The 115,343-nt window shown below is 72.6% G+C and carries 96 protein-coding genes, 1 pseudogene and 2 CRISPR repeat arrays (1 of these 99 running past the window's edge); of the genes and pseudogenes, 47 read left to right on the forward strand and 50 right to left on the reverse strand.

What is annotated here, in order from left to right:
* From QOZ89_RS12470 to QOZ89_RS12480, 3 genes are all read right to left on the reverse strand, one after another.
* Positions 1–366 carry a transglycosylase family protein gene (locus tag QOZ89_RS12470; RefSeq protein WP_071049824.1) on the reverse strand — a complete coding sequence of 122 codons (366 nt, stop codon included), beginning with the start codon at positions 364–366 and terminating at the stop codon, positions 1–3.
* A gap of 573 nt (positions 367–939) precedes the next feature.
* Complete coding sequence (locus QOZ89_RS12475) at positions 940–1,068, reverse strand: hypothetical protein (RefSeq protein ID WP_274536593.1); 129 nt, start codon at positions 1,066–1,068, stop codon at positions 940–942.
* Between the two features lie 177 nt (positions 1,069–1,245).
* Positions 1,246–1,893, reverse strand: a complete 648-nt coding sequence (locus QOZ89_RS12480; protein ID WP_071051786.1) for a TetR family transcriptional regulator — start codon at positions 1,891–1,893, stop codon at positions 1,246–1,248.
* A 487-nt stretch (positions 1,894–2,380) separates the two neighbouring features.
* On the opposite strand from QOZ89_RS12480, the gene QOZ89_RS12485 reads away from it, so the two are divergent.
* Entirely contained in the window at positions 2,381–3,238 is an 858-nt protein-coding gene (locus QOZ89_RS12485) for an SAM-dependent methyltransferase (protein ID WP_083419422.1), read from the forward strand.
* Positions 3,239–3,310: 72 nt separating this feature from the next.
* Here the strand turns inward: QOZ89_RS12485 and QOZ89_RS12490 are convergent, their stop codons facing one another.
* The 4 genes from QOZ89_RS12490 to QOZ89_RS12505 are packed head-to-tail and all read right to left on the reverse strand — an operon-like array spanning position 3,311 to position 6,766.
* The gene (locus tag QOZ89_RS12490; RefSeq protein WP_083419421.1) at positions 3,311–3,874 is read right to left on the reverse strand and encodes a hotdog family protein; all 564 of its coding nucleotides are present in this window, start codon (positions 3,872–3,874) and stop codon (positions 3,311–3,313) included.
* Positions 3,871–5,016 carry an NAD(P)H-dependent flavin oxidoreductase gene (locus QOZ89_RS12495; protein ID WP_312623818.1) on the reverse strand — a complete coding sequence of 382 codons (1,146 nt, stop codon included), beginning with the start codon at positions 5,014–5,016 and terminating at the stop codon, positions 3,871–3,873. The genes QOZ89_RS12490 and QOZ89_RS12495 overlap by 4 nt, the downstream gene beginning before the upstream one ends.
* Positions 5,013–5,864, reverse strand: coding sequence for a CoA-transferase subunit beta (locus tag QOZ89_RS12500; protein WP_312623819.1), 852 nt, complete (start codon positions 5,862–5,864; stop codon positions 5,013–5,015). The genes QOZ89_RS12495 and QOZ89_RS12500 overlap by 4 nt, the downstream gene beginning before the upstream one ends.
* Positions 5,861–6,766, reverse strand: coding sequence for a CoA transferase subunit A (locus QOZ89_RS12505; protein WP_071051784.1), 906 nt, complete (start codon positions 6,764–6,766; stop codon positions 5,861–5,863). The genes QOZ89_RS12500 and QOZ89_RS12505 overlap by 4 nt, the downstream gene beginning before the upstream one ends.
* A gap of 383 nt (positions 6,767–7,149) precedes the next feature.
* On the opposite strand from QOZ89_RS12505, the gene QOZ89_RS12510 reads away from it, so the two are divergent.
* From QOZ89_RS12510 to QOZ89_RS12540, 7 genes are all read left to right on the forward strand, one after another.
* On the forward strand, positions 7,150–8,124 hold the full coding sequence (locus tag QOZ89_RS12510; RefSeq protein WP_071051783.1) for an SDR family oxidoreductase: 975 nt from the start codon (positions 7,150–7,152) through the stop codon (positions 8,122–8,124).
* Between the two features lie 90 nt (positions 8,125–8,214).
* Positions 8,215–9,225, forward strand: a complete 1,011-nt coding sequence (locus QOZ89_RS12515) for an LLM class flavin-dependent oxidoreductase (RefSeq protein ID WP_071051782.1) — start codon at positions 8,215–8,217, stop codon at positions 9,223–9,225.
* Between the two features lie 726 nt (positions 9,226–9,951).
* On the forward strand, positions 9,952–11,337 hold the full coding sequence (locus QOZ89_RS12520; RefSeq protein ID WP_071051781.1) for a sensor histidine kinase: 1,386 nt from the start codon (positions 9,952–9,954) through the stop codon (positions 11,335–11,337).
* 8 nt (positions 11,338–11,345) lie between these two features.
* Positions 11,346–11,792 (forward strand): roadblock/LC7 domain-containing protein, encoded by a 447-nt coding sequence (locus QOZ89_RS12525; protein WP_071051780.1) that lies wholly within the window; start codon positions 11,346–11,348, stop codon positions 11,790–11,792.
* A gap of 93 nt (positions 11,793–11,885) precedes the next feature.
* Entirely contained in the window at positions 11,886–12,272 is a 387-nt protein-coding gene (locus QOZ89_RS12530; RefSeq protein WP_071051779.1) for a DUF742 domain-containing protein, read from the forward strand.
* 133 nt (positions 12,273–12,405) lie between these two features.
* Entirely contained in the window at positions 12,406–13,050 is a 645-nt protein-coding gene (locus tag QOZ89_RS12535) for a GTP-binding protein (protein ID WP_397428738.1), read from the forward strand.
* A 58-nt stretch (positions 13,051–13,108) separates the two neighbouring features.
* The gene (locus tag QOZ89_RS12540) at positions 13,109–14,335 is read left to right on the forward strand and encodes a styrene monooxygenase/indole monooxygenase family protein (RefSeq protein WP_312623821.1); all 1,227 of its coding nucleotides are present in this window, start codon (positions 13,109–13,111) and stop codon (positions 14,333–14,335) included.
* A 248-nt stretch (positions 14,336–14,583) separates the two neighbouring features.
* On the opposite strand, the gene QOZ89_RS12545 is transcribed toward QOZ89_RS12540, so the two are convergent.
* The 4 genes from QOZ89_RS12545 to QOZ89_RS12560 form a co-directional block, all read right to left on the reverse strand.
* Positions 14,584–15,486: a hypothetical protein gene (locus QOZ89_RS12545; RefSeq protein ID WP_312623822.1), complete on the reverse strand. Its 903-nt coding sequence runs from the start codon at positions 15,484–15,486 to the stop codon at positions 14,584–14,586.
* A gap of 225 nt (positions 15,487–15,711) precedes the next feature.
* Positions 15,712–16,536, reverse strand: a complete 825-nt coding sequence (locus QOZ89_RS12550) for an SDR family oxidoreductase (protein WP_116271711.1) — start codon at positions 16,534–16,536, stop codon at positions 15,712–15,714.
* Positions 16,529–17,743, reverse strand: coding sequence for an acyl-CoA dehydrogenase family protein (locus QOZ89_RS12555; protein ID WP_241842110.1), 1,215 nt, complete (start codon positions 17,741–17,743; stop codon positions 16,529–16,531). Before QOZ89_RS12555 ends, QOZ89_RS12550 begins: the two co-directional genes overlap by 8 nt.
* A gap of 155 nt (positions 17,744–17,898) precedes the next feature.
* Positions 17,899–18,657: a TetR/AcrR family transcriptional regulator gene (locus QOZ89_RS12560; RefSeq protein WP_241842109.1), complete on the reverse strand. Its 759-nt coding sequence runs from the start codon at positions 18,655–18,657 to the stop codon at positions 17,899–17,901.
* A gap of 291 nt (positions 18,658–18,948) precedes the next feature.
* Between QOZ89_RS12560 and QOZ89_RS12565 the strand changes: the two genes are divergently transcribed.
* The 4 genes from QOZ89_RS12565 (at position 18,949) to QOZ89_RS12580 (ending at position 21,509) form a co-directional block, all read left to right on the forward strand.
* Entirely contained in the window at positions 18,949–19,617 is a 669-nt protein-coding gene (locus QOZ89_RS12565; RefSeq protein WP_241842108.1) for a BlaI/MecI/CopY family transcriptional regulator, read from the forward strand.
* The gene (locus QOZ89_RS12570) at positions 19,618–20,727 is read left to right on the forward strand and encodes a M56 family metallopeptidase (protein WP_071051776.1); all 1,110 of its coding nucleotides are present in this window, start codon (positions 19,618–19,620) and stop codon (positions 20,725–20,727) included.
* A gap of 66 nt (positions 20,728–20,793) precedes the next feature.
* The gene (locus tag QOZ89_RS12575; RefSeq protein WP_071051775.1) at positions 20,794–21,063 is read left to right on the forward strand and encodes a type II toxin-antitoxin system Phd/YefM family antitoxin; all 270 of its coding nucleotides are present in this window, start codon (positions 20,794–20,796) and stop codon (positions 21,061–21,063) included.
* Positions 21,060–21,509 (forward strand): PIN domain-containing protein, encoded by a 450-nt coding sequence (locus QOZ89_RS12580; RefSeq protein WP_071051774.1) that lies wholly within the window; start codon positions 21,060–21,062, stop codon positions 21,507–21,509. The genes QOZ89_RS12575 and QOZ89_RS12580 overlap by 4 nt, the downstream gene beginning before the upstream one ends.
* 53 nt (positions 21,510–21,562) lie before the next feature.
* Here QOZ89_RS12580 and QOZ89_RS12585 read toward each other — a convergent pair whose 3' ends face one another.
* Positions 21,563–21,988: a PPOX class F420-dependent oxidoreductase gene (locus QOZ89_RS12585; protein ID WP_071051773.1), complete on the reverse strand. Its 426-nt coding sequence runs from the start codon at positions 21,986–21,988 to the stop codon at positions 21,563–21,565.
* A gap of 90 nt (positions 21,989–22,078) precedes the next feature.
* On the opposite strand from QOZ89_RS12585, the gene QOZ89_RS12590 reads away from it, so the two are divergent.
* The gene (locus tag QOZ89_RS12590) at positions 22,079–22,657 is read left to right on the forward strand and encodes a GNAT family N-acetyltransferase (RefSeq protein WP_312623823.1); all 579 of its coding nucleotides are present in this window, start codon (positions 22,079–22,081) and stop codon (positions 22,655–22,657) included.
* An 88-nt stretch (positions 22,658–22,745) separates the two neighbouring features.
* Here the strand turns inward: QOZ89_RS12590 and QOZ89_RS12595 are convergent, their stop codons facing one another.
* From QOZ89_RS12595 to QOZ89_RS12610, 4 genes are read right to left on the reverse strand one after another with little or no spacing between them, the layout of a single operon-like run.
* On the reverse strand, positions 22,746–23,189 hold the full coding sequence (locus QOZ89_RS12595) for a hypothetical protein (RefSeq protein ID WP_071051771.1): 444 nt from the start codon (positions 23,187–23,189) through the stop codon (positions 22,746–22,748).
* Positions 23,190–23,211: 22 nt separating this feature from the next.
* Entirely contained in the window at positions 23,212–24,066 is an 855-nt protein-coding gene (locus QOZ89_RS12600) for an ABC transporter ATP-binding protein (protein ID WP_083419419.1), read from the reverse strand.
* Complete coding sequence (locus tag QOZ89_RS12605) at positions 24,063–24,908, reverse strand: ATP-binding cassette domain-containing protein (protein ID WP_312623824.1); 846 nt, start codon at positions 24,906–24,908, stop codon at positions 24,063–24,065. The genes QOZ89_RS12600 and QOZ89_RS12605 overlap by 4 nt, the downstream gene beginning before the upstream one ends.
* Positions 24,895–27,249, reverse strand: a complete 2,355-nt coding sequence (locus QOZ89_RS12610; RefSeq protein WP_312623825.1) for an ABC transporter permease subunit — start codon at positions 27,247–27,249, stop codon at positions 24,895–24,897. Before QOZ89_RS12610 ends, QOZ89_RS12605 begins: the two co-directional genes overlap by 14 nt.
* A gap of 470 nt (positions 27,250–27,719) precedes the next feature.
* Here QOZ89_RS12610 and QOZ89_RS12615 point away from each other — a divergent pair, with 470 nt between their 5' ends.
* The 4 genes from QOZ89_RS12615 to QOZ89_RS12630 all read left to right on the forward strand — a co-directional run bounded on the left by QOZ89_RS12615 (position 27,720) and on the right by QOZ89_RS12630 (position 32,344).
* Positions 27,720–28,979, forward strand: coding sequence for a Zn-ribbon domain-containing OB-fold protein (locus tag QOZ89_RS12615; protein WP_312623913.1), 1,260 nt, complete (start codon positions 27,720–27,722; stop codon positions 28,977–28,979).
* Positions 28,979–30,181: a thiolase family protein gene (locus QOZ89_RS12620; protein ID WP_312623826.1), complete on the forward strand. Its 1,203-nt coding sequence runs from the start codon at positions 28,979–28,981 to the stop codon at positions 30,179–30,181. The genes QOZ89_RS12615 and QOZ89_RS12620 overlap by 1 nt, the downstream gene beginning before the upstream one ends.
* Positions 30,178–31,332, forward strand: coding sequence for a thiolase family protein (locus QOZ89_RS12625; protein WP_071051768.1), 1,155 nt, complete (start codon positions 30,178–30,180; stop codon positions 31,330–31,332). The genes QOZ89_RS12620 and QOZ89_RS12625 overlap by 4 nt, the downstream gene beginning before the upstream one ends.
* 85 nt (positions 31,333–31,417) lie before the next feature.
* Positions 31,418–32,344: a cyclase family protein gene (locus QOZ89_RS12630; RefSeq protein ID WP_312623827.1), complete on the forward strand. Its 927-nt coding sequence runs from the start codon at positions 31,418–31,420 to the stop codon at positions 32,342–32,344.
* A gap of 121 nt (positions 32,345–32,465) precedes the next feature.
* Here QOZ89_RS12630 and QOZ89_RS12635 read toward each other — a convergent pair whose 3' ends face one another.
* The 5 genes from QOZ89_RS12635 to QOZ89_RS12655 all read right to left on the reverse strand — a co-directional run bounded on the left by QOZ89_RS12635 (position 32,466) and on the right by QOZ89_RS12655 (position 37,344).
* Positions 32,466–34,196, reverse strand: coding sequence for a PhnE/PtxC family ABC transporter permease (locus tag QOZ89_RS12635; protein WP_312623828.1), 1,731 nt, complete (start codon positions 34,194–34,196; stop codon positions 32,466–32,468).
* Complete coding sequence (gene phnC, locus QOZ89_RS12640; RefSeq protein ID WP_312623830.1) at positions 34,193–35,071, reverse strand: phosphonate ABC transporter ATP-binding protein; 879 nt, start codon at positions 35,069–35,071, stop codon at positions 34,193–34,195. Before phnC ends, QOZ89_RS12635 begins: the two co-directional genes overlap by 4 nt.
* 41 nt (positions 35,072–35,112) lie before the next feature.
* Positions 35,113–36,108, reverse strand: a complete 996-nt coding sequence (locus QOZ89_RS12645; RefSeq protein ID WP_083419417.1) for a phosphate/phosphite/phosphonate ABC transporter substrate-binding protein — start codon at positions 36,106–36,108, stop codon at positions 35,113–35,115.
* Positions 36,109–36,308: 200 nt separating this feature from the next.
* Positions 36,309–36,584 carry a hypothetical protein gene (locus QOZ89_RS12650; protein WP_071051764.1) on the reverse strand — a complete coding sequence of 92 codons (276 nt, stop codon included), beginning with the start codon at positions 36,582–36,584 and terminating at the stop codon, positions 36,309–36,311.
* 631 nt (positions 36,585–37,215) lie between these two features.
* Positions 37,216–37,344 (reverse strand): adenylyl-sulfate kinase, encoded by a 129-nt coding sequence (locus tag QOZ89_RS12655; protein ID WP_083419434.1) that lies wholly within the window; start codon positions 37,342–37,344, stop codon positions 37,216–37,218.
* 153 nt (positions 37,345–37,497) lie between these two features.
* Between QOZ89_RS12655 and QOZ89_RS12660 the strand changes: the two genes are divergently transcribed.
* Positions 37,498–38,928, forward strand: coding sequence for an aminotransferase-like domain-containing protein (locus QOZ89_RS12660; protein WP_312623835.1), 1,431 nt, complete (start codon positions 37,498–37,500; stop codon positions 38,926–38,928).
* A gap of 231 nt (positions 38,929–39,159) precedes the next feature.
* Complete coding sequence (locus QOZ89_RS12665) at positions 39,160–40,929, forward strand: S8 family peptidase (protein ID WP_312623837.1); 1,770 nt, start codon at positions 39,160–39,162, stop codon at positions 40,927–40,929.
* A gap of 130 nt (positions 40,930–41,059) precedes the next feature.
* On the opposite strand, the gene QOZ89_RS12670 is transcribed toward QOZ89_RS12665, so the two are convergent.
* Positions 41,060–42,664 carry an AMP-binding protein gene (locus QOZ89_RS12670; RefSeq protein WP_312623839.1) on the reverse strand — a complete coding sequence of 535 codons (1,605 nt, stop codon included), beginning with the start codon at positions 42,662–42,664 and terminating at the stop codon, positions 41,060–41,062.
* A 16-nt stretch (positions 42,665–42,680) separates the two neighbouring features.
* Positions 42,681–43,907 carry an amidohydrolase family protein gene (locus QOZ89_RS12675; RefSeq protein WP_071051760.1) on the reverse strand — a complete coding sequence of 409 codons (1,227 nt, stop codon included), beginning with the start codon at positions 43,905–43,907 and terminating at the stop codon, positions 42,681–42,683.
* Between the two features lie 148 nt (positions 43,908–44,055).
* On the opposite strand from QOZ89_RS12675, the gene QOZ89_RS12680 reads away from it, so the two are divergent.
* The 3 genes from QOZ89_RS12680 to QOZ89_RS12690 all read left to right on the forward strand — a co-directional run bounded on the left by QOZ89_RS12680 (position 44,056) and on the right by QOZ89_RS12690 (position 46,965).
* The gene (locus QOZ89_RS12680; RefSeq protein ID WP_312623842.1) at positions 44,056–45,135 is read left to right on the forward strand and encodes an alcohol dehydrogenase catalytic domain-containing protein; all 1,080 of its coding nucleotides are present in this window, start codon (positions 44,056–44,058) and stop codon (positions 45,133–45,135) included.
* Between the two features lie 152 nt (positions 45,136–45,287).
* Positions 45,288–45,431, forward strand: coding sequence for a hypothetical protein (locus QOZ89_RS12685; RefSeq protein WP_312623844.1), 144 nt, complete (start codon positions 45,288–45,290; stop codon positions 45,429–45,431).
* Between the two features lie 184 nt (positions 45,432–45,615).
* The gene (locus tag QOZ89_RS12690; RefSeq protein WP_312623846.1) at positions 45,616–46,965 is read left to right on the forward strand and encodes an MFS transporter; all 1,350 of its coding nucleotides are present in this window, start codon (positions 45,616–45,618) and stop codon (positions 46,963–46,965) included.
* Here the strand turns inward: QOZ89_RS12690 and QOZ89_RS12695 are convergent.
* The 3 genes from QOZ89_RS12695 to QOZ89_RS12705 form a co-directional block, all read right to left on the reverse strand.
* Complete coding sequence (locus tag QOZ89_RS12695) at positions 46,962–48,146, reverse strand: Gfo/Idh/MocA family protein (protein ID WP_397428729.1); 1,185 nt, start codon at positions 48,144–48,146, stop codon at positions 46,962–46,964. The two genes, QOZ89_RS12690 and QOZ89_RS12695, sit on opposite strands and share 4 nt — an antisense overlap.
* Positions 48,147–48,218: 72 nt before the next feature.
* Positions 48,219–49,604 (reverse strand): flavin reductase, encoded by a 1,386-nt coding sequence (locus QOZ89_RS12700; RefSeq protein WP_312623848.1) that lies wholly within the window; start codon positions 49,602–49,604, stop codon positions 48,219–48,221.
* Between the two features lie 153 nt (positions 49,605–49,757).
* On the reverse strand, positions 49,758–50,876 hold the full coding sequence (locus QOZ89_RS12705; RefSeq protein ID WP_491723651.1) for a nitronate monooxygenase: 1,119 nt from the start codon (positions 50,874–50,876) through the stop codon (positions 49,758–49,760).
* A gap of 336 nt (positions 50,877–51,212) precedes the next feature.
* Here QOZ89_RS12705 and QOZ89_RS12710 point away from each other — a divergent pair, with 336 nt between their 5' ends.
* Positions 51,213–51,968 carry a sulfite exporter TauE/SafE family protein gene (locus QOZ89_RS12710; protein ID WP_312623849.1) on the forward strand — a complete coding sequence of 252 codons (756 nt, stop codon included), beginning with the start codon at positions 51,213–51,215 and terminating at the stop codon, positions 51,966–51,968.
* A gap of 23 nt (positions 51,969–51,991) precedes the next feature.
* Here QOZ89_RS12710 and QOZ89_RS12715 read toward each other — a convergent pair whose 3' ends face one another.
* From QOZ89_RS12715 to QOZ89_RS12725, 3 genes are all read right to left on the reverse strand, one after another.
* The gene (locus tag QOZ89_RS12715) at positions 51,992–52,912 is read right to left on the reverse strand and encodes a hypothetical protein (protein WP_312623850.1); all 921 of its coding nucleotides are present in this window, start codon (positions 52,910–52,912) and stop codon (positions 51,992–51,994) included.
* A gap of 145 nt (positions 52,913–53,057) precedes the next feature.
* Positions 53,058–54,287, reverse strand: a complete 1,230-nt coding sequence (locus tag QOZ89_RS12720; protein ID WP_312623851.1) for a cytochrome P450 — start codon at positions 54,285–54,287, stop codon at positions 53,058–53,060.
* A 713-nt stretch (positions 54,288–55,000) separates the two neighbouring features.
* Positions 55,001–55,963 carry a hypothetical protein gene (locus QOZ89_RS12725; RefSeq protein ID WP_198543455.1) on the reverse strand — a complete coding sequence of 321 codons (963 nt, stop codon included), beginning with the start codon at positions 55,961–55,963 and terminating at the stop codon, positions 55,001–55,003.
* A 131-nt stretch (positions 55,964–56,094) separates the two neighbouring features.
* Between QOZ89_RS12725 and QOZ89_RS12730 the strand changes: the two genes are divergently transcribed.
* A complete protein-coding gene (locus QOZ89_RS12730) occupies positions 56,095–57,030 on the forward strand; it encodes a TIGR03619 family F420-dependent LLM class oxidoreductase (RefSeq protein WP_241842103.1) in 936 nt (311 codons plus the stop codon).
* A gap of 181 nt (positions 57,031–57,211) precedes the next feature.
* Here the strand turns inward: QOZ89_RS12730 and QOZ89_RS12735 are convergent, their stop codons facing one another.
* Positions 57,212–58,228, reverse strand: coding sequence for an LLM class F420-dependent oxidoreductase (locus tag QOZ89_RS12735; protein WP_312623852.1), 1,017 nt, complete (start codon positions 58,226–58,228; stop codon positions 57,212–57,214).
* A 215-nt stretch (positions 58,229–58,443) separates the two neighbouring features.
* On the opposite strand from QOZ89_RS12735, the gene QOZ89_RS12740 reads away from it, so the two are divergent.
* The 5 genes from QOZ89_RS12740 (at position 58,444) to QOZ89_RS12760 (ending at position 64,210) form a co-directional block, all read left to right on the forward strand.
* On the forward strand, positions 58,444–59,973 hold the full coding sequence (locus QOZ89_RS12740) for an aldehyde dehydrogenase (protein WP_312623853.1): 1,530 nt from the start codon (positions 58,444–58,446) through the stop codon (positions 59,971–59,973).
* Positions 59,970–60,698 (forward strand): EthD domain-containing protein, encoded by a 729-nt coding sequence (locus QOZ89_RS12745; protein ID WP_312623854.1) that lies wholly within the window; start codon positions 59,970–59,972, stop codon positions 60,696–60,698. Before QOZ89_RS12740 ends, QOZ89_RS12745 begins: the two co-directional genes overlap by 4 nt.
* 56 nt (positions 60,699–60,754) lie before the next feature.
* Positions 60,755–61,873 carry an NDMA-dependent alcohol dehydrogenase gene (locus tag QOZ89_RS12750; RefSeq protein WP_071051752.1) on the forward strand — a complete coding sequence of 373 codons (1,119 nt, stop codon included), beginning with the start codon at positions 60,755–60,757 and terminating at the stop codon, positions 61,871–61,873.
* A 14-nt stretch (positions 61,874–61,887) separates the two neighbouring features.
* Positions 61,888–62,979: an NAD-dependent epimerase/dehydratase family protein gene (locus QOZ89_RS12755; protein ID WP_312623855.1), complete on the forward strand. Its 1,092-nt coding sequence runs from the start codon at positions 61,888–61,890 to the stop codon at positions 62,977–62,979.
* A gap of 337 nt (positions 62,980–63,316) precedes the next feature.
* Positions 63,317–64,210: a TetR/AcrR family transcriptional regulator gene (locus QOZ89_RS12760; RefSeq protein WP_312623856.1), complete on the forward strand. Its 894-nt coding sequence runs from the start codon at positions 63,317–63,319 to the stop codon at positions 64,208–64,210.
* Positions 64,211–64,256: 46 nt separating this feature from the next.
* On the opposite strand, the gene QOZ89_RS12765 is transcribed toward QOZ89_RS12760, so the two are convergent.
* Positions 64,257–64,736: an Hsp20/alpha crystallin family protein gene (locus QOZ89_RS12765; RefSeq protein ID WP_071051751.1), complete on the reverse strand. Its 480-nt coding sequence runs from the start codon at positions 64,734–64,736 to the stop codon at positions 64,257–64,259.
* A gap of 636 nt (positions 64,737–65,372) precedes the next feature.
* Between QOZ89_RS12765 and QOZ89_RS47310 the strand changes: the two are divergent.
* Positions 65,373–65,456, forward strand: a pseudogene (locus QOZ89_RS47310) (FHA domain-containing protein); the annotation flags it as partial.
* Positions 65,457–65,745: 289 nt separating this feature from the next.
* Complete coding sequence (locus QOZ89_RS12775) at positions 65,746–67,944, forward strand: ATP-binding cassette domain-containing protein (protein WP_312623857.1); 2,199 nt, start codon at positions 65,746–65,748, stop codon at positions 67,942–67,944.
* Between the two features lie 122 nt (positions 67,945–68,066).
* On the opposite strand, the gene QOZ89_RS12780 is transcribed toward QOZ89_RS12775, so the two are convergent.
* On the reverse strand, positions 68,067–68,603 hold the full coding sequence (locus QOZ89_RS12780; protein ID WP_312623858.1) for a hypothetical protein: 537 nt from the start codon (positions 68,601–68,603) through the stop codon (positions 68,067–68,069).
* A gap of 142 nt (positions 68,604–68,745) precedes the next feature.
* Positions 68,746–69,333, reverse strand: coding sequence for a hypothetical protein (locus QOZ89_RS12785; RefSeq protein ID WP_312623859.1), 588 nt, complete (start codon positions 69,331–69,333; stop codon positions 68,746–68,748).
* A 547-nt stretch (positions 69,334–69,880) separates the two neighbouring features.
* Positions 69,881–70,698: a CRISPR direct-repeat array (repeat unit 36 nt; unit sequence GTTTCAATCCGACTCGGATTTGGTGATCTCTGGGAC).
* A 262-nt stretch (positions 70,699–70,960) separates the two neighbouring features.
* Here QOZ89_RS12785 and QOZ89_RS12790 point away from each other — a divergent pair.
* From QOZ89_RS12790 to QOZ89_RS12805, 4 genes are all read left to right on the forward strand, one after another.
* Positions 70,961–72,061 (forward strand): reverse transcriptase domain-containing protein, encoded by a 1,101-nt coding sequence (locus QOZ89_RS12790; protein ID WP_312623860.1) that lies wholly within the window; start codon positions 70,961–70,963, stop codon positions 72,059–72,061.
* The gene (cas1, locus tag QOZ89_RS12795; RefSeq protein ID WP_312623861.1) at positions 72,058–73,296 is read left to right on the forward strand and encodes a CRISPR-associated endonuclease Cas1; all 1,239 of its coding nucleotides are present in this window, start codon (positions 72,058–72,060) and stop codon (positions 73,294–73,296) included. Before QOZ89_RS12790 ends, cas1 begins: the two co-directional genes overlap by 4 nt.
* Positions 73,297–73,303: 7 nt before the next feature.
* A complete protein-coding gene (gene cas2 / locus QOZ89_RS12800) occupies positions 73,304–73,591 on the forward strand; it encodes a CRISPR-associated endonuclease Cas2 (protein WP_312623862.1) in 288 nt (95 codons plus the stop codon).
* A gap of 157 nt (positions 73,592–73,748) precedes the next feature.
* Positions 73,749–74,063 (forward strand): CRISPR-associated endonuclease Cas2, encoded by a 315-nt coding sequence (locus QOZ89_RS12805; RefSeq protein WP_312623863.1) that lies wholly within the window; start codon positions 73,749–73,751, stop codon positions 74,061–74,063.
* A 23-nt stretch (positions 74,064–74,086) separates the two neighbouring features.
* Here the strand turns inward: QOZ89_RS12805 and QOZ89_RS12810 are convergent, their stop codons facing one another.
* Complete coding sequence (locus QOZ89_RS12810) at positions 74,087–75,280, reverse strand: hypothetical protein (protein WP_312623864.1); 1,194 nt, start codon at positions 75,278–75,280, stop codon at positions 74,087–74,089.
* A 220-nt stretch (positions 75,281–75,500) separates the two neighbouring features.
* Positions 75,501–75,955: direct repeats of the CRISPR family, unit length 36 nt; unit sequence GTTTCAATCCGACTCGGATTTGGTGATCCCTGGGAG.
* Between the two features lie 284 nt (positions 75,956–76,239).
* On the opposite strand from QOZ89_RS12810, the gene QOZ89_RS12815 reads away from it, so the two are divergent.
* From QOZ89_RS12815 to QOZ89_RS12845, 7 genes are all read left to right on the forward strand, one after another.
* Complete coding sequence (locus QOZ89_RS12815) at positions 76,240–76,653, forward strand: hypothetical protein (protein ID WP_312623865.1); 414 nt, start codon at positions 76,240–76,242, stop codon at positions 76,651–76,653.
* 102 nt (positions 76,654–76,755) lie between these two features.
* Positions 76,756–77,049, forward strand: coding sequence for a hypothetical protein (locus QOZ89_RS12820; RefSeq protein WP_312623866.1), 294 nt, complete (start codon positions 76,756–76,758; stop codon positions 77,047–77,049).
* Positions 77,046–77,444: an E2/UBC family protein gene (locus QOZ89_RS12825; protein WP_312623867.1), complete on the forward strand. Its 399-nt coding sequence runs from the start codon at positions 77,046–77,048 to the stop codon at positions 77,442–77,444. The genes QOZ89_RS12820 and QOZ89_RS12825 overlap by 4 nt, the downstream gene beginning before the upstream one ends.
* A gap of 156 nt (positions 77,445–77,600) precedes the next feature.
* The gene (locus QOZ89_RS12830) at positions 77,601–78,164 is read left to right on the forward strand and encodes a hypothetical protein (RefSeq protein ID WP_312623868.1); all 564 of its coding nucleotides are present in this window, start codon (positions 77,601–77,603) and stop codon (positions 78,162–78,164) included.
* A gap of 215 nt (positions 78,165–78,379) precedes the next feature.
* The gene (locus tag QOZ89_RS12835; protein WP_312623869.1) at positions 78,380–79,600 is read left to right on the forward strand and encodes a hypothetical protein; all 1,221 of its coding nucleotides are present in this window, start codon (positions 78,380–78,382) and stop codon (positions 79,598–79,600) included.
* A gap of 250 nt (positions 79,601–79,850) precedes the next feature.
* Positions 79,851–80,735, forward strand: a complete 885-nt coding sequence (cas6, locus tag QOZ89_RS12840) for a CRISPR-associated endoribonuclease Cas6 (RefSeq protein ID WP_312623870.1) — start codon at positions 79,851–79,853, stop codon at positions 80,733–80,735.
* Between the two features lie 738 nt (positions 80,736–81,473).
* Positions 81,474–82,976 (forward strand): mCpol domain-containing protein, encoded by a 1,503-nt coding sequence (locus QOZ89_RS12845; protein WP_312623871.1) that lies wholly within the window; start codon positions 81,474–81,476, stop codon positions 82,974–82,976.
* Positions 82,977–83,143: 167 nt separating this feature from the next.
* Here the strand turns inward: QOZ89_RS12845 and QOZ89_RS12850 are convergent, their stop codons facing one another.
* The 7 genes from QOZ89_RS12850 to QOZ89_RS12880 are packed head-to-tail and all read right to left on the reverse strand — an operon-like array spanning position 83,144 to position 96,863.
* On the reverse strand, positions 83,144–85,468 hold the full coding sequence (locus QOZ89_RS12850) for an SAVED domain-containing protein (RefSeq protein WP_312623872.1): 2,325 nt from the start codon (positions 85,466–85,468) through the stop codon (positions 83,144–83,146).
* The gene (locus QOZ89_RS12855) at positions 85,468–87,063 is read right to left on the reverse strand and encodes an AAA family ATPase (RefSeq protein WP_312623873.1); all 1,596 of its coding nucleotides are present in this window, start codon (positions 87,061–87,063) and stop codon (positions 85,468–85,470) included. Before QOZ89_RS12855 ends, QOZ89_RS12850 begins: the two co-directional genes overlap by 1 nt.
* Entirely contained in the window at positions 87,053–89,911 is a 2,859-nt protein-coding gene (locus QOZ89_RS12860; RefSeq protein ID WP_312623874.1) for a TIGR03986 family type III CRISPR-associated RAMP protein, read from the reverse strand. The genes QOZ89_RS12855 and QOZ89_RS12860 overlap by 11 nt, the downstream gene beginning before the upstream one ends.
* On the reverse strand, positions 89,904–90,545 hold the full coding sequence (gene csx19 / locus QOZ89_RS12865) for a type III-D CRISPR-associated protein Csx19 (protein ID WP_312623875.1): 642 nt from the start codon (positions 90,543–90,545) through the stop codon (positions 89,904–89,906). Before csx19 ends, QOZ89_RS12860 begins: the two co-directional genes overlap by 8 nt.
* Positions 90,542–92,245 carry an RAMP superfamily CRISPR-associated protein gene (locus QOZ89_RS12870; protein ID WP_312623876.1) on the reverse strand — a complete coding sequence of 568 codons (1,704 nt, stop codon included), beginning with the start codon at positions 92,243–92,245 and terminating at the stop codon, positions 90,542–90,544. Before QOZ89_RS12870 ends, csx19 begins: the two co-directional genes overlap by 4 nt.
* Complete coding sequence (locus tag QOZ89_RS12875) at positions 92,245–94,920, reverse strand: RAMP superfamily CRISPR-associated protein (protein ID WP_312623877.1); 2,676 nt, start codon at positions 94,918–94,920, stop codon at positions 92,245–92,247. The genes QOZ89_RS12870 and QOZ89_RS12875 overlap by 1 nt, the downstream gene beginning before the upstream one ends.
* Positions 94,917–96,863 (reverse strand): Cas10/Cmr2 second palm domain-containing protein, encoded by a 1,947-nt coding sequence (locus QOZ89_RS12880; protein WP_397428741.1) that lies wholly within the window; start codon positions 96,861–96,863, stop codon positions 94,917–94,919. Before QOZ89_RS12880 ends, QOZ89_RS12875 begins: the two co-directional genes overlap by 4 nt.
* Positions 96,864–97,323: 460 nt before the next feature.
* Here QOZ89_RS12880 and QOZ89_RS12885 point away from each other — a divergent pair, with 460 nt between their 5' ends.
* Positions 97,324–98,505 (forward strand): ferritin-like domain-containing protein, encoded by a 1,182-nt coding sequence (locus QOZ89_RS12885; RefSeq protein WP_312623879.1) that lies wholly within the window; start codon positions 97,324–97,326, stop codon positions 98,503–98,505.
* 336 nt (positions 98,506–98,841) lie between these two features.
* A complete protein-coding gene (locus QOZ89_RS12890; RefSeq protein ID WP_312623917.1) occupies positions 98,842–99,765 on the forward strand; it encodes an exodeoxyribonuclease III in 924 nt (307 codons plus the stop codon).
* A 54-nt stretch (positions 99,766–99,819) separates the two neighbouring features.
* On the opposite strand, the gene QOZ89_RS12895 is transcribed toward QOZ89_RS12890, so the two are convergent.
* The 3 genes from QOZ89_RS12895 to QOZ89_RS12905 form a co-directional block, all read right to left on the reverse strand.
* Positions 99,820–100,725, reverse strand: a complete 906-nt coding sequence (locus tag QOZ89_RS12895; RefSeq protein WP_312623880.1) for a crotonase/enoyl-CoA hydratase family protein — start codon at positions 100,723–100,725, stop codon at positions 99,820–99,822.
* 141 nt (positions 100,726–100,866) lie between these two features.
* Complete coding sequence (locus QOZ89_RS12900; protein ID WP_071051746.1) at positions 100,867–101,622, reverse strand: DUF4230 domain-containing protein; 756 nt, start codon at positions 101,620–101,622, stop codon at positions 100,867–100,869.
* 74 nt (positions 101,623–101,696) lie between these two features.
* Positions 101,697–103,529 (reverse strand): PP2C family protein-serine/threonine phosphatase, encoded by a 1,833-nt coding sequence (locus QOZ89_RS12905; protein ID WP_312623881.1) that lies wholly within the window; start codon positions 103,527–103,529, stop codon positions 101,697–101,699.
* A 579-nt stretch (positions 103,530–104,108) separates the two neighbouring features.
* On the opposite strand from QOZ89_RS12905, the gene QOZ89_RS12910 reads away from it, so the two are divergent.
* A complete protein-coding gene (locus QOZ89_RS12910; protein ID WP_312623882.1) occupies positions 104,109–105,482 on the forward strand; it encodes an ABC transporter ATP-binding protein in 1,374 nt (457 codons plus the stop codon).
* On the forward strand, positions 105,483–106,268 hold the full coding sequence (locus tag QOZ89_RS12915; RefSeq protein WP_312623883.1) for an ABC transporter permease subunit: 786 nt from the start codon (positions 105,483–105,485) through the stop codon (positions 106,266–106,268).
* A gap of 58 nt (positions 106,269–106,326) precedes the next feature.
* On the opposite strand, the gene QOZ89_RS12920 is transcribed toward QOZ89_RS12915, so the two are convergent.
* Both QOZ89_RS12920 and QOZ89_RS12925 read right to left on the reverse strand, forming a co-directional pair.
* A complete protein-coding gene (locus QOZ89_RS12920; protein WP_312623919.1) occupies positions 106,327–107,529 on the reverse strand; it encodes a glycosyltransferase in 1,203 nt (400 codons plus the stop codon).
* A gap of 212 nt (positions 107,530–107,741) precedes the next feature.
* A complete protein-coding gene (locus tag QOZ89_RS12925; protein WP_241842101.1) occupies positions 107,742–109,325 on the reverse strand; it encodes an oligosaccharide flippase family protein in 1,584 nt (527 codons plus the stop codon).
* Between the two features lie 396 nt (positions 109,326–109,721).
* Here QOZ89_RS12925 and QOZ89_RS12930 point away from each other — a divergent pair, with 396 nt between their 5' ends.
* Positions 109,722–111,305 (forward strand): glycosyltransferase family 4 protein, encoded by a 1,584-nt coding sequence (locus QOZ89_RS12930; protein ID WP_397428730.1) that lies wholly within the window; start codon positions 109,722–109,724, stop codon positions 111,303–111,305.
* 150 nt (positions 111,306–111,455) lie between these two features.
* Here QOZ89_RS12930 and QOZ89_RS12935 read toward each other — a convergent pair whose 3' ends face one another.
* The 4 genes from QOZ89_RS12935 to QOZ89_RS12950 form a co-directional block, all read right to left on the reverse strand.
* Positions 111,456–112,343 carry a glycosyltransferase gene (locus QOZ89_RS12935; RefSeq protein ID WP_241842100.1) on the reverse strand — a complete coding sequence of 296 codons (888 nt, stop codon included), beginning with the start codon at positions 112,341–112,343 and terminating at the stop codon, positions 111,456–111,458.
* Between the two features lie 1,104 nt (positions 112,344–113,447).
* A complete protein-coding gene (locus QOZ89_RS12940; RefSeq protein WP_071051742.1) occupies positions 113,448–113,942 on the reverse strand; it encodes a ribose-5-phosphate isomerase in 495 nt (164 codons plus the stop codon).
* Positions 113,943–114,036: 94 nt separating this feature from the next.
* Positions 114,037–114,816, reverse strand: a complete 780-nt coding sequence (locus QOZ89_RS12945; protein ID WP_083419410.1) for a mycothiol-dependent nitroreductase Rv2466c family protein — start codon at positions 114,814–114,816, stop codon at positions 114,037–114,039.
* A gap of 65 nt (positions 114,817–114,881) precedes the next feature.
* Positions 114,882–115,343: the final stretch of an AI-2E family transporter gene (locus QOZ89_RS12950; protein WP_312623884.1), read on the reverse strand. The gene runs 1,074 nt beyond the window's last position; only the last 462 of its 1,536 coding nucleotides appear in the window; the start codon falls outside the window, past its right edge; its stop codon occupies positions 114,882–114,884.

Genomic DNA, 115,343 nt, shown 5'->3' on the forward strand with positions numbered 1-115,343 from the left:
TCAGATTCGCTTGCCCCAGCAGGCCTTGGAGGCGTACCAGGGGTTGGTGCCCTGCTGGTTGTAGAGCTTGACGGCCTTGGCCCACTGCTCGGAGCTGGAGGCGTTCTGGGGCAGTCCCGCGCCGCCGAGTCCGTGCCAGGTCGACGGCAGGAACTGGAAGAGGCCACCGGCGCCGATGGAGTTGACCGCGCGGGGGTTGCCGCCGGACTCGCACGGGATCACGGCGGACAGGAACCGCTGGGCCGAGGCAGGGTGGCTGGCCGCGTGGGCGGGCGTGGTGACGGCGAGGCCGGTGCCGACGGCGGCGGCGAGGGCGGGGCCGAGAACGAGCGCGCGGACGCGGTTGGAGATGCCACGACGAGCCAAGAGTCTTCTGGTCCTTTCCCACGCCTACGAAGACGGACACGCGCGGCAGTCCACCGCCGCAGGAAAAGGTTCGGCGGGAAACCACGAAAAGGGCTGCGCTGGCCGTGACACGTGTGGACGGTGTCCGACGGTCCGTCTCCGGTCCCTGCCATCGGGTCCGAAGCCTGTGCGCCGTGTGGCGGGGGCAGTGATACGGCGTCCCGCCCGGCGTGTGCCCCGATCGGGCACTGCAAACACCATGACAGCCAGCCCGGGCGCCTGGCAAACCCCGAAAACAACGTGACCCGCATCACCCGCGCTTTTCCGTCCCGCCGGGCCAGGTGAAGCAAGAATTCGAGCGGGAAATACTCGCGCGCCGTGCACGGAGGTATTCGCCACGCGCCGGCCGCCCGTCTGCGTGACCGGCCCGTTCCCGCCCGGCGCGCTCCGTTTATGAGCTCCGCACGCAGCGTTCGCGATTGTGACGGTCCCCATACGTGCGCCAGCCCGTTCGACATGAGGTGATATATCGGCCTCTCTGAATCGATCTGACCGGAATCGCCGGTCAGACCGGTCAGAGAGGACCGGGATGCGTCAGTCCGCGGTCAGACCGAGGCGGGCGATCTCGGCGGCCACGGCGCGCTCATGGGCCTGCTCACGCTCCCTCGCCTTGCGAGGGCTCCACTCGCCGGCCATCGTGGCCGGCGGGTTCTCATCGGACACGGCTCGGTTGCTTGATCGTAACGAGGCGGTTGTCGAATGCAACCCCTCACGTCAGGGGTCGAACGCACGCTGGGGCGACACGCCGTCCCGTCCCGTGCCGTCAACGGCCCATGGGCCAGTGGCCGACGTCGGCGACCCGGCGGCCCGCGTCGCCGGGAACGGCCCCGTCGCCGAGAACTACCTGCTGAGAGCCTGCTGGCCAGCGAGAACGACGGTGACGGTGTCAGCGAGCGAGGCGCGGACGCCATCAAGGGTCATCCGGTCGCCCAGCCAGTACCTCAGGTCGCTGAGGAAGACCTTGCCGATGATGTTGGTGATCAGCTTGTCCCGCTCGTCGATGACGTGGTCCGGGCCGAAGGCGGCTACACCGATGAGGCCGATCATGGCCTCGTCCACGTCGTCGATCTCGGTGCCGATGGTGGCCGACGCCAGCGTCATCGCCTGGATCAGCGCCTCGGCCACCAGCCGGTCGCGACTGAGCTCGTCGACCATCCGGTTCATCATCGCGAGCACCCGGGTCGCCGGGTCCTCGAAGCCGGTCGGCGCGGGCAGCACGGCTTCGCGCAGGCCGGAGAGGTGGCGGGCCAGTGCCGAGGCCAGCAGGTGCACCTTGGACGGGAAGTAGCGGTAGAGGGTGCCGAGCGCGACGCCGGCCTGCTCGGCCACCTCGCGCATCTGCACCTCGTCGTAGCCGCCCCGGCTGGCCAGGGCGAGCGCGGCGGTCAGCATGCGCTCCCGGCGCGCCTGCTGGGACGGCGTCGCCGTCGCCGCCGGTACACCCTTGGGCGACGGCGACGCGGCCGCCGAAGGCACGGCCTCGCTCACCGCAGCCTCCTCGCCGCCAACCAGTCCACCGACCCTCAAAAAACTAGATCCTGTTCTACTCTAGGCCCCGCGCCCCGCACCCCGCAGGCGCAAGCGCCGCGTCGGGCCGGTCGAGCCAGCCGAAACCAGCCGGCAGACGGTCAGAAAGACCAGTCCAGTACCGCCCGGAGGGTCGATCCCATCGTTACCAGACGCGCGGGCGAGTCGGCCGGATTTGTTACCTAGCTCGCGCCCGCTCGTTCCTCCCCGACATGGCACCGCCAGCCGGCCGTAACGAGCCCGAGCAACGGCGCGGCCGGGGCGCCCGGTACGGCGTAGGTCACCCGCGACCGCTACGATTCGTCATTACTCGGTCTGGATACGTCGCGTTGAACCCGCTTCGTGCCTGCTCGCGGGCGTCATGCGAACGCGCGAGGCGCGCGACGCCCAGCTCGGCGTCCCAGGCCGCATCCGCGCCGTCCAGCAGGCATGAAGATCGGGGGGTCTCATGGCCGACAGCGGGATCACCGGGAACACTGCATGGAACGCCGAGCCGACCGGCGGCGAGCACGTCGACCTACGCATCGACATCCCGCACGGCGCCCGCGTCCACGACTACTTACTGGGCGGGAAGGACCACTACCTCGCTGATCGCACGGCAGGCGAGGCGATCCTCGCCTCGGCGCCCTGGCTCACCGAGAACGTCCGCGCTGGTCGGAACTTCCTGGGCCGAGCCGTGCACCTGCTGGCCGCCGAGCGCGGAGTCCGCCAGTACCTCGACATCGGCACGGGCCTGCCGACAGCCAACAACACCCACGCGGTCGCCCAGCGGGCGGCGCCGGACGCCCGCGTCGTGTATGTCGACCGCGACCCGATCGCGCTGGCGCACGGGCGGGCGCTGCTGACCAGCACCCCCGAGGGGACCACCGACTACCTGCTGGGCGATGTCCGCGAACCCGCCGACATTCTCGCCCGCGCGGCGGACATCCTCGACTTCACCCAGCCGGTCGCGCTGGTGCTCGTCGGGATCATGCACTATCTCCACCACGCGGACGGCCCCTGGGCGGCCGTGCGGACCCTGTCCGACGCCCTGCCCGCCGACAGCTATCTGGTGCTCACCCACCTGGGCATCGCCGAAGAGATCTCGAGCCTGGATGGCGCCGTCACCACTCTGGACACCTCGGACTACTCGCGGCCGCTCACGTCGATGGTCGAGCACTTCTACCCGCGCTCGCTCGACGAGATCAAACGGTTCTTCTATGGGTGGGAGCTGCTCGACCCCGGCGTCACGCTCGCACCACACTGGCGCGCCGAAGATCCGGAGCTTGCGGGCGTATGGGCCGCCGTGGCCCGCAAGCCCGCCTGACGGGCACCATCGCGCCCGGTCGTGCCCAGCTGCCTTGGTCGCCTTGGTCGGGCCCTGTTGGGGCCCACCCCCTCACACCAGGTAGCGGGCGAGGACGTCGGCCACGCAGACGGGCTGGCCGGTCGTCTCGGCCGTCAGAGTGACGCGGTAGGTGGCCTGAAGGCCGCCGGGGACATCGGCCACGTCAAGGATGACCAGCCCACCGCGGACGGCGCCGCCGGCGGGAAGCGCCGACGGGAACCGCACCGCGCCGGTGCCGTAGTTGACACCCACCGCGAAGCCGCGGACGTCGACGAGCTTGGGCAGCACGAAGTTCACCAGCGAGAGCAGGAGCAGCCCCGGCACCGGCCGCTCGGCCGCCGGCCCGAGCCGCCCGGGCGCGCCCGGCGCGCCGGCCGCGGAGCCGGGTCGTGGACCGCCGGTGGCGGCCTCGAACCCGTCGACCCGGTCGACGCCGATCACCAACGGGTCGGTGGGGCCAACCATCCGGCCGGCCGAGGTCCGCAGCTCGTCCGGCCCGGTCAGCGTCAGCGGCCCCGGCGCGGGCTCTCGCCCGGGCGGCGTCCGCCCTGGCGGCGAGGCCGGCTCGGCGAGAGGCGCCGACTCGGCGGGACGCGCCGGACGCCCCATGGTCATCGAGCGCGTCCGTCCTCGGTCGAGGCAACGACCCCGGACGGCGCGACGGCCTCGACGGCGCGGGTCTGGCCCATCCCGCCGAGGCGGTCGAGCACCCCCGTCGCCTCGACGATGATCCGCTCGACGAGATCGGCGACCGTCGGGGTGTCGTCGATCAGGCCAGCCACCTGTCCGGACGTCATCAGGCCGAGGTCTTCGCGGCCCTCGACCATCGAGGCGCGCAGCAGCATCGGGGTGTTCGCGCTCATCAGGACCTGGCTCCAGGACAGGCCGCCGTGGGCGCGCAGCGCCCGGCCCTCGCGCAGCAGCCCGCGCCAGCTGGCGCCGGTGTGCCGCCGGAACGCGGCCGCGTTGCGGACCGCGCGCGGCAGCCGGGTGAGCGGGCTGGCCGCCGTCAGCCCGTCGACGAGCGGAGTGCGCAGCACCCGGTGCGGGACGCCGTCGACACGGGTGGTCACGACAGTGCCATCGAGGCCAGCGGCAAGGTAACGGGCCTTGACGTTGTCGGCGACGGTGCTGTCGGCGGTCAGCAGGAAGCGGGTGCCCATGCCGATGCCGGCCGCGCCGTAGGCGAGGGCGGCGACCAGGCCGCGCCCGTCGAAGTAGCCACCGGCGGCGACGACGGGGATGTCGACGGCGTCGACGACCTGCGGGACGAGCAGCGACGTGGGGACGGCGCCCGTGTGGCCACCGCCCTCGCCGCCCTGGACGAGCACCGCGTCGGCACCCCAGGAGGCGACCTTCTCCGCGTGCCGGCGGGCGCCGACGGACGGCATCGTCACGATGCCGGCGTCCCGCAGCCGGAGAAAGAGGTCCTTGCGGGGCGCGAGCGCGAACGACGCGACCCGCACCCCTTCGGAGATCATGAGACCGACCCGGTCCTCGACGTCCTCGGCGTCCGAGCGCAGGTTCACGCCGAACGGCGCGTCCGTGCGCTCCTTCACCGAGCGGATCGCCGTGGCGAGCTCGTCGAGGGTCATCGTCGCCGAGCCGAGGATGCCCAGGCCCCCGGCGGCGGCGGTCGCGGCGGTCAGCCGCGCGCCGGAGACCCAGCCCATCCCCGTCTGCACGATCGGGTACCGGACGCCGGTCAGCCGGGTGAACGCCGTCTGGAGCCTGGGGTCGGCCGCCGGGGCCGTCATGCCTGCACCTCCCGGAAGCGCAGGCCCTTCGGGTCGAACGCGTCGAGGAGGTCCAGCTCGGCCGGGGCAGGCACCGGGGTCGTCGGGACGGCGCCCGGACCACCGTCGGGAAGCGCGAGCGGGAAACCGGTGGCGGCGAGGACCTCGTCGACGGTGACGCCCGGGTGCACCGATACCAGCCGAAGCCGGTGGTCCGGGCCGGCGAAGTCGAGCGAGGCCAGGTCGGTGACGACCCGGCCGAGGCCGTGGAAGCGGCGCGCAGCCGGCCCGGCGGCCTGGGCGCGGTCGTAGCCGACGCCGCAGACGACGTCGACGCGCTCGACGAACACGCGCGGGCCGTGCCGGGGCACCCAGTAGCTGGTGCGGTGGTTGACGGTGTTGCCCGGGGCGCCACGGGTGCCGATGAGCTGGGCCCTGGGATGACCGTGCGGCCCGATGGCGGAGATGTTCATGTTGCCGTAGGCGTCCAGCTGCGACGGGATCATGATGACGTGGCGCCGGCCGGAGGCGACCACGTCGAAGACCGAGCGGAACGGCAGCCAGCCCTCGACGACGGCCCCGGCAGGGACCGCGCCGAGCGGCGGCGGGTCGGCCAGGAGCATCGCCCCGCCGTCGGAGAGCAGCAGGTCCGGGGCGAAGGTGCGCCGGGCCAGGCGCGCGCCGAGCGCGGGCGCCGTCCCGAAGGCGCTGGCCAGGATCTCGCCGGCGCCGCGGAACGCCTCCGCGCACGCGAGCGCGCAGACGTCCGCCCGCCGGGCGGCGCGCGCGGCTGCCCCCGCGGTCCCGGCTGCCCCCGCGGTCCCGGCTGCCCCCGCGGCGCCGGCCGCCGTCGCGTCGAGCTGGGTCATCGCGCGCCCTCCTTCGCCTGCGCGCGGTCACCCGCGCGCCGAGCCGAGCCGTCGTCCGCGCGGACGGCGGCCTGGTACGCGGCCTCGTCGCCCGCGAGGTAGCGGTCGCGGAACGCCGCCCAGCCGGCGCCGTCACCGCCGGCCGCCGTCACGTACGCCCGCTGGAACGCCTCGTCTCGGTCGTAGTCGGGCACACAGCTGGTGAAGTGCGCGCCGTTCGGTGTCTCGACCACCGCGTCGACCATCATCCGGTTGATCCTCAGGGCCTGGACTGGTGCTTCCTTCGTCAGCTCGGCGGTCTCGACGACCCGTTCGCAGGAGAGCACCCGGTGCCGGGCGGCCAGGCAGAACAGGTCGTCGAAATACGGGTCCGGGCCGAGGAAGGCGGCGTTGCCGGCGGCGTCGGCCCGGTTCGCGTGCACGAACGCCACATCGAGCGGCAGCGCCGGCATCGCGAGGAGCTCCTCCCCGTCGTCGTAGGGCGAGGTGACGGTGCGCAGGCCGGGGAACGTGGCCGGGACGTCGGAACCGAGGCCGGCGCGGATCGGCAGGAACGGCAGCCGGTGCGCCGCGGCGAGCAGACCCCACTGCAGCATGCCCTCGTCGAGCTCGGCGAACTCGATCTCGCCGCGCTGGCGGGCGGCGCGGAAATGCGGCTCCAGCGGGACCGAGTCAAGCGAGACGAAGCCGCTGACCAGCTTGCGGATCTTGCCCGCGGCGGCGAGCAGCCCCACGTCCGGGCCGCCGTAGGCGACGACAGTGAGGTCGGTGGCAGGGCCGCGGGCAAGCGCCCTGACCAGGGCCATCGGCTTGCGGCGCGACCCCCAGCCGCCGATGCCGATGGTCATGCCGTTCTCCACCACCGCTACGGCGTCGGAGATCGTGAGCAGCTTCGCGCCCATCAACCGTCCCTGTGTCGTCTGCGCGGCCGTCGTCTCCGCGGCCGCGTGCGGGCCTGTGTCCCCCTGTGGCCGGGACGGGCCCGCGCCCCGCGGGCGCATCGGCCGCGGCCGGGTCCCGCGGAACATCTACACAAGCGCTTGCTTGGTTCGGTAAGTTACCAGCCGTCGACGGCCGCCGCGAGAACACCGCGGGCGCCCCGGGCTCGGGCCCGAGCCGTCGCCGGCCGGCGACGAAGCGAAGGGGTGGCCACGTGAGCCGAACCTCCCGGATCACAACCTCCCAAATCGGCTCCGCCGATCCGGGAGGGACCCTGTCCGTCGATCCAGCAGGAACCCCGGGCGCAAGCCGTCCGGGTGACGAGGAAGGCGGCGGAGGGAGTGCGGTGTCGGAGCGAACCCGAGACGGGGTCAGCGAGAGCGGGATCTGCGCGGGCCGGGTGGTGATCGTGACCGGCGCCGGCCGTGGCATCGGCCGCGAGCACGCGCTGGAGTTCGCCCGCCAGGGCGCTCGGGTCGTCGTCAACGACGTCGGCGTGGCACGCGACGGGGCCTATCCCGGCGCGGCGGCCGGCGGCAACGTCGCCGGGGGTGACACGGCCGGCGAGCCGGTGGCGCTGACCGTCGTCGAGGAGATCAGGGCGCTCGGGGCCGAGGCCGTCGCGAACACCGACGACGTCGCCGACTGGGAGGGGGCGAAGGCGCTGGTGACGAGCGCGCTCGCGGCCTTTGGCCGGCTGGACGTGCTGGTGAACAACGCGGGCTTCGTCCGCGACCGAATGATCGTCTCGATGACCGAGCAGGAGTGGGACGCGGTGGTGCGTGTCCACCTCAAGGGACACGCGGCGCCGCTGCGGCATGCCGCCGCCTACTGGCGCGACGAGGCGAAGGCGGGCCGGCGCCCGGACGCCCGGGTCGTCAACACGAGCTCCGGCGCCGGGCTGCAGGGCAGCGTCGGGCAGGCCAACTACGGCGCGGCCAAGGCCGGCATCGCCGCCCTCACGCTGACCGCGGCCACCGAGCTCGCCCGTTACGGAGTGACGGCGAACGCGATCGCGCCGTCGGCGCGCACCCGGATGACCGAGGGCGTGTTCGCGTCGATGACCCGGCCGGAGGCCGGGTTCGACGCCATGGACCCGGCGAACATCGCGCCGCTCGTGGTGTGGCTCGGCAGCGAGCTTTCCGCGCACGTCACCGGGCAGGTGTTCGAGGTGGAGGGCGGCAGGATCGCGGTCGCCTCCGGCTGGCACCACGGCGTGCCGGCCGACCGCGGCGGCCGGTGGGACCCGGCCGACGTCGGCCCCGCCGTCGACAAGCTGCTCGCCGCCGCTCCGCCAGCCGAACCCGTCTATGGCACCTGATGGACCTCCGGGCGCGCGAGGCTCCGCCATCGTCGCGCGCCCTTCGGCCAGGGCACCTGACCGGCACACCTCTCACGAAGGGCTACACCCATGCTGTCCGTACTTCGGTTCAACTTCGCGGTGCCGGGCCTCGACCGGGGGGCGCTCGCGGCGTCCTACCAGGCGGGCGTCGAGATGGCGCGGTTCGCCGACGAGAACGGGTTCGCGATGGTCTCCCTCGAGGAGCACCACGGCGCCGACAACGGCTGGAGCCCGGCGCCGCTGACCAACGCGGGACTCATCCTCGGGGCGACCAGGAAGATCCACCTCATCGTCCAGGCACTGCTGGTGCCGCTCTCCGACCCGCTGCGGCTGGCCGAACAGCTCGCGGTGCTGGACCTGGCCGGCCGGGGACGGCTCACCGCCGTCGCGGGCCTCGGCTACCGGCCGCAGGAGTACGCCGACGCCGGGCTCGACTGGTCGCGGCGGGGAGCTCTCCTGGACGAGTCGCTGGCGGCGATCCTGGCCGCCTGGACCGGCGAGCCGTTCGAGTACCGCGGCCGGACGGTGCGGGTGACGCCGCCGCCGGCCAGCGCCCCGGCCCAGCTCCTGTGGGTCGGCGGGTCGGTGAGGGCGTCGGCACGCCGGGCGGCCCGGCTGGGGCTGCCGCTGTGCCCGCCGAACACGCTGCCGGACCTGGAGGCGTACTACTACGAACAGTGCGCCGAGCATGGCACGTCCGGGTTCGTCATCATGCCGCCCGCGGACACGGCGTTCGTGCACGTCGCCGAGGACCCGGAGAAGGCCTGGGCCGAGCTTGGCGAGCACTTCCTGCACGAGGCTCTGCTCTACTCGTCCTGGCAGCCGGAGGGCCAGACGTCAGCGGCGCACTCGCACGCGACGACGCTCGAGGAACTGCGCGCCGAGGGCCGCTACCGGATCCTCACCCCGGACGAGTGCGTCGAGCGGGCGGGAAACGCCGCAGAGGGCGGAATGCCACCAGTCACGGTCCTGCATCCGTTGTGCGGCGGAATGCCGCCGGAAAAGGGCTGGGAGAGCCTGCGGCTCTATGCCGAGGCGGTGCTCCCCCGGCTCGCCGCCGAGGCCCGGCCGGCCGGCTGAGCCCGCGCGGGCGTCGAGAACCCGCGGCCCGCGGCCCCGCGCGGTGCCGGCGGCGCGGCCGGCGTGCCCGCGGTCGCGTGGCTTCGCCGTGGTCGCGGGCGGCGGTCCCAACGATCCGCTGACAGGGACCGTCGGCGGAAGCCCCTGGGCCGGCTGGGCGGAGACGGCCCGATGACCCGGTCGGCCTCGGCGCGCTGAGCACTCTCCGCCACGCTCTCCCAGCGCGGGGGTCGACGGGCGCGGCCGGCGGGGCGAGCCCGCGGCCTGCACCGGTGGTGACGGAGGGCCGGCGGACGAGGCGGCACCGTGGCCACGATCGACCCTGGCTGTGAAATTGCGAACGCCGGGATCCGGGACTTTAGGCCCATCTTTTTGCCGCCCAAGTTCGGTACTGGATCGCACGTGGTGCTCCAGTTGTGGGTGCGCAAGAGGGGCACTCCCGCGGCGCCGCGGGCCGATTCCCCCGCGTGTACGCCGGGTGTTGTCCCGCGTGGTCCTCCCGATGCCCGCGATACGCCAGGAACGGCGACCGGTACCCTCAAAAGGAACGCACCAGACAGCAACGGTCAGTAACCCTGAAAGCCGCCAACGGGGGAAAGCCGGCGAGGCGAGCGAACGGGCGGCACCATGGGACGCCCAGCTTGACGTCCCATGTCTGCCCGCTTCCGCGCTGGCGAGGGGACGTGTGGGGAAGGCCGGACACGACGAGAGAGCGCTCGGGGTGGGATGACGACGCGGGCTCGGGAACTCCTGAACCGATCACGTGCGCTGCTGGGTGGCCCCCGCGCGGCGGCCTCCCAGCTACTCGGCCCACAGCCGCCAAGACCCGGCCTCGCGCGGCCCGCCACGCCGGCGGGCGTGGGGGCGCGCGCCGAGGCGCCGAGCCGGGACGGCCTGACCACAGGGCGGTCGCCGGCCAGGCCGACGGAGGCCGAGGAGGCGCTGGCGGCCATCTGCGCGGACCTCGCGCTGCGTGATCTCAACCTGGTCGACTCGCTGCTCGCGCAGCTGGAGGGCATGGAGTCCCGGGAAGAGGACGCCGACCGGCTCTCGGAGCTCTACCGGCTGGACCACCTCGCCGCCCGGCTGCGGCGCAACGCCGAGAACTTGCGGGTGCTCGCGGGCCGCGACGCCGGCGACAGCACGTCGGACACCTTGTCACTGGTCGACGTGATCCGCGGCGCGATGTCGTCCATCGACTACTACCAGCGGGTCACCGTCGGGCGGGTCGTCAGCCTGGGCGTCGTCGGCTTCGCGGCCGAGGACGTCAGCCGGCTGGTCGCGGAACTGCTCGACAACGCGACGAAGTCGTCGCCGCCGCACTCGCCGGTCCGGATCGGTGCCCATCTCACCGAGCAGGGCAGCGCGCTGCTGCGGATCGAGGACGAGGGCATCGGGCTTCCCCCGGAGCGGCTGAGCCAGCTCAACGCGCGGCTGGAGGCCGAGCCGGTCCTCGACGACGACGCGGTGCGGCACATGGGGCTGGCCGTGGTGCGCCGGCTCGCCGCCAGGTACGAGATCAGGACCTGGCTGGACCACCGCCACCCGCACGGCACCACCGCGTCGGTCCTGCTGCCGGCGCCGCTCATCAGCGAGCTGTCCGACGCCGGCTGGTCCGGCCTGCGGACCGTGGTCACCCCGTCGCCCGCCTCCGGTGCGGGGCCGGTCGAGGCGCCCCTCGCCGAGGCGAGCAGCGGTAACGGCAATGGCGCCGTCGCCTCGCTGCCGGGCCGGAAGGCGGCGAACGGGCGGGCGGGCTCGCGGGCGGCCGCGGCGGCCGCGGGCGTGCGCGACGCACGGCCGGTGGGCGCGGACGGCGGCCAGGCCGGCGGGCGCACGGATTCGGTCACCGGTCCGATGCTCGCGTCGGCCGCGCCCGGGACGACGGCGAGCGGGCTGCCGCGGCGGGTGTCCCACAGCCTGCGCGAGCCGCGCGGCAAGGGGGGCGGCGCACCCGTCGCCGCGGCGGGACCGGGCGGCGCGCCCGGCACCGCCGGGGCCCCGGCGCCCACGGAGGCCGACGTACGCGCCGGCCACCAAAAACTACTGGCGGATCTCGGCGCGTTCTCCGAAGGAGAGCAGGCTGCCCTCGACGAGTTGCGACGGGACTGAGGCCAACGATGGTTGCCCAGGAGCACAACCGCCACGCCAGCCCGGACTTCACCTGGCTGATCGACGACTTCGTCCAGAAGGTGCACGGCGCCACCCACGCCCTGATCATGTCCGCGGACGGGCTCGCGCTGGCCTCCTCCCAGTCGATGAGCACCGAGGAGGGGGAGCGTCTCGCGGCCATCGCCAGCGGGATGCTCAGTCTTGCCCGCAACAGCGCGGCCCTGTTCGGCAAGGGGGACTGCGAGCAGATCATCGTCCGGCTCTCCCATGGCTACTTCCTCTTCATGGGAATCGACGCCGGCGCCGGCTTCGCGGTGATGACCGGGCCGGACTGTGACATGAAGGTCGTCGGCTACGAGATGACGCAGTTCGTGATGCACGCCGGGCACGCCCTCACCCCGGAGCGGCGCGCGGACCTGCGGCGCGTCCTCGTCGGGCGCCGCCCGGCCGGCTGAGCCACCTCGAGTGATCCCGGGACAACGGCCGCCGGGCATGCGAAAGAAGACATTTTCGCACGCCCTTTGGCCTTCGAGGAGACAGGGAAAGTGATGGCGGTGCCGCAGGAGTCGAGGCCGGCGAGGCTGGTCCACACCGCGCGCAGCAAGAGGGTTCGGCCATATGCGCTGACCGGCGGCCGGACCAGGTCGCGCCACCATCTGCTGGTGGAGACCCTGGTGTCCGTGCCGCGGTACGACCCGGCGCTGAGCGAGGCGCTCATGCCGGAGTCGCAGGCGCTCTACGAGCGCGCCCGCTCGCAGCTGTCAATCGCCGAGCTGTCGGCGCTGCTGGCCATTCCGCTCGGTGTCGTCCGCGTGCTGATCAGCGACCTGGCGACGCAGGGCGCCGTGCTCATCCACCCGACGGCGCACGCCTTCCGCGACGATCGGGGCGTGCTCGAACGCATCCTCAGCGGCCTACGGGAGCTTCCCGTCTGACGGCCTTCGCGGCGTCGGTCCCCTCCCCGGAAGGAGGGGCCGGGTTCCGCCACCGCCAGGTGCGCTGCCACCAGACCAAGCCAGGACATTCAGGCGCCATGACTACAGGAACGCGGACGTGAGCCCTGCCGACATGACCCCCAGCGACCCGCGCCGCCCGGGCGCGCGAAACAAGGACGACGCGAGCGGCGGCCCACTGACGATCTCGGCGAAGATCGTGGTCGCCGGTGGTTTCGGCGTGGGGAAGACAACCCTCGTCGGGTCGGTGTCCGAGGTCCCCCCGATCAACACCGAGGCGTGGATGACCGAGGCGAGCGAGGGCGTCGACGACCTCCCGCCCAGCGGCGGGAAGACGACGACGACCGTCGCGATGGACTTCGGCCGGATCACGCTGGACCCCGACCTCGTGCTCTACCTGTTCGGCACGCCGGGGCAGGCGCGTTTCTGGTTCATGTGGGACGACCTGTCGCGCGGCGCGCTGGGCGCGATCGTCCTGGTCGACACCCGCCGCCTGGACCAGTCCTTCGCGGCGATCAACTATTTCGAGAACGATTCCGACGTGCCCTTCATCGTCGCCGTCAATCTTTTTGACGGAAAACTGTGGCACGACCTCGCCGAGGTGCGGGAAGCTCTTGCGCTGAGCCCGCGGACCCTGCTGGTGACCTGCGACGCACGCGATCCCGCGTCCGTCGTCGCGACACTGCGCGAGCTCGTGCTCTACACGATGTCGATGACCGAGACACCGGAGCCTACAGGGCCAATGGGCATGCGAAAATGATCTTCCTTCGCATGCCCGGCGGCCGTTGTCTCCAGGATCATTAGGAGGGCACGAACACATGCGTAAAGTGCTGGTCGTCGGGGCTGGCCAGTCCGGGCTTCAGCTCGCACTGATGCTCCAGGAACGTGAATACGACGTCACAGTGATGTCGGCACGCACGCCGGAGGAGATCCGGGGCGGCCGCGTCATGTCCACGCAGGCCATGTTCCACTCGTCGTTGCAGCACGAGCGTGACCACGGCCTGAACCTGTGGGAGAAGGACGCCGTCCGCATCGAGGGCCTCGGCGTGTCGGTCGCCGCGCCGGACGGCGGCCGTGCCCTGGACTGGTTCGGCCGCCTCGACGACTACGGCCAGTCCATCGACCAGCGCGTGAAGATGGCGGGCTGGGCGGAGCTCTTCGAACAGCGCGGCGGGAAGCTGCTCATCCACGGCGTCACCACCGCCGACCTGAACTCGCTCACGTCGCTCTACGACCTTGTCGTCGTCGCGGCGGGAAAGGGCGAGCTGGTCCAGCTGTTCGACCGCAACCCGGAGCGCTCGCCGTTCACCAGCCCGCAGCGCGCGCTGTCGCTGGCCTATGTGCACGGCCTCGCCCCGCGCCCCGAGCATCCCGACCACCCGGGCGTCCGGTTCAATATCGTGCCCGGCGTCGGCGAGCTCTTCATGATCCCGGGTTACACGACCAGCGGGAACTGCGACATCCTCTTCTTCGAGGGGATTCCAGGCGGCCCGCTGGACTGCTGGTCCGACCAGCCGGGCCCGGACGAGCACCTGGCGCGCCTGCTCGACCTGATGCGGACCTACGTGCCGTGGGAGTACGAGCGCTGCGCGGACGTGGAGCTCACCGACGCGCGCGCCACGCTCGCCGGCGGCTACACCCCGGTGGTGCGCCGGCCGGTCGGCGAGCTGCCCGACGGCGGCATCGTGCTCGGCATGGCGGACGTCGTCGTCGCGAACGACCCGATCACCGGCCAGGGCTCGAACAACGCCTCGAAATGCGCCGTGTCCTATCTGGACAGCATCCTCGCGCACGGCGACAAGCCGTTCGACCGCGTGTGGATGACGGCGGCCTTCGAGAAGTACTGGGACTACGCCCAGTACGTCACCACGTGGACGAACGCGCTGCTCGGCCCGCCCCCGGAGCACGTGCTGCAGATCCTCTGCACGGCGCAGGCCAAGGACGCGGTCGCCCGCCGGTTCGCCAGCGGCTTCGACAACCCGCCGGAGTTCTTCGAGTGGTTCATGGACCCGGCGAAGACGGCCGCCTACCTCGCGACCGTCTGAGGCGGTCCCGCCGGGGTTCCTGCCGGATCGGTGGAGCTTGCGGAGCCGATCTGGGAGGTCCGGGACGCTTCGCGCCCGCCGCCGGGCGCCGCCGTCGGGCGCTGAGCGCCCTCCCCGGGTGGATCCGGGTGAAGGCGTATTTCCGGGCTGGGCTGGTTCAGGGTCCAGGACGTGGCTGAGCTGGCGCCAGCGCCGATGCGCCGTCACCAGCGGTGGCTGAGTCGCGCGAATCGGTCGCCAACGCGGTGTCATCCCGCGACACCGCCTGACTTGCCCAGTCCAGTCAGCAGGGGCATGGCCTTGTCCAGCAGCGGCCCGAGCTGGCTCGACAACGGCGCGAGCTTGTCGAGCAGCGCGGGGCCGATCGCCGGCGCGCCCGCGCCGCCGGTCAGCGAGCTCAGCATCGGTGTGAAGATCGGCCCCAGGGCCGGGCCGACGACGTCCAGCAGGCTGACGCCGACATCCGCGCCGGGCCATTCGGCGGCGCCCGGGTCGAGTAGGCCCAGCCACGGATCGTTCGCGGCATAGGTGACCGGTCGCGGCGGGCCGGCCGGCCACATGGCGCGCAGGATGAGCGCGAGGTAGGCCGGGTCCAGCCCGGTGAACAGGCCGCGCACGGCGGTCCGCGGGGCCATCGCGGCCGGCACGTGCGCGGCCACCTCGACAGCGCCCAACAAGGGGAATACCACGACCCGGTACTGCGGCCGGGAGAACAGGTAGCCGGGCGTGCCCGGCGGCACCACCTCCCAGGAGCCGTCGCCGAACACCAGGTGCCCGGGGCCCGGCAGGTACGGCGCCAGCTCGTTGATCGGTCCGATGTGGCCGATCTCGGCGATCGCGGTCCTGATGCTCACCCTGCCGTCGAGGGTCCGGATCCCGTAGGCCTGCAGCCGCCCCACCGTGTAGAGCTCGCCGGGACCAGCCGGCACCTGGTCGAGCGCGGCGACCAGCGGCCCGGTGGCCAGGAACCCGGGAACATCGAGCGTCCCGAGCGGGATGGTCACCCGTTCGAGCCCGATCGGCCCGAACGGCGGCAGCCGCCCCGCATCGGAAGCCGCCGGAACCGGCACCCCTATGAGGGCCGACGCGGCGGGCGCGCCGGCGACCCCGGCCGCCCCCATGCACCCGGCCACGACCAGCGTCAGGGCCACGGCGCGAACAGCCCTACCAGACCGACCGCCTCGACTACACAGAGTAACCATTGATACGTAGGCTAACGGCGACGTGCCGGCCCTCCCGGCCGCCCGCGCCCCGGGCGTGGCGCCAGGCCACGACCCGGGCTCGCCAGCGGGCCAAGGCTCACAGCGGGCGCGACGGGCGCGACGGGCGCGACGGGCGCGACGGAGGCGACGGAGGCGACGGGCGGAGCAGGGCGGCTACGGGTGCTGGCTGCTCACGGAGACGATCTCGCCGGTCATGTAGGTCGAGTAGTCGCTGGCGAGGAAGGCGATGACGGTAGCGACCTCCCAGGGCTCGGCGGCGCGGCCGAAGGCCTCCCGGCGGGAAAGCTCGGCGAGGAAGTCCTCGTCGCTGACCTTGGCGAGGAACGGATGCATGGCGAGGCTCGGCGCGACCGCGTTCACCCGCACTCCACAGGGGGCCGCCTCCATGGCGGCGCACCGGGTCAGCGCCATGACGCCGGCCTTGGCCGCGGCGTAGTGCGCCTGGCCGGACTGGGCGCGCCAGCCGACGACGGAGGCGTTGTTCACGATCACGCCGGCGCCGGCGGGCAGCATCCGGCGCAGGGCGGCCCGGGTGGCCCGCATGGTGCCGGTCAGCGTCACGTCGAGCACCGTCGACCACTGCTCGTCGGTCATCTCGGTCAGCGGCACGTCGCCGCCGAGGCCCGCGTTGTTGACGAGCACGTCCAGCCGGCCGTGGGTGTCGTGGACGGCGTCGAACAGGGCGCCGATCTGCTCCTCGCTGCGCACGTCGCAGGGCACCGCCAGCGGCGGCGTGCCGGCCAGCTCGCCGAGCTTCGCCGCGGCCTCGCCGAGGCGGCGGACGTGGTGGTCGGAGACGACGACCGTCGCGCCCTCCAGCGCCGCCCGCCAGGCGGTGGCGAACCCGATGCCGGTGCCGGCGGCGGCGGTCACCAGGACGACCTTCCCTCGCAGCAGGTCCCGCCCAGGCGGTGGCTCCGGCGCCGCGCGGGGGCCAGCGGCCTGGGGCGTGGTCTCGGCGATCTTCCCGTCAGGCACGCGGCAGCCCCAGCGTTCTCTCGGCGATGATGTTGCGCTGGATCTCGCTCGACCCGGCGTAGACGGTGTCGGCTCTGCTGAACAGGAACAGAGACTGCTCGGGCCGCAGCTCGTAGGGCTCGCCCTCGACGAGCATCGCCTCGGCGCCGAGCACGTCCATCGCGAGCTCCCCCAGCCGCTGGTGCCAGGTCGACCAGTAGAGCTTCCCGATCGACGACGCCGGGCCGGGCGGAACGTCGGCGGTGGCATCCGCGAGCGTGCGTAGCGCGGTGAAGCGCATGATCTCGACGCCGATCCAGGCACGTACCAGGCGGTCGCGCAGGTGCGGTTTCTCCCAGGCTCCGTTGCGCTTGGCCAGGGCGATGATCCGCTCCAGCTCGCGTTTGAAGCCGACCTGCTGGCCGAGCGTGAAGGTGCCGCGCTCGAAGCCGAGCGTGGCCATCCCGATCCGCCAGCCGTCGCCCTCGGCTCCAACCAGGTTGGCCGCCGGCGTGCGCGCGCCGTCGAAGAAGACCTCGTTGAACTCCGATGTGCCGGTCATCGACACGATCGGGCGGATGTCGATGCCGGGCTGGCGCATCGGGACCAGCAGGTAGGAAAGACCCCGGTGCCGCGCGGAGCCAGGCTCGGTGCGCACCAGCGCGAACCCCCAGTCGGCCTGATGCGCGAGCGAGGACCAGACCTTCTGCCCGTGGATGACGTAGTCGTCGCCGTCGCGGCGGGCGCGGGTGGACAGCGCGGCCAGGTCGGAGCCGGCGCCCGGCTCGGAGTACAGCTGGCACCACAGCGCCTCGCCCGCACGGATCGGCGGCAGCAGCCGGCGGCGCTGGTCCTCGGTACCGAAGGCGATGAGCGTCGGGCCGACCATGCCGTCGCCGATCAGCCCGACCCGCGCCGGCGCGTCCGCCCGCGCGTACTCCTCGTGGAAGACGACCTGCTCGGCGACCGACAGCCCCCGTCCGCCGTGCTCCTTCGGCCACGACAGGCAGGTCCAGTTGGCCGCGGCGAGATGACGCTCCCAGCCGAGGCGCAGCTCGAACGCCTCATGCTCACGGCCGGGACCACCGAGGCCGCGAGCCCCCGCGAACTCACCGGTCAGCGCGTCGGCCAGCCACGCGCGCACCTCCTCGCGGAAGCCGGACGCCTCCGCGTGGGCCGCGCCCGGCGGCCCTGACGCCCCGCTCGGCACCAGCTCGCTCGACACCACGGCAGACAGGCTAGCGCGCCGCCCAAGCTAGCGCTTGGTTTCGCGCTCAGGCTCGACTTTACCCGGTCCCGTCCGTGGCTCGCGGGTGACCATTGTCCGTTCCAGAATGCCTGGTCGCGGTCACCCAGCGCAGGTCACGGATAGCCGCGGTCGCGCTAACCGGCCGAGTGGTCGCGGATGCCGTCGAAGACGGTGGTGAGGAACTGCTCAGCCAGCTCCGGCGGCCCGAGGGGCCCATCTGGGGAGTACCAGTGCACCGACACCCAGATCGCGTCGCGCAGGAAACGATGAGTCAGCCTGGGGTCGAGCTCGGCACGCAGCTCACCGGCGGCGACGCCGTCGCGCAGCGCCGCGAGCCACAGCCGCTGGCTTTCCTCCTCGGAGGCGCGCAGGTAGGCGAACCGTGGCAGCGTCGCCAGGTAGCCGCGCTCGTTCTGGAACACCGTGACGGCCGCGCGGTGCCGCGCGATCGCGACGAACGCGGCCTTCACCAGCGCGGCGATCGTGTCGCTCGGCCCAGCCTGCGCGGCGGCGATCGCGGCGTGCTGGGCGTGCAGGTCATCGAGGAAGCTCGACAGCAGCTCGTCGACGATCGACTCCTTGGAGTCGAAGTGGTGGTAGAGGCTGCCGGACAGCATGCCGGCGGCGTCCGCGATCTCCCGGACCGTCGTCGCCCGGTAGCCCCGCTCGGCGAACAGGCCGGCGGCGATCTCGACGATGGCCGCGCGCCGTTCCGATTCGCCAGCCGCCGCCGCTCGCCCGCCCCTGGCGGTGCGGGCGGCCCTGCCCTGCCGACCCGCGCGCGCCGGGGCGGGCGCGGCGGCCTTGGCTTCGGCCTCGGTCTCGGCGTCGCTGGCGGCGGCCCTCGACGTCGCCCCCGGAATGGCCCCGGCGGCGGTCGGCACGGAAGCCACGGGCGCGCCGTCCGCGGCCCCAATGGCGCCCGTGCGCCCGCCGGAACGGCCCCGGGCCCGGTCACGCGTCGGTGAGGTGTCCACCTCCGCATTATCGCCCGTCAACCAAGCGCTTGGTCGGTTCGGCGCCGCGTGACCGCGCGGTGATGGCGACCGCCGCCGCGACAGGGCCTCACGGTGGCCGCGACCGGCGGTCCGCTGGCGGCGACACGCCGAGAATCCGCGCGACTCGGCGCGCCGCGGGCGTACCTGCCCTCCCGCGGCCGCATCCGGAAACGTATGGTCAAGGGCGTGGTACCCGATGCCGACGGATTCGCGGACGATACCGGTGACGACCGCCTGGGCGCCGGCGGCCTCCTCGACGAGGCCGTGACCGGCGCCGACCTCTTCGGCGGTGACGTCCTGACCGACCAGACAGCGGGCGACGCGGCCCTCACCGCCCGGATACGGCGGCGCTCGCCGGGCTCGTTGGAAGCGGAGATCCTCAACGTGCTGCACACCGCGCGCCGCGAGCTCTCCCCCGGCCAGGTACGCGAGCGCCTGGTCAGCGGCGCCACGCTGTCGTACAGCGCCGTGGTCACGACGCTGACCCGGCTGCATGGCAAGGGGGTGGTCACCCGCCGCCGGGCCGGCCGCGCCTTCCTCTACCTGGCGGAGTCCGACGCGGCGAGCCTCGTCGCCTGGCGGATGAACCGCCTGCTCGACGAGCAGGCCGACCACCGCCCGGCGCTCACCCACTTCGTCGCCGCGCTCTCCCCCGGCGACGAGGCGCTCATCCGCCAGTTGCTCACGGAGAGCCTCGCGGACCCGGTCCCACCGTCCACCGGCCACGCGCCGGGCCAGGGCGGGCCGGACGGCGCCGCCGGGCGCGCCCCCCACAACGGGCAGGATGCTGGCGAGACAGGCCCGTGGGACAGGAGGCACGGCTCCGGCGACGGCCGCGCACCGGCCGGGCACTAGATGGTCGGCGAGCTGGTCCTCTGCGCACTGGTCGCCCCGCTGCTCGGCACGCTGGTGATGCGCCTGCTCGCGGACCGGGTGGCCGCGGGCATCGCCGTCGTCGCCTTCACGGTCTCCGCCTGCCTGCTCGCTCTCGGGACGGCGCTGGTGCTGCTCGCCGGTGGCATCCACACGACGACAGCGCTGGTGAACACCGGCAAACGTGGGTGGACCGCCGAGGCCTGGGCCGACGCCGGCCAGGATGTGTGGCTGTCGGGGCCGTGCGCGCTCGTCGCCGTCGTGGCCGCCGTCTCGGCGGCGCGGGCGTGGCGCCGGCAGCGGACCGCCCTGCGGGCCGCCGGGGTGGAGGCAGCCGCGCTTCCCGGCGGGGACATCGTCGTGGTGGTCCCCGGCAAGCACCCGGACGCGTTCACGCTGCCCGGCTCACCCGGCCGGATCGTGGTCACCGAGTCCATGCGCGCGGCCCTGAGTCCAGACGAGCTCGGGGTGGTGCTCGCGCACGAGCGCGCCCACCTCCGCGGCCGCCACCATCGCTACGTCGATGCGACAAGGCTCGCCGCCGCCGGCCAGCCGCTGCTGCGCCCGGTCGCCCGGCTGGTCGAGTACGGCGTCGAGCGCTGGGCCGACGAGCGGGCGGCGGTCGAGGTCGGCGACCGGGTGCGGGTCGCCCGCGCGATCGGCACGGCCGCCCTGGTCACCGCCGCGGCCGGCCCGCCGTCATCCCCTGGCTCCGCCTCGCCTGGTTCTCGGTGCCCGGCCGGTCACGCGTCGCTGGGCTCCGCCCCATCCGCGCTGCGCATCGCCGTACCTGACTGGCTGGAGGAGCCGGCACGCTCCGCGACCACGGTGTCGCGCCGCGCGCGGCGCGACGAGAGTGTCCGGCGGCCCCCACGCGCCCGGCGCGCCGATCGTGCCGGGCGCACTCCCCGGCCGGGCCCGGTCCCGCGCCGGGTCCGGGCCCTCCTACGCCCGCTGCCCGCCTCCAGCCACCTGATGCTGCTGACGATCCCGGCATTCCTGTCGCTCGGCTCCTGCTTCTTCGCCGGCAACATCTGCTACGACCTCCACCTCCCCCTGGCCATGGCCCTCGAGCTCGAGGCCCAGTTCTAGGAGAACGGTTCAGGCGCCCCGCAGACTACGGCGTGACGTGGTCACAACGCGGGGTACTGTTACCACATGGCCAGTCCCGCTCTTGACCTCGACGATGATGATGACGACGACGAGCACTCTGTCGGCATTCGCGATCTTTCGCACCACACCAGCCAGGTGCTCGGGCGGGTACGCGCGGGCGAGCGGATTGTTATCACAGACCGCGGCGAGCCGGTTGCCATGATGGTGCCGCTTCGCCGGTCGACCTGGATCCGGCCCGCCGCCGGATATGTCAACAGCGGTGACCCGGGCTGGGCAGCCCAAGCTGCCGAAGAACTCACCGGGTTCGGCGAATGATCATCGCAGATACCAGCGGTGTCCTGGCATTCCTCGACGCGGGCGCCGCCGAACACGCCGACTGCGTGGCGATTGTCGATCGGATCGAACGTCCGATGCTGATCTCGCACATGGTCATCGCCGAGACCGACTACCTGCTCACGACCAGATTCGGATTGACCGCGGCCAACCGGTTCCTGTCGGAGGTCGCGCGAGGGTCCTGGGAACTGGCCGCCAGCGACGCCCACGACATCGACACAGTCGTCACAGTGAACACGCGCTATGAGGCTCTCAAGCTCGGTGCGACCGATTGTCTGAACATCGTGCTCGCCGCGCGCTACGGCGCCAAGACGCTGTTCACCCTCGATCATCGCCACTACCGCGCCATCGTCCCGCTGGGCAAACCGGAGCCGTTCCTCCTGCTGCCAGCCGACCAAGATCACTGGTCACCGTACAAGCACCGGTGAGCCACAGGGCGGACACGGCGCCACCGCCGAGCGGTTCTGCGAGCTGACGGCAGTCAGTCGGCGACGTCGCGCTCAGCGACAATACCGGCGGGCGTGAGGCGAACTAGCAGTTCGCCGGGGACCCCGTTGCGGCGGCCGAACTCCTCGGCGCGGTCGGCGCCCATGTAGCGGCCGCCGATCGCGGCCGCCCAGCGGCGCACCTCGGCCAAGTCCTCCGACACGGTCACGGTGCCGCTCACGACCACGAACGAGTACGGCGGCGTGTCGTCGTCGACGCACAGGCTGGCCCGCCCATCCCGGCGCAGGTTGCGTCCCTTGAGGGTGTCGGCGCCGGTGTTGAACAGGATGTCGTCGCCGTCGAGCACGAACCAGATCGGGGCGATGTGCGGCCGCCCGTCCGCCCGGACGGTGGCAAGCTTCCCGGTCCGCGTCCCCGCCGCCGCGAACTCCCGCCACTCCCCCGCACCCATCGCCACCATGCCCCCACCCTCGCACACGCTCAGCGAGGCCGGGAACCGCGACCGTCGGCGGCTACCCCGCGAGACCCATAGCGGAGGAACAAGTTGGATATGGGTGTGGGAATCGAGGTTCGTCGTATCGCTGCGTCCGACGGCCCCCGGCTGCGCGAGGTGCGGCTGGCCGCGCTCGCCGACGCGCCCGGCGCGTTCTGGCAGACGTTCGACGGCGAGGCCGCGCGACCGAGCGACGACTGGCCCCGCCGGGCCGCCCGGGCCGCCGCGGGGGACGCGCACGCCACGTTCCTGCTGGAGCGCGATGGCGAGCCGATCGGGATGATCGACGTCCACCAGCCGTCGATGGCACCGGAGTTCCGCGAGCTCGCCGCGATGTGGGTGGCACCGGCCGTGCGCGCCACCGGTGCGGCCGACCTGCTGATCGAGGCCGCGCTGGGCTGGGCACGCTCGGTCGGCGCGATCGGGGTCCGGCTGTGGGTGGAGGTCGCGAACCTCGCGGCGCAGCGGACCTACCGCCGGCACGGGTTCAAGCAGATCAGCGGCCCCGAGCGCGACCACGCCGACCCGGCCGGGAAGTCCTACCTGTCGATGGCACTCCCGCTGAACCCCGAGGCGGCGGCATCGCCGACCTTCCTGGCCCGCGCAAGCGCCCCCTGGACCGACGAGTCGGGCTGAACCACCGCCCGCCAGGGCGCGCGCAGCTTCTCCTGCTCCGGTGTGCAGGCGAGATGCATGCGCACCTCTGCTGACCGCGCTCGTCCTGTCAGGCGGGTGGGCTCTGGCGGTCGAAGAGGATGCGGGCGAGCCAGAAGCGCAGGAAGGCGGCCATCGAGTAGCGCACGAACAGCGCCGCGCCGACGACGCTGATCGAGACGGCGACCGTGCCGAGGACGATCGCGTCGCGCTGCTGCAGCGGGTTCGTCGTCCCGTGCGAGATCACGTACGCGATGACCCCCAGCACGGGGCCGGCCGCCAGCAGCACGGCGCCCAGGCGCAGCAGCGCCCCCTCGCTGCGAGCCCGCGGATCTCGGATGCGCAGTGCCGCCATGTCGGCGCGGAACGCGTCGGCGCGGCTGCCGCTCCCCGCGCCGCCGGCCCGTTCGTCCGTGGCCGGCGGGGCCGGCGGGGCCGGCGGGGCTTGCCCGGCCTGGCTCGCGGGATCGGCCGCGCCGGTGGTGGCGGCGGTGCCGGTCGTCTCGATCGTCACGATCTCACCTCGTCGATCGTCGTCATCGCGTCATGCCTGGCCGCCGGCGCCCGGGCCGCGCGGCGCCGGAGGCGTCATCAGGACTGTTCTCGTCACGGGCGGGCCGCCCGCCCAGGTAGGCACCGGAGAGACTGCCGGCGATGTCGGCCGGCCGGCCGGCGGCGGCGATCCGGCCCTCGACCAGCACCGCCGCGGTGTCGGCGACCTCGAGGACCGCCGCGGCGAACTGCTCGACCACGATGATCGTCACGTTCTCGGCGGCGATCGCCCGGACGGACGCGTACAGCTCCGCCACCACCAGGGGCGCGAGCCCCATCGACAGCTCGTCGAGCAGCAGCACCGCCGGGTCGGCGACGATCGCCCTGGCCAGCGCGAGCATCTGCTGCTCGCCGCCGCTCATCGTGCCCGCCGGCTGGTGCAGCCGCTGGCCGAGTTTCGGGAACCGGGCGACAGCCCGTTCCTCGACGTCGGCCCGCGACCGGCCGCCGCGGTAGGTCATCATCCGCAGGTTCTCCCGGACGGTGAGGCTCGGGAAGACACCCCGCCCCTCCGGGATCAGGCACAGCCCTCGTCGGGCGAGGTCGACCGGGTCTGCGCCGGTCGCCCGCCGACCGCCGAGCACGACGTCGCCGGCGCTCGCCACGTGCAGGCCGGCGATAACCCGCAGCAGGGTCGACTTGCCGGCGCCGTTCGGGCCGAGGACCGCGAGCACCTGGCCGGCGCCGACGGCGAGGTCGACGCCGTGCAGCACCTCGACCCGGCCGTAGCGGGCGCGCAGGCCGCGGGTCTCGACCAGCGGCGCCCCCGCGCCGCCGGGTGCCGCGCCGGCGCCCGGCCGCGGCCCGGCGGTCGCTCCGGCCGGCAGAACGGCGGTCATCGCGGCTCCTCCCCGGCTGAGCCGGTCGTCGCGGTCAGCCCCGCCTCGCCGGGTCCAGTGCCAGTGGCGCCGCCGGCGGGCCCGGCGACCGTGGCCACGGCGTCGGGGGCGGGGGCGGGGGCGGGCGTGGAGACGGTGCCGAGATATGCCTCACGGACGCGCGGGTCGGCGCGCACGCTCGCCGGGTCGCCCTCGGCCATCAGGGTGCCGAAGTCGAGCACGTACAGGTGCGCGCAGACGCCCATGACCAGCGTCATGTCGTGCTCGACGAGCAGGATGGCCAGGCCCTCACCGGCGAGCTCGCCGAGCAGGTCGGCGAAGGCCGCCGTCTCCTCCTCGTCCTGGCCGGACGCCGGCTCGTCGAGCAGCAGCACCCGCGGGCGCACGGCCAGCGCCCGGGCGAGCTCGAGGCGGCGGCCGAGGCCGGTGGGAAGCGTGTCCGCCCGCCGGTCGGCGAGCGCGGTGAGGCCCACCCGCGCGAGCAGCGCGCGCGGGTCGGCGGCGCCGACGGACGCCGAGCGGCGGCGCAGCCGGGCGGCGAGCTGCACGTTCTCCAGGACGGTGAGCTGCCCGAACAGCTCGAGGATCTGGAACGTCCTGGCGAGCCCGCGCCGGGCGCGCCGGTAGGGGGCGAGCCGGGTGATCTCCTGCCCGTCGAGCAGGACCCGGCCGGAGCTGGGCGGGAGCAGGCCGGTGAGGACGTTGAACAGGGTGGTCTTGCCCGCGCCGTTCGGGCCGATCAGCCCGGTGACCCGGCCGGCCTCCACGCCGAGGTTGACGGAGTGCAGCGCGACGTGCCCGCCGTAGCGGACCGTCACGTCGCGGACCTCAAGCAGCGCCAACGCGGACCTCCCCGAGACGGGACTCATCGACGCCGGCTAGGGCCAGCCGGGCGTCGAGGACGTCAAGGTCGGTCTGGCTGACCGGGGCGTCGAAGCCGAGCCATTCCAGCGGACCGGACAGGCCCTCGTCCGGCCCGGAAGCGACGACACCCCCGCCGACGCCGGTCGCGGCCGCCACCGGTGCGGCAGCCGCGGCGGTCGCGGTCGCGGTAGTGGTGGTAGTGGTAGTGGCGGCGGCGGTCGCGGTCGCGGCAGTCGCGGCCGCCTCGGAGGCGACCGTGTCGGCCGGGACAGCGACCGTCCCGGAGGCGCGATCGACGAGCGAGCGGGCGAGCAGGGGCGCGGCGACGGCGACCACCAGGATCCCCAGCATGAGCACATCCCCGTCGACCACGTGTGCCAGCCGCAGCACCCACAGCCCGGTGACGATGCCCACGGAGCCGACCAGCACGGCGGGCACCCGGCGCACCGGCTCGTAGGCCGGCCGCAGCACCGACGGGATCAGCCCGTTCGGGTTGGCCGCGAGCGCCAGCGCCGCGAGGCCGGCGAGCGTGGCGGTCACCCGGGTGGCCGAGTCGCCGGCGGCGCTGCTGATCGCGGCGGTGCCGAGCAGCAGCCCGGCGGCCAGGCCGCTGCCGATCGAGCTCACCCCGGCCACGACAACGAGCAGCAGCAGGGTCAGTCCGGTGAAGAAGCTGAAGGAGTCGGCGGTGGTGGAGCGCACCGCGGAGGCGTAGACGCCGCCGCCGAGCCCGGCGAGCCCGGCCGACAGGGTGAACACGGCGAGCGTCGTCAGCCGCACGTTCATCCCGAGCGTCGCCGACGCGGCCGGGCTCTCCTTGACGGCGATGAGCCGCTGGCCGAGCTCGCTGCGCCGCACCGCCACGACGGCGAGCGCGGCGAGCGCGAACAACACCGCGCCGGTGATGAAGAACGTCTTCGCCGAGTCGGTGTGGAAGCCCCCGACGCGGAACCGGTCGGCGGACAGCGTCCCGCCCTGGAACAGGTCGAAACGGTGCCCGGCCACGGTGAACGACGGCAGCTGGAAGATCCAGTTGTCGAGGGTGACGGCGAACGCGCCGGTCAGCAGCGCCAGGTAGATCCCGGACAGCCGCAGCGCCGGCAGCGACACCACGGCGCCGACGACGGCGGCGACCGCGGCCGCGAGCAGCAGCGCCGCCGGGTTGCCGCCGTTGCCGGCGTGCGCGACGACGGCCGCGCCGATGCCGGCGAAGCTCAGCTGGCACAGCGAGATCCGCCCGGCGTAGCCGACGAGCGGCACCATCGACACGCCGACGATCGCGAGCCCCCACATCGACGTGGAGGCGAACAGGTCGGCCTTCGACATCGTCGTCGCCGCGATGACCGCCCCGAAGACGACGGCGGCGCAGAACCCCAGCCCGCCGCCCCAGGTGGGTGTCGGGGTGATCTCGCGGACGGCGAGCGCCGGCCGGCCGCGCAGCCGGGAGGCGCGCAGCACCAGCAGCGCGACGAGCAGCACCAGCACCGGCACCACCGGCAGCGCGCCGCGCAGGTACTGCTGGCCGTAGTGGACCTTCGGGAGGTAGCCGACGGCGTAGTCGGCGGCGAGGCCGACCACGAGCGCGCCGACGAACGTCATCGGCAGGCTGCGCAGCCGGCCGATGACAGCGGCCGCGTAGGCGTTCACGATCAGCAGTGTCAGCGGGATCGCCGACATGGTGAGCTTCGGCGCGATCAGGATTCCGGCGAGCGCGGCGAGCGCCGTACCGGTCATCCAGGCCAGGCGCGCCGACGTGCTGGGCCGCGCCCCGTTGAGGGTGGCCAGGGACGGGTCGTCGACACGGGCGCGCATCGCGACGCCGGCGCGGCTGTGGTGCAGCAGCAGCCACAGGAGGACGGCGACCGCCGCCGCGACGCCGAGCACGAGCACGTCGTTGTAGGGCACCGAGATGGTGCCGAGGTGGAAGCCCTTGCCGGCGAACAGCTCCTGAGACCGCCGGAACGTGCTCGGGTCCCACAGCCACTGGACGAGCGAGACGAGCACGACAAGCACCGCGACGGTGACGACCAGCCTGGTCGACTCAGGAGCGCCGGCGAGCCGGCGCATCACCAGCCGTTCGAGCAGCAGGCCGAACAGCGGGGCGGCGACGAGGACGCAGAGCGGCAACGCGAGCGGGGCCGGCAGCCCCCAGCCGACGGCAAGCTGCCAGTAGGTGAAGGCGGCGAGCATCCCGGTCGCGCCGTGGGCGATGTTGAACACGCCGGTGGTGACGTAGGTGAGCGTCAGCCCGGATGCGCTGATCGCGTAGATCCCGGCGGTGGTCAGTCCACTGATGGTGAAGACCAGGAACTCGTGCACGCGCGACCTCCCGTCCCCTGCCCGCCGTCTGGCGGTCGCCCGACGGCCTGGGCCGCCAGGCGACCCGCGGCCGAGCGGCGCGGCCAGCCCGGCGACCACGGCCACCCACGCGGGCGGCCGGCGATCACTGTGGCCTACGCCACAGGACGCTCGGGGACATAGAACACGTTCCTAATCGATCAGGCAATGTTTTCACCCGACCGGCCCACAAACAGCCGCGCACGCTCGGGAAGGTTACGGAAGATCTCGGAGCGACTACCCCACGTGACAGTGATGCGGACTCTCGGCGCGGCTCGGCGGACCGGCCTCCCACATCACTAGAACAGGTTCTCGTTATGCGATAGAACCCGGATAGACGTAGGAACACGTTCTCATCGTGCCCGCCGCGACGCGCCTGTCGCGGTGTTCTCGTCGCTCCCCCGCCGGCCGGGCCGCACGGGTGGGCGCGACGCCGGGAGGCAGCCTTGCCTGTGTCATCTGGTGCCAGGTCCGGACCAAGGATTGTCACCAACACCGTCGAGTTCCCCTACCGCCGCAGCCTCGGGCCTGTCATCGGCACCTTCGTCGCCGCGCTCGCCCGCGGCCAGATCCTCGGGGTGCGCAGCGGCGAGCGGGTACTCTGCCCGCCGCTCGAGTACGACCCGGACACCGGCGCCGCCACGTCCGGCGAGTTCGTCGCCGTCGGCCCCGTCGGCACCGTCCGCTCGTGGACATGGGTCGGTGAGCCGAACGCGCGCCACCCGCTGGACCGGCCGTTCGCCTTCGCCCTCATTCAGCTCGACGGAGCCGGCACGAGCCTGCTGCACGCGGTCGACGCCGGTGGCGAGGGCGAGGGCGCGATGCGCACCGGTCTGCGGGTCGTCCCCCGCTTCCGCGCCGAGCCGAAGGGCCGCACCGACGACCTGGCCTACTTCGTCCCCGAGGGCGCCGAGACCACCGACGCGGGCGTGGTGAACGGTGCGACGCTCGCCGCCGTCGGCGGCGAGCCGCGCGCGCCGCTCGAGCCGGTGGAGACGATGGAGTTCTGGTCGTCGCTGACCTACAAGGAGGCGCTGTCGGCCGCCAGCGAGCGCTACGCGCGCTCCCTGCTCGCCGGGCGGCTGCTCGGCCAGCGGTGCCCGACGTGCGCGAAGGTCTACGTCCCGCCGCGCGACTTCTGCGCGATCGACGGGATCCCCCTGAACGAGGGCGACGATCTGGCGCTGCCCGACCGCGGCGTCATCACCAACTTCACGATCGTCACTCCGGTGAAGTACCCGGGCCAGAAGGAGACCGAGCCGTTCGTGCGGGTCTCGGTGCTGCTCGACGAGGTCGACGCGCCAGTGGGCCAAAGGGCAGGCGAAAATGATCTTCCTTCGCCTGCCCGGCGGCCGGGATCCGAGGGGGCAGAGGGCCAAAGGACAGGCGAAAATGATCTTCCTTCGCCTGCCCGGCAGCCCGGATCCGAGGGGGCAGAGGGCCAAAGGACAGGCGGAAATGATCTTCCTTCGCCTGTCCGGCAGCCGGGGTCTGAGGGAGCAATGATGGGCCTGCAGCCCGTCGTCGACGTCTCCAACGAGGAGGTACGGGTGGGTATGCGGGTCGAGGCGGTGTGGCTGCCGGAGGCGGAACGCAACGCTGACGAGCTCGGCAACCGCGGGTGGGGCTCGGCATCCGGCGCGATCACCGGCTGGCGGCCGACCGGCGAGCCCGATCTGCCCGTCGAGCGCTACATCGACCGGGTCTTCTGATGAGCACCGATCAGGGCCCGAGCGGAACCAGGGACACGGTCTTCGGCGAGCCGATCGCGATCGTCGGCTACGCCGTCTCGCCCATGACCGAGTTCGCCGAGGACACCGAGGTGCGGCTCTGCCTGGACGTCGTCACGCGGGCGCTCGCCGCCTCGGGGCTCGGCCGCAAGGAGATCGAGTTCACCTGCTCGGGCAGCGCCGACTACCTGTCCGGCGGCACGTTCACCTTCGTCGCCAACCTCGACGCCGTCGGTGCCTGGCCGCCGATCCGCGAGTCCCACGTCGAGATGGACGGCGCCTGGGCGCTGCACGAGGCGTGGGTGCGGCTGCTGGTCGGCGAGGAGCGCACCGCGCTGGTGTTCGGCTCCGGCAAGTCGTCCACCGGTGATCTGTCGCGGGTACTCACGCTGCAGACCGACCCGTACTACCTCGCGCCGCTGGGCGCCGACCCGCTCTCGCTCGCCGCACTGCAGGCGCGGGCGCTGCTCGACTCCGGCCGGGCGACCGAACGCGACCTCGCCGCCGTCGCCGCGCGGGCACTCCGAGCCGCCGTGACCAGCCCACACGCCCTGCCCGCCCTCGCCGCCGCTGGTGCCAGCGGCGCGGGCGGCGGCGACGACAGCCTCGACGCCCAGATCGACGCGCTGCTCACGGCCGACTACGTCCGTTCGCCGCTGCGCACGCACGACACCCCGCCCGTGACGGATGGCGCGTGCGCGCTCGTGCTCGCCACCGCGCCCGTGGCCAATCGGCTCGCCGAGGAGAAGGGCATCACCCCGGTGTGGATCACCGGCCTCGAGCACTTCGTCGAGCCGCACCAGCCGGGCATGCGGGACCTCACCGACTCGGTGTCGGCGAGGCGCGCGGCCCAGGCGGCGGGGCTCACCGACGGCGGCCCGGTCGAGGTGGCGGAGCTGTCGGCGCTCTACAGCCACGAGGAGATCATCCTGCGGGAAGCCCTGGGCCTCCCGGACGGCTGCGAGATCAACCCGTCGGGCGGGCCGCTGGCCGCGAACCCGACGATGGCCACCGGTCTGGTGCGCGTCGCCGAGGCGGCCAGGGCGATCCAGGAGCGCGGCGTGAGCCGGGCGCTCGCGCACGCCACCTCCGGCCCGTGCCTGCAGCAGAACCTCGTCTGCCTGCTGGACCGCCAGCCCGTCGGCCAGGAAGCACACACCAGCCAGGAAGGAGGCGCGCGGTGAGCGGCGAGCCGTGCGCGGTCATCGGGATCGGTCAGACCCATCACAAGAGCAAGCGCCTGGACGTGTCGCTCGCGGGCCTCGTCCGGGAGGCGGCGGCCCGCGCGCTCGCGGACGCGGGCCTGGACTGGCCCGACATCGACGCCGTCGTCATCGGCAAGGCGCCGGACGCGTTCGAGGGCGTCATGATGCCCGAGCTCTACCTCGCGGACGCGCTCGGCGCCGCCGGCAAGCCCATCCTGCGGGTCCACACCGCCGGCAGCGTCGGCGGCTCGACCGCGATCGTCGCCTCGCACCTGATCCACGCGCGGCGCCACCGCCGGGTGCTCGCGGTCGCGTTCGAGAAGCAGTCGGAGGGCAACGCCCAGTGGGGCCTGGCCGGAGGGAAGTCCGGCGGCATGGGCGCGGGCGGCATCTTCGCGCCGTGGATCCGCTCCTATATCCGCCGCTCCGGCGCCCCCGAGCACATCGGCTGGCAGGTGGCGGTCAAGGACCGGCTCAACGCCCTGAAGAACCCGTACGCCCACCTGAAGATCGCCGACATCTCGATCGAGAAGGTCCGCGACTCCTTCATGCTCTGGGATCCGCTGCATTTCCTGGAATCCTGCCCGAGCTCCGACGGGGCGTGCGCGATCGTGCTGACCGACGAGGCCGGCGGCCGGGACGCGGCCGCCGCGGGCCGCTCCCCCGCCTGGGTCGCCGCGACGGCTATGCGCAGCGAGCCGACGTCGTTCCCCGGCCGCGACGCGGTGCGCCCGCGGGCGGGCGTCGACTGCGCACACGACCTGTACCGGGCCGCCGGCATCACCAACCCGCTCGCCGACATCGACGTCGCCGAGCTGTACGTGCCGTTCAGCTGGTACGAGCCGATGTGGCTGGAGGGCCACGACATCACCGGCCCGGGTGGCGGGTGGAAGCTCGTCGAGAGCGGCGAGACCGAGATAGGCGGCTCGTTCCCGGTCAACCCGTCCGGCGGCGTGCTCTCGTCCAACCCGATCGGCGCGTCCGGCATGCTGCGCTTCGCCGAGGCGGCCCTGCAGGTCCGCGGCCAGGCCGGTGAGCACCAGGTCGACGGTGCCCGCACCGCTCTCGGCCATGCCTACGGCGGCGGCGCCCAGTACTTCGCCATGTGGATCGTGAAATCCTCGTTGTGAACCAGACGCGGCCGTGAGCCCACAGCCGTGGGCCTCGCGGCCGTGAGCCCCGTGCAGCAGCGGTTCCGATCAGAGGAGATCACCGGTGCCGTTACCCGACGAGTTCCACGCGCTGGCTCGGAAGGTCAACAACTGGGGCCGGTGGGGGCCGGAGGACGAGCGGGGAACGCTGAACCTGCTCACCGACGAGGCGGTACGCCGCGGGGTCGCGTCGGTGCGGTCGGGGAAGCGCTTCCCGCTCGCGATCCCGCTGTCTCAGAACGGCCCGCAGGTGGGGTTCATCCCGGGGCGGATCAACCCGATCCGCACCATGATCTCCCTGAACGAGCCGCTGACCGGTGACCCGGCCCAGGTGTGCTTCTCCGACGACATCTTCGTGATGGGTGCGCAGGCGGCGACCCACTGGGACGCGCTCGCGCACGCCTCCTACGACGGCCGGATCTACAACGGCTTCGGGTCGGCCACCGTCACCGCGGCGGGCGCCGCCCGCTGCGGCATCGACAAGGCCGGCCCGATCGCCGGGCGCGGGGTGCTGCTCGACGTCGCCCGCGCCAAGGGCGTCGAACGGCTCGACGGCGGCTACGCCATCACCGGTGACGATCTCGACGCCGCCGCCGACCTCGCCGGCGTCACCGTCGAGCCGGGTGACATCGTGCTCGTCCGCACCGGCCAGATGCGGCTCCTGCACGCCGGCGACAAGATGAGCTACCTCTACCCGGTCGCCGGGCTGTCGCTGCGGTCGGTCGAGTGGATGCGCGGGCACGACGTCGCCGCGGCGGCCACCGACACCATCGTCTTCGAGGTCTACCCCTGCGAGCTTCCGGATGTCGAGCTACCCGTTCACCTGCTGCACCTGGTGGAGATGGGCATGACCCAGGGCCAGAACTTCGACCTCGAAGCCCTCTCCGCCGACTGCGCCGACGACGGCGCCTACACCTTCCTGCTGGCGGCGACGCCCGAGCCGCTCGCGGGCGGCTTGGGCGGCCCGGTGGCCCCACTCGCCATCAAGTAGGCGTCAAGGCATCCGCGCGCGACCCGTGCCGAGGTGGCCTGGGGCCGGGTAGGGAGTGTCCGAGCGTCGCTCTCCCGGCACAAGCGGCAGGAGGCGGCGTGGCGCGCCGATGCGACCCCCGTCAGCGGAACACCCGCCGCAGCCACTGTGCGATGCCCTCGAGGACGAGCGTGGTGACGATCACCATGAGCACCAGCGTCGTGACCTGTCCGTGCAGTTTCAGCACGGGCGAGGCGACCGTCAGGTAGTAGCCGATGCCGCTGCCGCCGACGATGCCGAGGATCGTCGCCGCGCGCAGATTGTTGTCGACAAGGTACAGCGAGTTACTGATGAGCGACGGCAGCCCCTGCGGCCAGGTCGCCGCGAGGTAGCGCTGGCCCCGCGTCGCGCCGGCGGCGGTGAGGGCGCGCTCCGGTCCGGACGGCACCTCTTCGAAGGAGTCTGCGATGAGCTTGCCGAGCAGGCCAACCCCGCCGAAGGCGAGCGCGACGACGCCCGCCTGGTTGCCGAGGCCGGTGACCATGATGAGGAAGATCGCGAGAACCAGTTCCGGCACCCCGCGGAAGATCACGAGAAGGACGCGGAACGCGTTACGCACCCGGCCGTTCGGGGCGACGTTTCGCGCGGCGAGCGACCCGAAGAGCAGCGAGAAGAACAGCGAGAGCACCGCGGCCGCGAAGGCGACCTCGATGGTCACCAGCAGGGCATGCATGTACTCGCTGAAGGTGTGGCTGCCGTAGTTCGGCGGCCAGAAGCTCTCGAGCGTCGGCCGGACGTATTCCCACGTGACGTCGCTGAACTTGACGTCCGCCATCCAGTAACTGCTGATGATGAGCGCCACGGCGGCGAGCGACCAGATCAGGTTACGCACCCGGGGGCGGGTCCACGGGCGCTTCATCATCGACTCGGCACCCGTGGACCCCGCGCCCGCGCCGAGCTTCGGCGCGGGCGCTGGCTCATTCCTGGTCGCCCTGCGCACGATGCGGTCGCCGAGGTTGTTGCCGGCGGGCTGGATACCGAGCAGGTTGCGCCGGATGGTCGACGAGACGATCTCGAGCACGACGCAGAGCACGAAGATGACGATGGCGATGCCGAGACCGCGGCCGTATCCCTCCGGAAACCTCTCGAAGGAAATCTTCATCGCGTAGCCGAGGCCGCCCACACCGGCGTAGCCGAGGATCGCCGAGCCGCGCAGGTTGATGTCGAAACGGTGCAGCGTGGTCGCGATCCACGACGGCAGCACCTGTGGGAAGACCCCGGACCAGAACTCCTGCGCCCGCGACCCGCCCGCCGCCCGGATGGCGAGGCGCGGGCCGTCGTCGATCTGTTCGATCGCGTCGGCGAACAGCTTCGAGATCATGCCGATCGAGTGGATCCCGATCGCCAGGATGCCGGGCAGCGGGCTGCCGAGGACGAAGACCAGGGCGAACGCGAGGGCGAGGACGACGTCCGGGATCGCGCGGGTGATGACGCCGATCGCCCGGCCGACCGGGCGCAGCCAGCGCGCCGGAGTCGTGTTGTGGGCCGCGATCCACGCCACCGGGACCGAGATGAGCGCGGCGATCACGGTTCCGAGGATCACGATGCCGAGCGTGAGCCCAATGAGGTAGAACAGGTCGCTCGGCCCCGGAACGCTGATCGGGTCCATCTGCCCGAACACCTTCGCGGCGTTGTCGAAGCTCGCGACGGTGTTGCTCCACGAGAAGTCGAGCGTCGTGAGCGAGTAGACCGCGAAGCCGAGCATCGCCAGGATGACGACGCCGCCGGCGATCTTGTTCGCTCCGACGGGCCGCCGCGGCGCGCGCCGCGCGACGTCCGGCGCGGCGGCTCGAACGGCCTCGACCGTGGTCATACCGTGCCGTCCTGGACCGGCACCGAGGGGTGAGCCGCGCCGTCCTGAACCGGCAGGTCAACCGGCACGTCGGACAGCTCCGTCGCGATCGCCTTGAGCTCGGCGGTCGAGGTCGCCACCCGCCCGTAGATCTCCATCACCTGGGCCTTGCTGAGGCCGTCGGTGGTGGTGTCCAGCACGACCCCGCCCTGGCGCAGGCCGACGATCCGGTCGCCCCAGTCGAGCGCGAGGTCGACCTGGTGCAGGCTGCACACGACGGTCAGGCCGTCGTCAGCGGCGATCTCCCGGATGAGCCTCATGACCTGCTCGCTCGACTCGGGGTCGAGGCTCGCGACGGGCTCGTCGGCGAGCAGGATCTCCGGGCTCTGCATCAGCGCGCGGGCGATCGCGACGCGCTGCTGCTGGCCGCCGGAGAGCTGGTCGGCGCGCTGGTAGGCCTTTTCGAGCAGGCCGACGCGGTCCAGGTGGGTCAACGCGGTGAGCCTGAGGCTCTTGGGGTACGACCACAGGCCGATGCGCGGGCCCGACAGGCGCGAGAGCGCGCCGGTCAGCACGTTCTCGAGCACCGTGAGGGAGGGCACGAGCTCGAACTGCTGGAAGATCATGCCGACGCGGCCGCGCAGCGCGCGCAGAGCCTTCGTCTTGAGGGCGGGGACATTCTGCCCGAGGACCTCGACCGTCCCCTTGGTCGGGAACTCGAGGCCGTTGAGATGCCGGAGCAGCGTCGACTTGCCCGAACCGGAAAGCCCGAGCAGCACGACGACCTCCCCGGACTCCACCGTCAAATCGACGTCGTGGAGTGCTCGCGTGGTGGAGCCGAAGTCCTTGGTGACTCCGCTCACCGAGATGATCGGGGAGGCCGCCGTGCCGCTCATGAGCTACCTGTCTCTTCTATCCGACTACTCAGCGCGGTCCGCTACTTGGCGCAGTCCGCGGCGGTGACCTTCGTGCAGATGTCGCGGATCGCGTCGTAGTAGCTGTCGTCCTCGGGCTTCGCGGCCTGGAAGGCGTCCTTGAAGCCGTCGGTGACCGTGATGCCCTCCGCGGTGATCTGGTCGAGCGTCACGCTGCCCAGCGTCGCCTTGAGCTTGTCCTGGACGCTCTTCGGCAGGGTGGTCGAGATAGTCATCGGGCCACCGGGCACGTACTGCTTGTCGACCACGGTGAGCGTGCCGTCCTTCACGCCGGCCTCCGCTTCCGAGTCCTCGGCGAAGCCCGCGTCACACTGCTTCGAGGCCACGGCCTGGACCGACTTGTCGTGGGCGCCGGCGAAGGACGCCTTGAAGTCGGCGAAGGTCGGGTTGCCGCTGGCGTCCGTGCCCGACGGGGTGATGTTGAGGCCCGCCTTGCTGAGCGCGAGCATCGGGAAGAGGAAGCCGGAGGTCGAGCTCTTGGAGACGAAGCAGACGGTCTTGCCCTTGAACCCGGCCACGGAGGTGATGTCCGAGCCCTTCGGGACGATCGCCTCCGAGTAGTAGCCCGGGTCGGTCAGACCCTTCGAGGCGATGACGGCCGAGACGACCGTGTGCTTGGCGCCCTTGTTGGTGGCATTCACGTAAGTGAGGCCGGAGAACGCCGCGACGTCGACCTTGCCCGCGACGGCGGCGGCGATGAGAGCCGTGTAGTCGGCGGTCGGGAAGTACTCGACCTTATAGCCGGTCTTCTTGGCGATGTACTCCTCGAGCGGCTTCCAGTTCGAGTCCGAACCCGCCTGGTCGGGCACCGTGCCGAAGACGAGGGTGCCGGCGCCCTTGGCGAAGGTGCCCGCCTCGGCCGAGCCGCTGGCGCCGGTCGTCGCGCCGGCCGAGTCCGTGGAGTCGTCAGAGGAACCACAGCCCGCGAGAGCCGCGACGGCGAGCAGCGCGCCGACGGCGGCGCCGGCCACGGCCCGCTTGGTGCCGATGAAACGCATGTGGACCCTTTCGATGTTCTTAGTCGGTTTTGGCGCGTACTGGTGCCCCGGCAGGTCCACCGCGCTGGGCGCGAGGCGGTCCGGGACGGGTGGTGGTCGTGGATGCCTGGGTTTTCTCGGGACCGGGTCGCCGGTCCGGGTGGGGTGGCTGGCTTGTCAGGGAGGAGCCGCGGCCCGGTGGGCCACGGGAGGTCAGGGGGTCAGACGGCGCCCGTCGGGACAGGCGCGCCAACCGGGTTCCGCGTCGCCGCGGCGAGGGCCGCGGCGAGTTGGCCGGCCGGCTCGGGGGCCGCGGCGACAACGCCGCTCCTCCACCGCCGTGTCAGGCCGACGTCGAAGCCGAGCGGACGGCCGTCAATGTCGCGGACCGCCCCGCCGGCGGCGACGGTGGTGGTGGCAGTCACCAACGCCGCGGCCAGGTCGCCAGGCCGGCGGGTGCCGACGGCGGCGAACGCGTCAGCGGCAACCTCGGCCATGCGCACCGTCTCCAGGCATGAGATCTCCAGGCATGAGATCGACTGGATCCGGCCGAGGTGTCGGGTGTCCCTCTCAGCCGCGGGCGCCGGACGCTCAAGGCGCCGGGTGGCATCGCCGCCCCTCCGGCCGGTCACGGCGTCACCGCCGGACAGACGCGAAACCGCTCGGCGGCCGCCACACGCGGGATCCGCGAAATGCGGCCCCGGCATATGGCGAGACGCCGCCATTCCTCCGCGCAGGCAGGCTCGCGGGACCCCCGGTCGTCCACGTCCAGAACCTTGATGGCCCGGCCTGAACGGGCAGTGAACCATGAGCGTTGCGCCAGCAACGTTCGTGTGTCGTGGGCAAGGCGATTTGCGCATGTTCGTCGCGACTGTCTGCACACGTTACGAGGACATGTCCAACGCGAGACGCGGCCGTCAGCCGTGACGCAACGATGACGCAACGCTGCCAAGAGCCGACCCGTTGACGCCCACGCACCCACGGGCTTGGACGTCTTCCACAAGCCAGGACACAACGATGTTCCGCTGGGCCGCGCGCCCGGCCCAGCCACAAACAGCAACGACGCATCAGCGCCGTGTCAACAAAACCACCTCGCCAGGCCGCACGAGCCCGACCCCGCCATATGTCTTAGCCCGGGTCCACACGGGGAGGACGCTCCGCGCTCATCGAGTAGTCCGGGTCTCGCGTGTCCGGCCCGAAGAGCCAGCCGAGCAGCGCGGACAGGACGAGCACGCCCAAGATCACGAGGGTGGTCATCGCCGCCCTCCCGCCGAGCATCCGCGACGGCCGCCGGGGGCCCCGGCGGCCGGTGACGCGACGAGGCCGGGATGCACCACGAGGAGAGCGCCAGCGGCGGATGTCGCGAAAGCGGATGACGGGTCCGGAACGATAGCGCTATCTTCTATCTTCATGGGAAATGGTAGCAGTGGGGACGTCGGCAGCGTCGACAAAGTCACCGACGAGTTGCGCTCCCTCGCTGATACCCGGGCCGTCGGCGCTCGCCTGCCGAGCACCCGAGACCTGCAGCACCGGCTGGGTGTCGGCCCGGTGACCGTGCAGCGGGCGCTCGCCCGCCTGGTCACCGAAGGCGTGCTGGTCACCAGGCCGGGCGCCGGCACCTTCGTGTCCGCCCGCCGGGCCGCCCGCGTCGGCGACACCGACTGGCAGCAGGTGGCGCTCGGCGCGAGCCCGGTGTCGACGTCCGGCGTCGACGTGCTGCTGGCGAGCGCCCACTCGACCGGCTTCCAGCTGGGCGGCGGCTACTTCGACGCGACGCTGCGCGCCGACAGCCGGCTCGCCGCCGCGGCCAGCCGCGCGGTGCGCCGGCCGGACGCCTGGAGCGCGCCGCCGCCGGCCGGCGTCCCCGAGCTGCGCAGCTGGTTCGGCCGCCAGGTCGGCGCCGACCCCGACCAGGTGCTGATCACCCCGGGCGCCCAGGGCGCCCTCTCGGCCGTCTTCCGCGCCCTCCTGCCGGCGGGGAGCCCGGTGCTGTTCGCGGTGCCGACCTACCCCGGCGCGCTGGCGGTCGCACGCAGCGCCGGCCTCGTCCCGGTGCCGGTGCCGACCGACGTCGACGGCATCCGCCCGGAGCTGCTCGAGCGGGCGCTGGCGGCGACGTCGGCCCGGCTGCTGTTCCTGCAGCCGACGTTCGCCAACCCGGACGGCGGCGTGCTCGCGCACGCGCGCCGCCGCGAGGTGCTCGACATCTGCGAGCGGGCCGGCGCGTTCATCCTCGAGGACGACTACGCGCGCTGGCTCGGCCACGGGCAGGTCCCACCGCCGCCGCTGTGGCGCGACGACGACCAGGGCCGGGTCATCACCGTCTGCTCGCTGACGAAGATTCTCGCCCCGAGCCTGCGCATCGGCGCGATCGTGGCGCGCGGGCCGGTGATGACCCGGCTCGCCGCCATGCGCCAGGTCGACGACTCGTTCGTGCCCATGCCGCTGCAGCACACCGCCGTGGAGATGGTGGCCGGGCCGGGCTGGCCGGCCCAGCTGCGCGCCGCCTCGGCGGCGCTGCGCGCCCGGATGGCCACGCTCGCGGCCGCCCTCGCCGGCGAGCTGCCGGAGTGCTCGTTCGAGAACCCGCGCGGTGGGATCAGCATCTGGCTGCGGCTGCCCCGCGGCACCGACGACCTCGCGGTCGCCACCCGCGCGGGGCGGCTCGGGGTGGCGGTGGTCCCCGGCCGGTACTTCGTGATCGGCGAGCAGGACATCAGCTACCTCCGGCTGTGCGTCGCCGGGGTCAGGGAGCCCGATATCCCCACCGCGGTCGCCCTGCTCGCCGAGGCCGTGCGCGCCAGCGCCGGCACCACCGCCGACCACACGTTCGCCGGATAACCGAACAGCCACAGCCGGGAACGTCGCGAAATTCCCGAAACAGTGGAAACCATCCCGTTACCGGACCACGATGCACGGCGTGCGCACGGAGTGCCGCCGGTGATACACAGCCGGGAAATCCTCAAATGACCACAAAGGGCCTGTTGTCGTCTAATAGATCCACTAGGGTGCCCTGAGCAGGATCCGCCGGGTCCAGCGCATTTCCCCACGCCTCACAAGGTGAGTGAGTACATGCGCCGAGCGCTCAGATCCCCCACCCCACCCACCGGCGAGAGGCGTGGCCGTCGCCGGTCGCGCAGGCTGGCACTGCTGGCCGCGCCGGTCGCCGCCATGGTCGCCGTCCCGCTCGCGCTCACGCTGCCGGGCAGCCCGGCGAGTGCAGCGAGCTCCAGGACCTACGTCGTCGTCTACTCGGGCTCCGCCGAGGCCGGCCGGGCGGCGGTCGCCAAGCTCGGCGGCAAGATCGAGTCCGAGAACGCCGAGACCGGGCTCGCCGTCGTGACCTCGACGGACGCGTCCTTCGAGACGAGGGCCGCCACCTTCACCGCGCTGGTCGGCGCCGCACCCGACTCACCGATCGGCTACGCCGCCCCGGACGCGGCCGGCGGATCGGCCGGCGGCAAGGACCAGTCGTTCACCCAGCGCGAGCGCGACCTGAGCCGAGCCGGCGGCGGCACCAAGCCCGGCAAGCCGGGCAAGCCCGCGGCCGGTGCCGAGCCGCTGTCGAGCCTGCAGTGGGACATGCAGATGATGGGCGCGACGCCGACCGGCTCGTACAAGTACCAGCCAGGCAACAAGGGCGTGCTCGTCGGCGTCATCGACACCGGTATCGACGGCACCCACCCGGACGTCGCCCCCAACTTCGACAAGGGGCTGTCGCGCAACTTCGTCACCGACATCCCGACCGACCCGGCCTCCGGCGAGGAGGTCGACGGCCCGTGTGAGCACCCGAGCTGCAAGGACCCGGTCGACGAGGACGACGACGGCCACGGCACCCACGTCGCGTCCACGATCGCCTCGCCGGTCAACGGCCTGGGCATCGCGGGTGTCGCCCCGAACGTGCAGCTGGTGAACATCCGCGCCGGTCAGGACTCAGGCTACTTCTTCCTCAAGCCGACGATCGACGCGATCACCTACGCCGGTGACGCGGGTATCGACGTGGTCAACATGTCCTTCTACACCGACCCCTACCTGTTCAACTGCGAGGCGAACCCGGCGGACTCCCCCGAGCGGCAGGCCGAGCAGCGCACGATCATCGCCGCGACGCAGCGCGCGGTCGCCTATGCGTCCAGGCACGGCGTCACCCTGATCGCCGCGTCCGGCAACGAGTCGACCGACCTCGGCCACCCCGCCGCCGATGACACCAGCCCGGACTACCCGCCGTCGGGCAGCGCCGCCTACCCGCGCGTCATCGACAACTCGTGCCTGTCGATGCCGTCGGAGGCCCCGAACGTGCTCGACGTCAACGCGATCGGCCCGTCCAAGCGGCTGAGCTACTACAGCAACTACGGCCTGGAGCAGTCGGTCGTGGCCGCGCCGGGCGGTGACGCGTACGACGGGTCCGCCACCCGCCTGGCGACGAACGAGATCCTCGCCGCCTACCCGAAGAACGTGGCCGAGGCCACCGGGGACATCGACGAGAACGGCAACCCGACCAACGAGTTCGTCATTCGCGACGACAGCAAGGGCAAGACGTCTTACTACCAGTACCTGCAGGGCACCTCGATGGCCTCGCCACACGCCGTCGGCGTGGCCGCGATCATCATCAGCGCGCTGGGCCACAAGGACCCGAGGCACGGCGGGCTGACGGTGGACCCGCAGATCGTCCAGCAGGCACTGCAGAGGACGGCGGTGGCGACGGCCTGCCCGACGCCGAACCCATACGTTTACCCCGCCCCGGTCCCAGCGGACTACACCAAGACCTGCCAGGGCACCGCGAAGTTCAACGGGTTCTATGGAAACGGGATCGTCAGCGCACTGAACGCATCCAAGCTCCACTGACATTCCAACCCACGGCAACCACAACTGAATGAGAACCGGCCCGGACGGCGACCGCCGTCCGGGCCGGTCCGTCGTAGACCGCGGGTATGAACGGACGCGCAGGGGTCCCTGCTGTCAACCGACCCTGCTGTCAGCGGCCGCCGAAACGAGCGCGGAGCTCGTGCTTGAGAATCTTCAGGGTGGCGTTGCGGGGCAGCCCGTCGAGGATCTCGAGACGCTCTGGGATCTTCTGCGTCATCAGCCCCGCGCCGCGCAGGAAGCCGGCGAGCTCGGCGAGCGTGGGCGCGGCCCCGCCGGGCGCCGGCTCGACGACCGCGCAGACCAGCTCACCGCGCTCGGCGTCCGGCAGCCCGATGACGGCGACCGCGCCGACCTTCGGATGCTGGTAGAGCAGGTCCTCGACCTCCTTGGCGGAGACGTTCTCGCCCTTGCGGATGATGACGTCCTTGAGCCGGCCGGTGAGGGTCACGTGCCCGTCAGGGCGCAGGAAGCCGAGGTCGCCGGTGCGGAACCAGCCGTCCTCGTCGAAGGCGGTGGCGGTCGCCTCGTCGTCGGTGTAGCCGGCGCAGACCGTGGCGCCGCGGACCCGGACCTCGCCCTCGGCGCCGGCCGGCGCCACCGCGCCGTCGGCGGCGACGATGCGCACCTCGACTCCCGGCAGCGGAGCGCCCTCGGAGTACATGAGCGCGTCGTCGCTGTCCGTCGGCGAGCCCTGGGTGATCATCGGGACCTCGGTCATGCCATAGCCGTGCGCGAGCGGGATGCCCATCTCCCGCTTCACGTCGGTGAACAGCTCCGGAGGCTTCGGCGCGCCGCCGCCGGCGAGCATCCGCAGCGTCGGCACGAGCGGCTCGCCGGGTGTCGGCGACGAGCGCGCGGCGGCCAGCAGGGTGGAGTAGAAGGCGGTCGAGCCACCGGCGATCGTCACCCCGTGCCGGCGGTAGGCGGCGACGGCGTCGGCCGGCACGAAGGCCTCCAGCAGCAGCGCGGGAAAGCCCACGGCGAGCATCATCGCCAGGTAGTCCGGGCCGCCGATGTGCGCGATCGGGAAGGCGATCGAGCCGACGTCGTCCGGGCGGGCACCGAGCGCCAGCGCGAGCCCGACCCCGGCGGCGACGAGCGTCGCGTCCCGGTGGCGCACGCCCTTGGGACGAGAGGTCGTGCCGGAGGTGTAGTAGATCCAGCGGATCTCCTCGCCGTCCGCGGGCGGCGGGGGCAGCAGCGTCGGGTCGCCTTCGGGGAGACCGTCCGCGGAGACGACCAGCACCCGTGGCCGGTCGGGGAAGCCCCTGCTCGCGGCCGCCGCGAGCTCGACGTAGTCCGTGCCGCGCCAGACGCCGGGTACGCAGAACAGCGCCGCGCGGGTGGCGCCCAGCGCGACGGCGACCTCGCGCTCCCGGTAGATGTGGATGATCGGCACCTGCACGGCGCCGAGGCGGGCGAGCGCCATCGAGAGCACGACGGTCTCGATCCTGGTCGGCAGCTGCCAGCACACCGCCGTCCCGGCCGCGACGGCGTACCGCTCGGACAGGCCCGCCGCGACGCGCTCGGCCCGCGCGACCAGCTCGGCGCAGGTCACCCGGACCGGCCCGCCCTCGCCGTCCCGCGTGTCCGCGAGCAACAACGGAGCGTCCGGTGTGAGCTCCGCACGTCGCGCGAGCAGCCCCCACAACGTGGCGACATCCGCGCCAGTGATCATCGACGAGTCCGTGACCGTCGCCGAGGTAACAGCCATCCGCGCGTTCTCCTGGTCAGGTGAGGTCGAGGTCCAGCATCCGGATGGCGTTGCCGCGGACGATCTTGTAGACGGTGTCGGCGTCGAGGCCGGCCATCATCTCCTCGGCGACCTTCCTCGTGTGCGGCCAGGTCGAGTCGGTGTGCGGGTAGTCGGTCTCGAAGGTGACGTTGTCGACGCCGATCTCGGCCAGGGACGCGAGACCGTGCCGGTCGCGGAAGAAGCAGCCGAACACCTGGCGGTGGAAGTAGGTCGACGGCGGCTCGGGAACGATGTCGCGCACGCCGGCCCAGGCGCGGTGCTCGCGCCACACGTCGTCGGCGCGCTCCAGCGCGTACGGCAGCCAGCCGATCTGGCCCTCCGAGTAGGCGAGCTTCAGCGTCGGGAAGCGCACCAGCACGCCGGAGAACAGCCAGTCGGCGAGCGAGGCCATCGCGTTGTTGAACGACAGCGTCGCCGCGACGGCGACCGGCGCGTCCCCGGAGGTGGCGGGCATCTGGGACGAGGAGCCGATGTGCATGCACACGACCGTCCCGGTCTGGGCGCAGGCGGCGAAGAGCGGGTCCCAGTAGCCGTTGTGGATGCTCGGCAGCCCCAGCTTCGGCGGGATCTCGCTGAAGCAGACGGCCCGCACGCCGCGCGCCGCGTTGCGGCGCACCTCGGCGGCCGCCTCCTCGGCGTCCCACAGCGGGATGATGCACAGCGGGATCAGCCGGCCGCCGGAGTCGCCGCACCACTCCTCGACCATCCAGTCGTTGTAGGCGATGACGCACGCGGCGGCGAGCTCGCGGTCCGAGGCCTCGGCGAACGTCTGCCCGCAGAAGCGCGGGAAGGTGGGGAACGACAGCGAGGCCTCGACGTGGTTGAGGTCCATGTCGGCGAGCCGGGCGGCCGGGTCGTAGCAGCCGGGGCGCATCTCGTCGTAGGTGATCGGCGACATCGTCATGTCCTCGCGGTCGAACCCGACGGCCGCGACGTGCCGCTTGTTGATGTAGACGAGGTCCTCGTAGATCCAGCAGTCGGCCTTCGGCCCGTCCGGGTCGAAGGACTGCCGGTAGCTGCCACCGCCCACGTGCTCCATCGTCCCGATGCCACGGCGCTCGACCCGGGGGCCGGCGTCGCGGAAGCGGGCCGGCAGCCACGTCCTCCACAGGTGCGCGGGCTCCACCACGTGGTCGTCCACGCTGATGATCTTCGGCAGCTCGCCGAAGGAGTGCCCCTCGCCGCCGTCGCCGGTCGCCATGACTCGTCCTCCCTCGCCGCGCGGCCATCGCGTGGCCACCGTCCGTCCGCCGCGCGCCAGCCGTGACCCGCTCCCCAGCCCACGTCCGTCCTCCGACGCTAGCATCCGACCTGACGGATCGTCAGGTTATCTCCCCGCGGGAGGCCCCATGACCAGCACCGCCGCGACGACCATGCCGGCATACCGGATCAATGACTGGCTCGAGAATCCGCGCCTGGTGGACGTTCCCGTACCTCGGCCCGGCCGCGGCGAGGTGCTGGTCGCGGTGGCGGCGAACGGGCTGTGCCACTCTGACCTGACGATGAGCCAGATTCCCGGCGAGATCGGCGAGCTGATCGGCTGGCGGGTGCCTTTCACCCTCGGCCACGAGATCGCCGGCACGGTCGCCGCACTCGGCGAGGAGGCGACCGACGCCCCGCTGGTCGGCACTCCCGTCGCGCTGGTCTCGCCGGCGTCCTGCGGCCGCTGCGCCTACTGCCTGGCCGGCAGGGACAGTGCCTGCCCGAACGGCCTGGCCGGCCGCGGGTACGGCCGCGACGGCGGGCTCGCGCCGTATGTCGTCGCGCCGGTACGCGCGCTGATCCCGCTGAACGGGCTGGACCCGGTGGCCGCCGCGCCGCTCACCGACGCCGGCGCCACCTCCTACCACGCCGTCCGCCGGGTGCTCCCCGTGCTGGAGCCGGGCGGCACCGCCGTCGTCATCGGCGCCGGCGGGCTCGGCGGCTTCGCCATCCAGCACCTGAAGGCGTGCTCCCCCGCCCGGGTCGTCGCCGTCGACATCTCCCCCGCCCGCCTGGCAACCGCTCGCGAGTTCGGTGCCGACGAGACCGTCAGCGGCGTGGGAGGGGAGCGGGGCGACCCGGCCCGGGTGGCGGGCGCGCTGAAGGAGGCCTGCGGCGGCGACGGCGCCGCCGCGGTGCTCGACTTCGTCGGCACCGACGCGACGATCACCGCCGGGATCGGCGCCGTCCGCCCGTGCGGCGCGTTCGGCCTGGTCGGCTCCGGCGGCGGCCGGCTTCGCGCCGCCTGGTACGGCGGCCTGCCCCGCGAGGCCGAGGTCTTCACGTTCCAGGGCTCGACGATCGCCGACGCGCACGCCGTGGTCGCCCTCGCCGTCGCCGGGAGGATCCGCAGCCTCGTCGAGGTCTTCCCCCTGGACGCCGTCGCGGACGCCTACCGCGCCCTCGACGAGGCCACCCTGCGCGGCCGCGCGGTCGTCACGCCATAGATGGGGCAGCACTCCCTGCCCGCGTCCGGTTGTCCACAGGTCCGGCATGTCCGGTTGACGCCGATCCTGCGGCCGAGGAGAGTCACCTCAGACAGTGTCTAAGACATCAGCATCCGACCCGACAGGAGTACTCGACCAGGGAGGTCCGGATCGTGCCCGTCGTGGAACCCACGCCGCTTGAGAGACTGGTCACGCAGGGCATGGTGGAGCCCGCCCGGTCGCGCACCCGCGCGACGCCCCGGCCAATCGACGCGAACGGCCTGGTCAGTGACCTCGTCAGCGAGCAGCGCGGGTGATCTGCTACGCAGAGCGCCGCGACCGTGCGCCGCGGCGCGGGCCGGGGGCTGCCCGCACCAAGCGGCCCGCGGCGGAGCACCGCGCGGGCGGCGACGGCCACAGCCGGGCCACTCCCGGGGCACGGCGAGGTGGGCAGGGGATCTCCGGATGTTCTGGTGTCCCGTCCGCGCCTAAGATCACGGCGTGTCCGCTCCGTCCGCCGATGCTTTCGGCCATCCTGGTGAGGTAGTTCCGGTCGGTGGGGTGCTGCCCGACCCGAAGTCGCCGGCCCCGACACGGTCGGGGGCGACACCCGGGGCCGCCGGTGAGGCAGCCGCGCGCGGCCCGTCGCGGCTGCCCTATCTGCTCTCGACGGTCGGGCTGGAGAGCATGACCGCCGTCACCGCCCCGTTCCTGGGCCGCACGCTCGGGGCGGCGCCGTTCGCGCTCGCGGGGGTGGAGGCCGCCGGCCGCGCCGGATCGGCGGCAGCCCGGTACGGCCGCAACCAGCTCGCCGACCGGCAACCGGGGCTGCGCGGGTTTCTGGACCTTGCCGGCTCGGCGGGGCTGGCGCTCGCGGCCGGGTTCTTCGCCGCCAGCAGCGTTCTCTGGCAGGCCGGGGCGTGCCGGGCCGGTTCCTGGGCCGCACGCGGGCTGGGGACGCCGGCGCTCGAGGAGCACGCGAGCGTGGCGGCCCCGGCGCACCAGCTTGGCCGGAGGCTCGGGTTCGAGCGGTCCATCGGCGCGCTCGGCGCGGCCGTCGGCGCGCTGCTGGTGGCGGTGCTGCTGGAGGTAACCGACACTCGCGGCGTCATCGGCTACGCCCTGATACCCGTCGCACTGGCGGTGGTGGTGAGCATCTTCGGCCTGCGGCGTGGCCGGGCCGACGCGCCGCCGCCATCCGCTCCCACCCAGATCAAGATCACAAAGCTGCGCGGCGGGCCGCTCGGCATCCTGCTGCTCGGGATCGTCTGCTATGAGGCGTCCAACATCGCGGTCGTGCTGCTCCTGCTGCGGGCTTCCAAGATCGTCAGCGTGAGCGAGGCGCTGCCCGTCGTCCAGCGAGTCGCCCTCTGCTACGGGCTCTACCAGCTCAGCGCCGCCGCCTGCGCGGTGGTCGCGGGCCGGCTGACGGACCGTGCCGCCGCGAGCCTCGTGCTCGCGGCCGGCGGGCTGAGCCTGCTGGGGGCCTACCTCGGCCTGGCGTGGGCCAGCGCGGGCGACGACGCGATAGTGGTGCTCTGCCTCCTGCTCGCCGGGGCGGCGGCCGGGGCGGTCGACACCGCCGAGTTCACCGGCGTGGCCCGGCTGACCAGCCCGGACTCGCGGCGCGCCGCGTTCGGCGTGCTCGCCGGGCTGCAGAGCGGCGGCCGGGTGTTCGCGACGCTGACCGCGGGCGGGCTGTGGACCCTGATCGGCCCCAAGGCCGGCCTGCTGGTCTGCGGGCCGCTGCTCGTCGCCGCCATCGTCATCTTCGCGGTCCGGGTGGACCGCCCCAGCCGTGCCCAGCGGGCGGCGCCCCCGGCGGCCGGCGCCCCAGAGCCCCGGGCCTAAGGCACGGGGATCGAGGCCTCGCCCGGGTAACGAACACCGAGGACGGCGCGGATGCGGTCGAGAGTGGTCGCGACGCGGACGCTTTCCGCCGGCGGCATCACATCGCTGTCGAGGTGGCCGGCGCGCAGCCGGTCATGGACGTGGCGCACCTGGTAGTGCAGACCGATCCCGGTCAGCGGCGTCTCGATCCGGCGTTCGGGGGCCGGGCCGTCCGCCGCGCCCCCGATGCGGACCGGCGCCGCCGGCGTCCGCACCGACAGCACCTCCGGTGCCCACATCGACGACGGGAACTCCAGCGACCCGCGGGTGCCGGTGACCCGGGCCGTCCCAGGCAGGTCGGCGCGCAGCGACGACGTCGCGACGGCGAGCGCGCCCGCGTCGTAGCGCAGCACGGCGACGACGTGCTCGTCGACCCCGGTGGCGCCGACGATGCCGCCGGCGGTGACGCCGTCCGGGGCGCCGAGCAGCAGGTGGGCGAACTGCACCGGGTAGATGCCGATGTCCAGCACGCTGCCGCCGCCGAGCACCGGGTCGAACAGCCGGTGGGCCGGATCGAACGGCGCGCGGAAGCCGAACTCGGCCTCGACCAGCAGCACGTCACCGATCTCGCCTCCGCCGACCAGGTCGCGCATCACCTGGTAGCCCGGAGTGAACCGGCTCCACACCGCCTCCATCAGGAACCGGCCGGCGGCGGTGGCCGCGGCGGCCATCTCGCCGGCCTGCGCGGCGTTCAGCGCGAGTGGCTTCTCGCACAGGACGTGCTTGCCCTCGCCGAGGAACAGCAGCGTGTGCGCGAGGTGGGCCGGGTGTGGCGAGGCGACGTAGACGATGTCGACCTCCGGGTCCGCGGCGAGCGCCTCGTAGGAGCCGTGGCGGCGCGGCACCGCGAACTCGGCGCCGAACGCCTCGGCACGCCCGGTGCCCCGCGAGCCGACGGCGACCAGTTCGGCGTCCTCGACCAGCGCGAGATCGCGGGCGAACTCCCTGGCGATCATGCCGGTACCCGCGATACCCCACCGGAACCGGCCGCCGGTGGCCGAGGCGCCGCCACCGCCCGACTGTGTGCCGGACGGGGCCGACGGGGCATCCCGCGGCGACGAGCGCACGGACGAGGAGCCCACGGACGGGAGGTCAGGAGATGAGGAGGCGGACGGTGATGACGACGCTGACGGCTCTTCCACGCCGGCCATCCTGCTCCAGCGCGCACCCGGGCGTCGTCCCCCGCCCCGCCCTCGAGGACGCACGGGGCCAGGTCAGCCGGGGTGGTGGCCGCCGAGCGCGGTGGTCACGGTGGCGGCGGCGGCACGCAGGGCGGCGACCGGGTCCTCGCCGCCGGCGGCGGTGGCGCCGAGCGGGCCGTGGACACCGATGAGCGTCAGGACCAGCACGACCGTCCCGTCGCGGCCGAAGACGGGCGCGGACACGGTGCGCAGCTCGTCCTCCCTGCCGCCGCGAGCCCCGCGCCCCCCTTCGAGGCTCGCCTGGCCGTCGCCGGACGTGGGCGTGGGCGCCGCCGACGGCGACTCGTAGCCGGGCGGAAGGGCACGGATCAGCCGGCGCACCGCGTCGTGGCCGGGGTCCGCCGGGTCCGTGGGGTCGGCCTTGGCCAGCACGGTGTTCAGCTCGCCGTGCCAGCCGGCGCCCCGGCCGACGGCGTAGCCGGCGGCGCGGACCTCGGCGAGGGTCGTCTCCAGCGCCCGGGCGGTGCCGGGCGGGCAGTCCCTGCCCGCCCGGTCCAGCCAGGCACGCCGGGCGAGCTCGCCCGCCCACGCGACGAACGCGGTGCCCAGCGGCGGCAGGAACGGGATGCGCTGCCCGACCCGGGTCGGCAGCTCACCGGAGGGCGACGACCCGGAGACCGCGTTCGCGACCAGTACCATCTCGTCACCGACCGCGGCGCTGGCCACGCACTCGGCGCCGAGCCGGGCGGCCAGCTCCTCCATCTGCGGGCGGGCGAGGTCGGCGGTGCGCAGCTGGACGGCGAGGTCGCCCTCCCAGGCGGCGAGCGAGAGCGGCGAGAACCGGCCGTAGCCACCCTGGAAGAAGACCAGCGGCAACGCCGAGCGGCCGACGTCCAGGACGCGCACCAGGCCGAGCACCAGGTCATGGTCGCCGGCCGGGTGGACGGCCTCGAGGTCGCAGTCGATCCAGGCGACGGCACCGTCGAGGATCGGCGCCCCTGACGGCGCCGGCCGCCAGGGCAGCTCGGCGAACTTGTCGCCGCCGCGGACGGCGAACGTCCGGCAGACCGACTCCTGGTCGTAGCCGAGGATGTTCACGCAGAACCGGCCGGTGGCCGCGATCCGTGGCCAGCTGCTCGACCGGCGGTCCGGGAAGAACGCGACGAGCGGCGGGTCGAGCGACGCCGACGTGAAGGAGCCGACCGCGAGCCCCACGGGCGCGCCGCCCTTGTCGAGGCCAGTGACCACAGCCACGCCGGTGGGAAAGTTCCCCAGCACCTGCCGGAACCAGCCGGTGTCGATCGCCGGAGCCGCTGCCTCCTGGCCCGAGGCACCCTGGCCCGCGGCGCCTGGGCTGGTGGGGCCCGGGTTGGCGAGGCTCGGGCCCGCGGGGCCGGCGCTCGCCGCGGTCGGGCTCGTCGCGTTGGGGTGCGCGGCGTTCGGCGGCTGCGGTGCCATCAGGCTCAGCTCCCTGCGACGTTCGTCGTTTCCCAGAAGAGACGCCATGCGGCGGGCGCCGCTTCCCGAGCGGCGATGTCCCGGCCCGACGTCGGTATGGCCGGCACGGGCTCCCGGCCTGGCCTCGCGCGCCAGGCCGGGGCCCGGGCCGTCCTACTCCTCGATCAGGCCCGACAGCCGCTGGGTCGTGGCGATCCATTCCTCCACGAGGCCGTGCACGACCTCGGCGGCGGGGCGGCGGGCGTTCATCCGCCCGACGATCTGGCCGACCGGGAACCCGTTGAGCTCCGGCGTGCCGGCCCGGGTGAACCGGCGGGCGGCCTCGGCCCAGACGACGCCCTGCAGCGGCATCGGCAGCGTCTTGGGCGCGTCCGGCCGTTCCCAGGCATCCGTCCAGGCGTTGCGCAGCAGGCGGGCGGGCTTGCCCGTCATCGAGCGCGACCGGACGGTGTCCCGCGAGGTGGCCTTCAGCAGGTTGTCGACGGCGGCCAGGTTGGTGTCCGCCTCGGCGACCGTGAGCCAGATCGAGCCGGTCCAGGCGCCCTGCGCGCCGAGCGCGAGCGCCGCCGCCACCTGCCGCCCCGAGCCGATGCCGCCGGCCGCGAGCACCGGCACGTCCGGCCCGACGGCGTCGACGACATCGGGGACGAGCACCATCGTCCCGATCTCGCCCGTGTGCCCGCCGGCCTCGGTGCCCTGCGCGACGATGATGTCGACGCCCTGCTCGACCTGCTTGACGGCGTGCCGCGGGCTGCCGACCAGCGCCCCGACCAGGATGCCGTGCTCGTGCGCCCGGTCGACGACTTCCTTCGGCGGCGGGCCGAGGGCGTTGACGAGCAGGCGGGTCGGGTGCTTGAGCGCCACCTCGACCTGGCCGGGGCCCTCCAGGTCGACGGCGAGGCCTGCGGCCTTGATGTCGCGGCCGTCCTCGGCGTCCTCGGGCAGCGGCGGGACGCCGTACTCGGCGAGCACCGAGTCGACGAACGCCCGGTGCTCCGCCGGCACGAGACCGGAGATCTTCTCCCGGGTGAGGCCCTCGCCCTTACCCATGTACGCGTTCGGCATGACGATGTCGACGCCGTAGGGCTTGCCATCGACATGGTCGTCGATCCAGGAAAGCTCGACCTCGAGCTCCTCCGCGTTGAACGCCAGCGCGCCGAGCACCCCGAACCCGCCGGCCCGGCTCACCGCGGCGACGACGTCGCGGCAGTGCGAGAACGCGAAGATCGGGAACTCGATGCCGAGCCGGTCACAGATAGGTGTTCGCACCACAACCCCTCTCGTCTTTTCTACGGTTACTTTCCGTCCCCGGCTTGCGTCCCACTGTGACTAGCCTTCCGGCATATCCAGCCCAGACTGAAACGAGTTCTAGTTTTGCCGTGGCGGGCGCCCGAGGCAAGCCAATCCGCGAATATCGCCCTCGCCCTCGCCGACGGCACCCGAGGGCCGGACCCGGACCGGCTCGGATCCGTTGCTCACATCCGTGCCTCGGCCCAGGTGGCGATGGCCGGGGGACGGATAGCGTCGCCGCGTGCCAGGCCGGTTGTTCTCGACGCTTCACCGGCCGGCCCGTTCCGGCGTCCGGTGCGCCTCGGCCGGGATGGCGGGGTGAGCGCCGCCGACGCCGCGATGCTGGTCGTCGCCGGCGTGCTGGCCGGGATCACCGGGACGGTGGGGCTCGCGTCGCTGGTCTCCTACCCGGCGCTGCTCGCTGTCGGGCTGCATCCCCTGGACGCCAACGTCACCAACACGGTCGCGCTGGTCTCCATCGCCGTCGGCGCGGTCGCCGGCTCCCGGCCGGAGCTCTCGGGCCAGACGCGGCGGGTGCTGCGGTACGGCGCGTTGACGCTGCTCGGCGGCTCGGCGGGCGCGGTGCTGCTGCTGGCGACGCCGCCGGGGGCGTTCACGCTGGCCGTGCCGTGGCTGATCGCGGGGGCCGCGCTGCTGCTCGCCCTGCAGCCGCGGCTGGTGCGAAGGCCGGCGGGCGTGATCGACGAACGGGGGCTCCCGGTGAGCGCCGCGGTGCTCGGCGTGGGTGTCTATCTCGGCTACTTCGGCGCCGGCGGTGGGGTGGCGCTGCTGGCCGTGCTCGCGCTGGCGCTGCCGGAGCCGCTGGCGCGGGTGAACGCCGTCAAGACCGTGTCCGGCGGGTTCGCGAACCTGCTGGCGGCCTTCGCGTTCGCGCTCGTCGCCCCGGTGCACTGGGCGGCGGTCGGGGCACTCGCCACCGGGCTGCTCGTGGGCGGCGCCGTCGGACCGGCGATCGTCCGGGTCCTGCCGGCGAAGGCCGTCCGGCTCGCCGTGTCCGCCGCCGCCCTATGCCTCGCTGTCAGCCTCGGGGTCAACGCCTACGCCGCCGGGTGAGGCCGTCAGCCAGCCCAGGGCCGTCAGCCGAGAGCCGTCAGGTCGAACAGACGGGGGTCCGGGGTATCGCCCACGGTCAGGTGGCGTAGCGCGCGGCGCTCCACGAGCCGGCCGAGGTAGTAGGCGGCGAGCTCGACGATGACGCCGGTCTCGTCGTCCAGGACGAGGTCGAAGCGCTGTGCGCCGTCGGCGAGCCCTTCAAGTGCCGTCGGGCGCGGGCCGGGGCGGGGCGCCATGGTCAGGCGGGTCGAGGACCGGCCACCGGCCTGGACCGGCGCGACCAGCCTCGGCCGCAGCCAGGACAGCAGTAGCCAGGGGCGGACGAGCAGCTGCTCCCGCACGACGAGGCCGGGCCGGCGAGGCGGGTCCGGGGCGCTGATGGTCCCGGTGCCGCTGATGGTCCCGGTACCGCTGACGGTCCCGGTACCGCTGACGGCCTCGCCGCGGCGGCGGCGCCAGTGCTCACCGACGACGACCGTCACCTCGTCCTCGTCGGGCCACTCGACCCGCAGCCTGCCGTCGGCGGCGAGCAGCCGGCCGCGGCGGACCACCGGGTCGGTGGCGTCCTCGCCGCGGGCGGGCGGGGCGGGCGCCGGCAGAAACGCCGCCGGCACGGTCCCGGCCGGGACCCGCGAGGCCGCTCCCCCGCCGCCGAGGCCGGGCGTTTCCGCGTCGTCGAGGTCCGCGGCCCAGGCGTCGAGGATCGACTCCCAGTCGGAGCCAGGCCTGCCCCAGCCGCCGGGGCCGCCGCCTGCCGCCGCGCCCCGCCCGCCGCCTGTGGCTGGTTCGTCGCGGGTCCTGGTCTCGAGGTCGCGCGCGAGCGCCGCGCGGCGCGCGTCCGCGAGGGTGCCCGGGTCATAGCGGTGCACCAGCTCGGCATGGATGGACGGCCATCCCTCGCCGCACGCGACCATCACAGCCAGCGCGTCACCCAGCGACCTCATGTCGTGATGTTGACACAGCTCGCCACGAACTGTTGGTCGTTTGTTCACGGTAGGTCTCCGTGCCCCGGCTGGCTGGCCCGCCCGAGCCAGGTCGCCCGCGGCGCGGTACGCCCCACCAGGCCCGGGGCCCGCATCAGTCGGCGGCTCAGTCGGCGGGGATGAGGCGGACCTGCATCTCCTTGACGCCGTTGATGAAGTTCGAGCGCAGGCGGCGCGGCGCGGCGGTCGGCACGACCTGGGCGACGCGGCGGGCCAGCGTCCGGTACATGATCTCGATCTCCAGCTGCGCGAGGTGGCGGCCCAGGCAGAAGTGCGGGCCGCCGCCGCCGAAGCCGACATGCGGGTTCGGGTCGCGGCCGATGTCGAACGCGTGCGGGTTCTCGAACACCGCCTCGTCGAAGTTGGCCGCCGTGTAGTACATGATGACCTTGTCGTTCTCCCTGATGAGCTGGCCGGAGAGCTCGACGTCGCGGGTGGCGGTACGCCGGAAGCCCATCACCGGGCTCGCCCAGCGGACCATCTCGTCAGCGGCGAGACGCGCCATCCGGTCTGGGTCGGCGCGCAGCCGCTCCCACTGTTCCGGGTAGTCGATCAGAGCCTGCATGCCACCGGAGATCGCGTTCCGGGTGGTCTCGTTACCGGCGACCATCAACAGAATGAAGAACAGGTCGAACTCGAGCTCCGACAGTTCGTGGCCGTTCTCGTCCGGGACGACCAGCTTGCTGACGATGTCGTCGACCGGGCACCCTCGCTTCGCCTTGCCCAGCTCGTTGGCGTAGGCGTAGGCCTCCGCCGCGGCTACCACGCCCTCGTCGGGGGCCGGACTGAGCTCGGGATCGTCGGCCGCCAGCATCCGGTTCGACCATTCGAAGATCTTGTAGCGGTCGGCGTTCGGGACGCCCATCAGCTCCGCGATTACCACGAGGGGCAGCTCAGCCGCGCACAGCGCCACGAAGTCGCCGGAGCCGGCGGCCAGCGCCTTGTCCACGATCGTGTCGCAGGCACTCTGGATCTTGCCGGCGAGCCGGCCGACCGTGCGCGGCGTGAAGCCGCGGTTGAGCAGGCTACGCAGCCGGGTGTGGTCCGGCGGGTCCTGGTTGACCATCATCATCTGCTGCTCGGCCAGCCGCTCGGGGTCCTGCTCGTTGAGAAAGCAGGTCTGCCTGTGCGACGAGAAGATCTCCGGATTGCGGGAGACGTACGTGACGTCGGCGTGCCTGGTCACCGCCCAGAACCCGTCCGGCAGCTCGTGGTCGGCGTGCCGGAAGACCGGGGCCTCGGCCCGCAGCACGGCGAACTGGTCGTGCGGGACACCGGTGACGTACAGATCGGGGTCGTAGACGTCGATGGTGTCGAGGCTGATCTGCGATGCCATGGGGACCTCCGGGTGCGGCACAACCGGCCTGACGAGGGCGGGCGAGGCGGGCGGGTACTGGGGGCGGCCCCCGCTGGGGCCCGCGCCCGCGGCGGCCGGCCGACGGTCGCGCCGTCGGCGTGGCCATCGCCGGAGCAGGTTCTCGCGGCCCGACCTGAGCACCCGTCAGGTCACGAGCCCTACGGGACTTTCAGTTTGGGACAAATTTGTAAAGTTGCCAACCCTCAACGCGCCTTTCAGTGAAGGGAAAATCTGTAAAGACGGGCAGGCGACAGGGTGGGCGGCCGGCGTCGAGGCCGCTCACCCCCCTCGCCCGGTACCAGAGACGCTCGGTACGTCACCCTTGACCACAGGTGGGCGGGAGGCCCGAGCCGCCGGGCCAGCCGGCGACGCCACGTCGTGGGACGACCGCCGGGGCGCGGGCCACCACCCAGCCACCGAGAGCACCGGCGTCAGGACACCCGTCGCCGGTTCCTCCCCGGCATCGCCTGGGCAGGAGCCGGCGACGGCAAGTCGGCCGGGCGGGTGGGGCCGCCCATTGGCTGACGGTCCATCAGGATTCGCGGTGGGACGGACCGGGCACCCGGCAGCCCCGCGGGCCGGCGGGCCGGCGGGCCCGGATCGCTCGGCATGGGTGAACGGGCTTCCGGCCGCGGGCGGGATCGGCGGGCTGAGCGGGACCCGCGGGATTGGCGGACCCGTGGAAAACGGGATCAGCGCAGCTGGTCGACGTAGGTGTCGGTGCCGGGCAGGGTCGGGATGAAGGGCGCGACGAGCTCAAGACGACCGGCGCCACCGGCCTCGGCCTCCTCGGCGGCTCCCCCGAATGCCTCGTCCCACACCGAGCCCGGGTCGGTCTCCAGGAACCACAGCACGGTCACCCGCCGGCCGAGCCCCTCGACCTGCTTGACGTAGGACATCCGGTTCTCCGGCAGCGGCAGCGGGGTGAAGTACAGGCCCATCGCGACGCCGGGCACGCCCAGCACCCGCGGCGCCCGCTCGGCCCGCAGCCACTCGAGGACCCCCGCGACCCCGGCGCCGCCCGGTTCGGCGGCCTCGGCCGGCGCGTCGATGACCTCCACCACCAAGCCCCGGTACGGGTAGTCGAGCGCGTGGACGTCACGCGGGCTCGACGGGCCACCCGGCGCCGGGGCGTCCCGGTAGGACGCCCCCAGGTAGCGCTGGAAGGCGGTGAAGATGTGGTCGCGGTCCAGGTAGACCCGCCCGTCCGGCAGGAGACGCTGATTGGTGGCCACCGTCCAGCGCATGTGCTCCTCCTGGCGGCCCCTCGTGATCCAGTAGACCGCGAGGTAGCAGCCGGTGGCGACCGGCTGGGCGATCGCGGAGTCGTGCGGGCGGCGCAGCAGCTGCAGGTCGCGGGTGGCGACCCAGCGGCGGCCGGCGAACATCCACGGCATCGCCATCGCGCCGGCGTAGAAGTGGTCGTCCTCGTACCAGCGGTTGTAGGCGTGCTCGTGGCCCAGCCCCGGCTCGACCATCGTGATCAGCGCCGAGCCGATCTCGACCGTGTACGGCCCGACCGCGGCGAGCCCCGTGTAGGCCGGGTCCGGGTCGGCCCACGCGACGGGCTCGGCCGGGTCCCTCGTCACGGTCGCCGGCTGGCCGGTCCCGGCGTCGGGAGTGGCCGTCCCGCCGGGCTCGCTGGTGGTCGTCATCGCGCCTGCCTCTCTCGTGGCTGGTCCGGACGGTCCTGTCGCTCGTCCGAGTCGTGGGCGTGGGCCAGCGTAGGCCAGCGTCGCACCGAGAATCTGTCGACCCGTCAGAAAATCTTCTACACTCCGGGTCCGTGACCTCGACAGACCCCCGGGCCGTGGGCGGGCTCGCCTACGGCATGCAGCTGCCCGTCCAGGCGCAGAGCGCGCTGTTCGCCGAGCCGTGGGAGCGCACGGCGGGCCCCGCGGAGCTGGCCGTCGTCGCCGCCGCCGCCGACGCGGCCGGCTTCGACTACATCGGCGTGTGCGATCACGTCGCGATCCCCCGCCGGCTCGCCGCCGCGATGAGCACCGTCTGGTACGACACCATCGCCACGCTCGGCTGGCTCGCGGCCCATACGACGCGCACCCGCCTGCTGTCCCACGTCTTCAACGTCACCTATCGGCACCCGCTGGTCACGGCGAAGGCGTTCGCCACTCTGGACGCCCTCTCGGGCGGCCGGGTGATCGTCGGCGTCGGCGCCGGCCACGTCCCCGAGGAGTTCGCCGCTCTGGGGGTCGACTTCCACCGGCGCGGCCAGCTCCTGGACGCGTCCCTCACGGACGTCGACGCGGCGCTGCGCGACGAGTTCGCGCTCACCGACCCGGCCGGCGGCGGCCTGGGCCAGGCACCCAGGCCCGTCCAGTCCCCGCGCCCGCCGATCTGGGTCGGCGGGTCGGCGCCCGCCGCCGTCCGCCGCGCCGCCCGCTACGACGGCTGGCTTCCGCAGGGCACCGCGCGCGGCGAGATGCGCCCGCTGGTGGAGCTGCTGGCCAAGGAGCGGGCCGCCGCCGGGATCGAGACCGCGGCGGCCGTCGGCGCCGTCACCGAGTGGCTGTACGTCGGCACGCCCGGCTGGGACGTCGACCGCCCCTGCGCCAGCGGCACGCCGGCCGAGCTCGCCGAGAACCTGCGCGAGTACGCCGCGATCGGCGTCACCCACCTGCAGGTGCGCTTCCCCAGCCGGACCCTGGCCGAACTCACCGACCAGATCACCGCGTTCGGTACCGAGGTCGGCCCGCTCCTCTAGAGGACGGGCTCACCTTCGGCACCAAGTCAGCCCGACGTCGACCGGACGGCCAACGCCAGTTTTCCACCGCCCCGCGTGGCCGCCGCCGCGGCCCTCTCCGCTAGAGGGCCAAAGGAGGTGCGAAAACGCTCCTCCTTCGCATCTCCGGAGGCCGCCGTCCCCGGAAGCATTAAACGGGCCCTCAGAGCAGGGCGGCGAGGGTGCGCAGGTGGGCCGGGTCCTTGACGCCGCCGACGAGAAGGGTCGTCACCGGGGAGTCGCGCCACAGCTGGAGGCGCTCGCGGATGCGGGCGGGCGGGCCGACGAGGGCGATGCCGTCGGCGAGGTCGTCGGGGACGGCGGCCGCGGCGGCGGCCCGGTCGCCGGCCAGGAAGAGGCGCTGGACCTCGGCGGCCTCGGCGGCGTAGCCGAGCCGGCCGATGAGGTTGAAGTGGAAGTTCGCCGTCTTCGCGCCCATCCCGCCGATGTAGAACGCGAGCGTCCACTTGACCATCGCGAGCCCGGCCGCGACGTCGTCGGTGACGTTCACCGTCACCGGGCAGGCGATCTCGAATCCGGCGGGAGCGCCCTCGAGCGCGTCGGCGTAGGCCTTCGGGCCGCGCTCGGCGTGGTAGAAGATCGGGACCCAGCCGTCGGCGATCTCGGCGGCGAGCGCGACGTTGCGCGGGCCCTCGGCGCCGAGGTAGATCGGGACGCGGCCGCGCAGCGGATGGACGATCATCTTCAGCGGCTTGCCGAGGCCCGTGCCGCCCGGGTACGGCAGCGGGTAGTGCGCGCCGTCGTTCGTCACCGGTTCTTCGCGGGCCAGCGCCTTACGGATGATCCCGACGTACTCGCGGGTGCGGGCGAGCGGTTGCGGGAATGGCTGGCCGTACCAGCCCTCCACGACCTGCGGCCCGGAGACGCCGAGGCCCAGGATCACCCGGCCGCCGGAGAGGTGGTCGAGGGTGGCCACGGTCATCGCCGTACAGGCCGGGGTGCGGGCCGAAAGCTGGATCAGGCCGGTAGCGAGCTTGATTCGGCTGGTGTGGGCGCCGTACCAGGCGAGCGGGGTGACGGCGTCGGAGCCCCACGCCTCGGCGGTCCACAGGGAGTCGTAGCCGCAGGCGTCGGCCTCCTTGACCAGCTCCAGCTGGCCGGGTGGCGGGCTCGCCGGCCAGTAGCCGAGGTTGAGGCCCAGCTTCAGGTCCGCGGTCATGCGTCCTCCTGTCGTCGCGTCCAGCCGGCCTGGCCCCTGGCTGACGGGCCGTCAGGAAGCATTGCGGATTTCTAGAACTCGTACTAGTTTTCGGGCGTCCGATCCAGTGAGCCAGGCCACTCGTCCAGCCGTGGCACGCGCGTGACCGCGACGACGCCAGGTCCCGGACGACACCGACCCCAGCGGCGCCGGGCGACCGGCGGACGGAGGCGACGATGCAGGTCCACGACCGGCTGTTCATCGGGGGCGCGTGGGCCGCGCCCGCCGGGACCGGCACCATCGACGTGGTCTCGCCACACACCGAGGAGACGGTCGGACGGGTGCCGGAGGGCACCACCGCCGACCTGGACGCCGCGGTCGCCGCGGCCAGGGACGCCTTCGACAACGGCCCCTGGCCGCGCATGTCGCCCGCCGAGCGGGCCGACGCCATCGGGCGGATCGCGGCCGTGCTGAACGGGAAGGCCGACGAGGTCGCCCGCACGATCAGCACCGAGATGGGCAGCCCGGTGAGCTGGGCGCTGTTCGGGCAGGTCTACTCGACGACGTTCGCGCTGGACTACTTCGCGAACCTGGCGCGGACGTTCGCGTTCACCGACGTGCGGGCGGGGATGCTCGGCCCCGCCCTGGTCCGCCGGCTGCCGATCGGCGTCGTCGGGGCGATCGTGCCGTGGAACGTGCCGCTCTACGTCACCGCGCTGAAGCTGGGCCCGGCGCTTGCCTCCGGCTCGACGATCGTGATCAAGCCGGCGCCGGAGACGCCGCTGTCGGCCTGGCTGCTCGCGGAGGCCGTCGAGGAGGCCGGCCTGCCGCCGGGCGTCGTCAGCATCGTGCCGGCGCACCGCGAGGTCGCCGAGCATCTCGTCCGCCATCCCGGCGTCGACAAGGTCAGCTTCACCGGCTCGACGGCCGCCGGGCGGCGCATCGCCTCGATCTGCGGCGAGCGGCTCGCCCGCTGCACGCTCGAGCTCGGCGGCAAGTCCGCCGCCCTGCTGCTGCCCGATGTGGACATCGAGGCGGCCCTGCCCGCGCTGCTGCCGGCCGCGCTGATGAACAACGGGCAGGCCTGCGTCGCGCAGACCCGCCTGCTCGCGCCCCGGGAGCGTTACGACGAGATCGTCGAGGCGCTCGTCGCCAGGGTCGGGGCGATGAAGATCGGCGACCCGCTCGACGCGGCGACCGAGGTGGGCCCGCTGGTCGCGGCGCGCCAGCGCGAGCGGGTCGAGGGCTACATCGCGGCCGGCCGGGAGGCCGGTGCCAAGGTCGCGCTCGGCGGCGGCCGGCCGGCCGAGCTGGACCGGGGCTTCTACGTCGAGCCGACCGTGTTCACCGAGGTCGACAACAGCATGAAGATCGCCCAGGAGGAGATCTTCGGTCCGGTCCTGTCGGTCATCCCCTACTCGGGGGTCGAGGAGGCGGTGGCGATCGCCAACGACTCCCGCTATGGCCTGTCCGGCTCGGTCTGGACGGCGGACGTCGAGGAGGGCCTGGAGATCTCGGCCCGGATCCGCACCGGGACGTTCAACGTCAACACGTTCATGCTGGAGAACGCGGCACCGTTCGGCGGCTTCAAGGAGTCCGGGGTCGGCCGCGAGCTCGGGCCGGAGGGACTGGCCGCCTACCTGGAGTACCAGTCGGTGAACCTCCCGGCCGGCTGGACCCCGCCGGCCCCGGCCCCCGAGACGGGCGCGGGCGCGGCGGGCGCGGCCAGTACGGACGGAGCGAGCACGGACGGAGCGGGCGCGTGAGCGGGGAGGGGACCGGCGCGTTAGCCGGCGCCGGTGGGGCCGGCCCGGACGAGGCGCCCGCCGGCGAGATCCTGCTGTTCCTGTTCACCCGCAAGGACGGCGTGTCCGAGGACCAGTTCCGCGACCACTACCTCGGCGTGCACGCCCCGATGAGCGTGGCGCACTCGACGGCGACCGGCCGCTACGTCGTGCGCCTCGTCGAGGGCGGCCACGGGCCGCTGCCGCTGGACGCGGTCACCGAGATCCACACCGAGTCGGTCGACGCGTTCGTCGACCCGGCCAAGGGCTGGGACTCGACGGAGAACTGGAAGGCCGTGATCGACGACGCGGCGAGCTTCCTCGAGGGCTTCCACATGTACCGCGTCAGCCGCGAGGTCCTGGTCCCCGCGGAGGCGGACACGGCCGCGCACCCCCCGGGCAAGGCGGCCGGGGTGGCCGATGCCGCCGCTGGCGTGGTGGGGGCGCGCGGACGCTCGCCCGGCGTCGTGCTCGCCCGGCTCTTCCTCACCGACGACACGGGCGAGGAGGCGGCCGACGAGCCGGACGGCCCGGACGCCATCCCCGGCGCCGTCCGCTACCGGGTACTCGACACGCTGAGCCCGGGCGCGCCGCCGCTGCACGCCGTCGATCTCGTGACACTGCCGGACGCGACAGCGGCCCGCTACCGTCCGAACACATATGTACTCGGCGAGTACGTGCAGAAATGGCCAAAGGAGGTGCGATGATGATCTTCCATCGCGTCTCCGGAGGCCCCCCGGACTCTAAGGAGGCCTGACGGGCCATGCGCACCAAGGCAGCGGTGATGTGGGGGCTGAACCAGCCCTGGACCGTCGAGGAGATCGAGCTCGACCCGCCGAAGGCCGGCGAGGTGCTGGTCCGCTGGCACGTCTCCGGCATGTGCCACTCCGACGACCACCTACGCACCGGCGACATGGGCGCCGGCACGCCGATCGTCGGCGGTCACGAGGGCGCCGGCGTCGTCGAGTCCGTCGGACCCGAGGTCACGAGCGTCGCCCCGGGCGACCACGTGATCTGTACGTTCATGCCGTCGTGCGGGCAGTGCCGCTGGTGCGCGAGCGGCCGCTCGAACCTGTGCGACCTTGGCGCGAACCTGATGATGGGCTACGGCGTGGACGGCACCGCCCGCTTCCACGCCCGCGGCCAGGACCTCTCGGCAATCTGCTTCCTCGGCACGTTCAGCGAGTACACGGTGCTGCACGAACGCAGCATCGTCAAGATCGACGACGACATCCCGATGGATGTGGCCGCGCTCGTCTCCTGCGGCGTGCCGACCGGCTATGGCTCGGCGGTCCACACCGCGAGGGTCGTCCCCGGCGAGACGGTTGTCGTCGTCGGCGCCGGCGGCGTCGGGATGAACGCGGTCCAGGGCGCGCGGATCGCCGGCGCCGAGCGGATCATCGCCGTCGACCCGGTCGAGTCCAAGCGGGACGCCGCCAAGATCTTCGGCGCCACCCACGCGGCGGCCGACCTGGACGAGGCGACCGCGCTCGTCCGCGACCTGACCCACGGGGCGATGGCCGACGCCGCGATCATCACCGTCGGCGTCGTCAAGGGCGACCAACACATCGCGCCGACGATGGCGCTGGTCTCCAAGGGCGGGCGGGTCGTCGTCACCGGCGTGTCGCCGGTCCAGGACAACGACGTCAAGCTGTCCCTGTTCGACCTGGCGATCTTCCAGAAGGAGCTGCGCGGCACCCTGTTCGGCGCGTGCAACGCCCGCTCGGACCTGCCGACGCTGTTCCGGCTCTACCGCTCCGGCCAGCTCAAGCTCGACGAGCTGATCACCAACCGCTACCCGCTGGAGGAGATCAACGCCGGGTACACGGACATGCTCGCGGGCCGCAACATCCGCGGCGTCATCGTCCACGACGTGAGCTGACGGAGGCGCACTCGATGTCCGACACCGCCGAGGCACCCTCCGGTGGCACGAGCTACGACCAGCTCGCCGGCGCGACGGCCGCGGGCGCCGGCGACGCCGACGAGTACCCCGAGGCGGCGAAGGGTGCGGCGGGCCCGCTGGGCCCCGTCGATCTTGTCGACCGGACGATCCTCGTGACCGGCGTGACCGGCCAGGTCGCCCGCCCGCTCGCGCTCGCGCTCGCCAGGAACAACACCGTCTACGGCGCGGCCCGGTTCAAGGACGCGGCGCTGCGCGAGGAGCTGACCGCGGCCGGGGTGCGCGCCACCCCCGCCGACCTCGTCACCGGCGAGCTGTCCCAGCTGCCCGAGCGGGTCGAGTTCGTCCTGCATTTCGGGGTCGTCAAGAGCAACCGCTGGAACGTCGACCTGGACGGCAACGTCGGCGGGACCCTGGCGCTCGCCGAGCGCTACGCCGGGATCGCGAGGGCGTTCCTGTACTGCAGCTCGGGCGCGGTCTACGCGCCCGACCACGATGGCGTGCTGGCGGAGGACCACGCGCTCGGCGACAGCCACGCCGTCTGGCCGTTCCTGCACACCTACAGCGTCTGCAAGATCGCCGCCGAGAGCGCGGCACGGTACGCGGCCCGCCGCTTCGGCCTGCCGACGACGATAGCGCGGCTGAACGTTCCCTACGGCCCGACGGCCGGCGGCCTGCCCGACTACCACCTGCAGATGATGGCCGCCGGGATGGCGGTGCCCGTCTACGGCGAGAGCGAGGCGGACGCGACACCCACCCGCTACCAGCTGCTGCACGACGACGACATCGCGGCCATGATCCCCGGCCTGCTGGCGGTGGCGGAGGTGCCGGCGACGGTCCTCAACTGGGCCGGGCCCGAGACGCCCAGCGTCCAGGAGTGGTGCGCCGAGCTCACGGCGCTCACCGGCATCCCGGCGACGTTCGAGTACACGAAGGCGACCCTGGGCAGCGTCGTCATGGACCTGACGACGCTGCACGAGCGGGTCGGCCGGGCGGGCGTCCCGTGGCGCGAGGGCCTGCGCGTCATGGTCACCGCCCGCCATCCTCACCTGCTGCGCGCCGACGCCGCCGCCCAGGCCCCGGCCTAGCGCCGCGGCGGTTCCCGTGTGGCGCCGAAGGCGAGGGGCGGCACCACCTGGGCCGTGCCAGGCATGACTGACCATGAAGGGAGACGGCCACACGGTCCGGCCACCTGATCGGGCGTCAGACCGAAGCCCTGCCTCATGCCAGACCTCGGCGGACCGGGCCGGCGGGCTGGGCAGACGCTGCCTAGGCGAGCGGACCACCAGCAGGAAAAATGCGCGAAAGGCGAGGTCTGGTGCCCATACCGGGCGCTGGCCGTGGCTAGCCGTGGCCACGGTCGGTGAAGATGGTCACATGGCCTGCTTCTGACGCTCCGTCGGGTCGTCGCCTTACGCTTACCACGTGTCTCCAGCCGACGCCCCTGCCCTCGACAAGACCGCCAAGCCCGCCAATGCCTCCCCCCACCAGAGTCCTCGGGGCCGCGGCCGCGCGGCGGCGGGCGGAGCCAGCGCCCGGCTCGCGGTCGGCGCAGACGCGGGCAACGGCCAGGGCGACGCGGGCGAGCCGGGCGTGCCGACCGAGGCGGGCGCCGCGACAGAGGCGGGCCCGGCCGACGCCGCGAGCCCGGCCGACACCAGCCCGGCCGCCGCGGCGCCGCGGGCGGCGGACGGCCGGGTGCCGGGCCGGCGAGGTCTCGCGACCAGGGCCCGCCTGCTGGACTGCGCCGCGGCGATGTTGGAGACGACCCCGTACCGGGAGCTCACGGTCACCGACGTCACGCGCGAGGCGGGCACCTCACCCGCGACCTTCTACCAGTACTTCGTCGACATGGAGACGGCGATGCTCGCGCTCGCCGAGCAGGTCGCCGACCAGGGCTCCCACCTGTCGGACCTCGTCGGTGCCAGGCCGTGGCGGGGTGCCGCCGGCTGGCACAGCGCGGAGTCGCTTGTCGACGGGTTCCTGACGTTCTGGCAGGCGCACCAGCCGGTACTGCGGGTCGTCGACCTGCTCACCGAGGAGGGCGACCAGCGGTTCCGCCGCGCCCGGGTGCGCATGCTCAACGCGATCACGAGGTCACTCGCGGGCGCGGTCGAGGAGGCGCAGACCCGCGCCGGGCGCAGCGCCGAGGTCGAGCCGATGGCGATGGCCGGCGCGCTCGTCTCGATGCTCGCGCATGTCGCCGCCCATCAGCCCGGCTTCGAGGCCTGGGAGATCCACGTCGCCGACCTGCGCCAGGCGATGATCCGCCTCGTCTTCTGGGGCGTCACCGGCCCCAAGGTCCCCCGGGTGATCTAGTTTCGCCATCGGTAGGCCCGCGGGCTCGTCCTTTGCGCCGCGTGGGTCAGGCGGCGTCGATCTCGATGCGGCGCGGGTGGGTGGCACGCTGCTTGGCGAGGCGAATGGTCAGGACGCCGTCGCACAGCGAGGCGCGGACCGACTCGGGGTCGACGTCGCCGGGCAGCGCTATGCGGTGCTCGAACGAGCCGGTGCGGCGGGCCTGACGGCGCAGCTTGCCGGTGCGCTCCCGCTCCTCGATCGCGCCACCGACGATCAGCTCGTTGTCCTGCAGGTCGATGGTGATGTTCTTCTTCGAGACGCCGGGGAGATCGATCTCGACGATGAACCCGTCATCGGTCTCCTCGATGTCGACCGGGGTGATCATGTTGGCCAGGGTGCTGAAAGTGCGGCCCTCCGGCGCCCCGCCACCGACCACGTCGCCGAGGAGGCTGCCCATCTTCGCCCAGGCGTCCTCGATCTCCCGGAACGGGTCCCACTTCGCCAGCATCGGGCGGACGTCGCCGCTACGCGCGGGGAGTGCCATTTGCTTCCTCCTCAGAACTTTGTCACCGATTTAGATGGTTTTCCGGCCTTATGGTGTGACCGGTGCCGGACCGGTGCCGGACGAGGGATCCGTCGGCGGATTCGGCCGGCGTCCGCGGCCGCTGGCTGCCGGCCGCTGACGGCCGGGCCCTGCCAGGCAGGCACTGACAGCCAGGTCCCGCCAGTCCACTCCCCGCCAGGCCACGTCCCGCCGGGTCGAGTTGAGCCAGCCCCTGGATACCCGTCCGTAGTGCTTTGCCTACCCACTGCGTTTCGATGCATGTGCCGTCGGAAATTCGACACGGCTGTAAGGACCCGCCCGTTCCGTGCGGAACCTGGGCGCACTAGCGTGTTTGTCAACGTAGGACCGAAACGCGCGGACCAGATTCGCGCTTGCCGGTCCGTGGGGGATGGCCGGGCCGGCGGTAACGCGGCGCTCAGGCCGCGTGATCATCACGCGGCTGGACGCCCGCATCGCGGTGCCCAGGCGTAGACGAGCAGTACAGCGGAGGGGGACGGGGTGGTCAGCACCGCTCTTCGGGTGACGACATCGGCGGGAGAGGCGCTGCTCACCGGTCCGGAATCCGCGGTGATCGGCAGGGCCCGGTCCTCGACCATCGCGATCAGCGACAGCAAGGTGTCGCGCCAGCACGTGCTGCTCGCGCCGTCGGCGTCCGGCTGGCGGGTCGTCGACCAGAGCGCCAACGGGATCTGGCGGGACGGCCGCCGCGTCACCGAGGTGGAGCTCCAGCTCGGCGAGGTGGCAAGGATCCGCCTGGGCGGGGTCGACGGTCCGGAAGTCGTCATCACCGCAGTCCCCGGCGCCGGCGAAGGCGCAGCGGCCGGCTGCCGCCGCTCCCCCCGCACAGCGCGCGACCCAGCCCGCTCCGCCAGTCCAGCCCGGCCCTCAGATACCGCCCACCCCTCAGCTCCTGCCCGTCCTGGCCGGCCAGCCGGTACTTGGGGCCGGGACCGGCCCGTCGGGCGTACCGACCACCACGAACCCGTCGGTGCCGGCCGCGCGCAAGGTCCACCCGATCTCCGGCGGCCGGATCCGGCTCGGCCGGTCCCGCGACAACGACGTCTCGGTCCCGGACCTGCTCGCCTCCCGCCACCACGCCGAACTGCTGCTGCACCGCGGCGGTGCCGAGGTCATCGACCTCGACACGTCGAACGGCACGTTCGTCAACGGCCAACGCGTGCAGCGCGCCCCCGTCGGGCAGCGCGACGTGATCGCGATCGGCCACCACCTGTACCAGCTCGACGGCGCGACGCTCGTCGAGTACCGCGACTCGGGCGACGTCGCGTTCGAGGCGACCAGCCTCAACGTCTGGGCCGGCACCAAGCAGCTGATGCGCGACATGACGTTCCGGCTGCCGGCCCGCTCGCTGCTCGGCGTCGTCGGCCCGTCCGGCGCCGGCAAGTCGACGCTGCTCAACGCGCTCACCGGCTTCCGCCCAGCCGACGCCGGCACCGTCCGCTACGCCGGCCGCGACCTCTACGACGAGTACGACGAGCTGCGCCGCCGGATCGGCTACGTCCCGCAGGCCGACCCGCTGCACGCCCAGCTGACCGTCCGCCAGGCCCTTGAGTACGGCGCCGAGCTGCGCTTCCCCGCAGACACCACCACCGACGAGCGGCGCGCCCGCGTCCTGGAGACGATTGGCGAGCTGGGGCTCACGCAGCATGCCGACACCCCGGTCTCGCGCCTGTCCGGCGGCCAGAAGAAGCGCACCAGCGTCGCGCTGGAGCTGCTGACCCGGCCGTCGCTGCTGTTCCTCGACGAGCCGACGTCGGGTCTTGACCCCGCCAACGACCAGGCCGTGATGGACACGTTGCGGACGCTGGCCAAGGGTGGTGGCGCGGGCTCCGCCGACGAGCAGGGCCGCACCGTCATCGTCGTCACCCACAGCGTGTTGTTCCTCGACCGATGCGACTACGTCCTGGTGCTGTCCCCCGGTGGTTTCATCGCCTACTTCGGCCCGCCGGACGGGGCGCTGACCTACTTCGGCAAGCGGGACTTCAAGGACTTCGTCGACGTCTTCCGGGAGCTTGAGGCGACCCCGGGCGAGCAGATGGCGGCCCGGTTCCGCGCCTCCGAGTACTACGTGCCGTCGGCCATGGTCGCGCCGTCGGTGCGGACCGCGCCGCCGGCGCTGCCGAGCATCCGTCAGCAGTCGGTGCCCAAGCAGCTGTCGACGCTGACCCGCCGCTATCTGAAGGTCATCCTGGCGGACAGGTCGTACCTGCGCCTGATCGCCGCGTTCCCCGTCTTCCTGGGGATCATCCCGCGGGTGATCCCGGCGCCGAACGGGCTGGGCGTACTCGCGAACGGCCGGCCGAACAGCGACGCGACGAAGGTGCTCGTCGTGCTCATCCTGTGCGCCTGTTTCATGGGCATGGCCAACTCGGTACGCGAAATCGTCAAAGAACGGGACATCTATCGTCGAGAACGCACCATAGGCCTGTCCAGATCGGCCTATCTCGGCTCGAAGATCGTCATCCTGACCGGCATCACGACGCTGCAGTGCATCATCTTCACGCTGATCGGCCTGGTCGGGCGCACGCCGGAAGAGGCGGTGGTGGTCAGTTCGCCGCTGCTGGAGTGCCTCATCGCGATCGTCGTCGCCGCGCTCGTGTCGATGATGATCGGCCTGCTCGTCTCGACGCTCGTCGACAACGCCGACAAGACGATGCCGTTCCTGGTCCTGATCACGATGGCGCAGCTGGTGCTCTCCGGCGGTCTGATCACCGTGTCGGACGGGCTCGGGCTGCAGCAGGTCAGCTGGCTCGCCCCGGCACGCTGGGCCTTCGCCGCACTCGCCGCGACCGACGATCTCAACAACGCCGGCAAGCTCGGCGACGACCGGATCGGCACCGCGCCCCGCGACACGCTCTGGAACCACAGCGCGGGCGTCTGGGTGCTCGACATCGCCGTGGCCCTGGCGCTCGGCGCCGTCCTGCTCTACCTGACGTCGGTCACGCTGCGCCGCATCGAGCCCAAGGTCGGCCGCCCGGCCGCCGCCGGCGTCGCCGCCAGCGCGGTCGCCGCCTACGACCCCGCCGGCGCGCCGGCACCGGGCACCCCCGGTCACGGCTCTCCCGTCTACCCGCCCGCGGGGCCACCGACCGGCGGCGTCCCGTGGCCACCCCAGCCCGGCGCCCAGCACCCACCCGGTCCTGGCGCCTGGGGCCCGCCCGGCCGCTGACTCAGGCCGACGGCCGGGTGGCCCCGACCCGAGACGAGTACCGCCAGACCACCCGGCCGGCTCGGCGCGGACCATACCCGGCCCTGTTCGGCCCAGCCGGCCGCTGAGCCGGCGGTCCACGGTCAGCGCCAGGTGGCCAGGAGATCGGCCAGGTCGGCCGCCTGTTCGACGGCAAGGACGACGGTCACCGGGGCGGCGCCGGTCACCGTCGTCTCGACGGTGACCCGCACGCCCGTCACCGACCGGTCGACCCGCAGCGAGCGGACCACCTCCGGGTGGGCCGGCACCGGGTCGGCCAACCGCCGCCGAGCCGGCGCCCGAATGGCCTCCGGCCGCTCCAGCTCCCCGCCGGCCTCGGCCCGCAGCAGCAAGGCCAGCCGGCGTCCGACCGGCGGCGGGAGGTACGCACCCGGCGGCGGGACGTCCACCGGCGGCGCGGGGGCGCCCGTGGACGGTGTGGGCGCGCCCTCCTCCCAAAGGAGCCGCAGGTTGGCGTCGAGGAGCTCGAACAGCACGCTGCCACCCAGCCGCTCGACCTCCACCGGCCCGAACCGGCGCCGGACCCGCGGGGCACCGAACCACGCACCATCCCCCGCGGCACGCCCGAGGCCGAGTTCGTCGCCCACGCCGGCCAGCGCCCTCACCTCCGCCTCGACCACCCAGCCCGCCGCTCTCCCAGCCCAGCTTGCCCGCCCGGCCGGGATCAGCGGCCCGCAACCGCCGTCCGCCCGCATCATCCGCGCGCCGGTGGACCTAGCCCGCCACGGTGACCCTGGTCCCGCCGCGGTGACGCGACGAGAATCACCGGTCCTGGAGCTGGGCCGGGGCGCCCACGCGGGTGCCCGCGTGGGCGCCAGTCGGGACGCGGCGGGCGGCGTGGAGCCAGGCGGGCGGCGGGAACGTCGGGCGTGGCCAGGCTCCGGCAAGCGCGGCGGCGGTTCGGCGCCGGCGGCGCAGGTTCGCCGCCCGGTACACCTCGATGCACTGGTCGCGGTAGGACGAGACCCCGCCGACGCGGGCCGCCGCCTCGTCGATCAGCCGTTCGCGCCGTTCCAGGTCGGCCGCGAGCCGGACCCGCAGGTCCGCGAGACGGCCCTGGTCGGCGAGCAGCTCGGCCCGCGCCTTCGCCGCGGCCCGCCGGGCCCGCGCGGCCGCGTCATCCCCGCTCGCCGGCGCGCCCAGTTCCTCGGCCGCGCGCATGAGCCGCTCAGCCGGGCTCGCGTCCACCCGCGCCGCCAGCGCCTCGACCCGCGCCGACCGCTCGGCGATCCGCGCGTCCAGCTCGACGAGCACCGCGGCCAGCGCCCCACGCAGCACCTCGTGCGACCGGGCCGCGGCGTTCGCCAACTCCAGCATCACCGGCGTCACCATCACCTGAGTCACCGTCACCGGCGTCCCCGCCCGGTCCGCGCGTGGCGGCGGTTCCGCGGAACCGCCCGGAACCGCCGGCGGCGCGGCCCCGCCACCGCTCGGCGCCGACGACGCCGAACCGCCGGCAGCCGTCCCAGGCACGACCCGGCCCGCCCTCGACACCGGTTGCGCGAGACGGCCCGAATCTGACGCAGCTACGACGGGCGGTACGCCAACCCGCCCATCCCGCCGCCCCAGCCACCACAGCCACAGCCGTGTCCGCGCCCCCAGCCCGGACCACCCCCGCCGTCCGCGCCGCACCCCGCCCAGCGGCGTCTCAAGCACGGCACCCCGCCGCGCTCGCCCGGTCTCCGTCGTCATCTTCTCCCCCAGCCCCGCATGGTCACCTACGACCAAGCCAGACGGACGAGCCCCGGCTCACGTCAACCCGCGGCGGATCCTCCCCTCCGCCCAGGGCCAGACCCGCCACGCATCCCGCGAAAACTCCTTCAAGCCCTCCTCCGACTCGAATTCGGCCATTTCTCGGACCAGCAGTGCCTCGCCTGGCTCGCCAAGGTGGGCCGCCATTCCAATCCGACTCGGATTTGGTGATCTCTGGGACGCGCCCAGGTGATGCCAGATAGACCCGACGAGTTTCAATCCGACTCGGATTTTGTGATCTCTGGGACCGTATGTGACGATGGCGAACCTCGGCGGGTGGAGCGAGTTTCAATCCGACTCGGATTTGGTGATCTCTGGGACCGTCGCCGCGTGCTTCGTTCCTGGCTGGCTCGTCAGTTTCAATCCGACTCGGATTTGGTGATCTCTGGGACCGGGCATTGTGGCAATCACCGCAGGTCAAATCGTGCAAGTTTCAATCCGACTCGGATTTGGTGATCTCTGGGACGCCTGACAACCCGCAGGGACTCCGGCAGTACGCCGATGTTTCAATCCGACTCGGATTTGGTGATCTCTGGGACTTTGTCGCCCTGGCATTGCTCGCGATGGTCGTGACCAAGTTTCAATCCGACTCGGATTTGGTGATCTCTGGGACCCCGGGACCAACCCCGGGGGGAATCGGATGGCGGAGGTTTCAATCCGACTCGGATTTGGTGATCTCTGGGACCATCACCTGCATCGTGACCGCCCTCAGCGTGGGGTTTCAATCCGACTCGGATTTGGTGATCTCTGGGACTTGCCGAAATCGCACCCGAACCGGCACTCCACCAGGTTTCAATCCGACTCGGATTTGGTGATCTCTGGGACCCCGTACCGTCACCCTCGTCAAGGACCCGTCCGGGTTTCAATCCGACTCGGATTTGGTGATCTCTGGGACGCCTCGGCGCTGATCACCGCTGGGGAGAACGTGTTTCAATCCGACTCGGATTTGGTGATCTCTGGGACAGCTGTCCGAATTGTACACCGGCTGAGCTGCGGGTTTGCAAGATCAAACCAGAACCTCGTGCGGAAGATCCACTTGGCGCCGCCTTTCTGATCTCTTCGCCTGCCGTCTTCGCAGGTGGGAGCACATGTCGATCAGTAGCCAGAACCTCCGGGGTTTGTCGGCGTGTCGGAGGTTCTGGCTTGGCGGCAGGTTGCGTCCGTCCGTGGTGGGTGAGGGCTGCGGCTGCCGGGCCGGGCTCGGGGCGGACGGAGGGCGGGCGCCATGACGGGGTGGTTCGGCGCGCGGGTGTGGCCAGGGCGGGCTCCCGACGGCCAGGGCGGGATCGTCGCCGGCTCGGGACCTCGTCGCCGCGCTGGGGCGGCCGGTGGGGTGCCGCGGGCGATGGCCGAGCCGCGGGCGCTGTGGGCCGCGTGGGCGCGGGTGGCCGCCGGCAGCGGCATGCCGGGGGCCGACGGGCTTTCCGTGGCCGACTTCGCCCGCGAGCTTGGCCCGCGGCTTGACCGCCTGGCCGACCAGCTGGCCGAGGGGGGCTACGCACCACAGCCGCTGCGGCTGGTCACGATCACCCGGGGCGGCCGTCGTCGGGCGCTCGGCCTGCCGACCGTGCGCGACCGGGTGGCGCAGCGCGCGTTCCTGGACGTCTGTCACGAGCAGCTCGACGCCGACGCGGTCGAGGTGAGCTTCGCCTACCGTCGCGGCCGGTCGTGGCTGGACGCGCTGGCGGCGGCGGAACGGCACCGCGACGCGGGCCGGCGCGTAGTGCTGCGCACCGACATCGCCGACTATTTCGCCCGCATCCGGCACGATCTCCTCCTCGCCGCGCTCGCGCCGGCTGTGCCGGCCGACGGTGTGGAACTGGTCCGCGGCTGGATAACGGCGCCGGTGCTCACCGAGCGCGGAATCGTCGCGCGGCGCGAAGGCGTCCCGGAAGGCGCTCCAGTCTCCCCCGCGCTCGCCAACGTCTATCTCCGCTCTTTCGACGCCGCCGTCCACCGCCGGCCCGGTTTCCTGGTGCGTTATGCCGACGATATCGCCGTGTTCTGCGCGGACACCGAGCAGGCCGTCCAGTCGGCCCACGTGGCAGGCGGCGCGCTCGCGGCGCTCGACCTGGCGATGAACCAGGAGAAAACGTACGTCTCCAGCTTCGACCGCGGCTTCTCGTTCCTGGGCTGGGTGTTCTTCCAGGACGGCGGCTGGGAGGCCGAGCCGTCCGCCGGCTGGACACATCCGATGTCCGTCGGACGCGGCCGGGCCGCCGCCGCCCCGGACCCGCGCGCCTACACCGGGCCGCCGCCGCGCGGCAGGTCGCCGGCCGCCCCGCGCGCCGCGCACGCTCCGTCCGCATCGTGGAGGTCGCCATGATCCGGCCAAGCCGCCGGCCGCTCTACGTGACGGGCCATGGGCTTGTCCTGGGCCGCCGGGGTGGCCGGCTCGTCGCCAGCCGCGACGGCGTCGTCGTCACGTCGGCGCCGCTCGGGCGGATCAGCGAGGTCGTCCTGTTCGGCAACGTCACCGTGACGACGCCGGCCATGACCGCCCTCCTCGCCGAGGACGTCCCGCTGGCGCTGCTCACCGCCGACGGCCGGCCGCGGGGCCGGCTGGAGCCGCCGCGTGCCTCCCATATCGTGGCCCGGCGCCGGCAGCTGGAGCTCCACCACGACGACAAGGCCCGGCTGCGGCTGGCCCAGGCGTTCGTCCGGGGCAAGATCCACAACCAGGACATCCTGCTGCGGCGCCGGGCGGCGGGAACGCCGGCGGACGAGGACGCCTGGGCGCTGGCCCGCCGGGTCGCGGCGGCCGGTCCGGCGGCCGCGGCGACGCGCTCGGTGGCCGAGCTGAACGGTGTGGAAGGCGCGGCGTCCGGCGCCTACTTCCGCGCGCTGCGCCTCCTGCTCGCCGACGGGCTCGGCTTCCGGCGCCGAGAACGGCACGCGCCGGACGTCGTCAACATGCTGATCAACTACACGTCGGCGCTGCTGCGGGAGATCGTGTTCGGCGCCGTGGTCGCGGCGGGGCTCGACCCGTACGTGTCGTTCCTGCACGTGCCGCACCCGGGCCGCCCGACGCTCGTGTTCGACCTGATGGAGGAGTGGCGCCCGGTGCTGCTCGAGTCGACCGTGCTCAGCGTCCTGGGGCTGCGGATGGTAGGCCCGGCCGACGTCATCGCGCCCGAGCCGCCCGCCGCGCGGACAGCCGCGCCGCCCGGCGGGCGGACAGCCGGGCCGACGGCCGGGCGATCCGCCGCGCCGCACCCGCGGGACGGCATCCCCGGGGACGTCACGGGCAGCACCCCGCCGGATGCCTGGGCCTCGCCGGGTGCCGCGCAGGCGGACGGCTCTGCCGGCGACGGCCGGGGGGCCGTGGCGAGCCGGCACGACGGCGGGGCGGAGTACCCGCCGCTGGCGCCCCGCCCACGGCTGCGGCCCGAGGCGACCGCGGCGGTGATCGAACGGTTCCGCGCCCGGGTCGACTCACCGGCCCGGACCTGGGGCCCAGCGACCGGAGTCACCTACGGCAGCCAGATCCGGGCGCAGTGCCTGGCCCTGCGGCAGACGTTGCTGGATGGCGTTCCCTACGAACCGTTCCGCTGGCGGTGACGGCGGCATGTCGCATCCCGAGGACACCGGGCTGCTCGTCAGCTTCGACGTCTCGTTCGACGCGTACCGCCGGCAGGTCGCCAAGGTGCTGGAACGGCACGGGCCGCGGGTGCTGCGGTCGGTGTACGACGTCACGCCGCCGGCCGGCGCGGTGAACCGCCTCGTCGAACGTCTCGTCGAGATCGTCGAGCCGTCCGACCATGTCGTCGTCGTTCCGTACTGCCCCCGCTGCCGCCACCACTGGAGCGGCGCACCCCTCAATGCCCTCCCCGGGTCGGGCTGGATCGTCCCATGAACGTGATCATCACGACCGTACCGTCGTGGCCCCGGCCCCGACCCGGACCGCGAGCACGTGCACGAGCACACGAAGCCGGCGACCTGGACGAGGACGAGCCCGGTATGGGACCGGCCCGCGCGGCGGTGGACCCGATCGCGGCGCGGCGGGCGGCGGCGTGAACACGCCGATCATCGTCGTGTACGACGTCGCCGACGACGAGCGCCGGGAGCTGGTCCGCCGGTCGCTGCGACCGGTGGCCGACCGGTTCCAGCAGAGCGGGTGGTACCTGCCCGCCGACCGGGGTCTGACCGCCGTCCGCGTCGGCGCCGGCCTCGCCGGTCTGCTCAGCCCCGCCGACCGGCTCGGCGTCTGGCAGCCGTGCCCGGCGTGCTGGCGCGCGGTCCGTTGGCTCCCCGCGGGCGTCTGGCGCCCGGCGCCCGCCCTGCCCGGCCCTGGCGGCTGGCTGATCACCGAGACACGCCCCGCTTGACAGACCTCCGGCCGGAACGGGATTCACGTGTTCCGAGGGCGCTGTTCGGCTGCCAGGGCCGCGAGGTCCGCTTCGAGGGCGTCGAGCCACGCGGGGCCGGGCCAGGGCTTGCGGGGTAGCGCGGCCAGGGCGGCGGCGCGTTCCACGTCACAGCGGGCGACCAGGTCGGCGCGGTAGCTGTCTCGCACGATCTCCAGACGGGCCCGTTCCTCGCCGTACAGGCCGCGGAACGCCGCGACCGACGCGAGCGCCTGACGGACGGCGGCCCGCTCGGCGGCGTCCGCGGCCAGTGCCCGCCGGCTGGCGGCCAGCGCCGCGAACCGGGCCTGCGCCGCGCGCTGCCCGGCCCGGTGGACGGCCGCCGCCAGCGGGTCGTGGGCACGATACTCGGCCGCCGCCACCACCGCCGTGACCAGCGCCGCCGCGGCCAGGAACAGAGCGAACGCCACCGGGACCGCGAGGCCGAACGGCCGGCCGGCGCCCGCCGACGCCCGGCCGAACGCAAGGCCCACGTCGGCCACCGCCAGCGCGACGAGCGCCGCGACAGCCGCGGGCGAGAGCTCCAACCCGGCGACGCCTCGCACGGTCCGGCCGATACCGGCCCGCCGGCCGGCCGCGTGCCGCCGCTCGGCGGCGAGCCGCTCGTCGCGGGCCTGCCGCGCGAGATGGCCCGCGAGCAGCATCCCGGCGCACGCGACCGCGGCCACGAGCAGCAGCCTGCCCAGGTAAGGCAGCGTGAACGCGCCCCACCCGTCCTCGGCCGGCGGGGTCAGCAGAGCCGCCTGGGCGAACGCGCCGACGCCGACGCCGGCCGCCCGCGTCCGCGGCGACGACGACGCGAGATACGCACGGTGGAACCGGCCACCGGGGCCATGGCCGTGGAGGCCACTGCTACCGGTCGCCGCCAGGGCGGCCAGGGCAGCGAAGTGCTCGGCCTCGGCCGTGGCGAGCGCGCCGCGAGCCGCCTCGCGGACCAGCTCCAGGCCGGCGAGCCGCGCCCGCGCGTCCTCTACCGAACACCAGGCCTGGACGCGGCCATGCTGGTAGCCGCGGCCGAGCCGCTCACCCCACACGGCGGCGTGCCGCGCGATGACCGTCTCGAACGGCGGCTCTGTCGGGCCTGACTCGGCGTCCGGGTAGGGCGCGGCGGCGTCCCGCTCCGCGCAGGCACGCGCGAACGCGAGCAGCCCCTGGCTGTCCCGCCGCCGGTACGGCACCAGCGGGAACCACGCCCCGCCACGCCCACCCAGCGGCCCCTCCCCCAGCGGGCGCCGGCGCCGCCCCCGCCCGTTCCAGCCCGCCATCTCTCCCCCAGCCCGTCCCAGGTCCCCAACACCCACCCCAGACGGACCGCACCCCCACCACCCGCCCCAAAGCGCGGAAGAGCTTCAACCCACCAGACCCCTCAGGCATCATGAACAGCCTCCAGGAACCGTCATTCCAATCCGACTCGGATTCGGTGATCTCTGGGCGCGGATCATCACGCACTTCAACCTCGACCTTGAAGGTTTCAATCCGACTCGGATTTGGTGATCTCTGGGAGGGCTCTGATCCGGGCGCTGCGTGACATTCACGTTTCAATCCGACTCGGATTTGGTGATCTCTGGGAGCGCGTCAAGGACGTGGCCGTGGTGGGCCGCCCCCACGTTTCAATCCGACTCGGATTTGGTGATCCCTGGGAGTGCCACGACGGAAGAAGTGGGAGCATGAGCAGAGTTTCAATCCGACTCGGATTTGGTGATCCCTGGGAGACTGGATACAGATGCTAAACCGTTCGTGAATCCCTGTTTCAATCCGACTCGGATTTGGTGATCCCTGGGAGGTGATCGCGAGTGAAGTGTCTGTGCGCTGGCATGGTTTCAATCCGACTCGGATTTGGTGATCTCTGGGAGAGCTGTCCGAATTGTACACCGGCTGAGCTGCGGGTTTGTAAGATCAAACCAGAACCTCTCTGTGAAGATCGGCCCCGAAGGGAAGATTTGATCTTCCTGGTGGGCGTCTTCGCTGGTCGGAGGGTATGTCGATCAGTAGCCAGAACCTCTCGGGTTCGTCGGCGTGTCGGAGGTTCTGGCTGACGATCTTCCGACGCGGGGCGGGGCGAGGCTGCGCGCCTGGCCGTCCGTCCGTTCCGGGCGTCGGAGATGTCCGGGCCGTGGGTGCCCGCGTGGAGGAGGCGGTGAGCATGGTGCGGCCGCCGCGGCTGCGGGTGGACGACCGTGGGGTGGCCGTTCCCGAGCTGGCCGAGGACGTCGCCGCGCATGCGTCCATTGTCGCGGGTTCGGGCCGGATGGGGGACCGGACGCCGGCGCGGGTGCCGATCGGGCCGGCGGCGGTGCGCCGGCGGCGCCGGCCGTCCGGGGCACACCCGCCACCGCCCGCGCGCTCGGATCCGCGTCGGCGCTCTCGGCGGCGCGGAGGGCAGCGAGACAGCGAGCGGCGACGGAACGGACCGAGACGCGACGAACAGCGACGGGGCCGCCGGCCACGCACGCCACGGCGGCGACGGATGGGTCCCGTCGCCGGGTTCCTGCTCGGGCTTGCCGTCGCGGGGACACTGGCGGCGCCGCTGTGGCTCGCTCGCCTCGTCTGAGCTCGGCGCCTGTCAGCGCCACGGCCGTGCTGGCCTGGGCGCGCGCCGGCACCGGCCACGTCCGTCTGGGCCTGGTGACCCGCGAGAGGACAGGAGTGTTCAGTGGCTCGCACGATTCGGATCAACGGGATCGACGTCCCGGTCATCGCCGACGAGATGAGCGGCTCTGAGCTCAAGCAGGCCGCGGGGATCGAACCGGACCGGGTACTCGTCAAGCAGGACCCGGAGCGGAACACAATCGTCGGCGACGGCCAGCGCGTCCGGCTCGCCGACGGCGACGTCTTCGCCCACCACGCCCGCCACTCCAAGGCTCGGGACCGGCGCGTCGTGCGCGCCTTCCCGTCCGTTGCGGAGGGCAGCGGGGGCGACACCGCAACAGCGGGGCCTGGCCGGTGAACGCCCAGCAGCGGCGGGTTCTCGGCGAGGCGGCGCAGCTGCTGTGCGCCTACCCGGAGCTGCGGGTCGCCGCGGACGGGTCGTGGCTGCTCATCCCGGAGTTCCGGCTGCCGGGCGGCTGGGCGCCGGCCCGCACCACGGTGCTGATCGCCGTGCCGCTCACCTACCCGGAATGCGCGCCGGACGGCTTCTACCTGGGTGACCGGCTGCGCCGGCGCGACGGCGCCTTTCTCGTCAGCCCTGGGCACTACTTCCGCGAGTACCACAACCCGTACGCCGACCTCGGCTACCTCTGGTACTGCCTGGAGGACCCGGAACGCCGCTGGAGCCCCGGCGTCGACTCGCTGGTCACCTACGTCGAGGCGATCCGCACCTACCTCGGCGAAACGGACTGACCCTCATGGACCGGCGCCGCGCGCTCGTCGTTCCGTCCCGCCTCTGGAACGGGCTACACGCCCATCTGCTGGCAGGCCCCGCCGAGCGGTTCGCTTACCTGCTCGCCCGCGCGGACCTGGCGTCACCGGACGTGGTGGAGACCGACGACCGGCCCCGTGGTGGTTCTGCGGGCCCGGTGGGTGCTGCTCGTTCCGGATGAGGCGCTGACCGTCCAGAACGGCGACCGGGTGGAAGTCTCCCCCGAGGTCACGCGGACCGTGCTGCGGACCTGCTACGAGCAGGCGCTGTCGCTGGTCGACGTCCATTCCCATCCCGGCGCGGCCGTCGCGCGGCTGTCCGGGCACGACCTGCGCAACGCGCTCACCACCCACGGCGAGTTCCTCTCCGTCATCCCCGCGAGCCCGCCCGCGTTCGCCGCCTCCCTCGTCGTCGCCCCGGCTGATCACCAGGCCGTCGTCGCCCAAGCCCTCGCCGAGCTGATCAACCTGCTCCCCCCGCGGCGCGCGGCCGCCGACCAGATCCTGGTCGACCTCGCCGCCCCGGCGACGTCGAACCTGCGCGCCATCGCCGACCCGGCCTGCCCCGTCTGCGGCGACCACGCGGCCCTGCACGACGCGGGCGACCGGGCCGGCCCGCCACCGGCCCGGGCAGCGCGGCCGTTGGGTCAATCCAGTCCACGGCTGTGCCGGGATCCCACCAAAGAGCGGATGCGCAGTTGACGCCTCGGCGGGTGGGTCCTTACTGTCTCCGTCAGTCAGTCATGCGCTGACTCTTGCTGTTCGTGGGGCTGAGACCTCACGGGCGGCGCTCCGGCTCTTGGCCGGTGCTTCCGATGCCGCCTCGGGCTTCGAGGCGGCTGCCACCCCCGCTCGGGTGGCTGATTGACGAACGGCCCTCGGTGGCCTCCTTCGTCGTGTCCTCGGAGGTGCCGCGCATGGGCCTGTGTGTCTTCGACATCCTCGACGCCGACGGCGACCTGGCCGCGTTCGCGCTCGTTCGGTTCCTGGAGCCGGCGCTGCGGGTCCGCGTCCGCCGGGTCGCGCGGACCAGCGTGCCGTGGCTGTGTTCCTGCCACGGGTCGACGCTGTGCGACACCTGCGGCGGGCTGATCAACAAGTTCCTCTGCGTGGCGCAGGCGAAGCTGCGTGTCTGCGCGGCGGGCGGGCTGCCGACCACCAGGGCCGGCGTGCCGCTCAACGAGCTCGCCGTCATCGCCAGCGGCATGACGGAGCCGGCCGCGACGGCACGCCTGGGTGCCGACGAGGCCGGCCGCGAGCTGTTCGCCTACACCGCGCGGCGCACCCGCCCCGTCGGCGGCCCGGCTCCCCGGGGCCAGGGCCAGGGCCCGGCTCCGGCGGCCCACACCGACGAGGCGTGGCTGCGGGCCTGCTGGGCGCAGCTCGTCCTCCACCCGACCCGCAAGCTCGACGTGGACATCGTCCGAGAGGACGCGGTCCGCCGTGGCATGCCCGCGAAGCCCATGGACGCGCTGGACGCGTCGCCGGCGCGCGGGCCGCTGGCAGCCGAGCCGCTGGCCGACGCGGCGGTACGCGAGCTGATCATCGGGCTGCACGCCCAGGTCGTCGACCCCTTCCAGCTGCCGGCCACGGAGAAGAAGTTCGGCGTCGCAGTCGTGCAAGCCCGGGCCGCCCTCGACCGCGGCCGTGCACTACTGCGCGCCCACGACCCGAACCTCTACGAGACGCTGGTCGCCGGCCCCGTCGCCGGCCCCGTCGCCGGCCGCGGCTACGGCCGCCTCCCGGACCGCCCAGGCAGGCCCGGCCGGGCGCCACGCCGGCCGGGGAGCCGTGGGCCTCGTCGGGCGGGGAACCGGGCGGCTCCTCGGGCGGAGCCCAAGGTGCCCTCCTCGGCCTGGCCGGTGGCTGGCTCGACACCGACGCGGTGCCGACCACCGAGCGGGCACGCGATGCGCTGCGCGCCGAGATCGGGGCGGCGTTCGCCGCGCGGGCGCGCGAGGCCCGCCGACGGTCCGGCCGGCCACCGCTCGTCCAGCTGCTCGCCGCCATCATCGACGCGGTCTACGGCCGCGGGGCCGACCTGGTGGCCCGCTGCCGGCGGCTGCTCCGCCTGGAGGAGGCGGCGGCGCGCACCGAGCTCGCCCGGCTCGCCGTGCTGGTCGCCGCCGCGGGCCTGACCTGGCTCGACGACCTGCTCGCCCAGCTGGACGGCGCGCGGTGACCGCCCGGCACGCTGCCGGTCCGTCTGGTACCTGAGGGTGGCCGGGCGGACGGGCCTCCGGCGGGGCGCGCAGAATCCTTCCCATCGCCCGGCCGGAGCCGCGGCCGACACGGCCGGCCAGGTGATCCCGCGCTGAGGGCGCGGGACGCGGACGACGCGGCCGCGCGCCGCAGGCAGACCATAGCGGGCAGACCATAGGGGGAGACATGCCGGCGCGAGTGGCCGTACTGCTGGCGGCGGAGACGTCGGGGGCGCTGCCGCCGCCGCAGACCGGGCCGGCGGTCGCCGCCGCGGTGCTGGCGGCGGTCGGCGCCGTCGACCCGGCGCTCGCCCAGCAGCTGCACGACGCCCCGCCACCGAAGCCCTACCGGCTGACTCCGCTGCTCGACGAGAACGACCGGCCACCGCGCCGCGACTCGCGGGAGGTGCGGTTCGAGGTCGGCATCCTCGTCGACGCGCTGTTCGCGCGGATCTACCAGGCGCTGTCCGCCGAGCGGACCTGGCGCATCGGCCAGACGACCTACCAGGCGGTGGGCGTCGAGATCCGGGCGCTGGCGGAATACCCGGGTCTCGCCAGCGCCGCCGCCCCGGCGACGTCGTGGGCGTTCCGGCTCGTCACCCCGTGCGCGTTCGGCACCGCCCGCGAGGAGGGCGCCCGCCGCCAGCGGGTGTTCCCCGAGCCCGAATGGGTGTTCACGTCGCTCGCGAACCGTTGGCGCGCCTATGCCGGCGAGCTGCGCTCGACGCACGGCGGGGTGTTCGACCTGGAGGGCGCGGTCGTCGCCGCCGAGCGCAACCTCGAGGTCGTCGAGGCCGACCTGCGCACCGCCGAGCACCTCGTCAAGCCCCGGGTGCCGCCCGTCCGCGGCAGCGTCGGCGCGGTCCGTTACTCCCTGGCCGAGGCAGGCACAGTCTCCCCGGACGCCCGCCACGCCCTGGACACCCTCGCCACGTTCGCCTGCTACGCCGGCCTCGGCGACCGCACAGGCGTCGGCATGGGACACGTCGTCCCGCTCCCGGCCGCCGCGCCGACCCGGCGTCAGCAGCCGTCGCGCGCTGCGAGGACGGGGACGCCGGCCACGCGCCGCTGACTCCGTCGGCCGCGCCCCGCTGACTGCGTCGGCCACCAGTCAGGCCGACCGCTCCGGACCTTCAGCCAACCCGCGCGTCGGTCAGGGCACGGCCACGGGAGACGGCCTGGATCGCGCTGGCCAGCACGCCGCGAAGTGCCAGCCCACGCGCCCAGCCGGGTGGCCCGTGGCCGACCGCGTCCCGCGCCGTACCGTTCGCACCATGCCAGGTCCCCGCATTTCTCGTCCACGCCAGATGCCGCCCGGCGCGCCGCCGTCGCATCAGGCACAGACGGACGGCACCCCGGTCCGCGACGGCGGCCGGCTGTCAGCCGCCGGTGTCGCCCGTGCCAGCCGCGGCCAGCCTCGTGACCAGGCTGTCGTGTGCATGAAGCCCGCCCTTGACGCCCGAACCTGCGCGTACCTACTGTGGCAGTCGTCAGCTCACGCTGATTTTCTGCAGTGCTCCCCGTCACATGCCAGCCTCGCGTTCGCGCGGGCATTGGTGACGGCCAGAGCGCGGCGTGTGCCGGCGAGACCGGCCTTGGAATGGTACTCCGGGCTTCGGAGCGCCCCGCCCACACCAGGTAGGCGGCCATGCGGAGACACAGCCGTTCGGCTGATGTCCGTTGGTTCCGGAGGTCGCCGTCATGCGTCTCATCCTCAGCGACATCCTCCGTCTAGAATTGAGGCGTTGCGCCCACACGACAGGCAGTCGGGGGAATTATGACGTTATTGATGATTCCAGGAAACACGAATGTGGACTCTTTTGGGAACTGCCTGCTGGCGGCTACGGAAGCGCTTAGACGGGACCTGTCCGATCCGCGCGCCCGCTTCGAGAGAGTGCATGTCCTCAATACCTCCGAATCACTTGCGGCACTAGCGGCCCACTTCGAGATAGATGCCTCGAAGCTCGATCGGGTCGGGCTCCGCCGCGGCGACCTGAATTATGTGACTATCAGTCTCGATGACGACCCCGAACATCGACTGGACAGGCTTCTGGGCGACGTCGCGGACATCATGCGGTCAACGCAGACGAGAGAAGTCTACTTCGACCTCACCGGCGGTCCTACCCAAATAAAGATCGCGCTCGGGATTTTTGCGTTCCTGCTCGGTGCGCCGCACGTGTACACCCTGGAGGTAGCCTTTTCGGCCCCAGCCCAGCGAGGCTGGGATCTCGACCGACTGCGCGCGGCCGCCATCGACGACGAAAATATCAAGGTCAGGCACCGGCGAATCTCCGGCCTTGACAAGTTTGACGGGTTCGGGCATTCAAGTCTGACTATTGTGGAGCGCGTGCGCGCCGAGCTCGAGCAGCTTCGTGCACACCTAGAGTCCTCGCTTCCCAGCCGGGTCCAGGAGATCAGCAGGCTGGTTTCCCTGTTGGAAGGTGCTGAGCTGGCCCGCATCGATCCACGCCAGACACAGGATGAAAGCGTGGCAACGCAGATCCTGCTGATGAACGCGACGGCCGCCGCGGACGCCTTCGTCGATCTCGTCATCAACAGCGTACCGGGCCGGAAGACCTCTGGGCAGACTCTCGGGCCGAAGCTGAACCAGATCAGGGACATGGCCGGCGCGAACTCTCCGCACCCGATCGACTCCGTGACCCTACTGCATCTGAGTGAACTGTTGCTTCGGCTGCGGAATCGGGCGGTGCACTGGTCAGACTCGTCGATGAGCGCGGATGTACTACGCCTTCAGGGCGAGCTCGGCGCCCGCATCTCGAAATCCTTCATCTGGCTCGTGACCCAGTCGCTGGGCGCGTTCCTACACAGCGACACTAACGAGGTCGCGGAGATCAGCAGCATCGACGACTTCTCGTCGGATGACGAGGGCTGGTTCGTCGGCATCGATGGGGACGGGACGGGCGCGTACATCGCCGGATCCATGCGAGACACCGAAGACTGCGTCGACGAGCTCAAGGACCGGAGCCGGCAGGTGGGAGCGGCGATTGATTTCGTCCGGGCGGCAGTCAAGAAGAAGTATGGGAAGGACTCCGTCGTGTTCTGCTCCGGCGACAACATCCTCTTCAGGGTCAAGGGGAGAGTCATCCGTTCCGACATCTTGGACCTGCTCAGCAAGTACCACGACATGACCCAGCTAACCGCGTCCGCCGGGGTCGGCCGCACCCCGTACCAGGCCTCTATCGGCCTCCGGCTCGCGAAGGCCGAAGGCGGCGGAGCGGTCAAGATGGTCTCTTTGTCAAACCGCAGGGTAGGGTCCGCGGCCGCAGCCGTTCCACCTCCACGGACACGCTGATCGCGCCAGCCGCGAGCGATTGGGAACGGCCGCGGCGTCAATATACCGACTACTGACCACGGCATTGCAACAAAAATGCGCCAGTAATGGCGAAGCACCAACCACGCCACCTTCCATGCCGGGCGTGACGGCTGGGAAGGCGCGCGGTCGGGCTTTCGCGATGTCGATCAGTAGGCCATTGGCGGGCGAAGTGTCGCCGCCGGAGAGTAGACGCCGGCGTCCGGACGATAGTCGTACGTCACGATGGTCGGCAGCGTGTTCGTCAGCTGTCCGGTCATGAAGACGAGGCCCGTCGGCGCGGCGAAGAACAGGTGGACGGTCGTGATCGGGCCACGTGAGCTGATCACGTTGCTGATGGACTGGCGCACCAGGTGGGCAAGGGACGCGGCCTCGGCGGCGGTGCCGATTCGGACGACCGGGCGCTGCTCAGGTGGCTCGTTCCACACATCCTCCCGGTCGATCACGATTCGAGCGCGCATTGCCGGGAGTTTGTCAAGGCTGGCCGCGTACACAGCGGACGTGTCCTGCGTGACGTTGACCAGAACGGCTAGGTCCCGCGCTTCGGTGTCCAGGTTCTCAATCCTCGGCTTCCAACCGGCTCGGCGTGCCTCCGCGTCATCGGCGGCATAGGCCAGCGCCCAAGTCGTGCTCCCCGACAGCTGGTCGTGCTGCAGCCAGGAGAAGCGTCGATGATCTAGCGCGGAGAAGGCATGGCCCATGGCGAACGCTGCGGGCATCGAAGGTGAGCCTAGGAGGACGATTGGCCGGTTTTCGCCGTGTGCCTGCAACGCATCATTGACCGTCTTCAGCGCCGGTAGCAGCACCGTCGTCCACGTGGAGGCGTCCGGCGGCGCGTCGACGGTGAAGTGGTCGGTCCAGTCTAGGACGAGCGCGTCATCTGGGCGGCGTTCCCTGGTCCGGGCGTTCAGGCGAATCTGGATCGGCGAGCCCGGAGGAAGCCGATCGGCCAGTGTGGCGAACCGCTCAAGCACCACCGACACCGCGACCTTGGTGGCCGACTTGGCTGTAAAGGGATCGTCGGCCGTGAGCTGGTTCCAGGAGGCGAGTTGCTCGGCTCCGCCAACGCCGCGCAGGACGGTCGGCGTGTCCTTGTGGCCCAAGCCGCCGGCCGCGACGGGGAGCACCCAGAAGCCGTCCTGGGCGTTCCTTCGCCGCAGGATTTCCGGAACCTCCACTCCGCGGATAAAGGAGCTGTTGGCGACCTCTGGGGTCAGAAACAGCACCGCGCCGCCGGTCGCCGGATCCCGAAGGGAGGCACGGATCGCCTCTTCGGTGGGCTGGTGCCGTAGGTCCGCCACGTCCTGCCACACCGGCACGCCCACGTCCTTCAGCGCACGCACCAGTAGGCCCACGTCCGCCGCCCGAGCCCGCCGGTAGCTGATGAACACCCGGCCAAGCGGATCCGTCACGTCTCTCCCTCCCACCGAGCCAACATGCCCAGCTGGCCCCTTCGGCACACGACTGTCGGCCTCAGAGTCCGCCGACAGGCCTGCCGCATTGAGCAGCCGCGTCTCCTCGTCACAGGACTGCCGGTATTCCTTGGTCGTCTTCGCAAGGTATCTGATCGTCGACCATTGTGCCCTCGGGTCGGTCAGAAACTCGATACCCGCGCCGAGCTGGAGAACGCCATGGTCGAATCGTAGATATCGGTCATGATGCGCTGTTCGGGAGTGTCGCTTGTCGCCCGGCTCGGGCCCCCAGTACTCAGCGTCGACTGGAACGATCTCCGCCCGCGAGATTCCCGGTAAATTTTCGAGACCCTTTATGTAGCTTTGCGCCTTGGCGTAGATGCTCTCGGTCGTCGGCTGAGAGATGACGCGCAGGTTTCGCCCGGCGCCTCCCGGCGACCGCATACTACCGATCCGCTTCCACAGCCACTCGCATTGACCCACATGGTCCGCCGCCCGTCGGTCGACGACTACAACGTTGGTGCTGTGCATGGCCAGCGGCGCCAGGTACAGCTCCCACAGCTCGCCTCGCCCGATCGGCATTTCCTGGTTTCGGCGGCGATCATTTCCGTCGCGATATCTTTCGAGAACTCTGCTTTCCGCCTTGTACGAGGTCACATCTATTCCGGAAGACATATCCCGCTCCCAGGGCTCCTCGGCGGAGAACCCGAACTCCCCCTCCTTCTTGTCCGAGACGAAGTACACGTCCAACAGACCGACCCACCCCGCCAGGTCGTAACGGTTCTCGATCTGCCCGGTGCGGCACCGGATCGGAGCTGATTCACCCACGACCTGCTCGATCCTGTGGCTCCAGCCGCGAACGTTGTCCCAGAACGACGACATGAGATCAGGGAGGTCAAGACAGTGCCGCAGGAAGTCATCTCGGTCCTGCTGGTCGCGGAACACGATTATGCCGTGCTCGCGCACCGCTTTAGACAAGGCGCGGTGAAATTGCCTGCGGCTGTAAGGTCCGTCGAAGTGGTCGCGGAAGAAACCGTCAGAAATAGCCAGACGGGCCAACATCAGGCATCGACTCCAAGGGCCCGTAGGCGCGCCTCGACAAACTCACTCGCCACTCCAGGAGAGAGGTCACCGCCGGGGAGCCACGCCTGGGTCGACGGCGTCGGCCCGTGCCCGTCCGACGCGGTGGAGACCGCGATCACACCGAACTCGTCCCGACGTGACCAGTCGTCTGCCACCTGCTCCTGAAGGAAGAGCAGGATGTTCTCGCTGTGGGTCTCCACGAACGTCTGCGCGCGCACCGTCCCTGGTCTCGGCACCGCCAGGTCGAGCAACTCTCGCGCCAGGTCGACTTGGAGCCGCGGGTGCAGATGCGTCTCCGGCTGCTCCACGATGAGCGGCCTTGGTGTGTCCCGGCACGCCTCGACGAGAATTGGCATTAGATGGGTGAACCCGTAGCCGACGTCGGCGAGCGAGTTCTCGATGCCGCCCCGCACCAGCGAGACGTCCGCCAAAACGATGGTCTGCCGGTGCTCCCGAAGCATCTGCTCAAAGCCGGTCTCAGCAGGCCCGATGTCGTGGTGGAACTCGTCCGGCGTTCCGTAATGCCACACCTGGATTTGGTAGCCCGCGCTGAGGCGGTCCAGGGCCTCGTTGACCCGGTCGCGGACACCGGCCTCCGTGTCGCTCGCGAGGAACAGCGCGAGATCACCACCGTCCACGCCGACGCCGTCGGGCGGGCTGTCGGGCACGCGCGTGGGCCCGCGGCCTGGCACCGACCGGCCAGGGCCCAGGTAGCGGATCTCCCCAACCGCGTCCGCCATGGCTCGCCCCAACGTGTCGGCGTACGCGCGCACTCCGGCGACGGCGTCCCAGACTCCGTCGGCTTCGACGGAGCGCGAGAGCTGGTTGGCCTCGCCCGCGACGATGTGCCCACCGCCCGCGGGAGTCCAGACCGACCCGTCGCCGAAAACGAATCCACCAGCGCCGGCGGGCCTGGTGCCGTCCAGCAGGAGAATCGGGCGGCCGGGCAACCCGCCAAACGTGGCATCGTGGCCGCGCTCTTGCTGGAAGGCGTCCGCCACGACGTTGCCGAACGCCGTCATCGACTCGTCCGCGAGAACCACCATAGGGCCCAGCGCCGAGTCCTCCTCGACGCGCGGATCACGAACGAAGAAAAGCTCGTCGTCAATCGAGTGGTCCAGGACGGTCAGGAGGTCGAGCTCACCGGTGTCTCCGCGGAAACTCATCGTCACCGAGGTCTCGTCACCGTAGGTGTCGCGCCAGGTCACACCAAGCGTGACGAGTAGGTCGGTGTCATGACGATGGACCACGTCGCGCATCGTTCCCAACGCGATCTGGGGACCGTCGAGAAGCAGCCCGCAGCGCGCCTGGCCGGGGGGCTGGAAGAGTGTCTGGGACAGAACGCGCAGCGCCTGCAGCAGGGTTGACTTTCCCGCGGAGTTCTCACCGAAGATGAGGGTGAACGGCTTGAGGGGGACGTGGAGTAAATCACGGCCGCCACGGGCTGTCCCATAACATTTGAAATTGGCCAGGTGCAGCATCGTGAGCAACGGCCGGGTGGCCGCGGGCGCCGCCTTCACGTTTTCCCGTGACGTCTCGTCCGGTGCCTGGGAGTCCCGGTTGTCATCGGGCACGTCGGGGTCCAGCTTGGCTCTGCGGGAGGCCGCCCTGCGCGTCCGCCGTGGAGTAGACCGGCAGCCCAGGTCCGTCCGCGGCTGGCAGGCTTTCGGCCCGAACAAAGCGCCCGTTGCGTTCCTGCTCGTTCAGCGCGAACCACGCGTACGACTGGCCTCGCGGGTCCGGGGGCACGGCCACCTGAGGGTCCATCCCGGCCGGCCGTACGCGCGGGTAGTGCACGGCGATGGTCGGGTCGCCGAGCGCGGCGGCCGAGAAGGCGGTCAGCTGCGGGGCTCCGGGCCAGGTGTCCCGCACCGCGAATTCAAAGTCGGACGTGAGTTTACCGAGATCGGGACCGCGGCCAGGCAGGGGGCCAAAGGCGCGCGCGTAGTAGCCGCGCCAGTCCTCGCCGGAGCGCAGATCGGTCGTCTCTTCGTCAAGCTCGACCCGCACGCTGCCGAACCCAAGCGGCTTGCCCAGGCCAATCCGGTGGTACTGCCCAGCTGGCAGCCGCAGCAGCCAGAGCAGGGCGCCCAGCTCGAGGCTGCTGAGGTTGTGTACGTCGAGCACGCAGCGAAAGACACCGCCTGGCGTGACCCAACCGGTGACTGAGCGGTTCTGGTTGTCTCGCTGTTCCTCGTCCTCCTTGGTGGCAAAGGCGTCGCGGGTCTCGGTCAGCGGACCGTCCGCGGACACCTCCTCACGTGGCCGGCGGTACTCCTGGTAGCGGCCCATGTCGTCGGCCAGTTGCGTCCGGTCCGCGGTCGGGTGGTTCCAATACGAGTCCGAGAGCCCGTCGTGATGGAGGTAGACCTTCCGGCCGCGCAGTGACCGTCCCGACACGTACCAGTCAGCACGCGGCGTGCCTGGCGGCAGCGGGACCGGCCGCGACGCCGTCCCGCCGGCGACGTAGAACCGGCCCTGCTGCGGCCGGGGCTGGCCCAGAATCGCGAGTGGCACTCCGTCGTCCTTGAACATCTCCACGCCCGGCTCCCCGTCCGGACGCTCGAACCGCGTGGGTCCGACCCGCAGCTGGCCGCGGTAGGCAGTCCTGGCGGGTACGCGGCGGCGACGCGGCACCAGCGGGTCGCCGTCGTCGTTCGGCTCGGGCTGTCTCGCCTCGTTGCGGACCCAGCCGAAGACCCGGTCCGCAGGCGAGAGCTCGCTCAGACGCGCGGCTGGGTGCAGCGACGGGTCGAGCAGGCCGGCGGGCGCGGCGGCGAACAGCTCCCGGGCGATCATGACAGGGAACAGTGCGTCGATGTCGCCACGGTTGTCCAGCCGGGCATAGCAGAGGTCGCCCGCCGCGAGCACCTCCGCGCGGTCCACGTACTGGTGCCGGCTCCACGCCGCCTTGCCGGGCTCGGCGCCAAGCCACTCCTCCGGCTCGGCGAACCCGGAGCCGGTCCTCGTGGCGGCGGACGGGCCGGCCACGGACGAGCGAGCGGGGGACGCGCCAGCCGCAGCTGCCCGAGCCGCGAACGCTCCCGCCGACGGCGCGGGCCGCGGTACCGCGCGACGGTCGCCAGGTTTGCCAACGCGGGCTCCACCGCGGTCCGTCCGGTCCGGCTGGGCGCCGCGACGCACGCCAACCGCCGGCCGGCGTTCCCAGATGTCCGCCCGCCGGTGCGTTCCCCGGTAGTTCTCGACCAGGTCGCGCCACTGCCGGCACAGCTCCGGCGTGAGTGGGTGCCGGGCCGGCGGGCCGAAGAACACTCGTTCGTCGTGCTTTCGGCTGAAGTTCCGGTTGGTGATCATTATCCAACCGTCGACTTCACGCGTCTCGTCCAACACCTCATGGAAGCTGGCCCGGGCGCGCGGTGACGGCAGCGGCGCCACGTTCGCGGCCGGCGGGGCCTCGCCAGGCCTGGCGACGGTGGTCACCCGCCAGTAGCGGAAGTCGGGTACGTGGTCCTGCCGCCCCCGGTCCCATCGGTGATGCTGCACGAGGCACAGGCGAACCCGTACCTGCTCGCCGTGCCTCGGCGACAAGTCGCCCGCGTACCGCGGCAGGGGTGCGGGCGTCCCCGCGTACATCGGCAACCACGCCGCGTACATCACAGACTGGGGGCCCGGCCGCTGACCGATCGGCGCGGTACCAGGAAGCAGCTCGACCGATGCGCCGTCATTGCCGATCCGGGCCGGCACCATCCCCAGGCCCGCGCGGGCGGACATCCGGTGCCCGAGTGGAGCGTCATGACCGGTGAAGACGCCGAACCGTGAGTTCGTCACCGCCTCATAGGCCGAGCGCAACATGCCCTTCACGGCGGTAGCCGGCAGGTGCGGCTGCTTACCCCTCCCGTCGGCCCGGTCCCGCAGCAGGGGGTTATAGACGGTGTGGCCCTTCGCGTCGGGCCTTGCCGGGGCGGTGTCCAACAGCAGTAGCGGGGTCATGGTCCGCAGCGTGATACCAATGCGGCCCGTCCAATGGCCGTCGAGCAGTCGGTCATGGCCGGCTGGGAGCCGGTCGCCCAGCTCGGGCGCAGCACGGGGCCGAACCGGCCGCGGCAACGCGGGGACGAACGTGTAGGGGTTGTGGAAGACGTCTGTCCGTACCTTCCTGGCCGTTTGCGGGCGGTCCGCCACGCGTGCGGACGGCATCGCCGCCGCCCGCCGTGACGCGGGCACCGGTGCGGGGGCGCCTGCTCGGCGCACTGCGCGCACCTGCCCCTTGTGCCACTCGAAGTCGACGGACACGCCGTCGAGCTTGTCCTCGTCGACGTCCAGCAGATCCACCAGGTCGTCGGCAAGGGCGCGCTCGGGCCGGGTCACCCGGAGGGTCCGGCCGTCACTGACGACCACCAGCCTGCGCGTACCCCCCTCGGCGGCGCGCCACCGCAGTACGCCCGCGCGGGTGTCAGCCATCGGTTCGCTCCTCATCGCCGAGACATTCGCCCATTGCACGGACGAACTCGCCGGTCTCGATGGCGCACAGGCGTTCATCCAGCACGTAGGCGTTGCCGAAGCGGTCGTAGCCGACGTACTCCCGGACCCGCAGCCGAGCCCGGCCGCCAGACGTCAGATCGGTCGGGATCCACAGCACGCCGACGCGGGCCGCCGACAGCGCCCGCCAACCGTCCGGAACGTCGGCCCGCTCGTCGTGCTCGCCCCACAGCAGATACCAGCTGTCGATCACGTCGGTCTCGACGGACGGAGCGCCACCGACGACGCCCTCGCCGACGAGCACCGCCTCGCCGACATCGCCACGCCGTACCCAACGCAGCTCGACGTCAGCGGTGAACACCCGTGCCTCGAACACGTCGTCCAGCGGCAGCGGGCCCTCTGACCCGTTACAGCCGCCGGTCGCGTCGACGCGTGCCACAAGGTACTCGACCGGGGTGCACAACAGGGCCACCGCGCCAGTGAGATCGCTCCTACCCATCGCGTAAGCCTCGCTGAGGGCCTCCGTCAGCGTCCCGTCCGCCAGCGGCCGCCAGCCGAGCCGCACGCGGCCTGGCGCCATCCGCAGCGGCGCCGTAGATCGCCAGTCCGCGGTCACGCCGGCACCTCCGGCTGGGTCGCCGTCGCCACAGCGAACAGCGAGGCGCAATAGGCGCGCCAGGCGTCCATCGCCCGTGTGCCCTGGTCGGATCTCACGTAGTCGGCGAGCGGGCGCGGCACGCCGTCGTCGGGATGCCGAACGGTCACGCTCGCCGTGATGTCGCCAAACCCCCGGTTCACGCCCTGGCCGATCGGGAGCCGACCCAGCTCGAGGTCCCGCAGCACCAACAGCAGCAGCCCGACGGCGACGTCGGACTCAGGCCCGGGCTCGACCCGCTCCTCCGGCCGTTCGGGCCGGTTTTCCAGTTCGTCGAGCCGGTCGAGGTCCAGCGTCACGGTGATCGGCAGCCAGTCGACGGCCCACGGCTCCAGGACCGTGAACAGGAGCTTGTCGGCAGCTCCGCCTGTCCAACGGTCAATCGCGACATGGTCGGCCTGCTCAAGCCTGTTGGCCGTCATCCAGGCGCGCAGATCGGCCGGTATGTCCTTCTCGACCACCAACCGCTCCCACTGCCGAGCATCCAGCGTGTCGGCGCTGACGCAGTCGTCCACCTGGGCGGCGCCCCGCCCCCAGGGAATCCGCCGAGGCGTCTCGTCTCTGGCCCGCCGCCCCGGTAACCGCGGTGGCTCGCCGAACAGCGCCCAGACCGGCTGGAGCACCGCCATCCGCAGCTGGTCGTGGAACTCGGCCGACAAGGGGACAGACGCGGGCTCGCCCGTCGTCTCTCCCGCGACGGTCCGGAGGATCAGCTCCGCGCGAGTGCGCAGCACACCTTTCAGGCTTCCCCCAGGGATCGCCAGACGCAGCTGCGGCGAGCCGTCCGGGCCGTCGCTGACCCGGCCGGTCAGGGGAAGGGAATCCAGCTCGCCACCGGCCCTGTCCGCCCGCACCATCACCGGGGCAATGGGCTCCCAGACGACCGTCACCACCAGGTGCCGCCGTGCCGTAAGCGCGGCGTCGTCCGCGACCGCCGCGGCCCGCATGTCCGCGAGCGAGCGACGCTGGCCGCCGTCGCGCAGGAACGCGAGCAGGCCGGATTTGCCGGCGAAGTCCTGCTCGTCAATGGTCACGTCGTCGAGGAGCCGGAGCCGGCCGAGCCCGCGGCTGACCGCGCCTCCCAGCGAGATCTCTCCGGCGCGCAGCGCGTCGAGCAGCGCCACAAGACGAGCGCGGTCGCGAGCACGGGTCTCGTCGGTGCTCTCCACGTCCAGCTCGAAGCTGAGATACGTGCCGGCGGGCACGATTGCGCGGGTGAAGAGGATGCCTTCGGCCGCGGTGCCGGTCCAGCGGTCGATCCCCACGGAGGTTCGGATCTCCAGACGGCGTCGCGGCAGCGGCGAGCCCAGGTCGGCGGTTTCGCAGAGTAGGCCGTCCCGCAGGACCACCCGGCTCGCCTGCCCTTCGGCACGCCTCACCGGGTCGATATCGGGGTCGCCCACCTCCTGGGGGTCAGGCTCGTCGGAATCGGGCACGAAACCCCACAGCTGCCCGAGCCGGTGGCGCGCGGAGGTCCCGGTCATCCAGCCGCGCAGCGCGCCCGCCAGGCTGGTTCCGGGCACATACAGCCGCGACCGCCCATCGACGGCGACCGGCAGGTCGACGGAGGGGTCGCCGCCGAGCCCGCCGACATGAAGCGGACCGCGCAGCTCCAACCATCCGGCTACGCGCAACCGTATGTCGAGGGGCCGGCCGGCCATCAGCTCCTCCTCCGCCGCGCGGACAGCGCCGCGAGCACCAGCGCGCCGACAGCTTCAGGCCACAGCCGGGACAGCAGGGCTCCCGGCAGGGCATCCCCCGGGGGCAGGCGCTCCCGGGTCTCGGCGAGGACGTCCGACCAGCCAAGCAGCTCCCAGACCCGATCCGGGCTAGTAAGCAGGAGCGACGTAAACTCGCCGACCTTGGCCGGCCAGGCACGGCCGCGCGCTTGGTCGACGATCTCGGCGAACAGGCTCTCGACCGTCGGCCTCCCGCCGGCTGGGTCACCAGCCTCGTCGTCTACGCTCTCCGCCGCGGTGAGCTCGGGCAGCAGGTCGCGCAGCAACGCGAGCTGGGACGGGGTAACCCGGTTGACCCCCGGACCGAAGATGTCGTCGTGCCTGGGCAGGTCAGCACCGAGCGCCACCGCGCGGCGAGCGATCTCCGACCGCCAAGCCTCGGCGCACAGGGCCCCGAACAGGTCGCGGCCGGCGCCCGTCAGGACGGCCGCGGGCGGGACGGTCCCGGTCGCCTCGGCGTCCGACGGGAACCTGGCCGGGTCCGCGCCCCACGCGAGAGCACGCGGTCCCTCGCAGACTGTCAGGACCGTCGGCCCGTCCGGCCCGGCGCCGTTACCGTCATCGTCCGGGACAATCGCGACCCGTACCTGGCCGAATCCCTCGGCGCGCCGTTCACCGATCCCCCCCGTCTCCAGCCTCACGAGCCCGTCCAGGTCGAGCACCGCCGTCCGCACGAGGTCGTAGCTCACGACGCCGCCGGCCGCGATCGCGCTGATCGTCGGGCGTGGCAGCCCCCACCGTGAATGCCAGGACTCCGTGCGACCGGGGGTGAGGTCTACCGGCACCAACCAGTGCTCGTCCTCCTCGTCGTCGGCGTCCGGGCGAGGCTGGCGCGGCTCCGTGTCCCGCAACTGCGCCGGGGCGAGTCCGAGACTTCGCTCGATCGCCGCGCGCAGCAGGTCCGGCCGCGTAGACGCCCGCAGCCGCTCGTCGAGCAGGATGACGTCGGACAACAGCCAGACCAGCAGCCGGCGTGCGCCCGCCGCGGCAGCCCGGCTCGCCGCCCGCGGCGACGGTAGGCGCGCGACCGACACCGACACCCGCCCGTAGTCATCCTTGCGCGACCGGCCGAGGGTCCAGTCGCCCCGCAACCGCTCCTGCCAGCCGTCCGCCAGCTCGCCCGCCCGCACCCGAACCTCCGCCCGCAGCAAGGTTCCCGGCGTCATCACCTCGTAGGTGAACAGGCCGCCGCCCGCGTCGGTCGTCGGGCGCTGGCTGGCGTCGTCAACGCTGTTGTGGGTCCGGATCTCGGTCGTCGGCGTCGGACACAGGACGAATGGCCGTTCGGCGCAGCCGGAGCTGACATCGTCACGTAATGTCATCGTCACGAGATCGGGACCCACGAACCCTGAGATCTGCGTCAGCTGGAGGCGTTGGCCGGCCTCGCCGCGCTTGGCGGGCGGCGCCAAGGCGAGCGTGCGGTTGACGACGCGCGCCTCCTCAAGGTCGGCCTTCACCCGGTTCAGCACTCGCGGGGCCAGCAGCGCGCGTTGGCCGGCGACGACCGGCGTGGCCGCGGTGACGAGCAATCGACCCGCAAGCATCGCGGCCTGGGCACGGGGGCCCAACTCGGCGAGCACCTTCGGCAGGAGCGTCCCACCGGGGATCTGGTTGGCGCCCTTCAGCTGGTTGCCGATGAGCCGGCCGCCGGCCAGCACCGGGTCCACCAAGGTCAGGGTCAGCTCAGCGATCTCCCAGGCTTCAGCCGGCGAGCCGGCGTCGTCTGGAGCTGTGCCGGCGAACAGGGACCGGCCGCGCGGGCCAACGGGCGGCATCGCCCAGCGCTCCACCGGCGGTGCCGGCGCGGCGTCCAGCCACGTCCACCACTGGTCAAGAAGGGCACTCTGCGTTGGAATTGTCAGGTCGCACCGGCCGTTGCCGCGGCGACGTTTGCCCCCGATCTGCTCCACGAGCCGGGCGCCCGCGAGCAGCAGTGCGGTCGCGTACCGCCGGAACTCGTCGCCATCGACATCGTCGGCGGGAGCGCGCAGCGTCAGAACACCTGTCAGCCAGGCACCCGCCCGCGCCTGCTCCTCGAACCGCAGCTTGCGGTCCTCGGCCCGGCCGCTGCGTATCTCGATCTTCACCCCCGGCTTGACGAAGGTCACCGCGTCTTTGACCCGCGGCAGCTGTGCGAGCGCGGTCCGCAGGTCGTCGTCCAGCCGAGCGGCTCTGATGGACAGCGCCGCCGGCTCAGGGCGCTCGGCGGGACTGGCCCCCCGTCGCTCCCGCGGCCTCAGCCCGGGCTGACCGCCGAAGAGCTGGCCGACAAGCCGAGACCAGGACCCCCCAGGCACCGAAGCGCCGTCGCCAGCGGCTGTCTTGTCGCCGGAGGTGTCGTTGTCGTCAACGTCGGCGGCGGCGTCGAGCGCACGAGCCGCGATCTCGCAGCCGTCGCGCCACAGCCCGGTCACCGTCTTCGCCGGCAGGTACGGCAGGCCGTCGTCATCGCGGGCGACCAGCCGGTCGACGTCGCCCGGACGGCCGGTGCCGGTGCCGGCGTGCCAGTCCGACAGCATGGTGATCTGATACGGGACAGCCGCGCTGGTGGAAAGCGGCGCCGGGCCTGCCGCGTGAGGGGCTTTCTGTGCGGTCACCGGCTCCCCTTCGGGCCCACGCCAGCCACTGTCCCAGCCGGAGCAGCGGCTGGGACGGCTTCGCCGTCGTCGGCCGCGGAGCGGGGCGGCGGGACGAGGAACTCCTCGGCGTCCATCGCGTCCAACAGGGCCGACACAGTCGCCTCGCCGTCCTCTGTGAACAAGGAGAGCCCACCTCGCTCGACGTCGGGGAAGGCCAGGACGTCGAGACCTTCGTAACGATCGCCGATGAGCTTGAGCCGCGCATCGGCGACCGACCTACCCAGGAACAGGCCGGCGCGAAGGTCGTGGGCCTGGGACCGGGGAATCCGACGGCCCTCGGCTCCGTCAGCGGTCGCGCGCAGCGCCGCCACGCGTTCCTCGAGCCGCTCCCAGCGCCGTGGCTCGCCCCACTGGTCCCAACCGCCGTCGGGGTCGGTGACCAGGTACGGCTGGGCCACCAGCTGGGCCCGCCGGGACGGGTCAGCGGGATCATTGGCGGGCGCGGTCTGGCGAGCGCGCAGCGCGGGAAGCTCGGTAGCCGCGCTGTCGTAGAGCACGTGGAACGCCAACGCGCTGGCCCCCCGCGCCCGAGACGTGACCTGCCGCGCCTCGGCGGTCATCAGCTGCTCGGCGAGGCGATAGGCCGACGAGAACGGGTAGTGCCGCTTGACGATGGCCACCCCGGCCTTCGCCGTGAGCTTGTCCGGCAGGCCGCAACGGTCGCCCAGATTCGCGGTCAACTCGGCAAGCATGGTGGCAGTCTCCTGTTCGAAGGCGCGCAGGTAGCTGACCGTGAAGTCGAGCGCCACCCGCCCCGCGCAGAGCACGGTCAGGTCGTCTCCGCCCACGATGAGAGGCAGCACTGGCACCCGGTACAACCCGGGCGGGTTGGTCGGCCCGGCCGCGTCGGCGGCGGCGCGCTGGGAGGCGTAGCCGTCGTTTCTGATCCGCTGGACCTGCCCAGCCACCGCCAGCCCGTGAATCGTCGCGCGGTAGGCATGCCGAGCTGCCGTGTCGACGCCCGTGGACAGCCAGCGCAGCGCCTCGGCGAAGGCCGGGCTCGGCCGAGCGCGGGTAGCGCGGGCAAAGGTACGGAAGATCTCGCCGAAGCCGTTGCCGTCGGCATGTATGACGGCAACCCAGTCCGCGTCGAACTGCAGGTGGTCGGCAGTGTTCTCGAGCCCAGCCCGGGCCGCCTCCCCGTGCGCGCCTGACGTCGCCTGTCCAGGGGTCAGCAGCCGCGCGAGACGGTCGTGTGCCCCACCCGATTTGCGGTCGACGGCGTAGAGCTTGGCCCAAGCGAATAGGGACCGGGGGCCAGGCTGCTCCAGTCGCGGCGCGCCCTTCGGCTGGTCGCCGCGCCGCTCAACCCTGCGGTCCTCCCGCGCGACGGGGTCGTACAGCAGCGCTGCCGGCATCGGGCTGGAATCGCATTGGTCCGCGATCGGCACCCGCGGAAACCGCGCCGACGGCTGTGCCGGCCGGTCGCGTCGGACCGACCGCAGGAGCCGCTGTGCCCGAGCCATCGCCCTCGCCAACGAGTCTCCAGCGTCGGCACCCGCCTTCTCGGCCCAGGTGAACGGAACCGTGAGGCCGCAGACGTCGAGACCCGGAGCCTCCAGGAGGGCGCGCCCGGTCACCGCGGCAATGAGCCCACGAGCCTGCTCCTCGGCACGGACGACGAACCGCACCCGGCCGGCGGCCTCGGTCAGGAGTTCAGCCTGGTCGCCGAGGTTCAGCCGCGCATCGTCCCCGCCGCGAGCCGCGAGAAGTCCCTCGTCCGCCATCGCATCCCGGACCCAGTCGCCGAGGCTGGCGATGAGGTGGGAGGCGCCGACGTTCTCGCGGCGGCGGTTGGTGTCGAAAATATAAGCCTGGTTGCCCGACGTCTCCAGCAGGACCAGCCACGTCGGCAGGCTCGCCTGCGTGGCGTCGTGTTCGCGGGCGCCGTCGATCGGCACAGCGCTCAATGCCCCTCCCCCGTAACAATCTGCGTGGGACTCGCCCTGTGACCGACAACGGTAGCGCTTCGTATCCGGCCCGCACCGGGCAGGTCACGCAACGCGCCGGATATACGACACAATCTGGCCGGTCCATCGGCAACCGGCCGCCGGACGGGTCATTAGCCTCAGACAGACGAGGAGGCCGGGTGCGCGCACGCGGTCCAGCTAGAAAGGACCTACTGGCGAGTACGGCGTTTGGCTGTGTCTGGACGTCTGGTTTGGCAGGATCGAGGGGCTGACTGCCCGACCGTCCTCGACTGCCGGAGGCCGCTGCCAGGACCGACGACCGCCAGCGCGACCCAGACCGGGCCGCGTCCGCACGGGACGCCGCCCGCACCAGACCGATCCGTCCTCCGCCTCCGCCCCATCACCCCGCGGGACCGGTGGGCCGGTGGGCCGGGAGAGGGGGCTGAACGTCATGTCCACCTACCCGCGGTACGTCGAGCCCGTCGAACGCGCGACCTGGGACGTCCCGGCCTCCGGGGCAGCCCGGTTCAGCTGGGAGTACGACGAGGGCCGCGAGCGGCTGCTCGCCCTGTACCAGAAGGGCAAGGACAAGCAGTGGGACGCGGGCACCCGGATCGACTGGTCGCTCCAGGTGCCCTACGGCCGGCCACTCGGGCTGCCCGATGAGGCGGTCGCGATCTACGGCACCCCGGCGTGGGACAAGATGTCGGACGCGAACCGGGACGAGCTGCGCCACCATCTGGCGTCCTGGCAGTTCAGCCAGTTCCTGCACGGCGAGCAGGGGGCGATGGTCTGCAGCGCCCGGATCGTCGAGTCGGTCCCGGATATGGACGCGAAGTTCTACGCGACGACGCAGACCATCGACGAGTCCCGCCACGTCGAGGTCTATTCGCGGTTCCTGCATGAGAAGCTCAGCCTGATCTACCCGATCAACGAGCATCTGAGGCTGCTGCTCGACCAGACGCTGTCCGACAGCCGTTGGGACATTCCCTACCTGGGCATGCAGGTGCTCATCGAGGGGCTGGCGTTGGCCGCGTTCGGCCTGCTGCGCGACATGACGCCGCTCCCGCTGCCCAAGCAGATACTGGCCTACGTCATGCAGGATGAGGCCCGCCACGTCGCGTTCGGCCGGCTCGCGCTGCGCGACTACTACAAGGAGCTCACCGACGCCGAGCGGGCCGAGCGTGAACAGTTCGCCGCCGAAGGCTGTTTCCTGATGTACGAGCGGCTCAACGGCGCCGAGGTCTGGGAGAACGTCGGGCTGGACCTCGCCGAAAGCACCGAGCTGGTCAAGAACTCCGATTACTTCAGGACGTTCCAGACGCTGCTTTTCAGCCGGATCGTGCCGTGTATGAAGGACATCGGCCTCTGGGGCCCGACCATTCGCGACGCCTATACGAAGCTTGGCGTCCTGGACATGGTGAACGTCGATCTCGGCGCGCTGATGGCCGCGGACGAGCGCATCGCCGACGACCTTGACGACGAGCGCCGGCAGGCCGCGGCACGGGAGCGGTCCGAGCTCGCCAGCCGCCGCGCCGAGGTCGCCGCCACCATCGCCGCCGCGGACGGCACGGCCGTTCCCACCGAGATAGCCGACGCTCTGCCGGCCGTCCCCAAGAGCGCGGCCTCCTGACACCTGCCGGGGCGAGGCGCTGGACGCGCTCGCCCCGTGTCGGGCGCTGGGCGCCCTCCCCGCGTGGTTCCGGGCCCTGGCAGATGGCGGTGGTATGGCTGGGACCGGGCTGACGAGGTGGCTGGGTAGATATTGCGCCGATGCGCCGTCACCAGCTGTGGCTGGACATCCGAGCCCATGGGATGTCTGTCGGCCGACCTGGCCCGGCGGCTGACTACTGGCTGCCGGCTGCCGGGCCAAGGTCTGACGAGCCCCCTCCTGTCCCCGCCCCATCCGCCGGAGGCGGGGGCGGGAGGATCACGTGGCTTGTCGGACGGGGGGACTAACGTCTTCGATGTGCGGATCGCGACGTGGAACATCAACTCGGCCAAGGCCCGGCAGGCGCGGCTGATCGAATGGCTCGACCGTGCTCAGCCCGACGTGGTGTGCCTGCAGGAGACCAAGCTCGACGACCAGTCGTTCGCCGAGGCCTTCGACGAGGACCTCTTCCGCCGGGGCTACCGCTACGCCCACCACGGCGACGGCCGTTGGAACGGGGTGGCGCTGCTGTCCCGGGAGGGCCTCGACGACGTCGAGCGCGGCCTGCCCGGCGACCCGGGCTTCCCCGCGGGCACACACGAGCCGCGGGCCGTCGCCGCGACCTGCGGTGGCATCCGGATCTGGTCGCTCTATATCCCCAACGGCCGTACGCCTGAGGACCCGCACTACGCCTACAAGCTCGAATGGCTCGCCGCGCTGCGCGGTGTGCTCGCCGAGGCGGCGCCGCACCGGCCGACGATGGCCTGCGGCGATTTCAACATCGCCCCCACCGACGCCGACGTCTGGGATCCCGCCGACTTCGTCGGCGCCACCCACGTCACGGAGCCGGAGCGAGCCGCGCTGCGGGCGGTGACCGAGGTCGGCCTGGTAGACGTGCTGCGAACCCGCTGGCCGGACGACGTGGTCTACACCTACTGGGACTACCGGGCGCTGTGCTTCCCGAAGAACATGGGCATGCGCATCGACCTGACGCTGGCGAGCGCCGACCTCGCGAAACGGGTCGCCGCCGTATGGGTCGACCGGGCGGCCCGCAAGGGCACCGGCACCTCCGACCACGCCCCGGTCGTCGTCGACCTCGACACGGCCCCGGACGGCGACGTCGGCCCGATGGTCCCGCCGCCGTCGGCCAGGAGCTCGTCGGGCGGCGGCGCGCAGCGAGGCCGCGCCGCCGCCACGATCCGCCGCACCTCCACTCCCAAGCCACCCGCCTCGACCGAGTAGCCCGGCGAGGCGGCGACGAGCCGCCCGCCCGGCACCGGGACGGTCGCGGCGGAGTCAGCGGCCCTGGTAGCGAGGCGGGCGGCGCTCGACGAACGCGGTGACGGCCTCGTTCAGGTCGTGGGACGGCAGGAAGGCGGCGTTCCACGCCGAGACGTAGCGCAGCCCGGCAGCCACCGCCGGGCCACGGGCCACGTCGAGGATCTCCTTGACTCCCTGGACGACCAGCGGCGGATTGGCGGCGGCCTCGTCGGCGAAGGCGTGCGCGGCGGCGAAGACCGCCGCCTGGTCGGGCAGGACGTCGTTGACCAGGCCGATCTTCTCGGCGCGCCGGGCGTCGATGTCCTTGCCGGTGAGCGCGAGCTCGCGCAGGTGGCCGTCGCCGATGATCGCCGGGAGCCGCTGGAGGCTGCCGAGGTCGGCCACGATCGCCACCTTCACCTCCCGGACGCTGAACCGGGCGTCGGCACTCGCGTAGCGGACGTCGCAGGCGGCGACGAGGTCGACGCCGCCGCCGATGCACCAGCCCCAGATGGCCGCGGCGACCGGCTTGCGGCACCCGGCCACCGCGTCGAGGGCGCGCTGCAGGGAGCGGACCTTCTCGAGCATCGCCGTGCGGGCCCCGGCGAGGCCGCCGTCGTCCGCGCCGCCCGCGGTGAGCCCACCGAGCATCGCGGTCAGGTCCAGCCCGTAGCAGAAGTGCGCGCCGGAGCCGGCGATGACGACGGCGCGCACCGAGTCATCCCCGTCCAGCGCCGCGAAGACCTCGGGGAGCTCGCGGAAGAAGTCCGGCCCCATCGCGTTGCCCTTGCCCGGGCCGAGCATCGTCACCTGGACGACCCGCCCGTCATCGCCGCGGCGCTGGACCCGCAGCGCCTTGAGCCCCGGCGAGAACCCATAGTCGACCAGCTCCGCGGCCGGCCCCGTCTGGCCGGCGGCCTCGCCGTGGTCCGTCGTCGTCATCGCGGCGCCTCCACTGTCCCTGAGTGTCCTGGCAGTCCCCGGCCCGCCGCCTACCGTCGCATACCCGGCGCCGGACGCGCGCGGGCCCGGGCGCGTCGCGCGCGCCCGGGCCCTTGTCGAGGCGGAGCGTTCCGCCCTACCTCACTTCTTGTCCTCCTCGAAGGTGACGGTGATGTTGGTGTAGCCCAGTGCGCCGAGCAGGCCGCGCAGCATCGCAGTCGTGTTCTGCTTGCCCAACGCGATCACCTGGCCGTCTGTGGCCGCGGCCGCCTGCATCTGCTGGGTCGCCCTGACGTAGAGGTCCTGATCGGTGCTCTGACCGCCGAACAGGCCCCCGACCCGGTCGAGCACGCCGCGCTGGCGGGCGACGACGTAGCTGCGCTTCAGGTCGAGGTTCGCCTTGCCGAGCGTCGGCGCTGGCAGCTTGATGGTCACGGACTTGGTCGCCTCGTCGACAGTGACCCGCTTGCCGTCGAGGCCGGAGAAGCTGACCACCGAGTCGACGGTGCCGACGCCGACGAAGAGCACCCGCTCGCCCTTGAGCGAGGACGGGATCCACTTCGTGTCGTCCTCGACGTCGACGACCACCTCGAGGTGGGCGCTCGCCGCGTGGTAGTCGCTGATGTTCTCCAGCGACCGCAGCACCGCCGGGGAGCTACGGTCGACCTTCTTCTCACTGAACGGGTTGTGGAGGAACGACGGCCGCCAGCCGGCGACGAAGCTGACCGCGCCGGCGAGTACCGCCAGGACGACCAGCAACGCCACGAGTCTGATCAGGCCGCCGAGGGAGGGCAGCCGCGCGCTCCGGCCACCGCGGCGGGACGCGGCGGCTCCGTCGGGGGTGGTGGGAGGCAAAGTGTCGGTCGACTTGGTCGACCGACCGGACTCGTCGCTCATGGTCAGGGATCTACCCAAAAACCTTGCCATCACGCAGGTTCGTCGTCCTCAGGACATATGACGAGGCCAGGCCACTATGTCCGGGCTCGGCGGGCTCCCGGAGCGGCCGGGCTCAGCGAGAGGGCGATGGCGGTGCGGTCGTCGCTGGGGCGGCCGGGGGCGTGGCTGCGCACGGCCGCGAACACATCGTCGAGCAGCCGGTCGGGCGAGCGTCCGGAGACGCGGATCAGCTCGCCGACGAGCCGGTGGCGGCCGAACAGCCGGCCACCGTCGTCACGCGCCTCGACGAGGCCGTCGGTATAGACGAACAGAACGTCGCCATGGCGCAGGCGAAGCCGACCGGTGCGCCAGGCCCCCGGCTCGGCGACCAGGCTGGACATCAGCGGCCCGGTCGACTCCAACGGCTCCACCAGGCCCAGCCCGGCCAGCCGGTCCAGGCCCTCCGGGTCGTCGAGATCATCGAGACGGTCGAGCCCGACGAGGTCGTTGACGTCGCCGAGGCCGTCCCCGTCGTCCAGCTTGTCAAGGTCGTCCAGGTCCTCGAGCCTGTCCAGGTCGTCAAGGTCCTCGATCTCGTCGATCTCGTCGAAGTCGTCGCGCCCGCCCAGATAGCCGGCCCGATAGCCGGCGGCGGCACGGGCGCGCGTCCGCGCGCCGGCGCCGGCCGCGGTGGACCTGCCCGCGCGCAGCACAAGCGCGTCCGGGTGGCCGGCGTTGGCGTAGATGACCTCGCCGTCCACTGGGTCGATGAGCGCGATCAGCACGGTCGCGAACGTCTCGTCGGTGTCGCCGAGCGCCTCGACCACCCACTGCACAGCCGTCGCGGGCTCGGAGCCACGCGACAGCGACGCCGTGAGCAGCTGCTTGAGCCGCAACGCGAAGACGCCGGAGGCCGCGCCGTGCCCGGCGACGTCGCCGACGACGATCGCGACCCGGCCGTCGGGCATCTCGATGGCGTCGAACCAGTCGCCCGCGAGCGCGCCCTCGGCCGGGTCGACCCGGCCCAACAGCTCCAGCCCCGCCGTGTCGCGCAGCGACGACGGGGTCAGCGCGTCCCGCAGCGCCATCACCGCAGGGCCCTCCTGGGCGAGCGCCTCCCAGGAACGCTCGTTCTGACGGACCAGGCTCACCAGCTGGGCGCGCATCGCCTCGACGTTGCCGGCGAGGTCGACGATCTCGCGCGGGCCGACGGCGGGAATCGTGGTGTCGTGGCGACCGGCGGCGACGGCGTTCACCGCCCGGCGCAGCTCGTTGATCGGGAGGATGAGCCAGCGCCGGGAAAGGACGAGCATGAGCAGCGACATCGCCAGCAGCACGGCGACGACGGTGCCGACCGAGGTGAGCAGCAGGTCCGCCGAGTTCTTCACCCGGCCGGTCGCCGCGGACTGCTCGTCCGCGATGGCCTTCGTGAGGCCCTCGTTGGCCGTGCGCAGGTCCCGGAAACGCTGCAGGCTGACGTCGCTGATCTCGAGGAGCTGCGCGGCCAGCGCGTTGCCGCCGGCCGCCTCGTCGAGCTCCGACTGGACGACGCCGTCCCGCCAGGTCTGGTACGTGCGGCTCAGCGTGTCAACCCGGGTGAGCAGGTCGGGGAAGTCGGCGACCAGGCTACGCATCCGGACGGTCAGGAGGGGGATGTTCGTCTCCGCGTCGCGAAAGGGGTCGAGCAGCTGGTCGTTCGCGCCGGCGGAGATGAGGTAGCCACGCAGTGCGCTCCGCTGGTCGACGAACGCCGTGTAGAGCTGGGCGGTGACGGTCGCGGCCGGGTCGAGCCGGTTCGCGCGCTCCGCCGCGGCGTCGTTCGCCCGGACCGACGAGTAGACGGCGAGGATCATCGTCGCGATGACCGCGACGACGGCGAGCCCGACCAGCACGCGGATGCCGTGGCGCAGCCCCGCCGATCCGCCCACGATCACTCCCTGGCATCCACGGCGCCGACATCACCCCGGCGCTCCTTCGACCCGACCTCGCCCCACGGGGATCTTCCGCCACCCGGTGGGCGCCATCCCAGCCCGGGCGGCTCTCCCCGCCCACGCTCTCATTCGTCTGTTCGCGCGCCCGCCCGCCAACCGTGCTCGCCCGATCCGGCCGCGGCGGGCCAAGCCGACCTGGCGGGCCGCGTGAGCCGCCGGTCCCGCTGTCTGAGGGAGGTTCCCGGCATCGCACAACCCGGCGTGTCGGAGCTAGTGGCGGACGGAACCGGAGCGCCTCCCTCCGGGACTACACATTGTGGGCCATTGTCGCCCAGCGGCTCGGAAGCAGACATGGCCGGTCGACACTGGTGACGCGCGGTCACTACGCGGTATGCGTCCGTCTCGGCGCGAGGCGGGCCGACGCCGGGCTACCGCGCGGCCCGAGACCGGAGCCGGGGTGCTCGCCCGGTACGGCCAACACCAGAGCGGGTAGGCCTGCGCTAGGACGCACGCGCCGTTACGTGACGGATACCTCGCGCGCACAGTCGTGATCTGCCTTGCGGGAGGAACCACCGGATGACGTCGGGCGAGCGGGGACGGGCGGGCCGGCGCGGGCGCGGCGAGACCCGCCCCGCCGTGATCAGGGAGCCGAGCACGTCGGTGTTCCCGAACCTGCCCAACCTGCGGCTGCCGCACCCGCTGCACGGGCATGCCCGCCTGCCCCACCCGCATCTCCCCCACCCGCACCTGCCGCACCGCGACCCACACCGCGACCCGCATGCCGGCCTCGGCCGGCGCCCGGACGCGGCGATCTGGACCCGCGGGCTCACCAAGCTGCATGACCATCGCCGCTCCGTGGACCGCCTCGACCTCGACGTACCGGTGGGCGCCCTGTCCGGGTTCGTCGGGCCCAACGGCGCGGGCAAGTCGACGACGCTGCGGATGCTGCTCGGGCTGGTCCGCCCGACCGAAGGCGTCGGCTATGTCCTCGGAGAGCCGGTAAGCCACCCGGAGCGCTACCTCAGCCACGTCGGCGCGATGATCGAGGGGCCGACCTTCCACCCGGGGCTGTCCGGCCGGGAGAACCTGCGGCAGCTGGCGGTGCTGCGCGGCGTCGACAACCACCGGATCTACGAGGTGCTGCGGATGGTCCGGCTCACGGGCCGGGCGGGCGACCCGTTCGCCAGCTACTCGCTCGGCATGAAGCAGCGCCTCGGCATCGCCGCCGCGCTGCTGTCAAAGCCGGAGCTGCTGATCCTTGACGAGCCGACGAACGGGCTGGACCCGGCGGGTATCCGGGAGATCCGCGCGCTGCTGCGTGAGCTCGCCGACGGCGGGATGACCGTGTTCGTCTCCAGCCACCTGCTTTCCGAGGTCGAGCAGATCTGCGACCACGTGGTGATGATCCGCGGTGGGCGACTGCTGTTCCAGGGCCGCACCAGCGAGCTGCTGGCCGCCGGGGACCCACGGATCCTGCTCACCCCCGAGCGCTGCGCCGACGCGCGCCGGCTGCTCACCGTGCTCGCCGACGACGGCGTGCGGGCGGAGATCCGCCTCGACGGGCCGCCGACAGTCGCGGCGCACTCGTGCGACCAGCGCGTCGTCGTCGTCGCGCACGCGCCGGAGCGGATGGCGGCCGACCTGAACCGGGCCGCGATGCGGGCCGGCATCGCGCTGCGCGGCCTGCGCACCCACCGGCCGAACCTGGAGGAGACGTTCCTGCGCGCCACCGGCGGCACCGACGGCGACGTCCTGTCCAGCGACCCGCTGCCCAGCGTCCAGACGGTCAGGGGCCGCTGGGCCGCGGCACCGGCGGCCGAGACCGCCGCGGCCGAGACCGCCGCGCCGGACGTCTACCCGGCCGAGCCCGGTCAGGGGGCCGACGCCGGCCGTACGCGCTCGTCCCCGACCTCCCAGACCGGGTCGGGCCGGCATCGGGGAGGTCTATAGATGGCCCGGGCATTCCTCGCCGAGTGGCTCCCGCTGCGGCGTCGACGGTTCGTCGTCGGCACGTTCAGCGCGACGGCGGCCGTCGCCGCCCTGGGCGCCGTGCTGACCTTCATGGCCACCGGTGGGCGCGAGTTCTACGGCGACTACCCGCACACCAGCTCCCTGGCTCGGCCCACCGGCATCGTCGACGGGCTGAACGCGATCAGCATCCTGCTCGGCGTTGTCGGGCTGTGCGTGGTCGCCGCGGCGCTCGCGGGCGACTACAGCCGGGGCACCCTGCGCAACCAGCTCATGGCCCAGCCGCACCGTCTACAGCTGCTCGCGGGCAAATGCCTGGCGCTCGCGTCGTTCATCACGCTCGTCGTGCTCGCGGCGGCGGCCGTCAGCGTCGCGCTGTCGTTCGTCCTCGCGCCGATCAAGGGCGTGCCGACGGACGCCTGGACGTCGGCGGCGGGGATGCGCGAGCTAGGCAAGGGGATCGCCAACAACCTGCTCAACGCCTGGGGATACGGGGTGCTCGGCGCGCTGGCCGCCATCGTGTTCAGGTCTCCGGCGGCGGCAATCTCGGTCGGGCTCGCGTACGTGCTGCCGGTGGAGATCATCGTCACGGGCATCTGGGGGACCGCCGGCCACTGGCTGCCCGGCCAGCTGCTGCAGAACATCGCCAACGGCGGCCACGGCTACCCGACCACCTACGCCGACGCCGGCCTGCGCATTCTGCTGTACGGCCTCGTGGCCGCGCTCATCACGGCCCTCCTCTTCCGCTACCGCGACATGACGTCCTGACCGTGTGGCCCGCGGCGCGGCACGCCGCGGGCTGCCGGCCAGCCCGGCCGGCCCGGCCTCATCGGTGCCTGGCCGGGCCGGCCGGCCGCATCGTTGGCGAGCGCGGCAGCGCGGACCTCGCCCCGGCCCGCAGCCACGCCTGCGACGCCGGTGAGGCCGACGAAACCGGTGCGGCCGCCGTAGCCGAGGCCGGTGAGGTCGACGAGGCCGGCCATGCCGGTGCCCGGTCAAGGCGCCTCGGCCTGGCTGAATCCGCGTGCGGGGTGGGCGAGCAGGGCAGCACAGACCTCCCCCCGGCCCGCAGCCACGCCGGTGGCGCCGGTGACACCGGCCGGATCGGGACCCGGTCAGGGCGTCTCGGCTCCGCCGAAGCCGCCGACGGGGTGACTGCTGGCCGGCCGGCCCTGCCAAGGCCAGCGGGGCCCGGGCCGCTATGGCCGCCCCCTGCCTGGCCGTTGCCTCCGCCACGCGGCGGCCCGGCGGGCACGAGCCCGGCGACACGCGCCCGCTGGCCTGCCCGGGTGATATGCCGGCGGGCCCTGAGCAGGTCGACGAGCATCGCTGGAGTGTGCCGCCCGGCGCGGAACGTCCCGTCCGGCTTCTCGATCCAGCGCACCGGAACCTCAGCGATCCGGTAGTCCAGCGACCGGGCGATGGCGAGCACCTCGACGTCGAAACCGAAGCCGGTGGCCTCGGACCGGTCGAAGAGGATCTTCGCCTCGGCGTGCCGGAAAGCCTTGAAGCCGCACTGGGTGTCAGCGAGGCCGAGCGGAACCAGCAGTCGGGAGATCCCGTGGAACGCCCAGCTGCCCACGCGACGGGTGACGGCGCGGTCGACGCCGTGGCCCAGCCGGCGCGACCCGAGCGCCACCTCGGCGTCCTGGAGCGCCGCCAGCAGCGCCGGCAGCTCGGAGACGTCGGAGGCCAGGTCGGCGTCCATGAACACGATCGCTTCGCCCGTGGCGGCGGCGACTCCGGCCCGCACCGCGGCGCCCTTCCCATTGTTGCTCGGCAGGCTGATGACACGGCCTTTCGCCAGGTCGCGCAGCAGTTCCGCGGCTATCTCGGCGGTGTCGTCGACACTGCCGTCGTCAACGACGATCACCTCGGCGTCGTCGAGCGAAAGGGCACGCAGGGCATCCGAAAGGACGGGAAGGGACGACGGAAGCCGGTGGGCCTCATTGAAAGCCGGGATAACAACACTTAAAGAGACCTTGCCCATCAAAACCCCCGCCGCGTCAATAGATGAACAACAGGGCATGTTGGGCCGTCGGGCGCCAGCTTCCGGCCGCTGAACAGACATACATCTACGACATAGAGTGTCAAGCGTGTCAGTACTGTAGCCATTCGTCCACGGACGCGCACTCTTTAGGCCTAGTAACTTTGTGTTACTTTTTGCGTTCAGGTCCCTGTGGGCTGTACTTACCGTGACCATCTCTGGCTACTGCCGCCAAGGACCGCGGTCCCGACGAGTCAGTTCGCCGTCACACTCGGCGAGGGCCGCTCGTGACCCGTCAGATTATGCCGGGTCTGTGCCGCTGACGCATCAAATGGCTCGTTCGCCCCGGTCAGGCCCGGTACGTCCGTCGTGCCCGTTACCGACGCGGAGCGAGAGCCGGCTTCTGTTGAGGCGGCGTCCGCGGAAGCGGCCTCCACGGGAGCGGCCTCCGCTCCCCTGCCCACCCCGTCGGTACCGACATGGTGGGCGGCCGTGGCGGGGGCGAGGTGGTGGCTGTGCAGCCGGTACACGAGCGCGCCGGCGACGGTGGCCGTGAACGCCTGGCAGGCGAGACCCGCCAGGGCCGTCCGCATCACCATGCCACCCGCGAGCGTGAGCACGACCGCGGTCAGCGGGGTGCAGCAGGTCAGCGCCCAGACGATCTTCCGGTAGCCGGCGCCAAGCAGGTAGGTGGCGAACATCAGGGTGGCCGCGAGGCACGTCATCGCGATCGCCAGCACCCACAGCGAGGGCGCCGCCACCGCGAGGTCGGGACCGAACACCAGAGAGAGCATCTGGCGGCCGGCGACCGCGCCGACGGCAGCCAGGAACAGCCCTGGCGTCACCACGAACACCAGCGCCATCGCGAGCGCCCGCCCGGCCGGCAGGCCCTCTCTGCGCCGGCGGGCGGCCTCCGGCAGCAGGAAGTTGGCCACCGCCAGACCGATGAACACCGGCACCTTGCAGGCCGTGGAGATCGCCGCGTAGCCGCCGACGCCGCTCGGGTTGCGCCAGCCGACGATGACGACGTCCATGTTCTGCAGCAACGCGAGCGGCACCAGCGTGGCCAGCGCGACCGACGACTCGGCGATCAGGCTGTCCCTGGTACGCCGGGGCGACGCCGCCACCGGCACGATCGGGATCGGCCCCGTCGCCGTGGGCGTGACGCCCTCGGTCCGCTCGCTCAGCCGGGTGCCCAAGGCGCGGCGGATCAGCGACGGCGTGCGCGCGACCGCGTGGCGGGCGTGCTCGCCGCCGGCGAGGCAGCCGAGAGCGAGGGCGAGACCGGCGCCGTTCACGCCGAGGCCGGCCGAGACGAGGACGACGACGCAGGTGATCCGGAAGCCCGACTCGAAGACCAGGTTGCGCGCCAGCGCCGGGTAGTTGCCCCTGGCCTGCAGGAGGCCACGCTCGACACAGAGCGCCACCCAGATCGCGGCGGCGACGGCCGCCTCGGCGATCGCGAACGGGTGCGGGTAGGACAGCACCACCGCGATCGGCTTGCACAACGCGAGCGAGAGGAGCGAGGCGACCAGGATCGCGACCCAGGTGACGTTGCGTAGCTGGCGGATCCAGGCACGCCGCTCACGGCGGGTGTCGCCGATCTGGGCCGACTCGCGGTGCACGGTCGCCGTCAGCACCGCCGTGCCGACAACCGAAAGGATCATGAAAATGTTGGTCTGAACCCCGAAGGCGCCGTACCCGGCCGGATCAAGCGCCCGGGCGAGCACCAGGTTCATGATCAGGTTGAAGCCATTGGTCAGGACGCCGGCGATGGCAAGGGCCGCCGGACCACGCAACAGCTCGGCGACGAGGTCCCGCCGAACCACCAGCGCCATCGCCCTCTCCCACTACGCCGGGTAACGGTCTCCGGCCGGCCATGTCGGCCCAAGACCCGCGCAATCGTATGACTGAGCCTTGGGAACCTTCCGCCGGGGCGAGGCGCTGGACGCGCTCGCCCCGTGTCGGGCGCTGAGCGCCCTCCCCACCTGGTTCCGGGGCTGATGCGTATGGACGGGGCTGCTCTGGGCCGAGGTCAGGACGTGGTCGCTTTGGCATTGCGCCAATGCGCTGTCACTAGCGGTGGCTGGGTTGCGCTGAGGCCTCGTCGGGGCGGGGCTGCGCCCGGCGGTGTGGCCTGACCTCTTAGAGTCGTGGATGTCCAGGTTGTCCGGCGCGGGCCGCGTGACGGTGGGTCCGGCCATGGGCGGCCGACGAGGAAGGACGGACCACCTGTGGGCACCCCTGCCTACGCGCCCGGCGAGCAGCCACACGCTGACATCGCGGCGCGCGCGGTCGGCCGGCTGGCCGGCCGGCACGTGGTCTTCCTGAACTGGCGGGATCTGGAGCATCCCCAGGCGGGCGGCGCCGAGCTTTTCTGCCAGTCGGTCGCCGCGCGGTTCGCGGCCGCCGGCGTGAAGGTCACACTGCTCACGGCCCGGCCGCCGGGGCTGCCGGCCCTGGCCGACACGGACGGCGTCATGGTCCACCGCGGCGGCGGCGCGTTCGGCGTCTACCCGTCGGTGCTTCGCCGGCTGGCCCGGCTCGCCAGGTCACCACGCGGCGTCGACGCGGTGGTCGACTGCCAGAACGGGATCCCGTTCTTCAGCCCGCTGGTGCTGCCCGCGGCCACCCCGGTGGTGCAGGTGCTCCACCACGTGCACCAGAAGCAGTTCCCGCTGTTCTTCCCCGGCCCGGTCGCCCGGGTGGGCCAGCTGCTGGAGGCGCCGGGCAGCCGCTGGGTCTACCGGCGCCGCCCGGTCGCGGCCGTGTCCCCGTCGACGCGGGACGAGGCACGAACCGTGCTGGGCCTGCCCGGGCCGCGCTTCCTCGTCCCCAACGGGGTGACCCCGGCGATCGTCCCCACCGACACCGACACCGGCCAGGCGGCGAGCCCGACGGTCGTCTGCGTCGGCCGCCTGGTCCCGCACAAGCGGCTGCACCTGCTGCTCGAGGCGATCCCCACCCTGGCCGCGAGCCATCCCGGCCTGGTGGTGCACCTCGTCGGTGACGGCCCTGACCGGGAACGGCTGACCGCGCGCGCCGGCGAGCTCGGTCTGGACCAGGGCGGCCCGGACAGCGGCGCGGTTCTCCGCTGGCATGGCCACACCGACGCGGCGACCCGCGACACGCTGCTGGCCAGCGCCTGGCTGACGGTCAACCCGTCGCACGGCGAGGGCTGGGGACTGTCCGTGCTGGAGGCGAACGCGCTGGGGGTCCCGGCGGTCGCCTTCCGGGTGCCGGGGCTGCGGGACGCGGTCCGCGACGGCGAGACCGGCTGGTTGCTCGACACGCCCGCGAGGCTTGCCGAGACCGTCGATCTGGCGCTCGCCGAGCTGCGCGACCCGGCCCGCGCGGCCGCGCTGCGCACCGGCGCGCGCCGGTGGGCGGCCGGGTTCCGCTGGGAGGCGACCGCCGCGCTCCTCGCGACGGTCCTCGACGCCGAGCTCGCCCGCGCTGGCCGGCGCGACCGGCGTCGGCCCGACAACGCCGTCACTCTCGTCCGGTTCCCATTGGGGCGCGACGAGCCGCCGCCGCGGCTGCGCCGGACGGACCTCGTCTACCGGACGAGCCTCGCGGACGGAGGCGAGCCCCCAGCCGACGGCGCGGTGGCGCTCCTCTACGGCGCGTCGCCGGCCCAGGCCCGCGCGGCGCTCGCCCGGGCTGGCGTCCCCGGCCACACCGCGCGCCTGCGCCCCGCCACCGGCACCGACCTGCTCCTCGCCACCGGCCGGGCCTGGTCCTCCGACGCTGACGCGCACCCCATGGACGCCGGCTGGGAGAGCGCCGCGTCCCCCAACATCGCCGCTGACCGCTGACCGACCCGCGCACGGCCAGGGGCCCGTGTCACAGCCAGGAGATGTCCGGCGGGCGCCGCCGGCGGCGCCACGCGCTCAGACCGGCGGCAGGCCCGGGGCGGGCGGCCGGGACCGTACCGCCGACGCCCCGCCGTCCCGCTCGTCGCCGCGTTACAAGCCGCGGATGCGACCGGCTTCCTGGGGCACTTCCTGGGGCAGAGCCGGAACCTGCGTCGGCGCGGCCGACGGCGGGCTTCCGGCCTGCGCCGCGGGCGGGCTCGCCGGCGACGGGTCCGTGGCCGGCTTCGGCGGCCCGGCGACGTCGCGGCCCCGGCTCGGCCACGCGCTGGGTGTCACCGGCCCTCCTGGCACGGCCCGGTGGGCATGGCGGCGTGCCCGCGCGAGCTCGGCCAGCATCGCCGGGGTGTGCCGGACGACCCGGAACGTCCCCCCCGGCTCCTCCGACCAGCGAACCGGGATCTCGGCGATCCGGTAGCCGAGCGATCGCGCGAGGCTGAGCACCTCGACGTCGAAGCCGAATCCGTTTACCTGCGACAGGCCGAAGAGGACCTTTGCCTCGGCGTGGCGGAACGCCTTGAAGCCGCACTGGGTGTCGGCAAGGTCGAGGGAGACCAGCGAGCGGGTGAGCTGGTTGAACGCCCAGCTGCCCAGGCGGCGCGAGGCGGCGCGGTCCGCGCCCCGGCCGAGCCGGCGCGAGCCGAGCACGACCTCGGCATGCTCCAGCTCCGCCAGCAGCAGCGGCAGGTCGGAGACGTCGGAGGCCAGGTCGGCGTCCATGAACACGATCGCCTCGCCGATGGCGGCGGCCACGCCGACCCGGACCGCGGCGCCCTTCCCGTTGTTCCACGGGAGTCTGATCACCCGGCTGTTCGGTACGTCGCGCAGCAGTTCGCCGGCTATCCGGGCGGTGTCGTCGGTGCTGCCGTCGTCGACGACGATCAGCTCGGCGCCGGGAAACCGGCGTAGGACGTCCGAGAGGACGGGGAGCGACCAGGGGAGCCGGCGGGCCTCGTTGAACGCCGGGATGACCACGCTCACGGGCACCCAGTCCAAAGTCCCACCCCACGCTGCGCCGACTTCGCGACAGGCGCCTGCCGGCCGTTGCGCGAATAGCATCTTCGGGCTGATGTGTCGAAAAGCATCGTCCAGGGACGAGTCCGACATCGTGGAACTTTACTCACCCATCCGCCGCCAACTCGGCAGACAAGTTACCGATGGCGCGCCGTTGCCCGGACGTTGATACCTACATTGACGTTACGGAGCAGTACACCCAACACGAACCACTGCTAGACAAAAAGCAACAGAACGTGCACATCCCCATGACACGACGGCTGATCGCGCCGCCCGCGCGCGCCGCCGGACGCACACCCGCGCGCCGCCCACCATCGCGGCCGGCCACCAACGGCGCCCCGTCGCCCCCACGGTGGGTGACGATTGGGCGACACGTGGCCTTTCGATGAGCTGGTTCCATGAGCGAACCAGCCGCCTCATCGGCGGGCGCGCCGGACAATGGACTCTCCTGTCGCCGGCCGCCCGTTGCCGGCCGCGCGGCCGGCACCCCGGTGCCGGCCCCGGGCCCCCCCCCGGCGGGGCCGGCGGGCGCGGACGGCCTGGGGACGGAGGAAACATGGCTGGCCTTGGGCGGGACCGAGATCGGGACGGCTGGCGCGATGGGTCACGCGAGGCTGGGCACGAGGGCTCGCGCGAAGGAGGTCACGAGGGCGGCCACGGCGGGAAGCCGCCGCCCGAGGCTCGTCCGGTACGGGCTCGGGCGTCACGGCGCTGGCCAGCGCCGCCACCCTCCCCCAGTGGCGACGAGCCCACGGGGCCGCCGCGGGAGAGTCGGACGTGGCCGGCAGGCGGGCGGGGACGACGGACCGGCGACGACGCCGACGGCGCACTGCGCGGACTCGTCGGCGCCGGACGCAGCAAGCTCAGCCTCAGCGCGGCCATGCGGGCCCGTGACGTCGCCCGCCCGGACGCGGACGACGTCACCCAGGCCGAGAGGGTCATCGCCGAACGGCTCCAGGCGCGGGCCGGCGCCGACCGGTCCGGGCCCGACCGGGACCGGACAGCGGCCGACCGGGCGAGTCCCGCCCGGCCCAGCGGGCGGCCGTCGCCGAGCTGGGCTGCCCGGCGCGGTCAGACCGCGGGCGGGACGGGGGCGCCGGAAGGGACGGGCGGGAGCTCGCCGGTGCGCTCGTAGGCGGTCAGCATCCGCAGGCGGCGGGTGTGCCGCGCCTCGTCGGAGAACGGAGTCGACAGGAACACCTCGGCGAAGGCGACCGCCTCGGCGACCTCGTGCATCCGCGCGCCCAGGCTGAGCACGTTCGCGTCGTTGTGCTGGCGGCCGAGCCGCGCGGTCTCCTCGGACCAGGCGAGTGCCGCGCGCGCCCCGGCGACCTTGTTGGCGGCGATGGCCTCGCCGTTGCCGGATCCGCCGATGACGATCCCGAGGCTGCCCGACTCGGCGGCGACGGCCGCGGCGGCGGCCATGACGAACGGGGGGTAGTCGTCGTCGGGGTCGTACTCGCCTGGGCCGTGGTCTACCGGGGTGTGGCCGAGCTCTGCCAGCCGCTCGATGAGGGCGGTCTTCAGGTGGTAGCCGGCATGGTCAGAACCGAGATGGACGCGCACGATGAGCCATCATGCCCTCTCGCGCGGCACGGCGTGGCGGTGGCGCGGTGGACGTCGCCGCCGCGCCCCCACCATCCCGTGAGACTCGCGCCGGTCAGGACTCGCGGGCGGCGAGCTTCTCCGGCCGCTCGACCGGCTCGGACGTGGTCGCCGGGTTCGGCCTCACCAACCCGCCGAAGGTCGGGTCCGCGCTCACCGTCGGCACGTCAAAGGTCAGATTGTCGAACGTCGGGCCGACATCGCGGGTCCGCTTGAGCTCGTAGAAGCCCGGCGTCTGGGCCACGAGCAGGAAACCGTCCCACAGCCGGCCAGCCGCCTCACCGGTCGGCGTCGGGGTCATGACCGGGCCGAACAGCGCCACATCGCCCACGGCGACCACCGGGGTGCCGACGTCCATGCCGACGCGGCCGATGCCCTCGGCGTGGCTCGCGCGCACCTGCTCGTCGTACTCCGTGGACTCGGCCGCGTCGGCGAGCGACACCGGCAGGCCGACCTCGGCCAGCGCGGCCTCGAAGACGTCGCGGCCCCACTCCACCTTGTCGACGTGGCGGCGCCGCGAGAGCGCGGTGTAGAGCGGCCCGAGCACCTCGTCGCCGTGCGCGGCGGCCGCGGCCACGGCGATCCGGACCGGGCCCCACATCAGCGGGATCATCGACTTGTAGGGCTCGGGAATGTCGTCACGCCCGCCGTTGAGTACCGCCAGGCTCATGACGTGCCAGCGGATCTCGACGGGCCGCACCTTCTGGACCTCGAGCATCCACCGGGACGTCAGGAACGCCCACGGGCAGCTCGGGTCGAACCAGAAATCGGCCACTACCGCCGGCCCGCTCCCGGCCACCGATGACACAGTCTCGACGCCTGTCCCTGCAGTCACGTGCTGTCTCCTGTCCGGACGGTCCACCCGGCGGGGCTGTCGCCCGCCACGTTCCCCATCCGGCGTCAACCATCCGCCGCGGGCGGTGCCTTCCCGCTTGCGGCGAGATATCTCGCCACCCGGTTGATCACCGCCACGGTCGGCACGGCGACGACCGCTCCGGGGATCCCGGCGAGCACGGCGCCGGCCGACAGCGCGATCACGATCGCGAGCGGGTGCAGCCGCACCGCGCGGCGCATCACCAGTGGCTGCAGCAGGTGGCCCTCGACCTGCTGGACGAACAGCACCACGCCGGCCACGATGATCGCCGGCACCACTCCCTTGGCCACCAGCGTGACCAGAATGGCCGCGACGCCAGCCACCGTCGCGCCGATGATCGGAATGAATCCACCGAAGAACGTCAGAAGTGCCAGCGGAGCGACCAGGGGCGTGCCCACCGCGACCAGGCCGATGGAGATGCCGAGGGAGTCGACGACCGCGACGAACACGGTGCCGCGGATGTAGCCGGTGAGGGTGTTCCACGCCTC

Source organism: Pseudofrankia coriaricola, from assembly GCF_032027725.1.
In the GTDB taxonomy this organism is placed as follows: domain Bacteria; phylum Actinomycetota; class Actinomycetes; order Frankiales; family Frankiaceae; genus Pseudofrankia.

Excerpts from the sequence above, each read along its gene's own strand:
- QOZ89_RS12495 (WP_312623818.1), bottom strand. The coding sequence starts at position 5,016 with ATGACGGCCCCGGCGGCCGACCCCAGGCTCCAGACGGCGTTCACCCGG.
- QOZ89_RS12735 (WP_312623852.1), bottom strand. The coding sequence starts at position 58,228 with ATGACCGCGGACCTGAAGCTGGGCCTCAACCTCGGCTACTGGCCGGCG.
- QOZ89_RS12885 (WP_312623879.1), top strand. The coding sequence starts at position 97,324 with ATGTCCACCTACCCGCGGTACGTCGAGCCCGTCGAACGCGCGACCTGG.
- QOZ89_RS12910 (WP_312623882.1), top strand. The coding sequence starts at position 104,109 with ATGACGTCGGGCGAGCGGGGACGGGCGGGCCGGCGCGGGCGCGGCGAG.
- QOZ89_RS12490 (WP_083419421.1), bottom strand. The coding sequence starts at position 3,874 with ATGACCATGGGGCGTCCGGCGCGTCCCGCCGAGTCGGCGCCTCTCGCC.
- QOZ89_RS12755 (WP_312623855.1), top strand. The coding sequence starts at position 61,888 with ATGTCCGACACCGCCGAGGCACCCTCCGGTGGCACGAGCTACGACCAG.
- QOZ89_RS12740 (WP_312623853.1), top strand. The coding sequence starts at position 58,444 with ATGCAGGTCCACGACCGGCTGTTCATCGGGGGCGCGTGGGCCGCGCCC.
- QOZ89_RS12650 (WP_071051764.1), bottom strand. The coding sequence starts at position 36,584 with ATGGCCGAGGTTGCCGCTGACGCGTTCGCCGCCGTCGGCACCCGCCGG.
- cas2 (WP_312623862.1), top strand. The coding sequence starts at position 73,304 with ATGTCGCATCCCGAGGACACCGGGCTGCTCGTCAGCTTCGACGTCTCG.
- QOZ89_RS12835 (WP_312623869.1), top strand. The coding sequence starts at position 78,380 with ATGGGCCTGTGTGTCTTCGACATCCTCGACGCCGACGGCGACCTGGCC.
- QOZ89_RS12525 (WP_071051780.1), top strand. The coding sequence starts at position 11,346 with ATGGTTGCCCAGGAGCACAACCGCCACGCCAGCCCGGACTTCACCTGG.
- QOZ89_RS12790 (WP_312623860.1), top strand. The coding sequence starts at position 70,961 with ATGACGGGGTGGTTCGGCGCGCGGGTGTGGCCAGGGCGGGCTCCCGAC.
- QOZ89_RS12485 (WP_083419422.1), top strand. The coding sequence starts at position 2,381 with ATGGCCGACAGCGGGATCACCGGGAACACTGCATGGAACGCCGAGCCG.
- QOZ89_RS12765 (WP_071051751.1), bottom strand. The coding sequence starts at position 64,736 with ATGGCACTCCCCGCGCGTAGCGGCGACGTCCGCCCGATGCTGGCGAAG.
- QOZ89_RS12715 (WP_312623850.1), bottom strand. The coding sequence starts at position 52,912 with ATGAGGTCGCTGGGTGACGCGCTGGCTGTGATGGTCGCGTGCGGCGAG.
- QOZ89_RS12750 (WP_071051752.1), top strand. The coding sequence starts at position 60,755 with ATGCGCACCAAGGCAGCGGTGATGTGGGGGCTGAACCAGCCCTGGACC.
- phnC (WP_312623830.1), bottom strand. The coding sequence starts at position 35,071 with ATGAGCGGCACGGCGGCCTCCCCGATCATCTCGGTGAGCGGAGTCACC.
- QOZ89_RS12600 (WP_083419419.1), bottom strand. The coding sequence starts at position 24,066 with ATGACCGCCGTTCTGCCGGCCGGAGCGACCGCCGGGCCGCGGCCGGGC.
- QOZ89_RS12895 (WP_312623880.1), bottom strand. The coding sequence starts at position 100,725 with ATGACGACGACGGACCACGGCGAGGCCGCCGGCCAGACGGGGCCGGCC.
- QOZ89_RS12920 (WP_312623919.1), bottom strand. The coding sequence starts at position 107,529 with ATGCCCTGTTGTTCATCTATTGACGCGGCGGGGGTTTTGATGGGCAAG.
- QOZ89_RS12620 (WP_312623826.1), top strand. The coding sequence starts at position 28,979 with ATGAGCACCGATCAGGGCCCGAGCGGAACCAGGGACACGGTCTTCGGC.
- QOZ89_RS12590 (WP_312623823.1), top strand. The coding sequence starts at position 22,079 with ATGGGTGTGGGAATCGAGGTTCGTCGTATCGCTGCGTCCGACGGCCCC.
- QOZ89_RS12645 (WP_083419417.1), bottom strand. The coding sequence starts at position 36,108 with ATGCGTTTCATCGGCACCAAGCGGGCCGTGGCCGGCGCCGCCGTCGGC.
- QOZ89_RS12900 (WP_071051746.1), bottom strand. The coding sequence starts at position 101,622 with ATGAGCGACGAGTCCGGTCGGTCGACCAAGTCGACCGACACTTTGCCT.
- QOZ89_RS12870 (WP_312623876.1), bottom strand. The coding sequence starts at position 92,245 with ATGGCCGGCCGGCCCCTCGACATACGGTTGCGCGTAGCCGGATGGTTG.
- QOZ89_RS12500 (WP_312623819.1), bottom strand. The coding sequence starts at position 5,864 with ATGACCCAGCTCGACGCGACGGCGGCCGGCGCCGCGGGGGCAGCCGGG.
- QOZ89_RS12635 (WP_312623828.1), bottom strand. The coding sequence starts at position 34,196 with ATGACCACGGTCGAGGCCGTTCGAGCCGCCGCGCCGGACGTCGCGCGG.
- QOZ89_RS12580 (WP_071051774.1), top strand. The coding sequence starts at position 21,060 with ATGATCATCGCAGATACCAGCGGTGTCCTGGCATTCCTCGACGCGGGC.
- QOZ89_RS12675 (WP_071051760.1), bottom strand. The coding sequence starts at position 43,907 with ATGGCGACCGGCGACGGCGGCGAGGGGCACTCCTTCGGCGAGCTGCCG.
- QOZ89_RS12575 (WP_071051775.1), top strand. The coding sequence starts at position 20,794 with ATGGCCAGTCCCGCTCTTGACCTCGACGATGATGATGACGACGACGAG.
- QOZ89_RS12660 (WP_312623835.1), top strand. The coding sequence starts at position 37,498 with ATGGGAAATGGTAGCAGTGGGGACGTCGGCAGCGTCGACAAAGTCACC.
- QOZ89_RS12535 (WP_397428738.1), top strand. The coding sequence starts at position 12,406 with ATGACCCCCAGCGACCCGCGCCGCCCGGGCGCGCGAAACAAGGACGAC.
- QOZ89_RS12665 (WP_312623837.1), top strand. The coding sequence starts at position 39,160 with ATGCGCCGAGCGCTCAGATCCCCCACCCCACCCACCGGCGAGAGGCGT.
- cas1 (WP_312623861.1), top strand. The coding sequence starts at position 72,058 with ATGATCCGGCCAAGCCGCCGGCCGCTCTACGTGACGGGCCATGGGCTT.
- QOZ89_RS12860 (WP_312623874.1), bottom strand. The coding sequence starts at position 89,911 with ATGGCTGACACCCGCGCGGGCGTACTGCGGTGGCGCGCCGCCGAGGGG.
- QOZ89_RS12570 (WP_071051776.1), top strand. The coding sequence starts at position 19,618 with ATGGTCGGCGAGCTGGTCCTCTGCGCACTGGTCGCCCCGCTGCTCGGC.
- QOZ89_RS12520 (WP_071051781.1), top strand. The coding sequence starts at position 9,952 with ATGACGACGCGGGCTCGGGAACTCCTGAACCGATCACGTGCGCTGCTG.
- QOZ89_RS12720 (WP_312623851.1), bottom strand. The coding sequence starts at position 54,287 with ATGGCATCGCAGATCAGCCTCGACACCATCGACGTCTACGACCCCGAT.
- QOZ89_RS12530 (WP_071051779.1), top strand. The coding sequence starts at position 11,886 with ATGGCGGTGCCGCAGGAGTCGAGGCCGGCGAGGCTGGTCCACACCGCG.
- QOZ89_RS12505 (WP_071051784.1), bottom strand. The coding sequence starts at position 6,766 with ATGGGCGCGAAGCTGCTCACGATCTCCGACGCCGTAGCGGTGGTGGAG.
- QOZ89_RS12680 (WP_312623842.1), top strand. The coding sequence starts at position 44,056 with ATGACCAGCACCGCCGCGACGACCATGCCGGCATACCGGATCAATGAC.
- QOZ89_RS12540 (WP_312623821.1), top strand. The coding sequence starts at position 13,109 with ATGCGTAAAGTGCTGGTCGTCGGGGCTGGCCAGTCCGGGCTTCAGCTC.
- QOZ89_RS12850 (WP_312623872.1), bottom strand. The coding sequence starts at position 85,468 with ATGTTGGCCCGTCTGGCTATTTCTGACGGTTTCTTCCGCGACCACTTC.
- QOZ89_RS12725 (WP_198543455.1), bottom strand. The coding sequence starts at position 55,963 with ATGACGACCACCAGCGAGCCCGGCGGGACGGCCACTCCCGACGCCGGG.
- cas6 (WP_312623870.1), top strand. The coding sequence starts at position 79,851 with ATGCCGGCGCGAGTGGCCGTACTGCTGGCGGCGGAGACGTCGGGGGCG.
- QOZ89_RS12585 (WP_071051773.1), bottom strand. The coding sequence starts at position 21,988 with ATGGTGGCGATGGGTGCGGGGGAGTGGCGGGAGTTCGCGGCGGCGGGG.
- QOZ89_RS12700 (WP_312623848.1), bottom strand. The coding sequence starts at position 49,604 with ATGGCACCGCAGCCGCCGAACGCCGCGCACCCCAACGCGACGAGCCCG.
- QOZ89_RS12670 (WP_312623839.1), bottom strand. The coding sequence starts at position 42,664 with ATGGCTGTTACCTCGGCGACGGTCACGGACTCGTCGATGATCACTGGC.
- QOZ89_RS12655 (WP_083419434.1), bottom strand. The coding sequence starts at position 37,344 with ATGACCACCCTCGTGATCTTGGGCGTGCTCGTCCTGTCCGCGCTGCTC.
- QOZ89_RS12515 (WP_071051782.1), top strand. The coding sequence starts at position 8,215 with ATGCTGTCCGTACTTCGGTTCAACTTCGCGGTGCCGGGCCTCGACCGG.
- QOZ89_RS12925 (WP_241842101.1), bottom strand. The coding sequence starts at position 109,325 with ATGGCGCTGGTGGTTCGGCGGGACCTCGTCGCCGAGCTGTTGCGTGGT.
- QOZ89_RS12915 (WP_312623883.1), top strand. The coding sequence starts at position 105,483 with ATGGCCCGGGCATTCCTCGCCGAGTGGCTCCCGCTGCGGCGTCGACGG.